Origin of the sequence: Gilliamella sp. B2911 (assembly GCF_026536965.1) — a bacterium.
Classification (GTDB): domain Bacteria; phylum Pseudomonadota; class Gammaproteobacteria; order Enterobacterales; family Orbaceae; genus Gilliamella; species Gilliamella apicola_E.
The window spans coordinates 1-115,343 of sequence record NZ_JAFNNA010000003.1 but is presented as its reverse complement, the minus strand read 5'-3'; the positions used below and the strand labels follow the sequence as shown (position 1 = coordinate 115,343).

The 115,343-nt window shown below is 34.5% G+C and carries 109 protein-coding genes and 3 pseudogenes (1 of these 112 running past the window's edge); 68 read left to right on the top strand and 44 right to left on the bottom strand.

Features of this window, described 5'->3' with window-relative positions; all coding sequences use genetic code 11:
- From J3U27_RS04175 to J3U27_RS04160, 4 genes are all read left to right on the top strand, one after another.
- Positions 1-852, top strand: partial view of a sulfate ABC transporter substrate-binding protein gene (locus J3U27_RS04175; RefSeq protein ID WP_416380535.1) — the 3' portion only. It extends 99 nt beyond the left edge of the window; only the last 852 of its 951 coding nucleotides appear in the window; its start codon lies beyond the left edge, outside the window; the stop codon is at positions 850-852.
- Positions 853-932: 80 nt separating this feature from the next.
- Positions 933-1,751 carry a sulfate ABC transporter permease subunit CysT gene (cysT, locus tag J3U27_RS04170; RefSeq protein ID WP_370634074.1) on the top strand — a complete coding sequence of 273 codons (819 nt, stop codon included), beginning with the start codon at positions 933-935 and terminating at the stop codon, positions 1,749-1,751.
- 9 nt (positions 1,752-1,760) lie between these two features.
- The gene (cysW, locus tag J3U27_RS04165; protein ID WP_267376915.1) at positions 1,761-2,609 is read left to right on the top strand and encodes a sulfate ABC transporter permease subunit CysW; all 849 of its coding nucleotides are present in this window, start codon (positions 1,761-1,763) and stop codon (positions 2,607-2,609) included.
- A gap of 9 nt (positions 2,610-2,618) precedes the next feature.
- Entirely contained in the window at positions 2,619-3,698 is a 1,080-nt protein-coding gene (locus J3U27_RS04160; RefSeq protein WP_267376914.1) for a sulfate/molybdate ABC transporter ATP-binding protein, read from the top strand.
- Between the two features lie 19 nt (positions 3,699-3,717).
- Here J3U27_RS04160 and J3U27_RS04155 read toward each other — a convergent pair whose 3' ends face one another.
- The 5 genes from J3U27_RS04155 to sat all read right to left on the bottom strand — a co-directional run bounded on the left by J3U27_RS04155 (position 3,718) and on the right by sat (position 10,600).
- Entirely contained in the window at positions 3,718-4,671 is a 954-nt protein-coding gene (locus J3U27_RS04155; RefSeq protein ID WP_065562756.1) for a LysR substrate-binding domain-containing protein, read from the bottom strand.
- 352 nt (positions 4,672-5,023) lie between these two features.
- Positions 5,024-6,784 carry an assimilatory sulfite reductase (NADPH) hemoprotein subunit gene (gene cysI / locus J3U27_RS04150; RefSeq protein WP_267330818.1) on the bottom strand — a complete coding sequence of 587 codons (1,761 nt, stop codon included), beginning with the start codon at positions 6,782-6,784 and terminating at the stop codon, positions 5,024-5,026.
- A 47-nt stretch (positions 6,785-6,831) separates the two neighbouring features.
- Positions 6,832-8,619 carry an assimilatory sulfite reductase (NADPH) flavoprotein subunit gene (locus tag J3U27_RS04145; RefSeq protein WP_267376913.1) on the bottom strand — a complete coding sequence of 596 codons (1,788 nt, stop codon included), beginning with the start codon at positions 8,617-8,619 and terminating at the stop codon, positions 6,832-6,834.
- A gap of 139 nt (positions 8,620-8,758) precedes the next feature.
- The gene (locus tag J3U27_RS04140) at positions 8,759-9,394 is read right to left on the bottom strand and encodes a phosphoadenosine phosphosulfate reductase family protein (RefSeq protein ID WP_065562758.1); all 636 of its coding nucleotides are present in this window, start codon (positions 9,392-9,394) and stop codon (positions 8,759-8,761) included.
- Between the two features lie 45 nt (positions 9,395-9,439).
- Positions 9,440-10,600 carry a sulfate adenylyltransferase gene (gene sat / locus J3U27_RS04135; protein WP_267376912.1) on the bottom strand — a complete coding sequence of 387 codons (1,161 nt, stop codon included), beginning with the start codon at positions 10,598-10,600 and terminating at the stop codon, positions 9,440-9,442.
- A 340-nt stretch (positions 10,601-10,940) separates the two neighbouring features.
- Between sat and J3U27_RS04130 the strand changes: the two genes are divergently transcribed.
- The 3 genes and pseudogenes from J3U27_RS04130 to J3U27_RS11605 form a co-directional block, all read left to right on the top strand.
- Positions 10,941-12,218 (top strand): MFS transporter, encoded by a 1,278-nt coding sequence (locus J3U27_RS04130; protein ID WP_267376911.1) that lies wholly within the window; start codon positions 10,941-10,943, stop codon positions 12,216-12,218.
- 12 nt (positions 12,219-12,230) lie between these two features.
- Positions 12,231-13,097 (top strand): pyridoxal kinase PdxY, encoded by an 867-nt coding sequence (pdxY, locus tag J3U27_RS04125; protein ID WP_267376909.1) that lies wholly within the window; start codon positions 12,231-12,233, stop codon positions 13,095-13,097.
- A 193-nt stretch (positions 13,098-13,290) separates the two neighbouring features.
- Positions 13,291-13,551 (top strand): annotated as a pseudogene (locus J3U27_RS11605) (gamma-glutamyltransferase); the annotation flags it as partial.
- A gap of 50 nt (positions 13,552-13,601) precedes the next feature.
- On the opposite strand, the gene J3U27_RS04115 reads toward J3U27_RS11605, so the two are convergent.
- Entirely contained in the window at positions 13,602-14,999 is a 1,398-nt protein-coding gene (locus J3U27_RS04115; RefSeq protein WP_267376907.1) for an RtcB family protein, read from the bottom strand.
- A gap of 557 nt (positions 15,000-15,556) precedes the next feature.
- On the opposite strand from J3U27_RS04115, the gene J3U27_RS04110 reads away from it, so the two are divergent.
- The 7 genes and pseudogenes from J3U27_RS04110 (at position 15,557) to J3U27_RS04080 (ending at position 20,372) form a co-directional block, all read left to right on the top strand.
- Positions 15,557-16,378: a hypothetical protein gene (locus J3U27_RS04110; RefSeq protein WP_267376905.1), complete on the top strand. Its 822-nt coding sequence runs from the start codon at positions 15,557-15,559 to the stop codon at positions 16,376-16,378.
- A gap of 212 nt (positions 16,379-16,590) precedes the next feature.
- Positions 16,591-16,765, top strand: a pseudogene (locus tag J3U27_RS04105) (RtcB family protein); the annotation flags it as partial.
- Between the two features lie 530 nt (positions 16,766-17,295).
- On the top strand, positions 17,296-17,484 hold the full coding sequence (locus J3U27_RS04100; protein ID WP_267353754.1) for a hypothetical protein: 189 nt from the start codon (positions 17,296-17,298) through the stop codon (positions 17,482-17,484).
- Positions 17,474-18,040, top strand: coding sequence for a hypothetical protein (locus tag J3U27_RS04095; RefSeq protein ID WP_267353753.1), 567 nt, complete (start codon positions 17,474-17,476; stop codon positions 18,038-18,040). The genes J3U27_RS04100 and J3U27_RS04095 overlap by 11 nt, the downstream gene beginning before the upstream one ends.
- Positions 18,027-18,455 carry an ABC-three component system middle component 6 gene (locus J3U27_RS04090; RefSeq protein WP_267353752.1) on the top strand — a complete coding sequence of 143 codons (429 nt, stop codon included), beginning with the start codon at positions 18,027-18,029 and terminating at the stop codon, positions 18,453-18,455. The genes J3U27_RS04095 and J3U27_RS04090 overlap by 14 nt, the downstream gene beginning before the upstream one ends.
- Positions 18,442-18,681, top strand: a complete 240-nt coding sequence (locus tag J3U27_RS04085; protein WP_267353751.1) for an ABC-three component system middle component 6 — start codon at positions 18,442-18,444, stop codon at positions 18,679-18,681. Before J3U27_RS04090 ends, J3U27_RS04085 begins: the two co-directional genes overlap by 14 nt.
- Complete coding sequence (locus J3U27_RS04080; RefSeq protein ID WP_267353750.1) at positions 18,663-20,372, top strand: DUF2326 domain-containing protein; 1,710 nt, start codon at positions 18,663-18,665, stop codon at positions 20,370-20,372. Before J3U27_RS04085 ends, J3U27_RS04080 begins: the two co-directional genes overlap by 19 nt.
- 46 nt (positions 20,373-20,418) lie before the next feature.
- Here the strand turns inward: J3U27_RS04080 and J3U27_RS04075 are convergent, their stop codons facing one another.
- Both J3U27_RS04075 and J3U27_RS04070 read right to left on the bottom strand, forming a co-directional pair.
- Positions 20,419-20,673: a hypothetical protein gene (locus tag J3U27_RS04075; RefSeq protein WP_267376904.1), complete on the bottom strand. Its 255-nt coding sequence runs from the start codon at positions 20,671-20,673 to the stop codon at positions 20,419-20,421.
- A 36-nt stretch (positions 20,674-20,709) separates the two neighbouring features.
- Positions 20,710-21,087, bottom strand: coding sequence for a JAB domain-containing protein (locus tag J3U27_RS04070; RefSeq protein WP_267376903.1), 378 nt, complete (start codon positions 21,085-21,087; stop codon positions 20,710-20,712).
- A gap of 245 nt (positions 21,088-21,332) precedes the next feature.
- Here J3U27_RS04070 and J3U27_RS04065 point away from each other — a divergent pair, with 245 nt between their 5' ends.
- Positions 21,333-22,034 carry a hypothetical protein gene (locus tag J3U27_RS04065; RefSeq protein WP_267376902.1) on the top strand — a complete coding sequence of 234 codons (702 nt, stop codon included), beginning with the start codon at positions 21,333-21,335 and terminating at the stop codon, positions 22,032-22,034.
- Positions 22,035-22,220: 186 nt separating this feature from the next.
- Here the strand turns inward: J3U27_RS04065 and J3U27_RS04060 are convergent, their stop codons facing one another.
- The 6 genes from J3U27_RS04060 to J3U27_RS04035 form a co-directional block, all read right to left on the bottom strand.
- A complete protein-coding gene (locus J3U27_RS04060; protein ID WP_267376900.1) occupies positions 22,221-24,308 on the bottom strand; it encodes a BglG family transcription antiterminator in 2,088 nt (695 codons plus the stop codon).
- A 61-nt stretch (positions 24,309-24,369) separates the two neighbouring features.
- Entirely contained in the window at positions 24,370-25,434 is a 1,065-nt protein-coding gene (gene ulaG / locus J3U27_RS04055) for an L-ascorbate 6-phosphate lactonase (RefSeq protein WP_267376897.1), read from the bottom strand.
- 21 nt (positions 25,435-25,455) lie between these two features.
- The gene (locus J3U27_RS04050) at positions 25,456-26,085 is read right to left on the bottom strand and encodes an orotidine 5'-phosphate decarboxylase / HUMPS family protein (RefSeq protein ID WP_267376895.1); all 630 of its coding nucleotides are present in this window, start codon (positions 26,083-26,085) and stop codon (positions 25,456-25,458) included.
- 18 nt (positions 26,086-26,103) lie between these two features.
- Complete coding sequence (locus J3U27_RS04045) at positions 26,104-27,402, bottom strand: PTS ascorbate transporter subunit IIC (protein ID WP_267376893.1); 1,299 nt, start codon at positions 27,400-27,402, stop codon at positions 26,104-26,106.
- A 19-nt stretch (positions 27,403-27,421) separates the two neighbouring features.
- The gene (locus tag J3U27_RS04040) at positions 27,422-27,706 is read right to left on the bottom strand and encodes a PTS sugar transporter subunit IIB (RefSeq protein ID WP_267376891.1); all 285 of its coding nucleotides are present in this window, start codon (positions 27,704-27,706) and stop codon (positions 27,422-27,424) included.
- An 8-nt stretch (positions 27,707-27,714) separates the two neighbouring features.
- On the bottom strand, positions 27,715-28,161 hold the full coding sequence (locus J3U27_RS04035) for a PTS sugar transporter subunit IIA (RefSeq protein ID WP_267376889.1): 447 nt from the start codon (positions 28,159-28,161) through the stop codon (positions 27,715-27,717).
- Between the two features lie 781 nt (positions 28,162-28,942).
- Between J3U27_RS04035 and J3U27_RS04030 the strand changes: the two genes are divergently transcribed.
- The 3 genes from J3U27_RS04030 to J3U27_RS04020 all read left to right on the top strand — a co-directional run bounded on the left by J3U27_RS04030 (position 28,943) and on the right by J3U27_RS04020 (position 32,552).
- On the top strand, positions 28,943-30,115 hold the full coding sequence (locus tag J3U27_RS04030; RefSeq protein ID WP_267376887.1) for an HlyD family efflux transporter periplasmic adaptor subunit: 1,173 nt from the start codon (positions 28,943-28,945) through the stop codon (positions 30,113-30,115).
- Positions 30,112-31,641, top strand: coding sequence for a DHA2 family efflux MFS transporter permease subunit (locus J3U27_RS04025; protein ID WP_267376885.1), 1,530 nt, complete (start codon positions 30,112-30,114; stop codon positions 31,639-31,641). Before J3U27_RS04030 ends, J3U27_RS04025 begins: the two co-directional genes overlap by 4 nt.
- Before the next feature lie 101 nt (positions 31,642-31,742).
- Positions 31,743-32,552, top strand: a complete 810-nt coding sequence (locus tag J3U27_RS04020; protein WP_267376882.1) for an AraC family transcriptional regulator — start codon at positions 31,743-31,745, stop codon at positions 32,550-32,552.
- A 58-nt stretch (positions 32,553-32,610) separates the two neighbouring features.
- Here J3U27_RS04020 and treC read toward each other — a convergent pair whose 3' ends face one another.
- From treC to treR, 3 genes are all read right to left on the bottom strand, one after another.
- Positions 32,611-34,284 (bottom strand): alpha,alpha-phosphotrehalase, encoded by a 1,674-nt coding sequence (gene treC / locus J3U27_RS04015; protein ID WP_267376880.1) that lies wholly within the window; start codon positions 34,282-34,284, stop codon positions 32,611-32,613.
- Between the two features lie 69 nt (positions 34,285-34,353).
- A complete protein-coding gene (treB, locus tag J3U27_RS04010; protein ID WP_267353744.1) occupies positions 34,354-35,781 on the bottom strand; it encodes a PTS trehalose transporter subunit IIBC in 1,428 nt (475 codons plus the stop codon).
- 163 nt (positions 35,782-35,944) lie between these two features.
- Positions 35,945-36,901, bottom strand: coding sequence for a trehalose operon repressor TreR (gene treR / locus J3U27_RS04005; RefSeq protein WP_065733630.1), 957 nt, complete (start codon positions 36,899-36,901; stop codon positions 35,945-35,947).
- Positions 36,902-37,098: 197 nt separating this feature from the next.
- Between treR and J3U27_RS04000 the strand changes: the two genes are divergently transcribed.
- A complete protein-coding gene (locus tag J3U27_RS04000) occupies positions 37,099-37,629 on the top strand; it encodes a hypothetical protein (protein WP_267376878.1) in 531 nt (176 codons plus the stop codon).
- Between the two features lie 87 nt (positions 37,630-37,716).
- Here J3U27_RS04000 and J3U27_RS03995 read toward each other — a convergent pair whose 3' ends face one another.
- Positions 37,717-38,052 carry a winged helix-turn-helix transcriptional regulator gene (locus J3U27_RS03995; protein WP_267376876.1) on the bottom strand — a complete coding sequence of 112 codons (336 nt, stop codon included), beginning with the start codon at positions 38,050-38,052 and terminating at the stop codon, positions 37,717-37,719.
- A gap of 177 nt (positions 38,053-38,229) precedes the next feature.
- Between J3U27_RS03995 and J3U27_RS03990 the strand changes: the two genes are divergently transcribed.
- The 3 genes from J3U27_RS03990 to J3U27_RS03980 all read left to right on the top strand — a co-directional run bounded on the left by J3U27_RS03990 (position 38,230) and on the right by J3U27_RS03980 (position 41,990).
- Positions 38,230-38,865 (top strand): NAD(P)-dependent oxidoreductase, encoded by a 636-nt coding sequence (locus J3U27_RS03990; protein ID WP_065562515.1) that lies wholly within the window; start codon positions 38,230-38,232, stop codon positions 38,863-38,865.
- Positions 38,866-39,197: 332 nt separating this feature from the next.
- Positions 39,198-40,565, top strand: a complete 1,368-nt coding sequence (gene allB, locus J3U27_RS03985; protein ID WP_267330835.1) for an allantoinase AllB — start codon at positions 39,198-39,200, stop codon at positions 40,563-40,565.
- A 42-nt stretch (positions 40,566-40,607) separates the two neighbouring features.
- Positions 40,608-41,990: an NCS1 family transporter gene (locus J3U27_RS03980; RefSeq protein ID WP_065733626.1), complete on the top strand. Its 1,383-nt coding sequence runs from the start codon at positions 40,608-40,610 to the stop codon at positions 41,988-41,990.
- 34 nt (positions 41,991-42,024) lie between these two features.
- On the opposite strand, the gene flhA is transcribed toward J3U27_RS03980, so the two are convergent.
- The 5 genes from flhA to flgA form a co-directional block, all read right to left on the bottom strand.
- Complete coding sequence (gene flhA / locus J3U27_RS03975; protein WP_416380534.1) at positions 42,025-44,106, bottom strand: flagellar biosynthesis protein FlhA; 2,082 nt, start codon at positions 44,104-44,106, stop codon at positions 42,025-42,027.
- A 15-nt stretch (positions 44,107-44,121) separates the two neighbouring features.
- The gene (flhB, locus tag J3U27_RS03970; protein WP_267376875.1) at positions 44,122-45,252 is read right to left on the bottom strand and encodes a flagellar biosynthesis protein FlhB; all 1,131 of its coding nucleotides are present in this window, start codon (positions 45,250-45,252) and stop codon (positions 44,122-44,124) included.
- Between the two features lie 137 nt (positions 45,253-45,389).
- Complete coding sequence (locus tag J3U27_RS03965; protein ID WP_065562519.1) at positions 45,390-45,824, bottom strand: flagella synthesis protein FlgN; 435 nt, start codon at positions 45,822-45,824, stop codon at positions 45,390-45,392.
- 22 nt (positions 45,825-45,846) lie between these two features.
- Positions 45,847-46,134, bottom strand: coding sequence for a flagellar biosynthesis anti-sigma factor FlgM (gene flgM / locus J3U27_RS03960; protein WP_267339050.1), 288 nt, complete (start codon positions 46,132-46,134; stop codon positions 45,847-45,849).
- Positions 46,135-46,212: 78 nt separating this feature from the next.
- Entirely contained in the window at positions 46,213-46,875 is a 663-nt protein-coding gene (flgA, locus tag J3U27_RS03955) for a flagellar basal body P-ring formation chaperone FlgA (RefSeq protein WP_267376874.1), read from the bottom strand.
- Positions 46,876-47,025: 150 nt separating this feature from the next.
- Between flgA and flgB the strand changes: the two genes are divergently transcribed.
- Genes flgB through flgJ form a run of 9 tightly spaced genes read left to right on the top strand, consistent with a single transcriptional unit; the run spans position 47,026 to position 54,177 of the window.
- Positions 47,026-47,436 carry a flagellar basal body rod protein FlgB gene (flgB, locus tag J3U27_RS03950; RefSeq protein WP_267376872.1) on the top strand — a complete coding sequence of 137 codons (411 nt, stop codon included), beginning with the start codon at positions 47,026-47,028 and terminating at the stop codon, positions 47,434-47,436.
- 2 nt (positions 47,437-47,438) lie between these two features.
- Positions 47,439-47,846: a flagellar basal body rod protein FlgC gene (flgC, locus tag J3U27_RS03945; RefSeq protein WP_141673923.1), complete on the top strand. Its 408-nt coding sequence runs from the start codon at positions 47,439-47,441 to the stop codon at positions 47,844-47,846.
- Between the two features lie 52 nt (positions 47,847-47,898).
- A complete protein-coding gene (flgD, locus tag J3U27_RS03940) occupies positions 47,899-48,579 on the top strand; it encodes a flagellar hook assembly protein FlgD (RefSeq protein ID WP_370632648.1) in 681 nt (226 codons plus the stop codon).
- Between the two features lie 16 nt (positions 48,580-48,595).
- On the top strand, positions 48,596-49,807 hold the full coding sequence (flgE, locus tag J3U27_RS03935; RefSeq protein WP_267376870.1) for a flagellar hook protein FlgE: 1,212 nt from the start codon (positions 48,596-48,598) through the stop codon (positions 49,805-49,807).
- Positions 49,808-49,821: 14 nt separating this feature from the next.
- Positions 49,822-50,571, top strand: coding sequence for a flagellar basal body rod protein FlgF (locus tag J3U27_RS03930; protein ID WP_267330840.1), 750 nt, complete (start codon positions 49,822-49,824; stop codon positions 50,569-50,571).
- 18 nt (positions 50,572-50,589) lie between these two features.
- Positions 50,590-51,372: a flagellar basal-body rod protein FlgG gene (flgG, locus tag J3U27_RS03925; RefSeq protein ID WP_065562527.1), complete on the top strand. Its 783-nt coding sequence runs from the start codon at positions 50,590-50,592 to the stop codon at positions 51,370-51,372.
- 10 nt (positions 51,373-51,382) lie between these two features.
- Entirely contained in the window at positions 51,383-52,060 is a 678-nt protein-coding gene (locus J3U27_RS03920) for a flagellar basal body L-ring protein FlgH (protein ID WP_081299484.1), read from the top strand.
- An 11-nt stretch (positions 52,061-52,071) separates the two neighbouring features.
- On the top strand, positions 52,072-53,175 hold the full coding sequence (locus J3U27_RS03915) for a flagellar basal body P-ring protein FlgI (RefSeq protein ID WP_267342392.1): 1,104 nt from the start codon (positions 52,072-52,074) through the stop codon (positions 53,173-53,175).
- A gap of 12 nt (positions 53,176-53,187) precedes the next feature.
- Positions 53,188-54,177 (top strand): flagellar assembly peptidoglycan hydrolase FlgJ, encoded by a 990-nt coding sequence (gene flgJ / locus J3U27_RS03910; RefSeq protein WP_267342393.1) that lies wholly within the window; start codon positions 53,188-53,190, stop codon positions 54,175-54,177.
- 94 nt (positions 54,178-54,271) lie between these two features.
- Here flgJ and flgL read toward each other — a convergent pair whose 3' ends face one another.
- The 8 genes from flgL to J3U27_RS03870 all read right to left on the bottom strand — a co-directional run bounded on the left by flgL (position 54,272) and on the right by J3U27_RS03870 (position 61,674).
- Complete coding sequence (flgL, locus tag J3U27_RS03905) at positions 54,272-55,210, bottom strand: flagellar hook-associated protein FlgL (RefSeq protein ID WP_065733617.1); 939 nt, start codon at positions 55,208-55,210, stop codon at positions 54,272-54,274.
- Between the two features lie 15 nt (positions 55,211-55,225).
- Positions 55,226-56,869 (bottom strand): flagellar hook-associated protein FlgK, encoded by a 1,644-nt coding sequence (gene flgK / locus J3U27_RS03900; RefSeq protein WP_267337174.1) that lies wholly within the window; start codon positions 56,867-56,869, stop codon positions 55,226-55,228.
- 148 nt (positions 56,870-57,017) lie between these two features.
- Positions 57,018-57,905, bottom strand: a complete 888-nt coding sequence (gene motB / locus J3U27_RS03895; RefSeq protein WP_267330843.1) for a flagellar motor protein MotB — start codon at positions 57,903-57,905, stop codon at positions 57,018-57,020.
- Positions 57,905-58,792 (bottom strand): flagellar motor stator protein MotA, encoded by an 888-nt coding sequence (gene motA / locus J3U27_RS03890; protein WP_065733614.1) that lies wholly within the window; start codon positions 58,790-58,792, stop codon positions 57,905-57,907. The genes motB and motA overlap by 1 nt, the downstream gene beginning before the upstream one ends.
- Before the next feature lie 55 nt (positions 58,793-58,847).
- Positions 58,848-59,453 carry a flagellar transcriptional regulator FlhC gene (gene flhC / locus J3U27_RS03885; protein ID WP_081299485.1) on the bottom strand — a complete coding sequence of 202 codons (606 nt, stop codon included), beginning with the start codon at positions 59,451-59,453 and terminating at the stop codon, positions 58,848-58,850.
- 13 nt (positions 59,454-59,466) lie between these two features.
- Positions 59,467-59,787: a flagellar transcriptional regulator FlhD gene (gene flhD / locus J3U27_RS03880; RefSeq protein ID WP_141673924.1), complete on the bottom strand. Its 321-nt coding sequence runs from the start codon at positions 59,785-59,787 to the stop codon at positions 59,467-59,469.
- A gap of 185 nt (positions 59,788-59,972) precedes the next feature.
- On the bottom strand, positions 59,973-60,689 hold the full coding sequence (locus tag J3U27_RS03875; RefSeq protein WP_267376868.1) for an RNA polymerase sigma factor FliA: 717 nt from the start codon (positions 60,687-60,689) through the stop codon (positions 59,973-59,975).
- Positions 60,690-60,861: 172 nt separating this feature from the next.
- A complete protein-coding gene (locus tag J3U27_RS03870; RefSeq protein ID WP_065562537.1) occupies positions 60,862-61,674 on the bottom strand; it encodes a flagellin in 813 nt (270 codons plus the stop codon).
- A 660-nt stretch (positions 61,675-62,334) separates the two neighbouring features.
- On the opposite strand from J3U27_RS03870, the gene fliD reads away from it, so the two are divergent.
- The 3 genes from fliD to fliT are packed head-to-tail and all read left to right on the top strand — an operon-like array spanning position 62,335 to position 64,501.
- On the top strand, positions 62,335-63,768 hold the full coding sequence (gene fliD / locus J3U27_RS03865) for a flagellar filament capping protein FliD (protein WP_267376867.1): 1,434 nt from the start codon (positions 62,335-62,337) through the stop codon (positions 63,766-63,768).
- 11 nt (positions 63,769-63,779) lie between these two features.
- On the top strand, positions 63,780-64,148 hold the full coding sequence (gene fliS / locus J3U27_RS03860; RefSeq protein ID WP_065561862.1) for a flagellar export chaperone FliS: 369 nt from the start codon (positions 63,780-63,782) through the stop codon (positions 64,146-64,148).
- A 2-nt stretch (positions 64,149-64,150) separates the two neighbouring features.
- On the top strand, positions 64,151-64,501 hold the full coding sequence (gene fliT / locus J3U27_RS03855) for a flagellar protein FliT (RefSeq protein WP_267337172.1): 351 nt from the start codon (positions 64,151-64,153) through the stop codon (positions 64,499-64,501).
- Between the two features lie 235 nt (positions 64,502-64,736).
- Here the strand turns inward: fliT and fliE are convergent, their stop codons facing one another.
- Positions 64,737-65,030: a flagellar hook-basal body complex protein FliE gene (fliE, locus tag J3U27_RS03850; protein WP_416380056.1), complete on the bottom strand. Its 294-nt coding sequence runs from the start codon at positions 65,028-65,030 to the stop codon at positions 64,737-64,739.
- Positions 65,031-65,201: 171 nt separating this feature from the next.
- Here fliE and fliF point away from each other — a divergent pair, with 171 nt between their 5' ends.
- From fliF to fliR, 13 genes are all read left to right on the top strand, one after another.
- The gene (gene fliF / locus J3U27_RS03845; protein ID WP_065561865.1) at positions 65,202-66,896 is read left to right on the top strand and encodes a flagellar basal-body MS-ring/collar protein FliF; all 1,695 of its coding nucleotides are present in this window, start codon (positions 65,202-65,204) and stop codon (positions 66,894-66,896) included.
- Positions 66,896-67,894, top strand: coding sequence for a flagellar motor switch protein FliG (gene fliG / locus J3U27_RS03840; protein ID WP_065561866.1), 999 nt, complete (start codon positions 66,896-66,898; stop codon positions 67,892-67,894). Before fliF ends, fliG begins: the two co-directional genes overlap by 1 nt.
- Positions 67,878-68,642, top strand: a complete 765-nt coding sequence (locus J3U27_RS03835; protein WP_267376866.1) for a FliH/SctL family protein — start codon at positions 67,878-67,880, stop codon at positions 68,640-68,642. Before fliG ends, J3U27_RS03835 begins: the two co-directional genes overlap by 17 nt.
- Positions 68,632-70,029: a flagellar protein export ATPase FliI gene (fliI, locus tag J3U27_RS03830; RefSeq protein ID WP_416380533.1), complete on the top strand. Its 1,398-nt coding sequence runs from the start codon at positions 68,632-68,634 to the stop codon at positions 70,027-70,029. Before J3U27_RS03835 ends, fliI begins: the two co-directional genes overlap by 11 nt.
- A complete protein-coding gene (gene fliJ / locus J3U27_RS03825) occupies positions 70,013-70,477 on the top strand; it encodes a flagellar export protein FliJ (RefSeq protein WP_065561869.1) in 465 nt (154 codons plus the stop codon). The genes fliI and fliJ overlap by 17 nt, the downstream gene beginning before the upstream one ends.
- Positions 70,467-71,552 (top strand): flagellar hook-length control protein FliK, encoded by a 1,086-nt coding sequence (locus J3U27_RS03820; RefSeq protein ID WP_267376863.1) that lies wholly within the window; start codon positions 70,467-70,469, stop codon positions 71,550-71,552. The genes fliJ and J3U27_RS03820 overlap by 11 nt, the downstream gene beginning before the upstream one ends.
- A 175-nt stretch (positions 71,553-71,727) precedes the next feature.
- Complete coding sequence (locus tag J3U27_RS03815) at positions 71,728-72,189, top strand: flagellar basal body-associated FliL family protein (protein WP_065561871.1); 462 nt, start codon at positions 71,728-71,730, stop codon at positions 72,187-72,189.
- Between the two features lie 5 nt (positions 72,190-72,194).
- Positions 72,195-73,226, top strand: a complete 1,032-nt coding sequence (gene fliM / locus J3U27_RS03810; RefSeq protein WP_267342399.1) for a flagellar motor switch protein FliM — start codon at positions 72,195-72,197, stop codon at positions 73,224-73,226.
- A gap of 46 nt (positions 73,227-73,272) precedes the next feature.
- Positions 73,273-73,587: a flagellar motor switch protein FliN gene (gene fliN, locus J3U27_RS03805; RefSeq protein WP_370632649.1), complete on the top strand. Its 315-nt coding sequence runs from the start codon at positions 73,273-73,275 to the stop codon at positions 73,585-73,587.
- 13 nt (positions 73,588-73,600) lie between these two features.
- Positions 73,601-73,972 (top strand): flagellar biosynthetic protein FliO, encoded by a 372-nt coding sequence (fliO, locus tag J3U27_RS03800; RefSeq protein ID WP_267376859.1) that lies wholly within the window; start codon positions 73,601-73,603, stop codon positions 73,970-73,972.
- 1 nt (position 73,973) lies between these two features.
- Positions 73,974-74,717, top strand: coding sequence for a flagellar type III secretion system pore protein FliP (gene fliP / locus J3U27_RS03795; RefSeq protein WP_267332238.1), 744 nt, complete (start codon positions 73,974-73,976; stop codon positions 74,715-74,717).
- Between the two features lie 14 nt (positions 74,718-74,731).
- Positions 74,732-75,001 (top strand): flagellar biosynthesis protein FliQ, encoded by a 270-nt coding sequence (gene fliQ, locus J3U27_RS03790; protein ID WP_065561876.1) that lies wholly within the window; start codon positions 74,732-74,734, stop codon positions 74,999-75,001.
- A 5-nt stretch (positions 75,002-75,006) separates the two neighbouring features.
- On the top strand, positions 75,007-75,810 hold the full coding sequence (fliR, locus tag J3U27_RS03785) for a flagellar biosynthetic protein FliR (RefSeq protein WP_065561877.1): 804 nt from the start codon (positions 75,007-75,009) through the stop codon (positions 75,808-75,810).
- 131 nt (positions 75,811-75,941) lie between these two features.
- Here the strand turns inward: fliR and J3U27_RS03780 are convergent, their stop codons facing one another.
- The 5 genes from J3U27_RS03780 to miaB all read right to left on the bottom strand — a co-directional run bounded on the left by J3U27_RS03780 (position 75,942) and on the right by miaB (position 82,734).
- Positions 75,942-77,123: a serine hydrolase gene (locus tag J3U27_RS03780; RefSeq protein WP_267376857.1), complete on the bottom strand. Its 1,182-nt coding sequence runs from the start codon at positions 77,121-77,123 to the stop codon at positions 75,942-75,944.
- A gap of 14 nt (positions 77,124-77,137) precedes the next feature.
- Positions 77,138-78,244, bottom strand: a complete 1,107-nt coding sequence (mrdB, locus tag J3U27_RS03775; protein WP_267332171.1) for a peptidoglycan glycosyltransferase MrdB — start codon at positions 78,242-78,244, stop codon at positions 77,138-77,140.
- Positions 78,245-78,246: 2 nt separating this feature from the next.
- Positions 78,247-80,184: a penicillin-binding protein 2 gene (gene mrdA / locus J3U27_RS03770; RefSeq protein ID WP_370632650.1), complete on the bottom strand. Its 1,938-nt coding sequence runs from the start codon at positions 80,182-80,184 to the stop codon at positions 78,247-78,249.
- Positions 80,185-80,213: 29 nt separating this feature from the next.
- Entirely contained in the window at positions 80,214-81,215 is a 1,002-nt protein-coding gene (locus J3U27_RS03765; protein WP_267330854.1) for a PhoH family protein, read from the bottom strand.
- A 91-nt stretch (positions 81,216-81,306) separates the two neighbouring features.
- Entirely contained in the window at positions 81,307-82,734 is a 1,428-nt protein-coding gene (gene miaB, locus J3U27_RS03760) for a tRNA (N6-isopentenyl adenosine(37)-C2)-methylthiotransferase MiaB (protein WP_220225482.1), read from the bottom strand.
- A gap of 266 nt (positions 82,735-83,000) precedes the next feature.
- Between miaB and J3U27_RS03755 the strand changes: the two genes are divergently transcribed.
- The gene (locus J3U27_RS03755; RefSeq protein WP_267376855.1) at positions 83,001-84,233 is read left to right on the top strand and encodes an N-acetylmuramoyl-L-alanine amidase; all 1,233 of its coding nucleotides are present in this window, start codon (positions 83,001-83,003) and stop codon (positions 84,231-84,233) included.
- A 29-nt stretch (positions 84,234-84,262) separates the two neighbouring features.
- Here J3U27_RS03755 and rsmG read toward each other — a convergent pair whose 3' ends face one another.
- Positions 84,263-84,862: a 16S rRNA (guanine(527)-N(7))-methyltransferase RsmG gene (rsmG, locus tag J3U27_RS03750; RefSeq protein ID WP_267376854.1), complete on the bottom strand. Its 600-nt coding sequence runs from the start codon at positions 84,860-84,862 to the stop codon at positions 84,263-84,265.
- Complete coding sequence (mnmG, locus tag J3U27_RS03745; RefSeq protein WP_267376853.1) at positions 84,840-86,732, bottom strand: tRNA uridine-5-carboxymethylaminomethyl(34) synthesis enzyme MnmG; 1,893 nt, start codon at positions 86,730-86,732, stop codon at positions 84,840-84,842. Before mnmG ends, rsmG begins: the two co-directional genes overlap by 23 nt.
- Before the next feature lie 1,028 nt (positions 86,733-87,760).
- On the opposite strand from mnmG, the gene hda reads away from it, so the two are divergent.
- Both hda and J3U27_RS03735 read left to right on the top strand, forming a co-directional pair.
- The gene (gene hda / locus J3U27_RS03740; RefSeq protein ID WP_065561886.1) at positions 87,761-88,444 is read left to right on the top strand and encodes a DnaA inactivator Hda; all 684 of its coding nucleotides are present in this window, start codon (positions 87,761-87,763) and stop codon (positions 88,442-88,444) included.
- A gap of 1 nt (position 88,445) precedes the next feature.
- Positions 88,446-89,225 carry a Cof-type HAD-IIB family hydrolase gene (locus tag J3U27_RS03735; protein WP_065561887.1) on the top strand — a complete coding sequence of 260 codons (780 nt, stop codon included), beginning with the start codon at positions 88,446-88,448 and terminating at the stop codon, positions 89,223-89,225.
- 62 nt (positions 89,226-89,287) lie between these two features.
- On the opposite strand, the gene J3U27_RS03730 is transcribed toward J3U27_RS03735, so the two are convergent.
- The gene (locus J3U27_RS03730) at positions 89,288-90,793 is read right to left on the bottom strand and encodes an MFS transporter (protein ID WP_267376852.1); all 1,506 of its coding nucleotides are present in this window, start codon (positions 90,791-90,793) and stop codon (positions 89,288-89,290) included.
- Between the two features lie 301 nt (positions 90,794-91,094).
- Between J3U27_RS03730 and J3U27_RS03725 the strand changes: the two genes are divergently transcribed.
- Genes J3U27_RS03725 through J3U27_RS03710 form a run of 4 tightly spaced genes read left to right on the top strand, consistent with a single transcriptional unit; the run spans position 91,095 to position 97,714 of the window.
- Entirely contained in the window at positions 91,095-92,657 is a 1,563-nt protein-coding gene (locus J3U27_RS03725) for an oligogalacturonate-specific porin KdgM family protein (protein ID WP_267376851.1), read from the top strand.
- Positions 92,658-92,693: 36 nt separating this feature from the next.
- Positions 92,694-94,250: an SGNH/GDSL hydrolase family protein gene (locus J3U27_RS03720; protein WP_220225488.1), complete on the top strand. Its 1,557-nt coding sequence runs from the start codon at positions 92,694-92,696 to the stop codon at positions 94,248-94,250.
- An 18-nt stretch (positions 94,251-94,268) separates the two neighbouring features.
- Positions 94,269-95,435, top strand: coding sequence for a pectate lyase family protein (locus J3U27_RS03715; RefSeq protein ID WP_267376850.1), 1,167 nt, complete (start codon positions 94,269-94,271; stop codon positions 95,433-95,435).
- 35 nt (positions 95,436-95,470) lie between these two features.
- Positions 95,471-97,714: a right-handed parallel beta-helix repeat-containing protein gene (locus J3U27_RS03710; protein ID WP_267376849.1), complete on the top strand. Its 2,244-nt coding sequence runs from the start codon at positions 95,471-95,473 to the stop codon at positions 97,712-97,714.
- 224 nt (positions 97,715-97,938) lie between these two features.
- Here the strand turns inward: J3U27_RS03710 and J3U27_RS03705 are convergent, their stop codons facing one another.
- Entirely contained in the window at positions 97,939-98,574 is a 636-nt protein-coding gene (locus tag J3U27_RS03705) for an RpiB/LacA/LacB family sugar-phosphate isomerase (RefSeq protein ID WP_267376848.1), read from the bottom strand.
- A 232-nt stretch (positions 98,575-98,806) separates the two neighbouring features.
- Here J3U27_RS03705 and J3U27_RS03700 point away from each other — a divergent pair, with 232 nt between their 5' ends.
- From J3U27_RS03700 to kdgR, 4 genes are all read left to right on the top strand, one after another.
- On the top strand, positions 98,807-99,979 hold the full coding sequence (locus tag J3U27_RS03700; protein WP_065561894.1) for an oligogalacturonate lyase family protein: 1,173 nt from the start codon (positions 98,807-98,809) through the stop codon (positions 99,977-99,979).
- 48 nt (positions 99,980-100,027) lie between these two features.
- Positions 100,028-100,822 (top strand): gluconate 5-dehydrogenase, encoded by a 795-nt coding sequence (locus J3U27_RS03695; protein WP_065735277.1) that lies wholly within the window; start codon positions 100,028-100,030, stop codon positions 100,820-100,822.
- A 95-nt stretch (positions 100,823-100,917) separates the two neighbouring features.
- Positions 100,918-101,238, top strand: a complete 321-nt coding sequence (locus tag J3U27_RS03690; protein WP_065561895.1) for a cupin domain-containing protein — start codon at positions 100,918-100,920, stop codon at positions 101,236-101,238.
- Positions 101,239-101,349: 111 nt separating this feature from the next.
- On the top strand, positions 101,350-102,144 hold the full coding sequence (kdgR, locus tag J3U27_RS03685) for a DNA-binding transcriptional regulator KdgR (protein WP_081299433.1): 795 nt from the start codon (positions 101,350-101,352) through the stop codon (positions 102,142-102,144).
- Between the two features lie 6 nt (positions 102,145-102,150).
- Here kdgR and J3U27_RS03680 read toward each other — a convergent pair whose 3' ends face one another.
- The 3 genes from J3U27_RS03680 to tusB all read right to left on the bottom strand — a co-directional run bounded on the left by J3U27_RS03680 (position 102,151) and on the right by tusB (position 104,229).
- Positions 102,151-103,257, bottom strand: a complete 1,107-nt coding sequence (locus J3U27_RS03680) for an anhydro-N-acetylmuramic acid kinase (RefSeq protein ID WP_267376847.1) — start codon at positions 103,255-103,257, stop codon at positions 102,151-102,153.
- 4 nt (positions 103,258-103,261) lie between these two features.
- Positions 103,262-103,825 carry a Sua5/YciO/YrdC/YwlC family protein gene (locus J3U27_RS03675; RefSeq protein WP_267337159.1) on the bottom strand — a complete coding sequence of 188 codons (564 nt, stop codon included), beginning with the start codon at positions 103,823-103,825 and terminating at the stop codon, positions 103,262-103,264.
- 122 nt (positions 103,826-103,947) lie between these two features.
- Positions 103,948-104,229, bottom strand: coding sequence for a sulfurtransferase complex subunit TusB (gene tusB / locus J3U27_RS03670; protein WP_065561899.1), 282 nt, complete (start codon positions 104,227-104,229; stop codon positions 103,948-103,950).
- A gap of 135 nt (positions 104,230-104,364) precedes the next feature.
- Here tusB and tsaE point away from each other — a divergent pair, with 135 nt between their 5' ends.
- The 10 genes and pseudogenes from tsaE (at position 104,365) to purT (ending at position 115,056) form a co-directional block, all read left to right on the top strand.
- Positions 104,365-104,832, top strand: coding sequence for a tRNA (adenosine(37)-N6)-threonylcarbamoyltransferase complex ATPase subunit type 1 TsaE (tsaE, locus tag J3U27_RS03665; protein WP_065561900.1), 468 nt, complete (start codon positions 104,365-104,367; stop codon positions 104,830-104,832).
- Between the two features lie 68 nt (positions 104,833-104,900).
- Positions 104,901-105,593 (top strand): annotated as a pseudogene (locus J3U27_RS03660) (N-acetylmuramoyl-L-alanine amidase); the annotation flags it as partial.
- 20 nt (positions 105,594-105,613) lie between these two features.
- Complete coding sequence (gene mutL, locus J3U27_RS03655; protein WP_267376846.1) at positions 105,614-107,467, top strand: DNA mismatch repair endonuclease MutL; 1,854 nt, start codon at positions 105,614-105,616, stop codon at positions 107,465-107,467.
- Positions 107,464-108,375 carry a tRNA (adenosine(37)-N6)-dimethylallyltransferase MiaA gene (gene miaA / locus J3U27_RS03650; protein WP_220225496.1) on the top strand — a complete coding sequence of 304 codons (912 nt, stop codon included), beginning with the start codon at positions 107,464-107,466 and terminating at the stop codon, positions 108,373-108,375. The genes mutL and miaA overlap by 4 nt, the downstream gene beginning before the upstream one ends.
- Before the next feature lie 311 nt (positions 108,376-108,686).
- Positions 108,687-108,932: an RNA chaperone Hfq gene (gene hfq / locus J3U27_RS03645; RefSeq protein WP_065561904.1), complete on the top strand. Its 246-nt coding sequence runs from the start codon at positions 108,687-108,689 to the stop codon at positions 108,930-108,932.
- A gap of 21 nt (positions 108,933-108,953) precedes the next feature.
- Positions 108,954-110,249 carry a ribosome rescue GTPase HflX gene (gene hflX, locus J3U27_RS03640; protein WP_065735273.1) on the top strand — a complete coding sequence of 432 codons (1,296 nt, stop codon included), beginning with the start codon at positions 108,954-108,956 and terminating at the stop codon, positions 110,247-110,249.
- A gap of 23 nt (positions 110,250-110,272) precedes the next feature.
- A complete protein-coding gene (gene hflK, locus J3U27_RS03635; protein WP_065561906.1) occupies positions 110,273-111,502 on the top strand; it encodes an FtsH protease activity modulator HflK in 1,230 nt (409 codons plus the stop codon).
- Between the two features lie 10 nt (positions 111,503-111,512).
- On the top strand, positions 111,513-112,475 hold the full coding sequence (gene hflC, locus J3U27_RS03630; protein ID WP_065561907.1) for a protease modulator HflC: 963 nt from the start codon (positions 111,513-111,515) through the stop codon (positions 112,473-112,475).
- A 19-nt stretch (positions 112,476-112,494) separates the two neighbouring features.
- Positions 112,495-113,793: an adenylosuccinate synthase gene (locus J3U27_RS03625; RefSeq protein ID WP_065561908.1), complete on the top strand. Its 1,299-nt coding sequence runs from the start codon at positions 112,495-112,497 to the stop codon at positions 113,791-113,793.
- 81 nt (positions 113,794-113,874) lie between these two features.
- Positions 113,875-115,056: a formate-dependent phosphoribosylglycinamide formyltransferase gene (gene purT / locus J3U27_RS03620; protein WP_255561355.1), complete on the top strand. Its 1,182-nt coding sequence runs from the start codon at positions 113,875-113,877 to the stop codon at positions 115,054-115,056.
- Positions 115,057-115,343 lie beyond the last annotated feature (287 nt).

The window sequence follows — 115,343 nt, the reverse complement described above, 5'->3', positions numbered from 1 at the left end:
CAGCAAACCGGTGAACGGTTGACGATAAATAATTCGCATGGTGGGTCTGGTAAACAGGCGCGTTCGGTCATTGATGGTTTGCAGGCCGATGTGGTTACGCTTGCTTTAGCGAGTGATATTGATGCGTTAAATCGTTATCAAACTAACATATCACCTGATTGGCAAGCTAGGTTGCCAAATAATAGTGCGCCTTACCATTCAACTATTGTCTTTTTAGTGCGTAAAGGTAATCCAAAACAGATTTATGATTGGGGTGATCTCATAAAAGATGATGTTGAGGTAATAACACCCAATCCCAAAACCTCGGGTGGGGCTCGTTGGAATTTTTTGGCGGCTTGGGCTTATGCTAAAAGTACCTACGGTAACGATGAACAAGCTCAAGATTTTGTCACCCAATTATATCAACATGTTCCGGTTTTAGACACAGGTGCCCGAGGTGCAACCATTAGCTTTGTACAGCGAGGCTTAGGTGATGTTTTAATTTCTTGGGAAAATGAGGCTTATTTGGCGTTAAAAGAGCAAGGTGGCGATCAATTAGAAATTATTATGCCCTCATTATCCATTTTAGCTGAGCCGACTGTGGCTTTAGTCGATAAAGTTGTTGATAGCAAAGGTACACGTAAGCAAGCGCAAGCTTATTTGGAATACTTATATAGCGATCCGGCACAACACATCATTGCCAAGCATTTTTACCGTCCTGTTAATCCTGATGTCCTTAAACAATATGCTGATCAGTTTCCTACTATTAAGTTAGTTACGGTTGATAACGATTTTGGTGGATGGCAAACAGTGCAAAAAAAATTTTTTAGTGATGGGGCCATCTTTGATGCAATTTATGCTGAGATAAACTAATTACTACTTATTCTGGCGATGTTGTGTGTGTGCTCACTTAGCTTTGCGGTATAAAGGTGAATGTTATGAAAGTTGCAAGCATTAAACAACAACGGATCATCCCAGGTTTTAGCTTAACGTTAGGTTATACTTTAACCTTTCTTAGCTTGATTGTGCTTATTCCGTTATTAGGTTTGTTTCTTTATTCAACAAAGCTGTCTTTTGAGGAGTGGCATCGGTTATTAGTCAGCAAACAGTTTTTATTGGCATTAACTCTTTCATTAAGTACCGCATTTATCAGCGCCGGTTTAAACAGCTTTATTGGTTTACTATTGGCTTGGGTACTGGTGCGTTATCGATTTCCAGGACGTAAGATAATGGATATCTGTATTGATATCCCGTTTGCCTTACCAACAGCCGTTGCTGGCATTGCGTTAACCGCAATTTATGCCAAAAATGGGCCAATTGGGCAATGGTTCAGTTTTAAAATTGCTTATACCCCCATTGGCATTACCTTAGCGCTGTTATTTGTTACATTGCCGTTTGTTGTGCGTACTTTGCAACCGGTGATGGCTGATTTACCACGTGAACAAGAAGAAGCGGCGAGTTTGCTTGGTGCATCGCCTAGGCAAATTTTTATGCATATTATTTTACCTGCCATTTTACCTGCTTGGCTAACGGGGTTTACCCTCGCTTTTGCTCGTGCTATTGGCGAATATGGTTCAGTGGTCTTTATTGCCGGTAATATTCCATTTAAGACCGAAATATTACCGTTATTAATTGTCTCAAAACTTGACCAATATGCTTATGATGCCGCTGCCGCGATTGGTGTAACGATGTTACTAATTGCTTTTGTATTGTTATTAATTATGAACAGTTTACAGCGAAAACTTAACCGTAAGATTAATAAAAACCATTAATATAAGATTATGCAGATATTACAATCAATAACAGAAAAAAAGAGAGTAACCCGTTTACAGCTATTGCTAATCTTATTGGCGGTAATACTGTTTTTCGGACTTTTGTTGTTGCCGCTAGTTGTGGTACTTGCGCAAGGGCTAGCTAATGGTGTAAATGCATTTTGGCAAGTGATTATTGAGCCAGATACCTTATCCGCTTTTAAATTAACACTGATTGCCGTTGGTGTAGCGGTACCATTAAATGTGATATTTGGTGTATGTGCAGCATGGGTCATAACTAAATATCAGTTCAAAGGCAAACAAATATTAGTCACATTAATTGATTTACCGTTCTCGATTTCCCCCATTGTTGCAGGTTTAATCTATGTATTGCTATTTGGCGCACAAAGTGCGTTGTATCCGTTTTTGCAGGCGTGGAATATTCAAATTGTCTATGCGATTCCAGGAATTATCTTAGCAACGATTTTTGTATCCGTTCCTTTTGTGGCAAGAGAACTCATTCCGATAATGGCATTACAAGGCATTCATGAAGAAGAGGCCGCCAGCGTCCTTGGTGCAAATGGCTGGCAAATTTTTTTCCACATTACTTTACCCAATATTAAATGGGCCTTAATGCATGGTGTTGTTCTTTGCACCGCTCGCTCACTCGGTGAATTTGGCGCGGTATCGGTTGTTTCTGGGCATATTCGTGGTTACACCAATACCTTACCGCTTCATGTTGAGATTTTATACAATGAATACAATATTGTTGCCGCATTTAGTGTCGCTATTTTGCTATTAATGATGTCGCTTGCGTTACTCTTGATTCGTCAATGGATTGAAAGGCGCTTAGCCAATGAATGTCATTACGGGAACTAAGAGGTAGATATGAGTATTACACTACACAATATCAATAAAAGTTTTGAACACGTTAATGTCTTAGAAAATATCAATTTCAGCATAAAACAAGGTGAATTAGTTGCACTATTAGGCCCATCTGGTTGTGGAAAAACAACTTTACTGCGCATTATAGCGGGTTTAGAAACAGCCAGTTCAGGGCAAATCTATTTTGCTGATAGGGAAGTAACTAAGCTGAGCGCCAAGCAACGAGATATTGGTTTTGTCTTTCAAAATTATGCGTTATTTCGGCATATGAATGTAACTGAAAATGTGGCATTTGGACTAAAAATGAAACCAAGATCTGTACGATTAAATAAAACAGCAATTGATGAACGCGTTAATCAATTACTCGAATTAGTGCAACTTGACCATTTTGCCAAACGTTATCCAGACCAACTGTCAGGTGGTCAGCGTCAGCGAGTTGCGTTAGCGCGTGCGTTGGCTTCGAAACCTAATGTGTTGTTGCTTGATGAACCATTTAGTGCTTTAGATGCTAAAGTCCGTAAAGATTTAAGGCGTTGGTTGCGTGATTTTCATCATGAACTCAATGTTACCAGCATCTTTGTTACCCATGATCAAGAAGAAGCACTGGAAGTTGCTGATAGAATAATTTTAATGAATCAAGGTCACATAGAGCAAATAGGTACCCCTGCCGAAGTCTATAAGCAACCAAAAACCGCCTTTGTTGCGCATTTTCTAGGGGATGTTAACCTTTTATATGGTTATATTGAAAATAATACATTAATCATTGGTGATTTTCACAAAGATATGAAGGAACAAGGTACCTGGCCTGATCAGTCTGCTATCGCTTATGTTCGACCTCACGAAATCAGTATTGCTAAAATTGCCCGAAAAAATGATATCCAAGGAGAAGTTGTACGTATACATACTGCTGGTCCAACCGTCTTTCTGGAAATTGCTGTAGCCGGACAACCAAAGCATATTGATGTATCTATTAGCTATCGACAATATGAACAACAGCAAGTTGAAATTGGTGATACTGTCTACTGGCAACCTGCACTCGTTAATATTTTTATGCAAGATGAACTATTAGAGTTTATGATTTAAGGAGAATGATTCCTATAAATTAAATCTGATAATCAAGTATTTTGGAATGAGTTTGCTCAATTAATGCATGACTTTTGATATCTTCGAGTGACAACTCTTGATTGCATAATTGAATAAAGCGCCAAATATAATTACGTTGTAATTTATGTCGTTTTAATCCTAGCCATGTAACATGTGATTCAAACAGATGTTTCGCATCCAATTCAACTAAATTGATATCATGATCAGGGTTATACATTTTATTACCTAAAATACCAATCCCTAAACCTAACTCAACATAAGTTTTAATAACATCAGGCTCCTGAACATTGAGCGAGATATTGGGTGTCAATCCGATAGCTGAAAAGGCTTTATCAATACTTTTACGAGGAAATATTCCTTGACGATAAGTGATGATAGGTAATGTTTGTAACATATCTAACGTCACTTTATCGACTTTAGTCAAAGGGTGATCTTTAGGAGTAACTATAGAGTAATGCCAACGATAAAAAGGGTAAATAGCAAGTGAACTGTTATCCACTCTTTCATTATCAATACCAATATCTGCTTCGCCAGAAAGAAGCTGAGAGATAATTTCACTAGATGATCCCTGATTGATAATGATATGAACTTTAGGAAAAAGCATTCTAAAAGATTTTATAATATTTGGGAGAATATAACGGGCCTGAGAGTGGGTGGTCGCTATCACTAATGAACCTTCATCAGTATTAGAAAAAATGGTTGATAATCGCTTAATATTATTAATTTCATTTAAAATTCGCTCGGCAATAACCACCAATTCTAAACCGGGTTCAGTCATGTTAATCAACCGCTTACCTTGACGAATAAAAAGATCAATATTCAGCTCTTCTTCTAGCTCTTTGATATGTCGGCTTACACCAGACTGAGATGTGTATAAAGAATTTGCGACTTCGGTTAAATTATAATTACAACGCGCAGCTTCGTGAATAATCCTTAATTGTTGTATATTCATGACGATCTTCCTAGTAAAAATTACTTTATTCCCGTTATATAGTTGTATTATTTATGTGTAAGTTGCTGTATATAATTAATAACTAAAAAGTGAATTATTTAAAAAATTTCAGACCGCAAGCAAGCATAAGCAATATGATGAAACTGGTTATAAGCATTTTGTCTAATTTATAAATTATGCTTATTCGTAATTTTATTAGTAAAATTATGTACTTTGATAAGTAATTTCAGTATAAAAGAACGTATAAAAAAGACAAATATGATAAAGTAATAACCATATGAATTATGGCTATATATGCCTACAGTCAATAAAAATAGTTTAAAATTATCAATCAACAACTTTTATACTTATCTCAATTCGCCTCTTGATAAAAATCGATCGCTGAATTGAGTACCGGTTTCACAATCTCATGACGAATAACAAAATCACCAAATCCTTCTTCTTTATTGCGATGAATGGACCATGCGGCGATAAGTGGTTCGAGTGCTAATAAAATCTCCTCTACATTCACGTTTTCTTTATATAAGCGAGGAATTCGTGTGCCTTCTCGATTACCGCCAAGATATAAATTGTAGCGACCAGGTGCTTTACCCACCATGCCCACTTCCGCCAACATGGCTCTGGCGCAACCGTTAGGGCAACCGGTTACACGCAAAATAATATAATCATCGGATAAGTGATGCTGAGTTAACATCTGTTCTATTTTAGTTACAAACGTCGGTAAAAACCGTTCTGCTTCAGCCATAGCTAGTGGGCAAGTTGGGAAAGACACACAGGCCATGGAATATTTACGTTGTAATGTGACAGTATCGTCAAGCAAACCATATTGTCGTGCAATTTGTTCAATGGCTGTTTTTTGTTCTTCTGGAACATTAGCAATAATTAAGTTTTGATTGGCGGTTATACGCAGATCACCTTGATGAATTTTGGCAATTTCTGCAACGCCGGTTTTTAATGGTTTATTGGGATAATCAAGTAACCGACCATTTTCAATAAATAGCGTTAAATGCCAGTTATCATCAATACCTTTATACCAACCAAATTGATCACCTCGTCGACTAAAGTTATAAGGTTTACTACTTAGAAATTTACTTCCGGCACGTAGTTCAACCTCTTTTTTGAAGTTTTCCACGCCAACACGTTCAAGCGTATATTTAGTTTTGGCATTTTTTCGATTATTGCGGTTACCCCAATCACGTTGGGTGGTCACAACGGCCTCAGCAAACGTCAGTACTTTTTCGACAGGAATAAAACCAAAATCGTCGGCTTTGCGTGGGTAAGTTGTTTTATCACCATGCGTCATTGCCAAACCACCACCAACTAATACATTAAAACCAATCAGTTCGCCTTTTTCTGCTATTGCCACAAAGCTAAGATCATTAGCATGAACATCCACATCATTAATCGGGGGAATGACAACGGCAGTTTTAAATTTACGCGGTAAATAAGTCGAACTTAAAATTGGCTCACTATCGGGTGTAGAAAGCTTTTCACCATCCAGCCATATTTCAACGTAAGCACGGGTTTTCGGTAAAAGATGTTCTGAGATTTTACTTGCCCAATGATAAGCTTGTTGATGAACTTTTGATTCCACAGGATTTGAAGTACATAAAACGTTACGATTCACATCACCGGCAGTGGCAATCGAATCTAGCCCTATCTTATGCAACAGCTGATGAGCAGACTTAAGGCTGCGTTTAAACAGTCCGTGAAATTGGAAAGTTTGTCGAGTCGTGAGTCGAATACTGCCATATTTTGTTGCTTCAGTAGCAAATTTATCGATAGTCAGCCACTGTTTTGGGGTGATGATACCACCGGGCAGGCGGCAACGTAACATCATGGAGATCAGTGGCTCGAGTTTTTGTTCTGTGCGTTCTTTACGAATATCGCGATCATCTTGCTGATACATGCCATGTAAGCGAATTAGCTGAGAATTATCGCTGTTAAAGCCACCCGTTAAACCGTTATTAAGATCATCAACGATAGTGCCTCGCAAATAATTACTTTCTCGCTTAAATCGTTCAGAATCCGATAAAGGCAGATCAGAGACATCATTTTGTGGCGGTGTTAAATTGACTGTTTGAGTCAGGGTAACTGTTTTAGATTTGCTCATATTACATCACTCGATAAATTAATATTAGTTGTTGTATCTGTTTATCATTAGTAAACATCTCGTTGATAGCGCTTTTGACTTCTTAATTCATCCAAATAACTGATAGCTTGTTCTTGACTATATTGTGCTTGAGTCATCAAAATTTGTTGAAACGCTAAATCAACCGCTTTTGCCATACGTTTAGCATCCCCACAAACATAGATAAAGGCACCTTCTTGTAGCCATTGCCAAATATCACTGGCTTGAGCAATTAATTTATCTTGTACATAGATTTTCTCAGCTTGATCTCGTGACCAAGCAAGATCTATGTGAGTTAACAGACCATCTTTAACATAGCTCTGCCATTCCACTTGATAGAGAAAATCGGATATAAAATGTGGATTGCCAAAGAATAACCAATTCTTACCGGTAGCACCTTGACTCGCACGCTGTTGTAAGAACGCCCTAAAGGGGGCAATGCCCGTACCGGCAGCAATCATAATGATTGGTGCATGAGTATCATCAGGTAATCGAAAATTATCATTATGCTCAATAAAAATTTTGACTTGATCTTGATCTGCAATTTGATTTGCTAAGAATCCAGATGCACCGCCCATACGGATCTTATCGTCGACCTGATAACGTACTACATTTACGGTAAGATGAACTTCTGAGCCAACTTCATCTTGCGCAGAAGCAATGGAATAGAAACGCGGAGTAAGAGGTCGAAGCAATTCAACAAAGGTCTGTGCCGTTATCTTGCCACGATAGCGGTTAAGCATATCAACCAGTGGTAATGTTTGACTCATTTCCAATAAGGCTTCTCGATCGCCCATTAAGGTAAGAAGTTCGGGATGTTGAACGGCTTGAGCGTATTTTTCAATAATGATGGGCGTATTTTGAGTCAATTCAACATATTCAGTCAGAACCGTTTTTAAAGCGATCTGTTGTCCATGATATTCAACTGGCGTTTCGCCTGCAAGTTGGGTGATACTTAGTATCTCCTCCACAAGTTCATTACTATTTTGATACCAAACACCTACCGCATCACCAGGCTGATAATGAAGATCCGAATCGGACAGGTCAAGCTCAATATGACGAATATCACGATCTGAATCGCGTGAGGTGATTTTTTGATTAACGTTAACGGTTGCAATAAATGGATTATCGCGGTGATAAAGGCTACTGTTAACGGCTATACTGGTTGAATTTTCTGTTGGCGATTGTGTGTTTGATAGTTGTAATTGACTAAGTTTATCAATCACTGCCTGTCGCCAAGAGGTACTTATGGTTTGAAAATCTGTATCAGCATCTACGCGTACTAGCAGGCGCTGAGCATCTAATTCAGCGAATCGTTGATCAAAGTCTTTAGCGGCTTGACAAAATTTTGGATAAGAAGCGTCACCTAAGCCAAAAACCGCAAACTGTAAATGAGTTAATTTAGGCGCTTTAGCTGCAAACAGATATTTATAGAGTGACAGCGCTTCTTCCGGTGGCTCTCCCTCACCTTGGGTTGAGGTCACCAATATTAATATCTCTTCCTGACTGAGTTTTTTAGCTTTATATTCTCCTGCCGGCAGATGAGTCACCGCAATACCCAAACGTTCAATATCCTGACTTAACTCGTTAGCTACTCGGCGGGCATTACCGGTTTGTGATGCCGATATAATTGTGACTTTTTGCTCCGCTTGAGTCATATTGGAGGGGGGAGTGGTACTCGGTAAAACTTGTTCGACGGAACTTTTTTCCGCCCGTCCCCATAAATAACCCGATAACCAAGCTAGCTGCTTATCGTTGTAATTTTCAATAATTTTTTTTAATTCATCACAATTAAAAGGAAATTGTTGTGTACTCATACGATGACCTTATCTGATAGCGTTTAGCTATCGTTAAATTGCTATTGGCTCGTAACCTTAACGTGCTATGGTAAATCCAACCAACTTAGATTCACTTACCTTTTGCCAGTAAAGTCTAATGTTGTTTATTTATAAAAAATCAAAAAGTTATTTTATGTAAACCGCACTCTCTACCTTGTGGTCCTTTAGTTGGATCGACGTAGTCCATTTCGTTAGGTAAATTATGTTTTTCGATATAATTCTGCATATCTTGACTCGTCCAATCGAGTATTGGGGCGATCTTAAATAAATTGTCCCCTGCTTTTGTTACAATATTGAGTTCTTGCCTTAGCGCAGATTGTTCACGGCGTAGTGCAGTAAACCACAATGTGGGTTTAAGCGTGGACAACGCACGGTTAAACGGTTCAATTTTAACAATTTGTGTAAACTCGGTGTGTTCCGGAGTATCAAGTTCAGGTAGCCCACCATATCGCACATTTAAATAAGCAGTCGTCCTTTGTGGGACAAAAATATGTAGATTAAGATTAAGTTGTTTAGTAATTTCATTGGCTACACGATAGGTTGCATTGGTTGCATAACCGTTATCGACCCAAACAACCTTAATATTCGGATCGATTTGGGTAACAAGGTGCAAAAGTACTGCCTCATAAGGTCCAAAATGGGTACTGATAATACTTTTAACTGGAATATCTTGTTGTTTTTTCAGTGCCCATTCAATAATGGTTAACGGTGACTGATTTTGCAATTTTTGGTTAACTTTAGTTAAATCTAGCATGGCTTTTCCCTTTATTGATTTATGGATGATTAACTATTTAGCTGATTACTGATTTACCCATTGATATAACTCAGCAACGACTTCTGGCCGACTAAATGTTTCTGGTATCGGCTCTTTGGCTTGTAAACGCCGTCTGACCTCCGTGCCAGAAATAAGAACGCGATCAGCACTATCGTGGGGACAGGTTTTCGTTGATGCCATACCGTCACATTTGTGGCAATAAAATGTCCAGTCAATCTTAATTGGCTTAATGAGTAAATCGTTGTCTTGCAAATGGCTAAAGATCTCTTGTGCAGCAAACGGTGAGTAAAAATCCCCAACCCCAGCATGATCGCGACCGACGATAAGATGACTACAACCATAATTTTGTCTAAAAAGGGCATGTAGTAACGCCTCTTTCGGCCCAGCATAGCGCATATCTAAAGGGTAACCGGAATGAATAACGGAATCTGGCACAAAGTAATTGTGAATTAAACTATTAATTGCTTTAAGACGGATGTTGGCCGGTACATCGCCGGGTTTTAAGTTACCAAATAATGAATGGATAAGCACACCATCAAAAAGTTCTAACACGGTTTTAACTAAATATTCGTGTGAACGATGCATTGGATTACGAGTTTGAAAGGCCGCTATTTTTTTCCAACCTAATTGATTAAAGCGTTCCCGTGTCTGTTGTGGCGTTAAAGCATATTGACCAAACTGTGCTTTAAAGCCATTATCGTGCAAAACTCGGACTTTACCACCTAAATTAACCGGTGGTTGAGCCATCAGCATTGCAACACCAGGATGACTTGGATCTGTCGTTGTAAACACCTGATTAGCTTCATATTGTTTATCTGGACGATAAATACTATCCACATTCAAAATACCGATTATCTGCCCATCTGGTGTTTTTAAAGCGATTTCATCACCTAATTTTAGGGTATCAGCTTGAGCATCGGTCACCGATACAGTTATAGGAATTGGCCAAAAAACCCCGTTCGCTAAATGCATATTATCGCAAACGCTACGCCAGTCCTCTTCTCGCATAAAGCCATACAGAGGTGTAAAACCCCCGATGCCTAACATGACTAAATCTCCAGTTTCACGACTGGATAAGGTAATTGCTGGTAAATTTTTTGCATATTGTTGCAGGGCTAGACGTTCATCGTCATCAACCTGTAAAGGTTGTAAACTGTCACTAGCATGAGGCGCGATCAATCCCATAATGATTCCTTACCGATATTTTTATTAAATCTAATTAAAAGCGATTATCGATAAATAAGGAAATATCAATTTTATATACCATTATGCGATTTGTGCATATTCAAAGTTGATGGAAGATGTTATCACTACAATAAGATAAAAGTTATCGGAAGCCCAAAGCTAAAGTGTTATAATTAATTCGCATACATCAAGTTGAACGTATTTAATAAAATAGAAATATTATTAAATTTCTATATATAATTTTTAATCTCTTTTCAGATAACGAATTGTGATGTTGATAGCTTTGTGCTAGTTTTATTATTCATTATTGGTCATACATTCCTCTACCCAAGGTTTACTTATGTCAAATTCATCTGCAAAAAAAGTGGCTTTTGCTGCTTTTATTGGTACTACTATTGAATGGTATGATTTTTATATCTATGCGTTAGCATCGGTATTGATTTTTGGTCAGCTATTTTTTCCGTCTGATAACGAGTTTGTACAAATTTTAGGGGCGTTTGCTACCTTTGCAGTAGGTTTTTTATCCCGTCCTTTAGGTGCTATGTTATTTGGGCATATTGGTGACCGTTTAGGGCGTAAAAAATCACTTATTATCACTTTGCTTTTAATGGGGACGGCGACCACTTTTGTTGGGTTATTACCGTCTTATCAACAAGCAGGTATTTTGGCACCAACGTTATTGGTTGCATTGCGAATTTTACAAGGTGTTGCCGTTGGTGGTGAGTGGGGTGGTGCCGTGTTGATGACGAATGAACATGCGCCGAAAGGGTTGAAAAACTTCTTTTCATCCTTTGCTCAGTGGGGAAGCCCAGCAGGCAATATTTTAGCATTACTGGTTTTTTCTTATATTATTCGTTTACCTGTTAATGAACTGATTGATAGTGGTTATTGGCGTATTCCTTTTTTAGCCAGTGCTATTTTGTTAATTATTGGCATTATTGCTAGAGTGACGTTAACCGAATCGCCGGTTTTTGTTGAAGCATCTAAAAAACAAGCGGACTTAAAGCAAAAGTCAGCACCGATTATTGAAGTATTTAAAAAAGCATTGCCATTATTAATATTAGCGATTGGTGCTAATGTGCTGTCATTTAGCGGTATCTTTTCCAATACCTTAATGATTGGTTATACTACTTTGGTACTTGGTGTCGAAAAATCAGTGATAGTTGATGCACTGTTTTGGATCGCTATTGTCCATTTTGTTGCTCAACCGTTTATCTCTTATTGGTCAGAAAAATTCTCGGCAACACGCTTTTTGATTTGTACAGCAATATTGGCAATGGCATCAGTATTTTTGTTATTCCCGATTATAAATTCAGGTACGAAAACCAGTTTTATTATTGGGATTTCGCTAAATGTGATTTGCTACAGCGGCTTTTATGGTGTAATAGCTGGGTATTTGAGCCGTATTTTCCCTGCCAGAATGCGCTATACTGGGTTATCAATGAGTTATCAAGGATGTGCGGCTATTTTTGGTAGCTTAATTCCAATGATAGGGGGTTATGTTATTTATACCTTCAAAAGTTTTTGGTTACCCTTAGCCTTGTTTTATTGCGGTTTAGCACTGATATCCATTATCTGCATCTACTTGTTAAGCAAATATCGTTATTATGATGAATAATAAGGTCAATATATGAAAACCGTTTTATCAATTCAGTCCAATGTTGTTTATGGTTATGCCGGTAATAAAGTGGCGACGCTAGCGATGCAATTACAAGGTGTCGAAGTGATGCCAATACACACCGTTCAGTTATCGAGTAATACGGTTTATCCACATTATGACGGCATTGTGCTGGGCGCTCAGCAAATCACTCGAATCGTCAATAGTTTAGAAAAAATTGGCGTATTGTCATCTATTGACGCCATTATTTCGGGCTATATTGGACTTGCCGAACAAGGTGAAGAGATCCTTGAGGCCGTAAAAAAGATTAAATTTTATAATCCTAATACGATTTATGTTTGCGATCCGGTTATGGGGGGCGACATCAATAAAGGCAGTTCTCTGCCAAAAAATATTATTGATTTCTTCACTAAGCAAGCAATCAAATACGCTGACTATATCACGCCAAATTTATTGGAATTACAGATATTATCGAATCTGGAAATTAAAACCTTTAACGATGTGCTTAACGCGATAAAAACACTGCAAAATAAGCCGATTCAAGCCATATTGGTTAAAAATCTGCTACATGCCGGTAAAACGACGGAATTATTTGAAATGATTTTAGCCACACCATCACAAAGCTATCATCTGGCTCGACCATTATATGATTTTCCACACCGTCCATTAGGCGTTGGGGATTTAATCTGTAGTCTGTTTACTGCCCATTTAGTCAATGGACAATCCCTATTAACCGCCTTTGAACTCGCTGCCAATGCTGCAAATCACGTGCTTGATATCACCAAACAACAAAATGTCCGAGAGCTGGCGATTATTGATGCTCAGCAGTGGATTAAACAGCCGGATTTGAAGTATCGCGGAACACCGCTAGCATTATAAGACAATTAAGATCGGTATTATCGTCATTGGTCATAATCATTTTAGCTGCAAAATTTAATAAGTTTATTATTGGCATAGAATATGCATTCCTCAAAATGTTACTGTTAACAATTGAGGAACATCTAAAATGTGGAAAAGACACCCAATATTATTAAGTTTATTGCTTATTAGTCATTTATCTGGCGCTGCTGATATACCGCTATCAGAGACAGGAAAGTACTGTGATACCCCTTCGCGTTGTCTTAACCCGATAACGACCAATATCATGGTAACGTCCCCCAATTATTTAGCGACTCAAGCTGGAATTGATGTATTACATAAAGGAGGCAATGCGGTTGATGCAGCCATTGCCGTAGCCTCAACGCTTGCTGTTGTTTATCCTCAAATGAATACCATTGGTGGCGATAACTTTTGGTTAATCTACAACGCTAAAACCAAAGAACTAAAAGTATTATGTTTTTTAAAACCGCATCAAGCCAAGTCAATGCGGTTGTTGTATAAAAATTACACCTTAAACGTAATCCACGGTTTAAGTTTAACCACTGTTTGAATCAAACCGGCGTTTTGTTGTGCTTCAATCACTGATGTGATCGGTTTGTAGGCTGTGGGAGCCTCTTCACGTAGCCGTTCTTCTTTTAAGGTAATACATTGCCATGGCAAGTTGACCTTATCATATTCGACTTTTTTGCTACGCATAGCTTGTCGTCTTTCTGCTCGACCTGCACCGTGTGAGCAAGACCATAACCAATCTGCATTACCTTTACCTACTGCCACATAAGAATGATCACCCATTGAGCCAGGGATTAAAGCTATTTGACCAGCATAAGCAGGCGTTGCCCCTTTACGATGAATATTCATCTCATGTTCAGGCAAAATGATATTGTGTGAAATATCGACCACAAGTTGACTATCATCTTGATGAAAAATAGTTGCAAGCGATTTACGTATCAATTCGGTAATCACAATTCGATTAATCCAAGCATAACGCGCAGCAACCCCCATAGCGTGTAAATAGGCTTGTGCGTGACTATCTGTTAAACCAAACAATCCTGATTTTGGTTGCTTTTCATTATTCGGCCATAAAGCTTTTGCTCTATCTTGCCAACGCTGACCAATGTAAAAACCAACATCACGCGATCCGGTGTGAATCATGACGACGACACTACTTTTTTCAAGACCTAATTGATAAGCTAAATGTCGATCGATAATATCATCAACAATTTGTAACTCGACAAAATGGTTGCCAGATCCGACTGTACCTAAACTCGCAGGGCGAATAATATCGCGCTTTTCAAAAAAGGCTTCAGGTGCATACTGACTATCTGCCTTAATTAAGTGATTACCCGATATTTTATTAAGCTCTGCGTGTAACCGTTCATAATTAACTGAATTCCACAAACCTTGCTGCGGTAACGCCGATAACCATGCTGCAAGGCCTTGATCGAATAATGCTTGAAAAGAGTGTGGAGTAACAGGTACATCGCGTTCATCTTGCAATAACACACGTTTTAACTGTGCAATAATTGTCGATTTTTGTTCACACACCTGATCAAAGCTTAAACCGGTGGTAAAAAGCCGCATACCGCAATTAATATCGGTACCAATTGCTGCCGGAATAACTAAATCCTGTGTAGTTGCAACAATACTACCAACAGGCGCAACCGCACCCGGATGAAAATCAGGTGTAGCACGAGCCATGCAAACTTTCCCTACACTATTAGGAACGCTCACAGATGCAAAGTTCAGTAGCTGTTCTACCGCTTTTTGCTCTAATGGCAGTGGACTCGGTAACAAAATCTGAGCAGAAGTATTTTCTTTATTTAAAGTATAAATATCATTATTAAAATGACTTTCAATCCCAAGACGGGACAAACGTTTTTGTAAACGAGAAAATGTAGACATAATAGCCACCTAGAAAACAATAAAAAAGCGTCTCCTCAAATTGAGAAGATAATTACTGTTTTCCTGCAGCAGCACTATTCAGGAAAGCGGGTGAATTCTATACGCTGATTATTTATTTGTAAATGACAAAATTGATATAGTAAGTCTGATAAATTTATTTTTATGACTCGCTCATTTGCTTTAAAATAGCAAACTCGCCGATAAATTGATGAAGTTTATTTAAATCTTAAAAGGTGTTATTGATGGTCAACCTTGGCAGATTGATATGCAAAAAACAGCCGATCATTTTGGGTGATGATTTGTATTTTTCAATCCAAATATTGGGAAGGTTTTCCTATGCTTCTGAAACTTGGCTTTGGGCTTAGGCAAGTGTTAACACACTATTTGCTTACTAAAGATTAGCACGTGACTTTTAATGACGGTTCGAAGCTAATTGCAGTAAAAGAAAAATATCAAATCACTGCTGAATCTGATCATTTATCGCAATGAGTTAAACTCAATGGCTAGAGGGCTCACTCGTGCTAATTCAAAGTAAAATAGACAAATACGGTGATTAAATGGACAAAAAAGCAAAAAAGATTCTGTTTCAAACCTATTGGAAAAATGGCTGGAAGGACAGAAAGGAGATAAAAACAGAGCCGAACGACTTCGCGTATGCGAAAGAAAAAGGATTAATGTTTGATCCCATTACCATATCACACGATGATTGTGTCAATAAAATCATAAACATCGTCGCCACAATCACACTTGAACACGTTGCCAAGGCCTTTTTGAGCAGCTTATCAACGCGACGACTTGATTGGCGCTCAGGTATTGCATCATACTTTATCGCCAAATTAATGACAGCGCATCAATATACGCCAGTCGTGTCTGGTCAATCTTATCAAGATGGCCAAATGAGTCATTCATCCTATACGTGTCAGGTCTGCCGTGATCTCAAATATGGCATGATAGGTAATGAAAACTACGTCAAAGCAGATTTAAATATCTTAAACTTTGAACGAATAAAGTGGGGAGGAGTGCGTCATGGTGATTTACTTTATACCTACTTTGATCTCATGCAATTCACTAAACAGGCAATCTCTGAACCGACCAAAGATGATATAGCTATTTTAAAAGGGATATTAGCCATTATTGCATCTTGTCAGCAAGATGATTACCCGGGTTCACTGAGTGATAAACTGACGGATGTACCTAACTTTAAATCCAATCAGGATGAACGTAACACCGTTATTGAAATTTTGGCTTGTGTGGGGATTTTACAACCCGCTTCTTATGAGCGCCCAACAAGGGGAAAACACGATTGGGTATATGCCACTTATTGGCGTGGTCAGGATAAATACAATCAACAAATGGTGAAGCAATTATTTGGTCTTTAATGCATAATCTCTAATTTGCTCTAGGGGCTGTTGAATCTCATCCCAACTCAGCCCACCAAATATTTTTTCAGCCTGTCGGCATCATTACTCTTCTGTTTTTTCGTTCTCGAAACAACAAAAAGATATATTTAACAATAACTTAATAAATGAGATGGTTTTTTCATATTGTGTAGTGAGTGATAAGCCCAACAGCGACGAGAAACAGATTTACCATTAAAGATCAAATCAAAGCAACGGCACATGTCGAATGTCGAATGTCGAAAAGATGCTAATGTGATTAATGAAATCCCAATGGCATACAAAGATATTGATGCTGCTATGGCTACACAAAATGAATTGGTCGAGATAATGCATCAATTAAGGCAAGTGGTGTGTGTAAAGGGGTAAAAATTATCGAGGAGCGATCCTCGATATTTATTCAATATTTACTGTTATTAATTTTAAATCACCAAACTGAAAAAGTACCATAATTGCATTGGTATTATCTTTGATAATATATTTGCAGATTTTCCTATAAGCTATTTTAATCCGTTTTGTGTTTAATGTAATTGTGCAATATTGTTGTTTGAATGTTCGTAGTTATCATTCACTCAAAATAATATAACTATTTTTTTGTCCTACTACTTGTGACATGTGAAGGCAAATATTTGACAAGTTTTGGGGTATGTTAGTCGATTAATATGCTAATGGTATAGCTATGCATAACTCTAAAAAGTGGTTATTTTTGTGAAATACTTCGAAAAATTTGGTTAAAATAAAGAAATATAATTAATAAAAAAAGATACTTGGTTTTCATACCTAAAAACAGTATATACTGTTTCTATATACATGTGATTATAGTATGATCTTTGGCAATATTATTTTACGGTTTTAATTGAATTTAATTGTTATTATTTCTCAGTAAAGGAGTATATTCTATGTGGCTAGGTATTTCTTCAGATGATTGGGTGAAAATTATTATAGCTGTAATTAGTTTGATTATAGCGATTATTGGGGTATTTTCTTATATTAATAAAAGATCTCATAAAATGCGTGATGTTATTGGTGATAATAACAACGTTATAAATGGTGACGTAACTAATAAAAGGGATCAGAATGTCAAATAGCCATAAAATTAGGTATATTAATGGCAGTAATAATATTGTTAACAATGGTAATGTTTATAACTTTTCTGTACCAGAGCCAAAAGGCAATATTATGCAAAAACTGCTACAAGACATAGCAATGATGTTATCAGAAAAACAATATTATCCGGAATTACCCGATACAGAGTTATATAATATTTTAGATAAAATAGAGTTCAATAATCTTAAAAGATATGCCGATGATTACGAATATTATGATGAAGGAATGTATATTATTGAGCAAAGATTAAAGACAATAGAAGAATCAGCTGATGGTTCTATACGCCATCAAATTATTCAGTTTGTTAATAATGTTTATCGTGGTATAAAATATGAAGCAAAGAATATTACTGCTGATGATTTAATTCATCGGGTTGAATGTAAAATTAAGGATGATTTAAAGGAATATTATAAACATACTTTATCTCCAGAAGATTTATCTTATGTTGGTTTTGTTGTATTTTTTGTATTTGCAAGCTGTAAAATTTTTGACAAACCAACAGCTGAATATATGGCACAAAAAAATGTTAGTTCTTAATAAAACTTACCCAAATATTTCATTATACTATTTAGGTTCACGTTTAATTCATTTCTTTTATGAATCAGGTGTTTCAGAATTTCATTTAACCGACTTATATCAAAAATATAATAAACTCTATCCAATAACATTTAATCGGTTTATGTTAGCATTAGATTGGTTATTTTTATGTGGTATTGTAAGTGAGAGCGAAGGAGGTAGGTTAAAATGTAATTTAAAATTGGATTTTAAAAATATTACTGCTGATGATTTAAATCAATCTATTGAATGTAAGATAAATGATGAATTTAAGAAATGTTATAAGCATACTTTATTTCCCGAAGATTTATCTTATGTTGTATTTTTGTATTTGCAAGCTGTAAAATTTTTGATAAACCGAAATCTGAATATATGGAAAAAAAATGCTAATTCTTAACGAAACTCGCCCTAATATTTCTTTATATTATTTAGGTGCGTCTTTAATTCAGTTTTTTTATGAGTCGGGTATTACAGAGTTACATTTAACCGATTTATATCAAAAATATAATAAACTTTATCCAATAACGTTTAATCGGTTTATGTTAGCATTAGATTGGTTATTTATGCTTGGTATTGTAAGTGAAAGCAAAGAAGGTAGGTTAAAATGTATCTTAAAAGGCTAACGATTACTAAAGATAATGGTGATGTTATACGTCATATAAAGTTTTTTAAAGGTCTAAATCTTATCGTTGGTATATCAAACAAAGATGGAACTTCCAATAGCCTTGGCAAAACAACATTGGTTCGATGCTTGAATTACTGTTTTGGTGGGAAAATTGAAGAATTTTATACAGATAATGAAAATAAAAAAATTGAGAATACGGTAGTCAAAGACTTTTTGATATCAAACCTATTAAAATTTGAACTTACTTTGGGAAATAATCTAGAAACCGATAGTATTAGTGATATAAAAATATCTCGACAAATCGCTATTAACAGTAAAACATCAAAGATAGATTCAATTAATAGTATTAATGGAGAAACTTATTCTTTAGAATCATTTCATGAAGTATTAAAACAAAAACTATTTTCTTTAAAAGAGCCGAAACCTACTTTCAGGCAATTAATTCCAAAATTTGTCCGAAATAAAGATTATGAAGTTAGCAATATTTTAAAATACCTTCATGCCTCTACTAGCATAATTGATTATACAACTATTTGGTTATTTTTATTTGGTTTTGAAAATATAGAAAAAATTAATAGTAAATTAAGTTTAGCAAATGACTTTAAAAAAGTATCAGAAAATTATAAAGCATTGAAATCAATTGTACCTAATGGATTACAACAAAAAATAGATTTATTAGAAGTCGAATTATCTGAAAAAATTGAATTGAGAGATTCTTTTCAGATTGAAAGACGTTATGCTCAAGATGAAGATGAATTAGCAGTTTTGCAATCTAAAATACATTCTATCGAAGAAAGTATAACTAAATTGACATTAGATAAAGATGTATTAGTTGAAAGATTGAATACATTAATTAATGATGAATTTAAATATGATGCTAAAAATGTTAAATATATTTATGAAGAGGCAAATCTTTTAAATATTGATGTTCAGCGTAAATTTGAAGATACGATAAATTTTCATAATGGCATGCTAAAAAACGAAGAAAGTTATTTATTGAAACGTATAGCTAAAATTGATGAAAAGTTAAATACTTTATTTTCGATTCGATTAACTTCTATTGAAAGCTATAATTCGGTATTAAGCAAACTTGGTCAACAAGGTTCTTTAGCTGAATATACCAAACTAAATGAAAGCATAACAAAATTATCATCTGAAATATCTAATGATAAAGCTTTGCTTGGTCAGTTAGCTGCTTTAGCTCAAGATAAAATAGCAATTAACACACAATTAGATTCTTTAATCTTTAGTTTGAAAGAAAGTATAAGTGTTTTTACAAAAAATAATATTAATATATTTAATACTTATTTTTCTAATTATTCTGAATCAATATATAAAGAAAAATGGTATGTGACATTTGATGAAGATTCTTATCGATTTGATATTAAAGCCTTTGAGTCAAATGCGGGTAGTGGAAAAAAACAAACGTTAGTTGCAGCATTTGATATTGCCTATATGTCTTTCATACAGGATAAAAATATTAATTTACCTTATCCGAGATTTACGACTCAAGACAAGATTGAAATTATTGATATTAAAGAATTATATAAATTAGCGGATTTAGTTTTAAATTCAAATGGGCAACTTATCGCGCCAATTATTCAAGACAAATTTGATAATTTAGACGAATCATTTACAGGAAGTGTAATTTTAGAACTATCATCTAGTAATCGTTTTTTTGGTATATAAAGATAATTATTGATCCTATTTTCTATCAACCACTAGCGGATAGTTGTTATATCAAATTCAAGCAACTATCCTGTTTTTTTACAACCCTCTCCACCGCCTTCACCGTTATCCCCAAAATCTTAGCAATATCATCAACCGAAACACCTTTATCCAACAAAGCATTAATCAATATTTTCTTTTCAGTCTCTGATTTTTCCCGACGTCCTTTTTCCGCTTTTGCTTTTTGTTGAGCTGTTTTTGTCTTATCCTTTTCAACCGCCAACTTCTCTTTAGCGATCTTTTTTTCTTCCTTACGGATCATATCAACCACTTGATAAGTTGGGACGTATTTTAGGCTTTATTCTAATTCGTCCATAAGTTTAGTACTGCGGAAGCTGATATAGGATTTTGGGGTGATGATTAGGTGGTCGATTAGGTCGATATTTAAAATACGGCCAACTTGAATGAGGCGATCAGTGATATCTTTATCGGCATCCGACGGCGTCAGCGATCCTGACGGATGGTTGTGAACTAATATCACCCGTGATGCGTTTTTCATCACCGCAACACGAAATACATTCATCGGTTCAACATCGACCGATTTATAACTGCCAAGCGCAATCAGTTTGATGTAAAGAATATAACCAGCTTGATTCATCCCAATCATCCAAAGATGTTCTTTTTCTTGGTTAATTTGGTTATCACGCAATAACACACGTTGCATAATGCTGTACACATCGTCCGTGCCTTCATCATGCTTGGTGAGTTTTATATCCATCGTATCACCTTGTAAAATCAATTAAAAAATAATATAGCATATTCTGTTTAGGCTGGGCAGTCGTTAATTAAACAATTCCAACTGTTTACTTTTTAGGTTATAGTGTTTGTGAAAATTATTGAGGAGTCTATACCGTTATAAGGAGCGTAATGATGTATCATGCAATTTTACCGAGTAGGCAACAGCCTGCTGCAGAGCGATTTTTGCAACAGTTGCCCAAGTTCGTTGCAGCAAGTCCATTATGCCAGCGCCTTAAACCGACATCATTGCTGATTGATATTGCTCCGTACACCTTAACGACTCAGCCCCACAGTTTTATTGCAGTCCGGTTCAACCTATCACCACGTGCAGCTCGTAGACGGGATAATGTTATACGGCAATTGCTGGAGCAGCATGAGCCTGACCTTTATCAAGCGGTATTAGACCTTGAGCAAACCACCCCTGACCAGGCCAGTCAGCAAGCGCAAGCATTTAAATCATGGCTTAAAGATTTGCTCAGTACATCCGTCATGCCTTGCGATTATTGCGAATCACCTCTGACGGTTCGTATTGGTCACCGCCTTAATTTTCGTTGCCGAAGCTGTCGACGTACGTTTAATCCGCTCAAAAAATATCAATTAGATCATTTATCTCATTGCGAACTGTGGTTACCTTTTGTTGACTTATTGCTACAAGGTGAAACTCTTAAAACCGCTAATCAGCAATTAGGGATTAACTCCAATACCGCCGCTAAATGGAAGTCCTGTTTTCTGCGGATAATGGAAAAGCAAGGGTTTTCCATATTGGCGAATTATTGCCGAGTAAAGCGACGCCAACGTTATCGGCAGATTTGGTTAGATGTTAAAGCCGGAGCAACATTTTTACCCACCGTTGGCTCTCGTTTTAGGCATAAATCACATTTTTGATTCATATCTCTGTAAAAAATATTGAGGAGTCTATACCATTTTAATAACGGCAACGAATGATTTACCGCTTCAATAATAACCAAACTACTTTAAAAATAGTTCAGCTAAAGTATTGTGGATTTTGGTTAATATGTTGGATGAATTATAAATCTAAACAATATGTTATAGTTTACTTTTTATAATTATTTAAGAATTAAATAAAACTCTTTTTATGCTTTCGATATTATTGGCTTTTAATAAGTCATTTAGTTTTTGTTGGTTAGTTAACAAAATATTTAATTGTTCTAACAATTTTATATGGCTGGCGGTTTTTTCTGGTACAAGCAGAAAAATTATTGATGCCGCAGCCAATTTTTGCCCAATCTTAAATGGGATTGGCCTAGTTACTTTTAATAATGATAAATAGGGTAGCGGCTGATTATCTATAGGCGAAGCATGTAGTAGTACAATATTGGGAGTAAGGTACATATACATACCAAATTTATTAATATTCTCTTTTATCTCCTGTAAATAATCTGTTTTAATCAAACCTCGCTTAATCAGAGGTTGACCAGCAAGATCAATGGCTTTATTCCAATTTAATTGTGAACGCGATATGCCAATATTGCCATGTAGGCTTTGTTCTAATGTGAAATTTTCTTTTATAGGTAATCCGATTAACGCTACGTTTTGACGGATAATATTGTCAAATTTGACGCGAATATTGGAACGAAGATGCTTAGGAATATAAGAATCAATTTCATTCATCAATGCATTAACCATGATTGGTAATTGTGATTCATAATCACGATTTTCCAATAGTTGCCTTATGGTAAGTTGTTCATGGTTAGTTAAAATTGGTTTTACTTTTATTACAGGCACTTTTTTATTTTCAATATCGGGAAGATTAGTTGTAGTAATGATTAATTCAATCTGCTTTGGGTAATTTCCTTGTTTATACTCTTGTAAGGTTTTTAAGTGAATGATCAATGGTATAACGGTTAATTTTCGTAATTTTTGTTCTAATATTGAGGTAACTGAAACACCATCCTCAGATATCAGTAAAATATTTTTTTCTTTGGTTTCTTTATTTTTATTGATCCAGGCTGCAAAAGTCATAGCAATATAACCAAGTTCATGGTTAGTAAATTGAAAATGGTACTCAGCTTCTATAATTGTTACAACGCGTTTAGTTATGCTAAAAATTTGTGGGTAGAGTTGCTCTATATCATCAAGAAGTAAATTCTCGATATTAATATTAAATAATCCGCGCCGAATGGCTGGTTTTAAATGCATAAATAGTTGCCGTTGTAGTCCTATTTTATCAATAAAATAAACACCAGCTAAACGCTGAAATTCAGCGATAAGCATTCTTATATATCTAATTAAATTACTATCTTGCTGGCTGATCTTTTCATCAGAATGAAAGCTTTTAAGGATCGACAATAATAAACTTACAAATAAAATTTCATTATCAGGCAACTGTATATCAAGATTTATGCGCAATGTTTTTTGCATTAACTTGGCTGTATACCACTCGGAAGTAAACCATAAATAGTTTTTTTGTTGTTGATTAAATGAAATATTTTGTTTGTTATTAATAACGTGTAACAAGGTAATTAATAACATATAACACAGTAATTGACGATCTTTATCAGTAAAATGCCTTTTTAAACTAGTTTCTACTGCTAAGATTACATTATTTATCTCCTCAATGATTGTAGAAACATTCTGTATGTTACTTTGATAGTATGTATCTAAAATCAGCTGATAAATAAAGTTACTTTTAAATTTAAAGTGTATTTGAATAATTTGTAAGGCTAAAAAACGTTGTTTTAATACATCAGTAGTTAAGCAATATCCTTGTTTCTTTTTAAAAATGATAATTCCATGATATTTTTGATTGATTATATTGATGTCATTTAATGTTGTATTGCGACTGACTCGATTAATTTGATTTAAATCATCCAAAAATACCGGTTTATTGGTTAAAATTAGAAATATTAAAATTTGATCCATTCGCTCATTACTTTTTAATTCATAATGGTGAGTTGAAATAAGATCGAGTTGATCAAGGATCTTTGTTACCTCATGATCAAGTAAAGTTAATCCTTGTGAACGGCTGTTATCTATTTTGCGGAAGTTATTTTTTGTTAACCAATCATTCATTGTTCCCAACCGATAATAAAAATGCCTGCGACTAATACAAATCTGGTTACAAAGTTGGTTAATCGATATATTTGGATTGATTGCTATCGTTTTAATAATTCTGACAGAAATATAATCTAATCGCATGGCTTTCCTTGATTGTGTTGTTTAAACCATCTGAATATCAGATAGTTTAAACATTATAATGCTATAAAAATGCTGGATAAGGAACATTTGTTTCGTGTTCAAATATATCAGGAAAACCTCTTGGAAACTGATAAACCATGTTGTCTTTATCTTGAGGATAGGTAAATTTACCACCTGGTTGCCAAATGAATGGTTTAAACTTATATTGTAAACGGTATTTACGCATCTCATATAGCGCTAGGATTTCATTCGGATCAGCTAACATATTACACCAGATATCATGGTGAATTGGGATAACTACTTTACACCGCAATGCTTCTCCCATACGTAAAATATCAATAGAAGTGAGTTTATCAACTATGCCAATAGGATTTTCACCAAACGAACCAAATGCAACATCAATATCGTGTTGCTTACCATGTTTAGCAAATAAATTACTGTAATGAGAATCACCAGAGTGATAAATGTTGCCACCAGACGTTTTAATTAAATAATTGACTGATCGCAAATCCATATTAGGGATTTGATTCGGTTCATTTAAAGGTCTTGGCGGTTCAGTAATTAATACAGTTCGATCAAAAGATTCTAAAACTTCTATTTCAATATCTTTGATTTTTATATTATCACCAGGTTTAACCACAATACAGCGAGATTCTGGTACCCCCCAATCCGTCCATAAATCAACACAAGCTTGTGGACCAATAAAAGGGACATCGGCTGCGCAATTTTTTATAACAGCGGCAGCTACATTAATATCAATGTGATCAGAATGAAAATGAGTTGCAATAATGGCATCAACATTTTTAATAGCAAAAGGATCAATAACAAAAGGTACATTTCTTAAATTTGGCTGCGCAATTCTTGAACCACTCATCCGAGCCATTTGATGTGTAGCTTTCATTGACGGTAGCTGTTTAGTTTTTTTGCCAGTTCCACACCAAAGATCGATACATAAATTAGTATTACCTGGTGTCTTAATCCATAAACCAACGCAACCTAGCCACCACATTACAACAGAATTGGCTGAAACTTGCTGCGCTTCGATCTCATCATTTAACCAAGTACCCCATTCAGGACAATTATCTAATATCCAAGATTCTCGTGTAATATTATCTAGCTTACTCATAAAAAATCCTCTATTTCATTTTTAACTATCTGCAATAATGCGTAACGCTTTAGTTGTGGCTATAGGATCTTCAGCTTTAAGAATGGTTCCACCAATAATTACCACCTCTGGTTTTAGCTGTTTTTTTATTTCCGGTAAGGTAATTAAATTGATACCACCAGCTAATGCCACAGGTAGTTGAGTTATTGCTTTGATATCAATAAATTCATTAAAAGCTTCATTAAAGCTATCTCCACAATCACAATTTTTATGTACACAAATCATTTGCGCACCTAAATTTTTTAATTGCAAACTCCGTTCTTGATAATTGGTTACTGATTGCATATCAAAAACAACCTGTGCATGATGTTTTTGAGCGATATTAAGTACTTTAGTAATAGCGGTATCAGTTGCCACCGCTAACATAGAGTAATAATCCGCTTTGACGTTGGCCATTAATGTGGCTTCACGTTCAGGTCCATCAATAATTTTCATGTCAATAAATATTGGTTTATTAGGCGTTATTGAACGAATTTTTTCAATAAGTTGTACCCCAGCTAATTTTAATAGTGAGGTACCAACTTCAATAATATCAACATTGTCACCCACCATTTTAACCATATTTAAGGCTTGTTCTTCATCCAATAAATCAAGCGCTAATTGTATTTTCATATCATATCCCTGCTTTAATTAAACCAGACCAAATATAATACCGATAAACTTCATTAAATAGATGAATGGTAACCAAACTAAGGTGAAGTCGATATTTGAGAACATTAATCCAGAACCATAAATTGGGCCCATCATTGGATAAAGTAAAATTATACCGGCGTGAGCAAGTAAACTTGTGACAAAACCAGCGCCAAGTGCCCCTTTGTAACCACCGAACTTATTGCCAAACACGCCCATACAACAACCGTCAAAAAACATAATGATTGGGCTAGGGAAAACAATAATTGGGCATTTAAAGATTATTGTTGCAAACATCACGACTAATGCAGCAACAACAGAAGCAAGGAATCCTAACATACCTCCTGTTGGTGAGAAGGGATAGACTGAAGGGCTATCAAGTGCTGGTAATGCATTTGGGATCAATTTATCTGAAATACCTTTGAAAGCAGGAACGATAGACCCGATAAACATTCTTACACCAACCAATAGCACAACTACACCAGCAGTAAATTGTAAACCTTCAATTATTAACCACATAATCCAGTTAGTACTGCCACTTAATTCCGTAATCCCCTCTGAACCAATGGCTAACCCTATACCAATAAAAATTAGGGGCATCAAAAATGAGAGTGAAATGGTATTGTCACGAAAAATAGAAAGAAAACCGGGTAATTTTAACTCTTCAGCATCTTGTTCTTTTTTACCAAACAATGGTGCAATTTTACTAGCTAATAATGCGCCGACTTGTTGTTGATGACCTAAAGTAAAATCTTCACCCATAAAGCTTTTACCTATAATTCGGGTAATGGCTGGTGTAAAAGTCCAATACAACGCACAAAATACTGCACCAGTTATAATCAATCCGGTACCTGACAACCCTAATGTGCCGGGTAATGAAACAACCATAAAAGTAGCTAGGAACAATTGCATATGTACTGTTAAGTAAACATTTTTACAGCTTTTGAATGGAATGATAAAAACTAAAAACAGATGTAATAAAAAACCGATTAAAAATGTAATAGTTATAGTATTAGCTAAATCAACCATAGCGACACCAAAGGCTGCCTCATTAGCTGGAAGCACTCCTTGAATCCCCATAGAAGCATTTAATTTAGTCATGATTGGGCTTATTGAATTTAATAATACTCCAGCCCCAGTAGTTAAGATTAATAAGCCAACGATGGTTTTAACTACCCCATCAATGATTTCACTTGTTTTCTTTTTTTGTAATAAAAGTCCAATTAAGGCTATTAAACCTAAAAAAATAGGTGCCCTATCTAACAGTTGAAAAATAATAAAATCAATAATTTCACTCATGTTTAATACTCCTATTCAATCAGCGCAAATTAAGTTTCTTTAAACACTCATCTATCGATTTTTCAATCTCAACTTTACGTACAAAATTAGTTAAAATCACGGTTTTATCTTTATATTCAACCGGCATAGATTGAGCAAGTTCATAAGTAGTGACATATAAATCAGCAGGAGTACTACGTACACTGCCAACATCACAAGTATCAACTTGGGCGTCGATATTCATTAATTTTAGGACTTGTTCTAAATTCATCTTCGCGATAACACTAGAACCTAAACCCATTCCACAAACACAGATTATTTTCATAACGACTCCTATGATTTAAAATTATTTATTGCCGCAGCAATGTAGGCTACAGATTGACTATTAATTAGAATTTGCATGGCGTTATCTTGATCCAAAAAAGCACAAATCTGAGTTAATGTTTGTAGGTGATCTAGATCATTTATCGCACAAAGCCCAAGAACGACTTGAACTGGATCATTTTCTTTTGAACCAAATTCAATGGGTTCTTTTAACACAATTAAACTAAGACCTGTTTTAAACACATTTTTAGTTGGTCTGGCATGACCTAAAGCAATGCCTGGAGCAATAACAATATAAGGACCAAACTCATTAACAGCCTGAATCATATCGAGCGTATATTGCTCAGAGGTATAACCATTTATAACTAACAATTCACCAGCTTTAGTTAGTGCTTCTTGCCAAGTTTTAACCAATACATTTATAGCTATGTTATTTTTAGGAATGATTTCTAACACGTTGTTACTCTCCCTATTTATAATGAAGTTATAATTAAGATAAAGAGAGCTGAGTAAAACTCAAAAACCAAAATCTACACATTCAAATGTACACAATTGGACTCTATTGAAAAAAATGATGGGAAATATCAAAAATGAAAGGGAAAAATATGAAGTACTTCACAAAAAATAACAATTAATTAAAATTTCAGCCCTATTTTAATGGGATTTATAACAATATTAATATTTACCAAATTTGTGAGAAGCATCACAAAACTCATTATTGATAATCAACAAATATTGTACTTATCTCATTCAAAATGAACCATTTCAAATAGAAAAATAGCATTTATCTCTATAGATTGATTACCAATGCTAATCTAACAAGTAGCAGGTTAAGTAAGCTTAATAAGTCGATTATTTCTAATCACTGAAATAAAACCATATCATTAACTTCAACATTACCCGAATAACCAGATTCATCTAAAGTATATGGATTGATGGACAAAAGTCATTATATGGTTGATTTTTCTGTTGTAATCATTTTACGATGCATCAGGGGATTATGGTTATCATGGCATTATTCAGCATGATGAATCGACCGAGCGATACCTGTCTGGGTGAATTCAACAACTCCCTTTGACCATTATTTATTAAGTATTAATTACCCAAAATTCATTCAAATAAATCAGCCATATCAATTTAAAATCAAGTTAGCTACTTTATTCAAGACAAAGCCAATTATCTATCTAATACTACTGTTTTCTACCCTTAATTATGTTGTAGTTAGACGGATAAAAGTATGGATAAAGAGATAGATTCGCCACCGCCCCCAATTAAACGTAAAAAGAAGCTGATTATATTAACGCTATTATTTCTTTTTTTTGCTTTGGCTTATGGCGTTTATTGGTTTATGTTTAGTCGATTTAATCAATCAACTGATAATGCTTATGTTATGGGTAATCAGGTCCCGGTTGATGCGCAAGTAAATGGTGGAATATTAACGATTAATGTCGATAATAACGATTTTATTCAACAAAATGATGTGATAGCAACGATTGATGCAGTTGATGCAGAAAATGAATTTGGTTATGCCAAAAATGCGTTAATCAAAGCGATTAGAGAGTTGCATCAAATTCAGATCACAAATGAAAAACTTTCAGCCAGCATTCAGTTAAAACAAGTCACGTTAGACAAACTTAAGCAAGATCTTGAACGCCGGGAGAATCTTTGGTCACGAAAGGTCATTTCAAAAGAAGAGATTATTCATGCAAGGCAAGATGTCGATTTTGCTATTAATGATTTAAATATATCTAAGCATGAATTAGCCATTAATAATGCTCTACTAATGAAAACGCCATTATTAGAACAACCAAGTATTCAGCAAGCAATTTTTAAATTAAAACAAGCTTGGCTTAACTTAAAGCGAACCAAAATCACCGCACCTGTAACTGGGTATGTCGCGAGGCGAAGTGTCCAAGTTGGTACACAAGTGACTAAAGGTGAGCGTTTAATGGTTATTGTTCCATTAGATCAAGTATGGGTAGAAGCAAATTTTAAAGAGGTACAGTTAAACGATATTCGTATCGGTCAACCAGTTACCTTAGAAAGTGATTACTATGGTGAAAAAGTTGAGTATAAAGGAAAGATAAGTGGTATTGCGATGGGCACCGGTGGCGCTTTTTCTTTGCTACCTGCACAAAATGCGACAGGAAATTGGATCAAAGTGATTCAACGTTTACCGGTACGGATTGAATTAGACAAAGCGCAACTTAAACAATTTCCATTACGTATAGGCTTATCAATGAATGTTAATGTGGATACGCATGATACGTCAGGTAAGCTTTTAACCGATATTCCAGCGAAGACGATAAAATATCAAACGGATTCACTTTCTTTTGATGAAAGTGAATTTGAGCAGCTCGTTGAGGATATTGTAAAAACCAATTTCTACGCTACGCAGATTATTCAATGAATCAAAGTAAAGCGTCCTCATTGCCTTTAACTGGCATCAGATTTATCTTACTAATTATTTTATTAGCGGTAATCGCGTTTTTACAGATTTTGGATTTAACAATTACTAATGTGGCGTTATCAACCATTACGGGTAATCTTGGTGCTTCAAATTCGCAAGGAACGTGGGTTATCACCTCTTTTGCCGTTGCTAATGCTATTTCGATCCCCTTAACGGGATGGTTAGCTCAGCGTTTTGGTGAAGTGAAATTATTTACTTATTCTATCTTATTTTTCGTAGTCACCTCTTGGCTTTGTGGTATTTCAAATAGTTTAGCCATGCTGATTTTTTCAAGATTATTGCAAGGTATGGTTTCTGGACCAATCATCCCTTTATCACAAAGCTTGCTATTAGCGTATTGCCCGCCGGCCAAAAAAAATATGTCATTAGCCATATGGTCAATGACAATTATTATTGCGCCAATCTGTGGTCCAATTCTAGGTGGTTGGATTAGTGATAATTATTTTTGGGGATGGATCTTTTTAATCAATATTCCTTTCGGGATCATCATTTGGTTTGGTGTTCACCTTTTATTAAAAGATCGTGAAACGGCTACCAGCAAACTACCCATTGATAGGATTGGATTAGTTTTATTTATAGCTGGCGTGGGATGTTTACAACTGGTATTAGATAGAGGAAAAGAGCTTGATTGGTTTAATTCTAATCAGATTATTATTCTTTCTGTATTAGCTGTTGTTTTTATTAGTTATTTTATTATTTGGGAACAAACAACAGATTATCCAATTATTGATTTATCCGTTTTTAAATCCCGAAATTTTACCATTGGCACAATTTGTATCAGTTTTGCATTTTTACTCCATATTGGCACGCTGGTTATTCAACCACAATTATTACAACGTGTGTTTGGTTATACTGCAACTTACGCCGGTTTAGTGTTGGCGCCAATTGGTTTGGTTCCTATTTTTCTTGCGCCAATAATTGGCCGATTTGCTTCAAATGTTGATATGCGAAAAGTGGTGACGTTTAGCTTTATTGTGTTTGCACTCTGTTTTTTTTGGCGAGCATATACATTTGAATCAAACATGACTTTTGCTGATACAGCATGGCCGCAGTTTTATCAAGGCTTTGCGATAGCATGTTTTATTATGCCCTTAAATATTATTATTTTATCTGATATTCCTATTCATAAATTAGCAATTGCCGGCAGTATTTTTAACTTTTTTAGAACGTTGTCGACATCAGTTGGTACCTCGTTAACCGCTACTTTATGGGAGCGTCGTGAAGTGATTCATCACAGTCAATTGACTGATATAATTTATCAAAATTCCCAAGCATTAAATTACACTTATCAACAGTTCAATCAACTAGATTTATCTAACATGCAAGTATCAGCTATGCTGGCACAACAGATTACCAATCAAGGTTTATTAATTGGCATTAATGAAATTTTTTGGCTATATGGTATGATATTTTTAGGTTTAATTGGTATAGTATGGTTAGCAAAATCTTCAGTGAAGGTTAATTGATACTTGGCTAATCAAGTCAATGTGATTTTTATTTTGTGGCAGGAGTTAAGTATCAATCATTGGTATAGTATTCAGATATAAAATAAGCAGGAGAGCGCATTTTGCATATTGATTCAGTGATTCAATTAGATGAACAAGACTCAGCAACTTTGTACTTTCTCCAAAACGTTAATACCGATTTTCATCGCCATCCTTGTTTACAATTAACGATATCACTAAACGATATTTTTTTAAGTTTAGAAACAGAAGATAAAAAGTATCGTGAATTTGGTTTTATTATTCGTTCAAATCTGTCACATAAATTAAATACAACTTGCGCTATCAATTTTTTACTCGAACCCGACGCGCCTTATTTTCATTTGTTGTCACATTTTACCGAAAACGATCCTATTTATCGTTTATCGCGTGAAGAAGCCTCAATACTGGCACAATATTTTATACATACTATTGAAAATAAACAGGTATTCGATGTCGAGCATATTGTTAATTTATTATATCGCCCTAATACAAGTTGTCTTTGTCGGCAAGATAGTCGAATAGTTAAAGCGACCTCAATAATTTCGTTATTGCCGGTAAAACAGATATCCTCAAAAGAAATTGCTGATAAAATTTATTTATCCGAAAGTCGTTTTTTACATCTATTTCGAGAAAATCTAGGTATTAATTTCCGAGGCTATCTGTTATGGAAAAGATTGCGTGATGTTATTAACACGCTTGACGCATCGGCAACATTAACAACTTTAGCTAATAATATGGGCTTTGCCGATTCAGCTCACTTTAGCCGAACTTGTGTTGCAAGTTTCGGATTAAGACCCTCAGAGCTGAAACGCGCGTTAATTTATAATCAAAAAATGCCAAACAATAAACATGGTAAACATATTTATTGTTTGCATAAGCCAGCAGAAAAGTAACTCACTATACCCAGCTGAACCATTCAATTCTGCGTTAATTTTAGTATGTTAAAAATTGCTAATTATTTTCGTGCAACAAATACATAGCCTCATAAGGTTGTAATACCATTTCACCTTCAAACTCTGTTTGATTTGAGTAATTACTTAACAAGTTTTGCCAAGAACTATTTTCCAATGCTTTAGGCAATTGCCATTTAACCGTATTTTCGGTCAGATTGGCTATCACAAGTAACGTTTGATTATTCCAATGTCTGACATAGCACCAACAATCAGCATTATCAGGCGTTAGATCTTGATAGTCACCGAAAATAAAGATCGGATACGTTTTGCGTAATTTGATTAAGGTTTGATAGCAATAAAAGATTGAATTGGGATCATCAAGCGCTGCTTTAACATTAATTTTCGGGTAATTGTTTGCCACCTCAATCCAAGGTTTACCTTGACTAAATCCAGAGTTGGCGGTGTTATCCCATTGCATTGGTGTTCGGCTATTGTCCCGTGATTTACTGGCAAGAATCGCTAACATATCAGACTCTGACACACCTTCGGCAATTTTTTCTTGGTAGATGTTAAGACTTTCTACATCTTTATATTGCGAAATATGAGTAAAATGGGGGTTTGTCATCCCGATCTCTTCACCTTGATAAAGGTACGGTGTGCCTTGGAGTCCATAAAGAATCATCGCTAGCATTTTTGCTGATTCGTTGTGGTATTGGTCTTCGTTACCTAAACGTGACACAATGCGAGGTTGATCGTGATTACACCAGAAAATCGCATTCCATGCCTTACCGTGCATACCCACTTGCCAATAGCCAAGTATTTTTTTGAGTTCAAGTAAATCGGGCTTAGCCAGCGTCCATTTTTCCCCATTTGGATAATCAATTTTTAAATGATGAAAATTAAACGTCATGGTCAACTCTTTACCATCCAATGCGGCATATTTTTGACAGTTTTCTAATGTAGTGGATGACATTTCGCCCACTGTTTTTAAACCATTAGGTAGGAAAACATCTTGGCTTATCTCTTGCAAAAATTCGTGTATTTTCGGGCCGTCTGTATAATATCTTCGTCCGTCACCATTCACGTCATCCGGAAAATCCTGCTGTTTAGAGACCAAATTAATCACATCAAGCCTTAATGCATCAACCCCTTTATCCGCCCAAAATTGACAGACGTTTTTAATCTCTTGGCGAACAGTTGGATTTTCCCAATTGAGATCAGCTTGCTGTTTTGCGAACAGGTGTAAATAGTATTGTCCTGATTGCTCATGCCACTGCCAAGCATTACCGCCAAATTTTGACCGCCAATTGTTGGGTTCTGAGCCGTTAGCTTTGGCATCTTTCCAAATATAAAACGATCGAAAAGGACTGGTTTTATCTAAGGCGGATTTAAACCATGGATGCTCTGTTGATGTGTGATTAAATACCATATCCATCATAATACGGATATCACGTTCATGCGCTTGCTTAACCAATAATTCAAAGTCTTCCATCGTGCCATAAGCCGGATCAATATCATAATAATCCGATACATCATAACCATTATCAACTTGCGGAGAGGGATAAATTGGCGTTAACCAAATCGCACTAATGCCCAGATTTTTAAGATAATCCAATCGGCTGATAATGCCTAATAAATCTCCCGTTGAACCAGTACCACTGGCTTGAAAACTTTTGGGATAGATTTGATAAATAGTACCATTTTGCCACCAAGGGATTTCGTTCGTATTCATTGTTTGCTCTTTATTCTTAATCAGTAAAATTAAATTCACATAAAATGGGTGAATTACTATTTATTATCATTATTGAATATTTAGTGTGCCTTTTTTCTGTTTTATTTTATAAACAATGATAGTTAATGCGATCGGAACAATAATCGCTACTAGCATTGCTAAGGCATAAATTGACCAATAAACAGGTTTAATTGATAAGATACCGGGCAATCCTCCCACACCGATACCATTAGATAATACACCATATAAACCACAGATTAATCCAGCACTAGCCGCACCAACCATGGCACAGAACATTGGGAATTTATATCGTAAGTTAATACCGTACATAGCTGGCTCAGTAACACCTAGATAGCCGGATATAGCAGCAGGAATGGAAACTTCGCGCTCATTATGTTTTCGACTGATCAAAATGATGCCAACAACGGCTGAAGCTTGAGCAATATTGGATAAAGCAATGATTGGCCAAATTGGTGTACCGCCCATACTTTCTGTCATCTGCATATCGATAGCTAATGTAGTATGGTGAATTCCAGTAATAACCAACGGTGCATAAAAGAATCCAAAAATTGCCGAACCAATGAAGGCATAATCACCAGTCATTAAGTATTTAACCACATAAGCAATACCATTGCCTAACATTCGTCCGATTGGCCCTAAAAGAAAATGTGCAAGGACGACGGCTAATAGGAGTGATACAATTGGGACAATCACTAAAGTTAGGTAATTAGGGACAATTCTACGTAATCGAGTTTCGATCCATCCCAATGCCAAACCAGCAAAAATAGATGGAATCACTTGTGCTTGATAGCCGACTTTTTGAATCGTAAACCAACCAAAATCCCACACTTCAGGAACGATTTTCCCTAAATTATAAGCATTCATCAGTTGTGGAGAAACCAGTGTTATGCCTAAAACAATCCCTAACACAGGAGAACCGCCCATTTTTTTGACTGTAGACCAGCAAATAGCCACCGGTAAAAAGTGGAAAATCGCTTCACACGGTAACCAAAGGAAACTATGTATAGGTACCAACCAAGTATACGTGTCAGTAAGCGGTTTATCGTTAATAGTTGGCATTTCACCAATTACATTACGCAAGCCGAGTAATAGACCACCCGCAATCAGTGCAGGTAATAATGGAACAAAAATTTCAGCTAAATTTGAGATTAACCGTTCAAACCATGACATATTTTGTTTAGCTGCGGCTTTTGTTTGCTCTTTGGTCGCTTCGTCAATATTTAATTGCTCAATCAATAATTTGTAATAACTATCCACATCCGTTCCAATAATAACCTGAAACTGCCCGGCATTATTAAAGCATCCTTTGACAAAAGACAATCCTTCAATCGCTTCAACATTGGCTAATTTGGGATTAGCAAGCGCAAACCTTAATCTTGTCAAACAATGGGTAACACTAGCAATGTTTTCTTTTCCTCCAACAAGTTCAATCAATTGCATAATTGATTTTGTTGAAACTTTAGGTGCTTTTGCCATTGTTAAGTCTCCTTATTTTCAATTTAAGCCAAAATTTTTTTAATTATTTCGACCCTAATTTGGTAACAATTAAGCATAAATTGAATTATTATTTAAATAAATGGGAACGTTCCCTTTTTGTGATAAACCTCACAATTTTAGGCAATATATCACTCAAAAATAGTTAAATGAGTATTTGGGAAGGAACCGTAATAATTTTAGGTTTTGCTCCACTTTGTAGTATTTGCAATAACTCGTTTGCAGCATAAGTACCCGCTTTATCAAAACCAAGATCGACAGTAATCGTTTTGGTAAACAAGAATTTAAGCAGCTCACTACTACCAATGCTAATAACAACAATATTATTGATATTTTTTTCAGATAAGAACTTATTTAGACCTAAAGCAATTGAATCGGTAGCACAAATGATTGCTGTTGGTGAATCAACCAATACCGACTCGGCAAGTTCATAACCAGAATAATAGCTTAATTTGCCAAGCACCGCATTTGGCTTAAGTTTATGAGTATGACAAAAATTAGTATACGCTTGGTAGCGTAATTCGCCAGTAGTCTGATCTTGTTTAGTAATACCAATATAGCCAATTTTTTTATGCTTTTGATATAAATAGGTTAATGCTTTGTTTACCGCCCCTACATCATCATAACAAATGCAAGTATAATCAGAAAAAGGCCTAGCAATAACCACACATTTATCTTGCCAAAATGTCAGTCGAGAGCTATTCAATCCTGTAAAAGCAAAAATCACTACACCGTCAGCTTGCTTTTCTTTTAACATTGTCAGGTGTTCTTCGACTTTTTGCGGGCTAAATTGGCTCTCAATGATAATCGGATCATACCCATTTGCATAAAAAACAGGCAACATGTTTCGAACTGCATGATTTTCGGATATGGAATCAAGGCGAGTAACAATTATACCAATCACTTTATTACCATAACCACGCATTGCTCTAGCTGATTTGGATGGGGTAAATTGATATTGTTCAACAATTGCCATCACTTTGTTACGTGTCGATTCCTTCACCATTGGGTCGTGATTAATAACTCGCGAAACAGTGGATTTACTCACCCCGCTCAATTTGGCAATATCTTTAATGGTTAAATTCGGTGATGGCTTATTCATAATCAATTTTTAGAATGAAAATCAATTAAATCATAGTAATATAGTTTTAACAAAATGGCGATAGGTTGGCTAATAAGTTAATATCAAAATTATTAACTATTGCTTATTCTTCATTTATAATTGGATTGAGATTTTATAGAGAAACAAAACTTAACTGAATCAACAAAGCATTAATAACCTCATATAGACAATGAATTATGAAAAAATCATATTTACTTTTAGGTTACACGCTATTTTTTTTGAGTTTATCTGGATATGCGTCTAGTGATGACACAAAGACTATAACAGAACAATTTAGATCCGCATTATTATGTCAGTCAAAACCTTTTGCCATAGAAGATAAAAAGATCATTGCTGAACTTGCAAAACAAAAAATTACTTTAAAAAAACAAGATAGTATAAATGAAATCGAATACTATTTTGAGCAACCTATTAAAGTTAAGAATGTATGGGTTAATATGATTCGTTATGAAAGCGATAATTTTGTCACATCTTTTTATGCCAAAGCCAAAGGTGATATGTACAAGTTCGCTAAATTGATTGAGGTTAACCCTATATTACGCAGCTGTGAAGAACCTATTCCTTTAAATGATACAGACATATTCCGAAAGGAAATTACCCCTATTACCGACAACAATCTCTACCCAGATACAATCGTTATTGGTCAGGATAAAGATTCAAAGCCGGATGAATTCTATTTCATTTGTTCTAAATTTGAGGCTAATTAGCCATAATTTTTTGCTTAATGAAAATCATGCTATTAGTTTACTAACATTACTTATGTATAAATAGAAAAATTATTTTATAAATGAAACCTATTTATTATCACTTTGTTTTGATTTATAAGCACTTCCCCACGCTAACATAGCATCATGTACTTGTTTTAAACTTTGACCGACATCGGTCAATGTGTATTCCACTTTAGGTGGTACTTGGGCATAGACTTTGCGGCTGATTAAGCCGTTTTTTTCCATTGTTCTTAGATGTTGGGTTAAGACTTTTTGAGATATACCGTTTAGTGATTTTTTTAATTCTCCAAAGCGTTTTGTACCTGTTAATAAATCACGAACGATTAAGACTTTCCATTTATCACCCATTAACATAAGGGTAATTTCGACAGGGCAAGGAGGTAAAATTACGTTGAGTGACATTAGTTAAAAATCCTTTAAATTCAATAATAGTATCATTTCAGTAACTATATTACTGCTTGGTACCTACTTTACAATAGATACTTAGAATATTAACCTAAAAATATCAAATTGTTAAAAGATTTTTCCAATTTAAAACCTGAATCAAACAATACTTATAAATTAATAAAGGAGTAAAAAATGAAAATTGCGGTTATTGGTGCTAGTGGTAAGTCAGGTAGTCTGATCGTTAAAGAAGCAATTGCGCGTGGACATGATGTAACGGCGATTGTTCGTAATCCCAACGCTCATGTTGACCCTAAGGCAAAAATTCTAGTTAAAGATCTGTTTGATCTAACTTATGAAGATTTGAAACCTTTTGATGTCATTATTGATGCTTTTGCAGCATGGACACCAGAAACCCTTCCACAACATCAAACTAGCTTAAAACACTTAACTGATATTTTAAGCGGTAAACCTAATCGTTTATTAGTTGTTGGCGGTGCAGGTAGTTTATATGTCAATCCTGAGCATACTATTCGTTTAGTTGACTCTCCGGATTTCCCAGATGAATTTAAACCATTAGCCAATAACATGGCAAAAGCTTTAGATCAATTAAGAACTTGTAATGATGTAAATTGGACCTATCTAAGCCCAGCAATTGAGTTTATTGCTGATGGTCCAAGAACTGGTCATTATATTGTTGGTGGCGAGCAAATTTTGGTTAATAGCCAAGGGAAAAGTCAAATCAGCTATGCTGACTATGCAATCGCGATGATTGATGAAGCGGAGAATGCAAAACACATTAAACAACGTTTTACTGTGGCTACTAAATAATATTTAGAAGGCCTTACATTAGTAGCGATAACCAAAAGGTTGACTTTAATGTAAGGCACATAATCTAATCATTCCAATGTTTTATTCGATTTTCCTTTCTAATCACCCAAAATGGTGCAAAAAAATTAACCAAACTGATTTAAATGGATCATTTTAGTGCAACTACACTTAAAGAAAACCAAATCATGTCAGTTATGACTTACTTTTTGATTTTGTGGCACGTTTATTGCATAAATATAAAGATTATTATGAAAATTTGATAAAACAAATAATACTGATAATATGAATTAGTATATGTCTAATTTGTAATCAATTCAGTTGGGAAAATTATTATGCAGTACGATCTCATTATTAAAAATGGTCTTGTCATTCTCGAATCTGGCGAAATTTATACCGATATTGCAATAAAAAATGGCAAAATTGCAGCAATTGGCCCTAATTTAGTGCAAGCCGATGAAATTATTGATGCTAATGGCTTGATTGTTAGTCCCGGAATGGTTGATATTCATGTTCATATTAGTGAACCTGGTGGTGTTCGTCATGAGTGGGAAGGCTATATCACAGGAACAAAAGCATGTGCAAAAGGTGGCGTAACAACCTTTGTTGAAATGCCTCTTAACCAACTCCCTGCCACTACTAGTGGCGAAACTCTTCGTACCAAATATGCTGCTGGTGAGGGAAAACTTTATGTCGATGTAGCTTCTTATGGTGGATTAGTTCCTTATAACCTGACCAATAATGGTATTGCAGAACAAGTCGAAGAAGGTGTCGCGGCATTTAAATGTTTTATGGCAACCTGTGGTGATCCAAACCTTGACGGTGATTTTGCCAATGTAAATGATTACGCATTATGGGAAGGAATGCGCCAAATTGCTAAAACCGGTAAAGTGCTAGCTATCCATGCAGAAAATGCTGCAATTACTGATATTTTAGGACAACAAGCTAAAGCACGAGGCGAAAGTAAATTATCACAATATGTAGCAACCCGTCCGGCATTTACTGAGGTTGAAGCAATTCGTCGAGCAATCTTTTTCGCTAAACAAACTGGGTGCCCAATTCATATATGCCATGTCGCTTGTCCAGAAGGAGTTGAAGAGGTTATCAAAGCTCGTCAAGAAGGCATTAATGTGACGTGCGAAACCTGTATCCATTACCTCTATTTTACTACAGACCAATTGGATGCTATTGGACCAATTGCAAAATGTTCACCTCCAATCCGTGATCAGCAAGCTCAAGAAGGATTATGGAAATATCTATTTGCTGGCCACATCATCACTGCGGTGTCTGACCATTCACCATGTACTTACGATTTAAAAGACAAAGCCAATGCCTTTGATGCTTGGGGCGGAATTTCTGGTGTTCAAAATAATGTAGATATTATGTTTGATGAAGCCGTACAAAAACGGGGTATGTCATTAAAACAATTTGCCGATATCATCGCTAAAAACCCTGCTGAAAGATACAACTTACCAACTAAAGGCTCAATTCAAGTAGGTAAAGATGCTGACATCATCTTTATTAAACCTCATTCTAGCTATGTATTAAAAGAACAAGATCTCGAATATCGTAATAAATTTAGTCCTTATGTAGGACGACAAATTGGTGCACAAGTTGTTCAAACATTATTACGAGGCAAAACTATTTATCAAATTAATGCCGGTATTAATTCAACACCAAGAGGTGAATTTATTCGGCGTTAATAATGGAATTGAAACGACAGAAATAAGTAGGGAAGGAAAGTCATGAAGAATAATACAGCACAATCACCAAATACATCGATGCAGATTGATAGTTCTTTATTACCCAAATCTAGCAAAGATCGAACTATGAATCCTTTAGCCTATTCTTTTATGTGGATTGGCGATGGCATGAATTTGGGTAATATGACCTTAGGTGCAAGCTTAGTTGTAGCTGGTGTTGCCACCATGAATATTTTCCAAACTTTTGCCGCAACATTAATTGCAATATTGATTATCACGACAATTTTTGTTTTTAATGATCGCTTAGGATATCGCACAGGTATTCCTTATGTGGTACAACTTCGCATGTCATTTGGTATAAAAGGCGCTATTATTTCTTCATTACTCCGCGGTATTCCTGCTATTGTTTGGTATGGATTTCAAAGTTGGATAGGTGCAACTGCGCTCAATGAAATTATTAGAATATTATCTAATGGTGATTTTAATAATATATTTATCTGTTTTCTTATTTTACAATTTTTCCAAATCGCTTTGTCGCTTTATGGATTCCATGCAATAAAATGGGTAGAAACGTTAATTTCAATTGTTATTCTTTGTGCGTTAATTTATGTATTTATTATATTACTCAATAATCATCAAGAAATTATTATAGACAAATGGGTAAATACCGAAGGAACTTGGGGATTACCATTCTGCGGCTTCATTATGATGTTCTTAGGTAATTACGCTGCAATTTTTCTTAGTGCAGCTGATTACTCACGAGAACTAAAAGCAGGTTTTAGCGATAAAAAAAGGGGGCTCCTCTATTTTCTACCAATTTTTGTTGCTTACGGTTTTATTATTACTATTGGTGTGATGTTAGCTTCAGTCACAGGTAACTCTAATCCAGTTAAAGCATTTGCGATTGTAGTAAATAATCCATATATCACCATCGTGGTATCATCCTTTATTGTATTAGGCACCATTGCTGTAAATATCGTTGCTAATATCATCCCACCAGCTTACGTAATTACGTTATTAACAAAAGCTAAATATAAAGTAGCAGTAACCATTACAGGATTATTAGCTATCGCTTCTTTTCCTTGGGTTCTTGTTCAGGATACCTCAGCAAAAGGATTAGGTTTGTTTATTCTAATTTACTCCGCATTTTTGGGACCAATTGTGGCAATTTTGTTGGTGGAATACTATCTGTTACGTCGCCAAAAAATTGATGTAAATACACTATATGATAACAACGGTCAATTTGCTGGATTTAACCCCGCTGCTATTCTAGCGATGCTTATTGGATCAGCAGCTGCATTTTATGAAGTGAGCTTAACATGGATTGTCGGCTTTGTTGTTGGTGGTATAAGTTATATATTGCTCACCAAATTCTCATTTAAAAACTCACCTTTCAAAAAAGGGACAATATTTGAAAAAAAATAGATTAAATGACGATCAATATTGTGCAGTAAATTTATCATAATTCACTGCCAATTTGATATGTCACTTGGATCTTTCGGTTATCAGGTATTTCTAAATTAGATAACACCGCTAATTGAGGAAAATTAGGTCTTAAAAACTGGGAGAGCATCGCTCTTAATGTGTGATTAACCAATAAAACAGGCGGCGCTCCCATTGCATCTTGCTGATTTAATGCTTGTTTGAGTTGTTGAAGAATATGTTCTGCTAGTCCCGGTTCAACATTACTAGTATTTTGCAAAGCTTGCAGTAATATTCTTTCTAAATCAATATTTAATCCAATTACTCTTATCGGTTCCGTCCCAGGAAACCATTGTTGGGTAATCACACGCCCTAGCGCTATTCTAACAATACTGAGTAAATGATAGGCATCATTTTGATTTGGTGCCTGCTCACAAATCGTCTCAATAATTGTGCGCATATCACGAATCGATACTTTTTCAGCAAGCAAGTTTTGTAGAATTTTATGAAAAGTAGTTAAAGGCACTACGTCAGGAATAAAATCTTCGACTAATTTAGGAATATCCTGCTTTATTCGATCCAATAATTCTTGTGTCTCTAATCGTCCCAATAAATCACTGGCAAATTGATGTAACAAATGATTGAAATGGGTGGCAATCATGGTACTAGTATCAACAACAGTGTAACCCAATATTTGTGCATTTTCTTTGTCATTTTCATCTATCCAAACAGCAGGTAAACCAAAAGCCGGCTCAATAGTTTCAATGCCTTCGATAGTTTCGGTTACTGTGCCGGGGTTGATCGCTAACCATTTATTATTCATTATTTCGCCTTGACCAATTTCACCACCTTTTATAAAAATTTTATATTGATAAGGTGATAACGAGAGATTATCCCGAATATGAACTTGAGGCGGTAAAAAGCCTAATGTTTGCGCAAACTTTTTACGCAAGCTACGAATTCGACCAAGTAATTCACCATTTTGGTTTTGATCAACCATAGGAATGAGCCCGTATCCAACTTCCATCGCTAAGATATCTTCAATATTGACATCAGACCATGAAGCGTCAACATTTGTTGGCGCTGCAACACTTTTTGGTGGAGTAGCAACTGTTTTCTCAACTCTCTTTTGTTTGGTTAACCACCAAGAAATTACTGATAATACCGCAGTAAACATTAAAAATACTAAATTTGGCATCCCTGGAATAAGTCCAAGCAAACCAATAACAACCGCAGTTAATATTAATACTTGAGGATTATTAAATAACTGTTTGAGCATTTGATCGCTAATGTTTTCTTGTGAGGTAACCCGAGTCACAATTACACCCGCAGCGGTAGAAATAATCAGTGAAGGGATTTGTGCAACTAGACCATCACCAATAGTCAATAATACATAGGTTTTACTTGCATCTGAAAATGTCATACCATGCTGCATTACCCCAACTAATAATCCACCAACAATGGTTATGGCCATAATTAGTAATCCAGCGATGGCGTCACCACGTACAAATTTACTCGCACCATCCATTGAGCCATAAAAATCGGCTTCCTGTGTAACTTCCGCGCGCCGTGCTTTGGCTTCATCTTCACCAATTAATCCAGCATTGAGATCAGCATCAATTGCCATTTGCTTACCCGGCATACCATCCAATGCGAAGCGAGCACCAACTTCAGCTATCCTACCAGCACCTTTAGTGATTACCATGAAGTTGATAATCACTAAAATAATAAAGACAACAATACCAATAGCGAAATTACCGCCCACTAAAAAATGTCCAAAAGCCTCAATAACTCTACCTGCTGCATCACTACCAGTATGACCTTTTAACAGTACAACCCGAGTTGAAGCAACATTTAGCGATAGTCGTAATAACGTTGCAAAAAGCAGAACGGTAGGAAACGCTGCAAAATCTAAAACCCGCTTAGTAAACAACGCAACAATCAAAATAATAATTGATAATGCAATATTAAAAGTAAAAAACAGATCCAATATAAATGCAGGTAAAGGTAATACCATCATTGAAAGAATCAATAAAATAAGCATTGGTCCTGTTAAAATTCGATAATGACCACTTTTTGATAGATTTACTGATAATAAATTGGCTAATTTTGATTTCATCATAGAGATTTACTTTTACTCATTCACGGATAAAGATTCAGGGATCGGTATATTCGTTGGTTTTTGAGGCTTATCACCACCATGTTTATGCCAACGTTTTAATTGATAAACCCAGGCTAAAATTTGCGCAACGGCAGCATAGAGTTCGGCTGGAATGGTTTGTCCTATTTCACCATAGCGATATAAAGCCCGAGCGAGAGGAGGAGCCTCTAATTGTGGAATGCGGTGCTCTTGGGCAATTTCTTTAATTTTGATAGCGATATTGTCGGTACCTTTAGCTATCAGTTTAGGGGCAGACATAGTTTTATCATCATATTGTAGTGCAACCGCATAATGAGTTGGGTTAGTGATAATAACATTGGCTTTTGGTACATCTTTCATCATTCGACGTCTTGCTATTGCTTGTTGCATCTGGCGAATGCGGCCTTTAATTTGTGGATTACCTTCTTGCTCCTTGAACTCGTCTTTAATCTCTTGTTTAGACATTCTTAATTTTTTTAAATTACTCCAGATTTGATAAAAAATATCAAATCCAACCATAGGAATTAAAGCTAAAATAGTTAATATTCCTGAATAAATAAGCAGCTGCATAACGTTAGATAATGCACTATTTAAATACATATTTGGCAGCGAAAGCATATTTGGAAATTGATTGATTAGAAACAATGTCACGGCAAAACCGATTAAAACAACTTTAAGCAGGCTTTTAAATAACTCTGAAAAAATTCGAATACTAAAAATTCTTTTAAATCCGCTAATCGGATTCAATTTACCAAAATTGGGGTTAATTGATTGCAAACTAAAAAGTAAACCACCAACTCCCATAGGTGCAATGATGGCAATAATGACTAATCCGAAAAAAATAGGTAAAATCGACCAAAATCCAGCGGTTAATAAATTAATTAAATTGAAAATAATTTGTTTATCATCATCTGTTCGGTATGCAACCAACATAGCGCGTTGAATAATTGTTTTTAAATTAGCAACAAAATGACTGCCCATCATCCAAAATAATAGGATACTAACCAACAAAATAATTAACGATGTTAACTCGCGAGATCGTGGGATTTGTCCCTTTTCCTTGGCTTTTTTTAATTTGCTATCGGTGGGTTGTTCGCTTTTATCTAGATCACTATCATCAGCCATATCTTAATTAAATCAATTTTATTGCCTAATTACCGTTTACAGCACAGTATGAACGCAACTTGAGAAAGTTATTGGCTTAATAAGACCCTAATTTAATAGTTATTTATCTCGTTTACCGTGAAACAACTTCAAAATGATTAAACTTTAGCGCGTTTAGATGAAATAGTTTCTGGTTGTTGATAACCATTATGGGTATAAACAGCAGGATTATTCATGCTTTTTAAATAGTCTATTGAATGTTGCGTTACGTTCATTCGGTTTTGAATAAGCACTCCGTTTTCCCGATTGATTTGAGCTAATCGCTGAGTCATTTTTGTGATAGCTTGCCATTTTAATGCTAACTCTTGTTTTTCACTATAAGGTGATTGAATATTGCATTGCTGACTAACTTTTAGTCTTTTTTCATCAAGTAATTTTAACTCAATAAGTAATTGGCTTTTTTGGTTTATAATTTCACTCAATTGATTTACTGAATTATTTTTAAATAATATTTGTTGTTCAGCTTCTAAAATATCTGACAGGGCTTGTAACATAACTGTTACATTATTAAAAATGTTATCTAATTCTAACATGACGACATTCCTTCAAAATCAATTAGATTTCAATATTTTCGAAAGTTTGCTTAATAATTTCATCGGCAATTTTATTTGGATTGATCACTAATTTACCTTCAGTAATGGCCTGTTTTATCTTTTCAATTTTACTAGTATCGATATCATTTTCAGTTGAATGCAACAATGCTATAGTATTTTGGCTTAACTTAACATTCAACGTTAAGTTATTTGAGTTTTGCACAGATGCATTAGTTTTTTTATTTTGCTCATTTATACGATTAAGTACCCCTGATACGGCGGTAACCATTTTTGTTGCATCTATACTCATAAAATTCCTTCAATTAACGTTGAGGTTTATAGGGGAGGTTTAATCTAATTATCGGCAAAAATCAGAAAATCATTAATTTTATTTGTTTAAAATTATTATACCTTTTTCTGTAACAACACCCTGAACAATATTACCTGTATTAAGTTTGATATTTATTAATTCACCCAAGGCACCATTGCTTAGTGTTTTGCCATTAGCAGCAATTGAATACCCCTCACCATTAACAATTACTTTTACTGTTTGACCTGCTTTAACATGCCAATTTTTCTGTAACATTGAATTTTTAATAGGCTCACCATTATTAATATTTCTTAAAGCAATATGATTGATAACCTCTGATTTATTCAAAATTACAGCAGGTGGTAATTTATCTAACCGCCCAGATTGCATTTTCACTTGCTGCTCTGTCATTAATGTTCCTGCACTTATCGGCTGATTCGCCATAACATAACTCCCAGTAACAGCAACATAAACTTGAATATATTTAGTGATATTTTCACATTTAGCAGTGATGGTTAAATTACCCCACTGCTTATTTTTATTTAAAATCGCAAATGTTGGTGAATCACAATTTAACTGAGGTTTCGAAGTGAGGTAATCAATAGCAATATTATCAATATTAGCTTCGCTAATTTGTTGATAGATTAGATCACTAATCTGTTTTTCCATTGAGTTAGCCAAAGCTATTTTTGAGCTACACAACACACCTAAAAGACTTAGATATTTTATAAACTGAGACATATTTGTTCACAACATTATTGGTAACTAAATTTTACTTTATCAGCTTATTTATTGAATGTTGAAATAAGGGCAATTTTTATCGTTATTTATACGATGATTTTTTTTTGATTTGCTTAAAATTCTCTACATAAAAAAAGATGAGATGATTTTATGCTAAATAAATTAGATACTTTTGTTAACTTTCATCAACAAGCATTAAGTGTTCGTGAAAAACGACAAAATATACTTGCGACCAATATTGCCAATAGTGATACGACTAATTATCAAGCTAGAGATATTGATTTTAATATTGAATTAAAAAAAGCTATCAATAATCAACATACGCTTAATAATATAAAGCTTAATATAACATCAGAAAAGCATATCCAAACCAACACTATCCGCTCAGATGATTATCAACTTCTGTATCGCATTCCTTATCAATCATCTGCTGATGGTAATACTGTTGAAATGGATCAAGAAAGAACAGCTTTTATGGATAACAGTATCCATTATCAAAGTAATTTAACATTTTTAGGTGAACAATTTAAAAATGTAGTATCCGTATTACAGCAAGGATAACCATTATGAGCTTCTCTATTTTTTCTATCTCTGGTTCTGCATTAATGGCACAAACTCAACGAATGAATGTTAGTGCGAGTAATTTAGCAAATGCTGATAGTGTTACAAGTACTTCAGGTCAAGCTTATCGAGCTAAACAAGTTATTTTCCAAGTCGATGATAACAATTATCCCAATAGCATAGCTGGAGTAAAAGTATCTGAGGTCATCGAAGACCCATCACCAATGAATTTAGTCTATGACCCTAAGCATCCTTTAGCTGATGAGAAAGGTTACATTCAAAAACCTAATGTAGATGTAGTGGCAGAGATGGTCAATACCATTTCAGCATCTCGTAGCTACCAAGCAAATGTGGAAGTCATTAATACCGTAAAAAGCTTAATGCTTAAAACACTTACCTTAGGGCAATAAAGGGGCTTAATTCATGGGTATTTCGAATGTACCAGTTTCAGAATCGTCAAATATGGCTAGTCCACAAGCAGTGAGGAAAGGTTCATCTGATGGTAATTCTAGTCAGGAATTACAAGATAACTTTTTAACATTACTTATTGCCCAAATGAAGAATCAAGATCCAACTAATCCAATGGATAATAGTCAGTTAACCTCGCAATTGGCGCAAATTAATACATTAGCAGGTATTGAACGACTTAATACAACGTTAGGTATGGTTTCAGGCCAGATTGACGATAGTTTATCAGTCAACGCGAGCAATATGATTGGTAAAGGCGTTATGGTTCCTGGTAATAAAATATTAGTCGCAACTTCAGAAATAGATGGTTCAAAAAGTGATAAAGAGACCATTACTACGCCGTTTGGTTTTGAACTTATGCGTGATGCTGATTCGGTTGTTATCACCATAAAAGATGAAAATGGTAATGTTGTACGAGAAGTCGATCTTGGATCCATCCCTGCTGGTGTCAGCTCTTTTACTTGGGATGGAGAACTTAACGATGGAACTTTAGCTCCAGATGGTAGCTACACGTTTTCAGTTAATGCTACTTACGAGGGGCAAAAAGTCACATCAACACCATTAGCTTACTCTGTTGTTTACGGAGTAATTAATAGCAAAGTTAATAATAAAGTATTACTTGATTTAGGGATACTTGGTTCAATTAGTATTGACGAAGTGCGTCAAATTCTTTAAAGGGGAATAAGTTTATATGGGATTTTCTCAAGCAATCAGTGGTATGAATGCCGCTTCTAAACAATTAGATGTTATTGGTAATAATATTGCCAATTCTGCAACAGTTGGCTTTAAAAGTGCTAGTATTTCATTTGCTGATATCTATGCCGGTTCAAAAGTAGGGATGGGTGTTAAAGTTGCTGCTGTTATGCAAAATTTTAATGACGGCACAACAACTTCAACCAACAACAGTTTAGATATAGCGATTTCAGGTAATGGATTTTTCAGATTAGTTGATAGTAGTGGACAAATCTACTATACCCGTAATGGTCAGTTTCAATTAGATGCTGAACGTAATATCGTATCTGCTGACGGTTTCAATTTGACTGGTTATCTTGCGACAGGTACTCCACCACAAATTCAACAAGGTTCAGCACCGGGTCCATTAAAAATTTCACAAGAAATGTTAAATGCATCAGCAACCAATAAAGCTGCTTTGCAAACAAATCTAAATTCAAATAGTAAAGTTCCTGAAAAACAACCCATTAATGCAACAGATGCTGACACATTCAATTATTCAACCACTATCACCACTTATGATTCATTAGGTAATCAACGTAATGTTCAGCTTTTTTATGTAAAAACAGCAGATAATCAATGGGATGTTCATTACCTTGATAGTAGCGATCCTAATGCAACTCTACAAGCATTAGGAAAAATGGAATTTGATTCATCAGGCAAATTAATCAGTGATCCAGAAATGACTATCAATATTAATGGCATAAATGGATCAGAAGATAATAGCTTTACATTGTCACTTGCAAACAGTACTCAACAAAATATGGGTAAAGAAGTCGGTAGCATAAAAACCCCTATCGTTGATGGCTACGCAGCAGGTGATTTAGTTGGCTATAGTATTAACAATGATGGCACTATTTATGGTGTTTATTCTAACCAACAAACCATGTTATTAGGTCAAATTGCCATGGCTGATTTTGCCAATGTTAATGGATTAGAGTCAGCAGGGAATAATAACTGGCGTTCAACACTAAATTCTGGTGGTGAAGTATTAGGCTCAGCCAATACTGGTACTTTTGGATCATTAGCCAGTGGTGCCGTTGAATCATCCAATGTTGATATGAGCCAAGAATTAGTTAATATGATTGTTGCCCAACGTAATTATCAATCTAATTCTCAAACCATTAAAACGCAAGATCAAATTCTTAATACATTAGTTAATTTAAGATAATTTAAGGAATATGTATGGATCGCGTTATTTATACTGCCATGTCTGGCGCTAGCCAAACATTAAATCAACAATCCATAACCAGTCATAACTTAGCTAATGTATCAACAGCAGGCTTTCGTGCTCAATTAACGGCAATGAAAGCCGTTCCTATTGTGGGTAATAGTATGCCAACAAGGACCATGGTTGCAGCAACCACGCCAACCTATGATTCAACAATGGGTGCATTTAATTATACTGGGCGAGATTTAGACGTTGCTTTATCAGAAGATGATTGGCTAGCTGTACAATTAGCTGATGGTAGTGAAGCATATACCCGTAATGGTGCCATTCAAATTGATGAAAATGGCACACTTAATATCCAAGGTCATCCATTACTTGGTGATAATGGCGTATTAACAGTTCCTCAGCGTTCACAGGTTAGTATTAGTGCCGACGGAACTTTATCAGCGTTAGGTGCAGGTGATAAACGCACAACCATTGCTCAAGTTGGAAAAATAAAGAAAGTTCACCTTGAACCTAATGAGTTGGTACGTGGCGATGACGGTTTTTTTCATGCAACACCTGTTAACAATCGTGGTGCAGTATTACAAGATAATCCTAACGCAAAACTGATGTCTGGAGTATTAGAAGGCAGTAATGTTAATCCTGTTACTGCAATGGTGAATTTGATTAGCCATTCTCGTCAATTTGAAATGCAGATGAAGCAAATTACAACTGCCGATGAAAATGCACAAAGAGCCAATCAAATATTATCGTTAACATAATTAAAATAGGAAAAAGCAATGATTAAATCATTATGGATTGCAAAAACTGGGCTAACTGCACAACAAATGAATATGGATATAATTTCCAATAATTTAGCCAACGTTAGTACTGGTGGTTTTAAACGCCAACGTGCTGTTTTTGAAGATCTGTTATATCAAACTATTCGCCAACCTGGCGCTCAATCATCTGAACAAACAACACTACCCTCTGGATTACAAATTGGTACCGGTGTTAGGCCTGTAGCTACCGAACGAATTCATAGCCAAGGAAATTTAGAATTAACTGATAATAGCAGTGATATCGCTATTAATGGACAAGGTTTTTTCCAAGTTCTGATGCCTGATGGAACGCTAGCTTATACTCGAAGTGGTGCTTTTCAAGTTAACCAAAATGGTCAATTAGTTACCGCTGCTGGTTACGAAATTCAACCAACCATCAACATTCCATCAAATGCGATAAAAATGACCGTGGCACGGGATGGTATTGTTAGTGTGACTTTAGCCAATCAATCAACTCAAGTGCAAGTTGGCCAATTAACATTACATACTTTTATTAATGACACTGGATTAGAAAGTGTTGGTGAAAATCTCTATTTAGAAACCGAAAGCTCTGGTGCTCCAACTGAAAATACACCGGGATTAAATGGTGCTGGATTGCTGTATCAAGGTTATATCGAAACCTCTAACGTAAATGTTGCAGAAGAGTTAGTTAACATGATTCAAGTACAACGTGCTTACGAAATTAACAGTAAAGCAATATCAGCGTCTGACCAAATGTTGCAACGTTTAAATCAGTTATAAAACTATGATAATGAGATATCTTTATATTTTAGTAATGATGTTATTAGTCGGTTGTAGCCAATTACCTAAAAAGGCATTAGTTGAAGGGCAAACCAGTATTGTTCCTCAAATGCCAGAAATTGTTAATTCAAGCGGCTCAATATATCAAGCATCACAACCAAGTAGTTTTGGCTATCAACCAATGTTTGAAGATCGTAGACCTCGCAATATTGGTGATGTATTAACTATTGTATTACAAGAAAATGTGAGTGCGAGTAAAAGTTCATCTATTAATGCTGGTCGTAATGGTGGGGTAAATTTAGGTGTAAAAACTGTTCCTCACTTTTTAGATGGATTAGTTGGTCGAGGCAAAGTAGATACTGATATCTCAGGCAGTAACGATTTTAAAGGTTCTGGTGGCGCTAATGCAAAAAATACATTTAGTGGAACCATCACCGTCACCGTTCAAGATGTCATGATTAATGGCAATTTAAAAGTAATTGGTGAAAAACAAATTGCAATAAATCAGGGAACAGAATTTATTCGATTTTCAGGCGTTGTTAACCCAAGGACAATAAGTGGTAACAATACCGTTATTTCAACTCAAGTTGCCGATGCTCGCATTGAATATGTAGGTAATGGCTACATTGATGAAGCTCAAACTATGGGTTGGTTACAACGCCTGTTTTTTAATCTTTCACCATTTTAATGAATCTGATTATGCTTAATATATTACGAACTTTTATTATTTTAATAATGATAGTGGGCACACCCTATAGTTATGCCGAACGAATAAGGGATTTAGTAACTATTCAAGGCGTGCGTGAAAACGCCTTAGTAGGCTATGGAATTGTTGTTGGGCTAGATGGTACTGGAGACCAAACTTCACAAACACCATTTACCATTCAAAGTATAACCAACATGCTTTCGCAATTAGGTATTACCGTACCATCTGGTAGTAACATGCAATTAAAGAATGTTGCTGCGGTAATGGTTACGGCTAAATTACCATCTTATGCACGAGTTGGGCAACAAATTGATGTTGTTGTCTCTTCATTAGGTAATGCCAAAAGCCTTCGCGGTGGCACATTGATTATGACGCCATTGAAAGGTGCCGACAATCAAGTTTATGCCATTGCTCAAGGTAATCTTTTTGTTGGTGGTATGGGCGCAAGCAGCAAAGGCAGTAGTGTAACAGTTAATCAAATGGCTGGTGCAACTATTCCGAGTGGAGCGACAATTGAGAGGGAATTAACAACCCGCTTAGATGAAAAAAGTACCATTCATTTACACCTTAACCATTTTGACTTTACCATGGCATCAAAAATCGCTGAAGCAATTAACAAGGTACAAAAAAATATCGCAGTTGCTTTAGATGGTATGACGGTTAAATTGAACATGCCACAAGATAGCCAGGCAAGAGTTAAATTATTATCAAAGATTCAAAACCTACAAATTAGTGCTTCACCAATTTCAGCAAAAGTAGTCATTAATACGCGCACTGGCGTGGTGGTGATGAATCAAAAAGTTCAATTAGACAATTGTGCCGTTGCTCATGGTAATTTGTCTGTGGTGGTCAATAACAAATTAAAAGTTAGTCAGCCTAATACTCCGTTAGCCGGAGGACAAACCGTAGTTGTTCCTGATGATGAAGTCAGCATCGAACAAGATGGCGGAGCATTACATAATTTAGCTTCTGGCGCTGATTTAAACCGAGTAATTAGCTCACTTAATTTATTAGGCGCAAATCCAACAGAATTAATGTCGATACTTGAGGCATTAAAAACCGCAGGTTGTTTGCACGCTGCATTAGAAACGATTTAAAGCATAATTATTATGAAAAACCTAGTTAATCAGTCTATTAATCGCTTTGCTTATGATTTTTCGAGCATTGGCCAATTAAGGCGTAACGCTGTTAGTGGATCAAGTGAAAGTGTCAAGCAAGTTGCCGATCAGTTTGAAACACTATTCGTCAATATGATGATGCAATCTATGCGAAAAGCCGTTCCTAATGGTGGATTATTTAATCAATCTGCAATGCAGTTATTTACTTCAATGTTTGATCAGCAAATTGCTCAACAGGCTGCCGGTAAAGGATTAGGTCTTGCCAATATTATTGCCAAACAATTAAATAATCAGCCAAATAGATCTATTACCCCACAATCTCAGGCTAATAATATAGAATTAGCACAATCTTTATTTAGTGATTCAAATTCATCGCCTGCGGCATTAGGTCAAATGCTTTACCAGCAAACGAATAAATTAACGAATACTAACGTCAAACCATTACCGCCAGCAGTTAATGATTTTGATAAAGACCATATCACGCAATTTATAGTCGAGTGGTTTGAACCCGCTAAAAAGGCATCCAAAATGTCAGGTATTCCTTATGAGGTTATCATTGCACAAGCGGCCTTAGAAACAGGTTGGGGTAAAAAGCAGATAAAAACAGCCGACAATCAACCAAGTCATAACTATTTTGGCATAAAAGCGACATCATCATGGAAAGGCAATTCAACTCGGTTAACAACACGAGAATTTTTAAATAACAATATGGTTAAGATTCAAGATGAATTTAGAGTTTATAAAAGTAAACAACATGCATTAACAGATTATCTTGATTTACTTACCAAAAGCCCGCGTTATCGTGCCGTTGTTAACGCACCTGATGCAAGAACCGCAGCCAAAGCACTGCAAGATGCACACTATGCAACCGATCCTAACTATAGCGAAAAGTTAATTCAAATTATTAGTCGAATTGAAGAAATTGCTAGAAATACACCGCAAAAATCAATATCAGGTTTTAGACAAATTGCCTTTAAATAATAACTAAATAAATTAACTAAATTTTAAAGAAGTTAATAAATAGGAGGCATAAGCCTCCTGTTTATTAACGATTTAACTAAGTGATGACAGAAAGTTATTTCATTTGAAATAAGGACATATTTTGCATATTCATAAAAGTATATTGAGCTGCTTGTAAATTCGCCTGTAACATCACATAATCTGCAATGGCTTCATACCAATCAACATCTTCAATTTGGCTAATTTGTGTTTGAAAATCAATGTCCAAGGTTTTACCTAGTGCAGTTAATCGTTCAACTTCCGCCAACACATTACCACCTGCAGCCCTAACTGTTGAGATATTTTCAAACGAATTATCAACGCCTTGACTAGCTTTCGATAAACCTTCTCTGAATTGCGTAATCGCATCAGGGTCATTATCATCCAAATCGATATGCAGTACTTCTAATGCATAATCTATGCTAGCAAAAACATCACTTTCCACAGAACTATTGGCGCCTGACATAAAAATCTGATCACCAGTAAAACTTAATGACACTTCACGCGTATCATCAATGAAAATATTAATCGTTGTAGAACCACCGACATAATTAACTTTACCAGATTCATCCACAACAAAAGGAGGTGTATCATTTTTATTTCCAGCAAAGATATAATTGCCATTAGTGTCTTTAGCATTAGCTAACGAAATTAATTGATCTTTTAGTCCTTGTAATTTATTGGCTAAGTCACGTCTATTTTCATCGTTTAACGTCTCATTACCCGCATAAACTAGTGTCTCTTGAATTGATTGGATAACAGTATTCGCTTCTTTTAGTACTGTATCTTGGCGACTTAACGAGTTATTAACACTTTCACGAGCTGATTGATACTGAGTATTTCTTGATTGAGCCTGTTTTAAAATTAATGCTTGCGATGACCCCATAGGATCATCAGAAGGTGATAAGATTTTTTTACCGGTTGCTAAATGCAATCCTGATTTTTGCCATTTACTGTTGGTATTTAAAATACTCGTTAAATTTTTTTGATACATTGCATTAGTACTAACACGCATATTTAAACCCTTCTATTATTTAGCTAAACCTAAAATGGTATCGAATATTGTGGTTGCCGCATCAATAATCTTTGCATTAGCTTGGTAATACTGCATATAAACCTGCATAGAGATATATTCTTCTTCAATATTAACGCCTGATATTGATTGATTTTGCTCATAAATTTCTTGAGTAATATTATGACTAGATTGCGCTGAAATTTTAGCTGTCTGTGTTTCACTTCCCACATAACTAACTAAGGCGTTATAAGCACTATTTAACGTTTTAGTGCCATTAATTAATTTTTCATTTTGGATATCAAGCAATTTAGCTACATTACGATTATCGCCATTACCATTTTCATCATCATTAATACCTGTTGCTAGTTTGTTGACATCCTTAACTAGTAGCTGGAGTGATGATGCTACATCTGCAACAGGTTTAAGTAAGATACTATCACCCGCTACTGGATCACCATTTATTTCAATAGATAACCCATCAAACAACAACTTACCATCTTCAACTTGAGGGGTAATTTGCTTGTTATCAGATAATCTGGTTACGACCCAATCGTTACCATCAAACTCAATTTTATAATCAGATGCTTTGACGTCTGTCACTGAGTTATAGTTAATTTTAGCAGTGGCATTACCTTGATTTTGGGCGTTAGCAATACTAGTTGGGCTATGATAATCAAATAATTTCTGACCTGGTTCGCCATTAATATCAACCCCTGACATGTGTACTTCATTAAATCGTTCTGCTAGATTTAACGCAATCAAACCTAATTGATTGCGAGCTTCTAGGAGTGGTCCATCACGAAAAGCTAATAATCCATTTAATCGGCCTGATGCGATATTTTGACTTGATAGTTCTTGAGTCGCACCAGAATTATGAGTGTAAATAATTGTATTTAAAGCAGGATCATCTTTAGACGGCTGTACAGATAACTGAGTTGCCGATGACCCTTGCACTAAACTTAAACCATTAGGTAGTGAAATATTGTATTGTCCATTTTGCTCAGTAACGGTGATGCCTATCATCTCGCTTAATTCATTAACCAGTTGATCGCGTTCATCAAGCAATGCATTCGGCTCATGACCACCACTTACTGCCTGTAATCTTGCTATTTTTTGGTTAAGATCAGCAATTTGTTGGGTATAAGAGTTAATGGTATCAACATTATTAACAATTTCAGTATTGATATTGGCAATCTGATTTTTTAAATTCAATTCCGTTTTATTAAACTGACTGACTAACGAGCTAAGATCATTTATTACTGTTTGCTTGGAAGCGGCATCACCCGCATTTGAAGAAAGTTTATTTAAACTTGCAAACAGACTATTTAGTTGCGAGGAAATACTATTATCATTCTCCGCTAATAAATTATCGACTTTTGACAATTCATTGTAATAAGCCTTTATAGAGCCATTTTGTGATTGAGATTGACGTAATTGGCCAACCACAAAACTATTATATGCCCGATTAACTGATGATACAGATACACCGTTACCAACAAAACCATAATTATATTTAGTGCCATTTGCTTGTTGCAAAATTTGTTGTTGACGATTGTAACCAACGGTATGCGCATTACTGATATTATTGCTTATAACATTAAGCATATTTTGCGCAGCATTTAATCCACTAATACCGGTATTCATCAATGAATTTGACATAAAAGCTCCTAAATATATTTAGTCAATAATCAAATTATTAACTTAAAGGGTTATTCTTATATCGGATAAAAAAGATAAAACTTTAGTTATTTTTAGAAAATAATTGAAATTTAATTTTTTAACACGCTTAACCTAAGTAATTCCAATGCTATTGTTCAGATTTAGTTGCTTGTTTTAAAAAATCTATTCCAGTCATTGTATTTTCATCTTCAATATATTTTTGAGCTGACTTATTCAAAATTAAAATACTAATACGACGATTAGCATCTTTACTATAATTAGGATTGTTTAAACCAACCGTATCAGCTAAACCAATAATTCGAATAATTTTGCTTGAATCTAATCCAGCAGCGATAAGTTCTCGTCTTGATGAATTTGCTCTATCAGCAGATAATTCCCAGTTACTATAACCTCTATCACCTGTTATATACTGGCGCTCATCAGTATGCCCAGATAAGGTCATCTTATTGGGTAAATCGTTTATTATTGGTGCTAGAGCGTGAAGAATTTCTTGCATATTAGGATGAATAACTGCACTACCAACATCAAACATTGGTTTATCATCAGTTGCTAAAATCTGAATTCTTAACCCCATTTCAGTTAGCTCAACAATAAGATTAGCAGCTAATTTTTGCAGTCGAGGATCAAGTTCAAACGCCTCATAAATTTTACGAGCAGTTTCGATCAATTGATTTCTTTCAACTACATTGGGATCTATTGGTTGTTCATTTATTATGCTCTGTTGCTCTTCGCCCAAACTTTTACTGACATCATCGCCACCACCAGGAATAGGGCTTTCGCTATCGCTAATATTTTTACCACCATTTTGACCTAGTATTAATGGCGTTCTGAAATATTCGGCAATTCCTTGTAATTCTTGTGGGCTGGATTTGGCTATCAACCACATGACTAAAAAAAGTGCCATCATAGCAGTCATGAAATCTGCATAAGCAATCTTCCACGAACCACCATGATGGCCACCGCCATGCCCTGACTTTTTTTTAGAAATAATTATTCTTACTGGCTTATCTTTCATTATTCATTATTTTCTGTTGGGTTAGCATTTTTATCTTTCACTTCTTGAATATATTTTTCTAATTCAAAGAAAGATGGTCGCTCATGCGAAAAAATAGTTTTTCGACCAAATTCAATACAAATCTGTGGAGCATAATCATGCATACTGGCAATAAGAATAACTTTAGTACATTCTAAAATTTTTACTGTATCAGCATTCTTCTGTCTTAATAAAGCAGCTAGTGGCGAAACAAACCCATAAGCCAGTAAAATTCCTAAAAAGGTTCCAACCATAGCATGTGCAATAAGTTCACCCAACTCGCTAGCAGGCCTATCTGCTTGTGCTAATGTGTTAATCACTCCCATAACCGCAGCCACAATCCCAAAAGCAGGTAACCCATCGCCCACACTAGAAATCGCATCTGCAGGTTTTTCTAATTCATGGGTATACGTCTCAATTTCTTCATTCATTAATGCTTCAATTTCATAAACTTCCATATTTCCGCTAATCATTAAGCGTAAATAATCAGTGATAAAATCGCATATTTGTGGATTGGCAAGAATAAGTGGATATTTTTTAAATAATTCACTCTCTTTTGGATTATCAATATCTTCTTCAATAGATAACCCCCCATTTTGACGTATCTTAGTTAAAATGGTGTACATTAAATTAATTAATGTTAAATAAAGAGTTTTATTATATTTTGATGTTTTAAATAAACTACCTAACGATTTAAGTGTAGCAATTATTGCTTTCTTTTCATTACTTACAATGAAAGCACCAATAGCTGTACCACCAATTATCAGAAACTCTAATGGTTGAAAAAGTACTGCCAAATACCCTCCACTTAGCACATAACCAACTAAAGCAGAAGCGATAACAACAATATATCCTATAATTATTAGCATTGGCTTTCCTTTATCTCTATAAAATGTAACTAAACTTTTTTAATTAATTGCTTATCTAAACCGTTACCTGATTTGCGGTGACTAAGTTGAATGCACTAGGTATTGATAAAACTTGTAAGCATTTTGCTTGGCTTTCTTTATGCGTTTTATTATTTTTTTCGGCCCTTGATGGCGGTTGGCATAAACTGCAAACAAAACTATTATGTGGCTGGTAAGCGTGTGTAATAAATCGCCCTTTACACTCTTTGCAACACGATTGCTGCATAACATTACTTTCAACAAATTTAACTAAAATCCATGCACGAGTTAAGCCTAAAACCGGCTCTTCATCGTGATGAAGAGAACATTGCTCTAAATAAAGTTGATAAGCTTTAACAATTGCATGAACTCCAGATTTAGTACCATGCTTGACTAAAAATCGGTAAGCATTATAAAACATGCTTGAATGAATATTAGGCTCCCAAGTCATAAACCACGTTGTAGAAAAAGGAAGTAAACCTTTAGGTGGTGGGCATCCTTGGATTTCTTTATATAATTTAATCAGCTTTCCACGGCTTAAATTGGTTTCACTCTCCAACATTTGAATTCTAGCGCCGAGTGTAATTAATCGAATAGCTAATTGGACTTCTTTATATTTTTGGATAATGCTTTTGCTACTCATTTTTATCATTTACCTACTTATTAATAGAATCTAAAAGTAAGCTTGATAGAAGGATCCCTGTATGCATCTGCTTTATATCACTAACGCGAGACTCTTCAGTTAATTTTTCCATCATTGCTGAATTTTTAAATCGAAATTGAAACGTTAATTGATTGGTTTCAGATAAAACCAACATTTGAGAAGCACTTAAATTACTCAAAATATCAGCGGTTTTTTCATCAATTCCTAATCGATACATTGCCATCACTTTATCTTTCTCTATCATCCTTTGGCTTAATAAAAGCGTTGAAAGATTTAAATGATGTATACATTTCAAAATATCGTCTTCTTGTATATTTCCCAATTTACTCACCAAAATTTATATTTTTCTCGCATAAAAAAATGCGAAATCAGTAAAAAATATCTTAATTCGTTTTTTTTCACTTAAAGTTACATTTTTAAAAGCAAAAGGTCAATAAAAAAATCATTTCGATTTATTTTCAATTTATTTTTTCATGTTTTACTGTTTTATTCTGTTTTTTATATATTAATTTTACTTTGTATTCGTTTTATTGCTTGGCTATGTAATTGACTTACGCGAGATTCGCTAATATCTAACACTTTTCCAATCTCTTTTAAATTCAACTCTTCTTGATAATAGAGCGCTAAAACCATTTTTTCTTTTTCAGGTAAGTTATCAATTTGTTGAATAATAATATTGCGAATTTCATCATTAATAATAAAAGCAAAAGGATTGTTATCGGAATCAAGCTCAATCAGCGCATCCAAATTATCGCCGAGTTTTTTTTGTATCTCATCGTAAGAACAGATTTGGCTATAATTTGAATCTAATAACACCTTGCGATATTCAGTAAGAGACAATTGCAGATGTGCAGCTATCTGGTGATCATTAGGTGGGACACCTAAAATTTGTTCCAATTCATTAATGGCGTTAGTGACATCTTTAATTTTTTTTCGTGTTTGCCTTGGTAGCCAGTCACGACTACGCAACTCATCTAACATTGCTCCCTTTATTCTAGGAATAGCAAATGTAGTAAAAGTATAACCTTGTGCTGCATCATAACGTTTTATGCATTCTAATAAACCGATATAACCAACTTGTAACAAGTCATCAAGCTCAATCGTCGTTGGTAAACGAACAGCTAATTTCAACGCTTCATTACGAACTAAATAGATATATTGTTGCCAATCGATTTGATTCACTACACCCTGAGAGTTATACAGGTTATCACTCATTTCCTAAACCATTGTAAAAAATGCTAAGGAATATTATGACGATAATTGACTGAGTTAATGGCAAGAATAAAGTATTAAAAAATAGGTAATTAACATTATTAGCAATAATGGTATTAAAAAATACCATTATTACTATAGTATAAAAATTAAAGTAAAATTCTAGAGATATACTTTATTGTAATAAAGACAGTACAGATTGAGGTACTTGGTTAGCTTGTGCTAATACTGAAGTACCTGCTTGTTGTAAAATTTGACCACGAGTCATATTAGATACTTCTTCAGCATAATCTGCATCTTCAATACGGCTACGCGCTGAGCTTAAGTTATTTACTGTATTGTTGATGTTAGTTACAGTTGACTCAAAACGATTTTGTACCGCACCAAGCTCACCACGTAATTCATCAATTTTTGATAATGCTGCATCAAGTGTTTTTAAAGGATCTGCTGTTGGGCTTGAAGAAACATTAAATGAAGCTAAACCGAGTTCAGTACTGTCAATTTTTTTCAAATTGATTTCAATAGTTTCACCATCATTTGCACCCACTTGTATTTTAAGTGTTTTATCAGCAGATAATACTTTAGTACCATTGAAATCAGTTTGTTTAGATACACGGTCTATCTCTTCTAAACGTTGATCAATTTCGTTTTGAATTGATTCTAAATCGCTTTGAGAGTTTGTACCATTTGCCGCTTGAACAGTCAACTCACGAATACGTTGAACGTTGTTATTAATTTCGTTTAATGCACCTTCAGTTGTTTGAGCTAAAGAGATACCGTCATTTGCATTACGTGCAGCTTGAGTTAAACCACGAATATTTGAAGAAAAACGATTAGCGATTGCTTGACCTGCTGCATCATCTTTAGCGCTGTTGATACGCATACCTGATGATAGACGCTCAATTGCAGTTCCAAGAACACTTTGAGAATTATTCAGATTGTTTCTTGCCATTAAAGACATAGTATTGGTATTAATTACCTGTGCCATTTTTATCTCCTTTAATATGATTAGTTAGATCAACGAGATATTGAAAATATTATTCAATACTTTTGCTGATGATTTAGTTATCGGTATTAAAAAAAGAAACTTTAATATTTTTTTAATTTTTATTTTATGTCGTCGAATAAAACCGAATAACTAATTAAGTTTGATAAAACGATCAGAGGTCCTAATACATTTTCATATGTAAATTAATCGGTAAAAAACAGTTGATAGCCTTATTTAATAAAGGCCACGGCAAAAGCGCCTAAACTCCTATCTATTTAAATAATTGCAATATATTTACTAATAATAGAAATTATATTAGAAAGATCACTACTTAATTTTATTTTTAAATTACGCCCACCATCCTTAAAACCATTTAGAAAAACATTTAGCTTTTAACACTCTAAAATATCAAAGCTCATTGATTAAAAAGATAATTTATAACTCCAGCAGCGATAAGTCACCTACATCTTTTTACAGAGCAAAATTGATATGGATATAACATTGATAACTGAATAAATAACTGGTTTTTGAATAGATAAAATCGCCTAGCAATATATGCATTGCCAAAACCTAATTATTTATTAGTAAAAATATCTAAACTTTTTATTACATCAGTCGATAAAACAAGAGATGAAAGAATTTATAATAGGATAATAAAACATGGCAATGAGTATATTGGGGATTGGTTCTGGTATTGATTTAAATGAAGTATTAGATCAATTAGAAGCGGTAGAAAAAAACCGTCTTACGCCAATAAAAGCACAGCAAAAAACAATTAATAATAAAATAAGCGGTTTTGGCAAATTAAAAAGTGCATTATCAACATTTAATAGCGCAACAGCAAAACTACAAAAAAAAGAGCTGTTCCAAGCTAGAACGGTATCGGGCAATGACAACTACTTTACTACTAACGTAAGTAGCAATGCTCAATTAGGTAATTATGCAGTGAGTGTGCAACAAATTGCTAGCGCACACAGCGTTGCTACTAATACAATAAACGATAAACAAACAGCGTTAGGTAACAATAATGAAACGCGAACAATCACCATCGAACAAGCTAATGGTCAAAAATTAAATGTCACTTTAGGTAAAGATGAAACATCCTTAGAATCAATCGCAAATGCAATTAACCAAGCTAAAGTGGTTAATGAAGATGGTTCAATCAGTGAATCTCCCGTTAATGCCACAATTGTTCGTTCAGGAACCGATAGCTATCAACTGGTTATCACATCTAAAGAAACAGGTGAACAACAAACTATAACTTCAATATCATCCGATGATGAAAAACTCAATTCATTAGTTGGTTTTGATATTAATCAAGCTGATTCATCAGCAATGAGCGAAATCGCTAAAGCGCAAGATGCTAAATTTAGTTTTAATGGTATTACCGTCAATAGTGCATCAAATACCGTTAAAGATGTCATCCCTGGCGTTGATATCACTTTAAAAGCAATAACCACCACATCGCAAAATTTAACTATTACCGCGGATAACGAAAAAACCCAAGAGGCACTTAAAGAGTGGGTGGAGGCATTTAATCAATTACAATCAACGATATCAGCCTTAACTCAATTTACTGCTAGTGATGCCAATTCAGATGAATTAAATAGTAATAATGGACCACTGGTTGGTGATTCAACACTACGTAATATAGATCAAAGTATCCGATCTATCTTTTCGAAAGGTCAAGCTGGTGAAATCTCTGTATTGGCTCAAATCGGTATCAATATGGATAGTAATGGCAAGCTAATTATTAAAGAAAACGAATTAGAAAAAGCCCTCAAAGAAAACAGTGAAGCAGTCGCCATGCTATTTATTGGTGATGGTGAAACGACAGGCATAGCTAACGAAGTATGTGCCAAAGTGAGTAGCTTCATTGATAGTGATGGTATGATTGATACCGCAACTAACGGCTTAAACTCAACCTTAAAATCATTAGATAAACGCTATGATCAAGTTAACAACTCTATTGACCAAACTATTGAACGTTATCGCGTGCAGTTTACTAAATTAGATATCTTGATCAATGAATTAAATGGTATGAGCAATTACTTAACCACGCAATTCGAAATGATGGCGAACATGAAAAAATAAGGAATATAAAAATGGGAGTTCAAGCTTATAAGCAAGTTAATTTAGAAACGAGTGTTAATCAGGCTTCGCCACATCAGCTTATTGTTTTATTATTCGAGGGCGCACTTAATGCTATTCGTTTAGCTGAGTTATATATAGAAAAAGGGAATATTGCAGGCAAAGGGCAAGCCATTTCGAAAGCAATTAATATTATAGATAATGGACTTAAGAGTTCACTTGATTTAGAGCAAGGTGGTGAAATTGCCGAAAATTTAGATCAATTATATCAATACATCAGTCAGCAGTTGGTTTTAGCCAATTTACATAATGATAAAGACAAACTGCAAGTCTGTTTTAATTTGCTTGATAACATTGCTCAAGCTTGGCGGGAGATAGCATAGTTATGGGAATATCAGTTTTAAATAATAATTTATTATTAGAACAATATGAAAAGCTTAATTATGTTGTTGAGCAAATGCTAATTAATGCACAAAAAGAAAACTGGGAATCATTAATCAGCTGGCAAGCTCAATACCACCAATTATCTAAAGATATCCAACTAAATGTTACAGATACTATAGCATTACCTCAGCAAGATATTATTCGAATGTATATCAATAATATTTTGGGTTATCAAGAGCAATTAGAACAATTAATACATCTACGGCATGGTGAACTTACCAAACTCATTGGCGAGCAGGTTAATTATCAAACTAAAATAGATAGTTACCAAAAAATTGCCAACCTAACATAATTCACTAAGTAATCAAAAAAATAGACTAAAAATAATTGAGGAGCGGGGTTTTTAGCGATTTTAAAGTGCCAAAAACCCCACTCCTCAAACTTTTTTTATTATTAAATTAAACTTGTTAAGGTTATAAAAGGTGAATAGTAGGCTGACTTTTTAACAATATAGATGAAAACCAATTTTTGATAAAAATTGGCAGCTAATGAATGACGATTTTTAAACAAATAGAATCATTAATAAATTAAACATTCATATTCATGATTTCTTGATACGCGGCTACTAACTTATTTCTAACTTGCACGCCAAATTGCAATGAAACCGAAGACTTTTGCATATTAACCATTACTTCATTTAATGAAACATTAGGTTCACCCATTTCAAAAGCTTTAGCTTGCTTACTTGCCTCAATTTGAGTTTGGCTAATTTTATCTAATGCCATTTTTAATTCAGCAACAAAATTTTGCTCTTTACTTACCTGTTGATTCGAAGAAAAATCCAATTTAGTTGCCGGATTAAAAGCCTCGATACTGTTCATCATATTAATTATATTCATCTTAATAAAATTACCGCTTAAATTATCACAAAGATAACAATCTAAAAGCGATAACTAAAGGGTAAAGCATGTGCTTTTTTAGCTATTGATTTTTATAAATACACAGATAATAGACCCTAGAATTAATCTAACCTGTTTAGAATTAGGATACATATGGATAGCCAGTCAGTAGGTAACAAAGGCGAATCAATATTGAATAAGTTACCATTTATCAATCAATTAAAACAAAATCGAAAAATGCTGCTCCTTATTGTAGGAGTGATCGTAATAGCTATAAGTAGTATCACCTATTTATGGCTTAAGAGTGATGATTACGGTGTGCTATTTAGTAATTTGAATGATAAAGATGGCGGTGAAATCATTAGCCAACTTGATAAGATGAATATTCCTTATAAGTTTTCATCATCCGGTACAACGATCTTAATTCCCGAAAATAAAATTTATGATACTCGCCTACGAATTGCTCAACAAGGTTTACCTAAAGGCGGTGCTATCGGTTTTGAACTGCTTGATAAAGAAAGTTTTGGAATGAGCCAGTTCAATGAACAAATCAATTATCAACGAGCATTAGAAGGCGAATTATCCAGAACGATTTCAATCATTAGTAGTGTTGATGATGCCAGAGTGCATTTAGCTATGCCAAAACCCTCTTTATTTGTTAGAGAAAGAAAATTCCCTTCTGCATCAGTCGCATTAACTTTATTACCTGGTCGCTCGCTATCTCAAGGTCAAATTGACGCTATTATCCACTTAATTTCAAGTAGTGTGCCGGAATTACAAGCGGATAAAGTCACTATCATCGATCAAAACGGTAATTTATTGACTGGAGAAAAATACCGCGATACTAACGTTAATGTTGCCCAATTAGAATATAGTGAACGAATCGAAAATTTGGTGCGTGAACGCGTAGAAAAAATCATTATACCGATTTTAGGTAAACAAAATGTTAAAGTTCAAGTTAATGCTGACATTGACTTTAGCCGTCAGGAATCAACATCCGAAATCTATGATCCTAATAGCGATGTTAACAATCAAACCATTCGCAGTAAGCAGCAAGTTGAAAACCGTCAATTAGCATCAAGCAATGCTATTGGTGGTGTACCAGGGGCTTTATCTAACCAACCAGTACCAACACCAAGTGCACCAATTGATGGAGAGAATGAAGCAAAAGATAAAGACGACAAGCAAAAAATGTATCATTTACAATCCAATAATACGTTGAACTTTGAAGTTAATCGTCAAATTATTCATAGCAAAATTCCTGAAGGTCGTATCAAGCGCTTATCTGTCGCGGTTCTAGTTAATTACAAATTTGCGACAATCAATGAAGTTGCATCGTCAAATGAAGAAAATCAAAAAAATGAAGCGGTCGAAAAATGGGTAAAACTCGATAAAGAAGAGCTTACTCATATTGAGGCGCTAGCACGTCAAGCTATGGGATTTTCAGACTTGCGTGGTGATTCATTAACGGTGGCAAATTTGAAATTTACAGATCAAATAGATGATGAAAATGACGCCATCACCTTTTTACAAAAACATGAAGTTTACGACATGCTGAAAACGGCAATTAAATATCTAATTTATATCTTAATAATATGGTATGCATGGCGAAAAGTACTGCGTTCGGTATGGATTAAGATTCAAAGACAATACCTCAATACGGATAAATCTGACGGCACGATGGGCGCTGAAGATAAGCTTGATTATAAAGCACACAGTAAACTGCAACAGAAAATTTTTGAAGATAATATGCAACAACAGCAATACATCCGAAAAATTGTCGAAAAAGATCCTCGTGTAATGGCTCTCATTATTCGTGGTTGGATGAACAAGAAGGACACCGAGTAATGAATTTAAGTGAATCTCAAAAAGCAGCGACAATTTTAATGATTTTAGGTGAAGAATTAGCTGCAAAAGTAATGCAATTTTTAGACCATAAAGAGGTACAACAAATTAGTAGTGCCATGATGGGATTGCCACAATTAACACAAGAACAACTCAAAAATATTCTTAATGAGTGTCAAACCACACTTGATGATTGTGCCGTATTAAATACCGATACTAATGGCTATCTACGAAAAGTTCTCGAAAAATCAATTGGTAGTGATAAAGCCAGCCGTCTACTTGATGAACTATTAGATACCGATATTGAAGATACTACCGATGGCTTAAAAATGCTTAACTTTGTTGATGCGGCCAGAGCTGTTGATTTGGTTAAGAAAGAGCATCCACAAATTATCGCCACAATTTTAGTTCACTTAAATCGTGACTTAGCTGCTGAAATATTAAATCTATTTGATGATGATCTGCGTAATGATGTAATGCTACGTATTGCAACCTTCGGTGGAGTAGAGCCTTCAGCGCTAGAAGTTTTATCAACATCGTTATCAACTTTACTACATGGACAAAATATTAAACTTAATAATATGGGTGGTATCCGCACCGCAGCAGAAATCATCAACCTGATGAAATCACAACAAGAAGAATTGGTTATCAATGCATTACGTGATTATGACAATGAGTTAGCTCAAAAAATCATTGATGAAATGTTCTTATTCGAAAATCTGGTTGATGTAGATGATAGAAGTATCCAACGTCTACTCAAAGATGTGGATAATGAAACCTTAATTATTGCCCTGAAAGGTGCGACAGAACCATTACGGGAAAAATTATTATCGAATATGTCGCAACGTGCCGCATCTATATTACGTGAAGATTTAGAAAACAGACCACCAGTGCGCTTGTCACAAGTTGAAACCGAACAGAAGAAAATTTTGGTTATTGCTCGTCGTTTAGCTGAAACCGGTGAGATGATCTTAAGTAGCGGTGATGATGAATATGTATAATCAAGCTAATACCTTAACTTGGAAACCATTACACTTTCAAGATTTAGCAGAATCATCACCACTCATTCCTCAAACCGATGAGCTAGAAGATTGTGAACCAGAACTTGAAATAGTCGATGAGGCCGATACCAATTTTATTGATATTAATAGCCCTGAAATAACGCTAGAACTTGAAAATATCAAACAACAAGCACGAGAAGAAGCCTATCAAGAAGGCTTTAATCTAGGTAAAGAAGAAGGTTTCAATATTGGTAAACAAACAGGGTATGAGGAAGGGTTAACAATAGGCCAACAAGAAGGCCTGGAGAAAATAGAACAACAGATAAACGAAGAAAAATTAAATACTGTTGAATCCATCAAAAATCTAGCAATTCATTTTCAGCAGTCAATTAATCAAATTGATGAAAAAATTGTACCGAAGCTATTTGATCTCGCTTTACTTGCCGCTGAAAAAACTGTTGGTTCGTTATCCAAATTAAAACAAAAACAATTAATGCATTCGATCAAGTCATTAATTGAACAAAATGCAATTGCCAACCCACCGATAGTGGTTCGAATCAATCCGAATGATTTTTTATGGCTAGAACCACTACTAGATGATCAACTAAAAAACGAATGGCAATTTATTACCGATGCAAATATAGAATTAGGTGGCTGCAAAATATTTACTCAAACAAATGAGATCGACGCAAGTATAAACAATCACTGGCAAATTATTTCAGACACAGTGCATGGAGATGAGCGTTAAGGTGAGTTTTTGTACACAATGGGAAACTAAAATTGATAGTGCTAAACAGAAATTAGAGTCTGCATCTTTAATTCGTCAATATGGTCGATTGGTTAAAGCGTCTGGTCTTGTTCTAGAGGCTATTGGTTTAAAACTACCATTAGGATCCAACTGTTTTGTTGAACGACAATTAGATGGCAAAATCCAAGCTGTTGAGTGTGAAGTAATTGGTTTTAAGGGAAAAACACTATACCTCATGCCGTTTGAATCAACAGACGGTATATTACTCGATGCAAGAGTTTATACATCACAATACGATTTAACACATTTTAGCCACAAAGTTTTACCAATTGGTATGGGGTTATTAGGCCGAGTTGTCGATGCAATGGGAAAACCTCTCGATGGCAAACCATTACCTGAAGATATCGAATATGAAGGATTAATTAATAAAACACTAAATCCGCTAACCCGAACACCAATTCATCAAGTTCTCGATGTTGGCATTCGTGCAATCAATGCATTATTAACCGTTGGTCAAGGTCAGCGAATGGGGCTTTTTGCAGGTTCAGGCGTTGGTAAAAGTGTTTTACTTGGCATGATGGCAAGATACACCAAAGCCGATATTATTGTGGTTGGTTTAATCGGTGAACGAGGTCGAGAAGTAAAAGATTTTATTGAAAATATTTTAGGTGAAGAGGGCTTAGCTCGATCTGTTGTTGTTGCCGCGCCTGCTGATGTATCGCCATTATTACGTCTACAAGGTGCAGCCTACGCGACTAAAATTGCTGAAAAATTTCGTGACCAAGGATTTAATGTATTACTCATTATGGATTCATTAACACGATACGCCATGGCACAACGTGAAATAGCCTTAGCGATCGGTGAACCACCAGCGACTAAAGGATATCCTCCTTCAGTATTTGCAAAATTACCAGCATTAGTTGAAAGAGCCGGTAATGACGCAGAAGGCAAAGGCGCTATTACCGCTTTTTATACCGTGCTAACCGAAGGTGATGACCAGCAAGATCCTATCGCTGACTCAGCTAGAGCAATTCTCGACGGACATATTGTTTTATCCCGTTCTCTTGCCGAATCAGGTCATTATCCAGCTATTGATATTGAAGCATCAATAAGTCGCGTGATGACAGAACTAACCAAAGACGAAAAAAAATCACGGTTATTTAAGCAATTATTTTCAAGTTTCCAACGAAATCGTGACTTAATTAATGTTGGGGCTTATGTAGCAGGAACCGATCCTTTATTAGATAAGGCAATAACGCTTTTTCCTGCTATGCAACAATTTTTACAACAAGGAATTTATGAACATTGTAGTTATCAAGACGCTTATCAACAGTTAGCAAGAATTGTTGATTCAAACTTAGGAAAGAACAATGGCCAATCAATATAATGGTAAATTTGCCTTTTTAACATTAAAAAAGTTAGCTGAAAAATCAGTCGACGACAAATTGATTAAATTAAAAAATGCGCATGATAATAAGCGTAATGCTCAATCACAACTAAATGTATTAAATGATTACTATAATGAGTACCAACAGCGCTTAAATAAAGCGTTATCAGTTGGCATTACAGGATCAGAACTGAACAATTTTAATGCTTTTATTACTGCTATTGAGCAAGGGATCACACAACAAAAAAAGTTATTGTTAACTTTAGAAATTAAACAAAAACAGATCACCAATGAGCTAAATCAATCACAAAAAAGTCTCAATACTTACACCACATTATTGGATAAACAAGATAAAAAACTACTGCTACAGCAAAGCCGTTTACAACAAAAATTAACCGATGAATTTGCACAGCAGCAGTTAGCAAGGAGAATGTTGAATGAATATTAATCAATTTAGTGATATCCCATTAATATCACCTATAGAATTGAATGAAGTATCAATTATTGAAGACGATTTTTTTCAGCTTTTATTACAGTTTAATGAAAAACAAGGCGAAAATAATAGCCTAACCAAAGCTAATATTCTCGAGAACAAACTCGATCATCAATTAGATGATCAAGAAGAGGAAGATAGTGATGAATTATTCACACTATTTACACCACTACTAACTTTGCAAGTCGATGAACAGCCTATAATTAATAATGAGCATACTGAACAGCCAGCAATACGTGAATTAAAAATTAATACTACAGCTAATGATATACTTTTAAAGGCACCTGTTTCTGATGATATCAATGTAGATGAAAAAGCAGCAGAAATTCTAACTATTATTAATAGTAGTGAACAAGTAATCATTAAGCCAAATAAACAAACGAGTTTGCTAACGAATGATGAACATAATATATCAACCAATATAAATTCAGTTAAAACCTCAAATCAACCATTACCAACTCTTACTAATATTCAAAATAATAATATCGATTTACCTATCACCAATTTTGATATTAACTACTTTGAACAAGAACCTACATTACTAGTCCATAACCCAAATCAATTAACCACATCAACACCATTAATTGAAAGTCAAAAAACGTTAAATATAAATTTACCTATGCCAATGGATATTACTGAATGGCAAAAAACATTAAACGAAAAAATTAGTCTCGTTTGTCGTCAAGGTATCCAAAATGCGGAAATCAAATTACACCCTGAAGAATTGGGTTCACTGCATATTAAATTGGCAATAGTTGATGACAAAATGAACCTTCACATGGCTGTTGCACATAATATGGTTAAAAGCGTGTTAGAATCAGCTTTACCTCAATTAAGAACTTCATTGGAAGAACAAGGTATTATGTTAGAGCAGACCGATATTAGTGATTTTTCAATGATGAATGACTCCTCATCACCTTATAAACAAGAGTTTGAAATAGAGCAATTAATGGACGATAAAAATCAAACACTTCATGAACTTGATCATCCATCAAACATTGTTCAATCAGGATTAAGTATTTTTGCCTAAATAATAGTATTTGAAACAGTACCATGTTTTGATAGCTAGAGATTAAAAAGGTTGAATAGGTCATATTTTTACTGCCTATTCTTCCAATTAATTCTCAAAGCATGATTTATTATTTTGGTAATTTTTGGCTATTTAAATAGACATTTCATTAATTTTCATTGAGACAATAATAAATATGCAAACTACCAAGAAAAAAATAAGTATTTTAAATCTAGTACTTATTTTAATTACCCTTTTAGCAACAGGTTTTGCTGCTTATTTATGGTTACAAGATTCTCCTAAAACGACGCCCCATGTAGAACCAGAAGTGTTATCACCGGTTTTTTTAACATTAAAACCTTTCACAATTTCACTTCCACCATCTAAAGAAAATTTAGAAATCAATAAAATTCTATACGTAGGTATGGTGTTACGCGTCGCTGATGAAGAACAAAAAACCGTTTTATTAGATTATCTTCCTGAAGTAAGAAGTGACGTACTTTTGTTAACTTCAAAACAATACGTTAATAATTTAAAGAAAGAGTCAGGCAAACTTGAATTACAAGAGCAGATAAAAATGGCATTATCTCGCCAATATGATGCAAAACATTCAGTAAAAATTGATGAAGTTCTATTTACTGATTTCATTGTAAGGTAATTATCATGTCTGATAAGCTTCAACCTAATACCGATAAAAGTGAATCTTTGCATTCACAAAATAATTCAGCCAGCATAAAAAATGATGCTGAGCAAAATTATCATTTACAACAAAGTAAACGGACTGAAGTTAAGCCTTATGATATATCAGTTAAACATAGCTTTATCCCTGAAAGACTAACCGCGTTAGAGATTATTAATGAACGCTTTGCACGTCAATTTAGAATTGGATTATTTAATTTATTACGCCGAAATACTGATGTTATAACCTCACCCATTGAACCCCAAACGTTTAAAGAGTTTTCACATGTTTCAGCAACCAATCATTTAAATTTAGTTCATCTTAACCCTTTGCGGGGAAGTTGCTTATTTTCATTTTCACCTGAATTAGTATTTATTGTTGTTGATACTCTTTTTGGTGGGGATGGCCATACTACTAATGTTGATACTGAAGGACGAGAGTTTACTCATACTGAGCAAGAGATTATTCGACGAGTATTAGGTCTAGCATTAACTACTTATCAAAGTTCCTGGATTGACGTATACAACATTGAAACTGAATACATCCGCTCTGAAGTAGAAAGCAAATTTACCAACATTACCAGCTCGCCTGACGATGTTGTGTTAACTTCATCATTTTTAGTCGAAATTGGTAATTTTAAAGGAACATTTTGCATATGTATTCCTTATGCAATGGTTGAACCAATTAAAGAGCTATTAATTAAACCACCGATAGAAAACCAAACTCACCAAGATGATAACGTGTGGATGAGCTCACTGACGAGTGGTATTAAACAATCAACCGTTGAGTTAGTCGCAAACTTTACAAACATACAAACAACTGTTGCCAAATTATTAGCATTAAAAGTCAGTGATATTTTGGATATCGAAAAACCAACAAGCCTTGATGTCACCATTGGCGGTGTACCAGTATTAAAAGGTCATTATGGTAGCGTAAATAAACAATATGCAATCCAAGTAGATCAGATAAGCAATCCAGTTTTAGAACAATTGAATGAAGGAGTGTTCAATGAGTGATATACCAAGTGATGATAGCCAACTAAATATTAGTGATGAATCAATAATGAAAGAAGCTATTTTCGAAACCCTTTCACCACAACCAACAGACGTAAAAAAGCAAGATATTAACCTTATCCTAGATATTCCAGTTAATCTAAGCGTAGAACTTGGTCGAACCAAAATGGCCATTAAAGATCTTTTAAATTTAACTCAGGGTTCAGTTATAGCCTTAGACGGTTTAGCTGGTGAACCTTTAGACATCCTTATTAATGGCTATTTAATTGCGCAAGGTGAAATCGTTGTAGTTGGAGATAATTATGGAGTACGAATTACCGATATTATTACTCCATCAGAACGTGTTCGTAGATTAAGCCGTTAAAAATGAGATAACCATGAACCAAAATTTATCCGCCATTCCAGTAGAATCAAGCCTATATAGCCAGATCGGCATGGCATTTTTTTGTGTAATTGCTGTTATCTTATTTTTAGCATGGATAATAAAACGAATTGGTTGGAAAAAGTCTACGAAACAATTCATTGATATTAAAGCAACTTATAATATAAGTGCTAAAGAGCGCATTCTTCTGGTTTATGTTGATCATCAATTACTGGTAGTTGGTGTTACTGCACAACAAATGACATTACTGCACACCATAAATGAACAACGCACTGAAATGTTATTAGCTGAGCCCGCTGAGGTTGAGCAATTGTCAAAAAGTAACCTGTTTAATCAGATATTACAATCTGTGTTAGACAAGAGGTAAGATAGTGCGGTTAATACATATTATTTTGCTAAACGTACTGTTTTTTAGTCAATGTAGTTTTGCTCAATTATCACCATTAACAATTGTTTCTCAAACACCCTATCAAGAAGGACAAAGTTGGTCTTTACCTGTTGAAACCTTAGTCTTTTTAACTTTACTCACTTTTATCCCAATTATTCTACTACTAATGACGAGTTTTACTCGGATCATTATTGTATTAGGATTATTGCGAAGTGCACTTGGCACACAATCTGCACCACCTAATCAAGTGATAATAGGCATTGCGTTATTTATGACATTTTTTATCATGTCACCAACACTCGATAAAATATATCAAGAGGCGTATGTACCTTATTCGAAACAACAAATCACCATGCAAGAAGGGTTAAATGAAGCAACAAAACCGCTTCGTGAATTTATGCTCTCTCAGACTCGTGAAAGCGATTTAGGGTTATTTGTAAATATGTCTCATACGAATGAAATTCAAACTCGTGAAGATATCCCACTACGAATTTTGGTGCCGGCTTTTATCGTTAGTGAACTCAAAACCGCTTTTCAAATTGGCTTTACACTGTTTATTCCTTTCTTAGTAATTGATTTAGTTGTCGCCAGTACCTTAATGGCGTTAGGGATGATGATGGTCCCACCCGCAACGGTATCTCTACCATTTAAAATTATGTTGTTTGTATTAGCTGATGGCTGGCACTTACTATTAGGCTCGTTAGCACAAAGTTTTTTTAGTTAAAGTAAAGGAATATAATGCCATCTGAATATATTAGCCATTTCGCCATACAAGCCATCAAGGTTGCAGCATCGCTTGCTGGTCCTTTATTAATAGCGGCACTGGTCACAGGATTAATCATCAGTTTACTACAAGCAGCAACCCAAATTAATGAGATGACGTTATCTTTCATCCCAAAAATTTTGGCTGTTATCCTAGTATTAATTATTTTAGGTCCATCAATGCTAACCACAATGATCGACTATATTCGCCTTGTCATCACTAGCATTCCCAACCTAACAAGTTAACCTTAATGGATTTAGCTATTGTCGATCTATTGAATATTGATTTTTTTGCTTGGGTTCAATCAAGTTTTCTCCCTTTTGTTCGTATTTTAGCTTTAATTATGGTCGCACCAATCACTGGCGAAAAAGAAGTACCAAACCGTGTAAAAATAGGTTTAGCAATACTTATTGTCATTGTGTTACCTTTACCAAAGTTAGACGACAACCTTACCCTTTATTCATTAATGGGCATCTGGATTATTGCTCAGCAAATCATGATTGGCATCCTAATTGGTTTTGCAATACAACTTACCTTTATGACGGTTAGATTTTCGGGGGAGTTAATTAGTATGCAAATGGGATTAGGAATGGCCACTTTTTATGATCCTATCAGCGGTCCATCAACCTCGGTATTATCACGTTTAATTAATATTATTGCTATGTTGATATTTCTTAGTTTAGATGGTCATTTATGGTTACTTTACGGATTAGCTAACAGTTTTGATATCATTCCTATTACGGTCTATCCTTTAAAACAAAACGGCTATTTAGCCTTAATCGAAATAACGGGTCTATTATTTAATAACGGTATTATGTTGGCATTACCATTAATGACATTATTACTTATTATTAATCTGTCATTGGGCTTATTAAATAGATTTACACCACAACTATCAATTTTTGTGGTCGGCTACCCGCTTACATTATTATGTGGGCTAACGATGTTATCGTATCTATTTTCTGCTTTACCATTGTTTGTCGAATCAATTTTAGAACAGATCTTTTCAACAATTTCTCGCATCTTAATCTATCTTGCTGATGTATCTACTTAGTAAAAAAAGTTGAGGAACGGGGTTTTTGAACGCCTAAATTAGAGATAATTAATGCTTGATAAAATCAAATTTTGCTTAAAATAAAAAACCGCTGCGTAAACAAAAGTCACACAGCGGTTATTAAGAAAAAATTAATTAAATAATTTATGGAATTGTAAACATATCCAATCCCAAATGCCGCCGAAGAATCCAGTTTCCTCAATATTTTCAAGCGCAACTAAAGATTGTTCATTGATAACTTTATCATCCAATAAAAATTGAATTTTACCAACCGCGGTTCCTTTGGTTATTGGTGCATAAATGTAATCATCAATGGTATATTGCACTTTAACATCTGATGAACGACCTTTTGGCACTGTGATATAAGCGCCATTGATCGCACCTAATTTAACTTTATTTTCATCACCATACCAAATTGACTCAATCGCGAGTGGATCATTGGGTTTTACTGGATTTGCCGTTTCAAAGAATCTGAATCCCCACGTAAGTAATTTTTTACTTTCTTCTTCACGACCTTTAAATGTTCGACCACCCAATACCGCTGAAATTAAACGTGTATTACCATCAACAGCAGAAGCAACAAGGTTATAACCGGCTGCGTTAGTATGTCCAGTTTTAATGCCATCTACATTTAATGTAGTATCCCAAAGTAATCCATTACGATTCATTTGAGGTTTAGAAAGATTGTAGGTAAATTCTTTTTCTTTATAAATTGCATATTCTTTTGGTAAGTCACGGATTAAAGCCTGACCTAACAACGCCATATCTTTAGCTGTGGTATATTGACCCGGTGCATCAAGTCCGTGCACAGTTTCAAAATGAGTGTGTTGTAATCCAATTTTTTTCGCATATTCATTCATCAAATTAACGAAAGCACCTTGGCTACCTGCAACATGTTCAGCCATAGCAATACATGCGTCGTTACCCGATTGAATAATGATACCTTTATTTAAATCAGAGACCGAAACAGTCTTACCGACTTCTAAAAACATTAATGATGAGCCTTTTAATACTGGGTTACCTGTTGCCCAAGCATCTTTACTCACTAATACCATATCATCATTTTTAATTCGGCCTGATTCTAAGGCTTGACCAACAACATAACTTGTCATCATTTTAGTTAAACTTGCTGGATCACGTTGTTGTTCCGCATTATATTGCGCTAAAATTTCGCCAGATTTGGCATCCATTAAAATATACGCTTCAGCATCTAGTTGTGGAATAGCCGGTATAGGAAAAGCCATTTCCGCAGAAGCAGAAGAACATATTGCGAGCACTAATAATCCAAAAGATAATTTAAATTTCTTTTTCATTTATAAAAATTCCGTTAAATGTTTTTAGATAACATATATCGATGAGTGTGAATAGACATCATAATGCCAAAACTTGCCATTAAAACGACTAATGATGAGCCACCATAACTTATTAGTGGTAATGGTACACCAACTACTGGCAATATTCCACTGACCATACCGATATTAATAAATACATAGACAAAAAAGACCAAAATTAAACCACCAGAAAGGATTCGGCCAAAAGTCGTTTGTGCTTGAGAAGCAATAATCAAACCTCTAATTATTAAGCATAAGAATAAGACCAGCAAAATAATCGAGCCAATAAAGCCAAACTCTTCTGCGATGACTGAAAAAATGAAATCAGTATGGCGTTCAGGTAAAAATTCTAACTGTGACTGGGTACCTTCTAGCCAGCCTTTGCCCCATATTCCACCTGATCCAATTGCTGTTTTAGATTGAAGAATATGATAGCCAGTACCATTAGGGTCACGTTCAGGATTAATTAGCGTTAATACTCGTTCACGTTGATAATCGTGCATTAAGTAGAACCACATAATCGGTACAAAGATAGCCAACAATATCAAAGCAACAAGAATAAATCGCCAATTAATACCAGCCAAAAAGATAATAAAAATACCAGACATGACAATTAAAATAGCAGTTCCCAAATCGGGTTGCATTGCCACCAATAGTGTTGGCACACCGATAATAGCTAATGTTTGTAAGGTCGTTTTTAGTGGTGGAGGGCAACCATCACGATGAATAAATTTAGCTACCATTAAAGGAACAGCAATTTTAGCAATTTCTGAGGGTTGAAAACGAATAACTCCTAAGTCTAACCAGCGTTGAGCGCCTTTACTGGTGTAGCCAAAAATATCAACCAATAGTAATATAAAAATACAGGCAATATAAAGATAAGGTGCCCACTGTTCATAACTTCTTGGTGAAAACTGTGCAAAGACAATCATCACAAAAAAACCAAGTAATATTTGGATCACTCTTTTTTGCATCATATCTATATCTTGGCCGCTAGCACTCCATAGAATATAAAGACTATAACCAAGTAGTAAAGAGATAAATAAGCAAAAAAGCGGATCGATATGTATCTTTTGCCAAAAAGATTTCTTAATATTATTCATCATTAATCTTCATGTCCTGTATTAGGTGATTCATCGTTTAATTCCGTTGAGTTATCACCTTCAAGATAATAATCTAGTATCTTACGTGCGACTGCACCACCGTTGGAGCTTCCTCCTCCCCCATTTTCTAGAACAATCGCTAAGGCTATTTTCGGTTTATCGTAAGGTGCGTAAGCAATAAATAAAGCATGATCGCGTAAATGTTCAGGTATTCTATGTGCGTTATAGGTTTCGTTTTCTTTTAAACCATAAACTTGAGCAGTACCTGATTTACCCGCGGCTTGATATTTAGCGCCTGCATAAACTTTACGCGCGGTGCCTCGAGCACCAAACATTACTCGGTGCATACCTTCTTTTGCTAATGCCCAATAGGTTGGATTAACATCAACAAGACTGTTTTTTTCAATATATTTTGATGGATCAATCAGTGGTTGATTTTGATTGGTATTGATAATGTCGCTCTTTTTATATAATAAAAAGTGTGGTGTATAGGTTTTACCATTATTAATTAGTGTAGTTAATGCTTTAGCCATTTGCATTGGCGTTGCTGTCCAATAACCTTGACCTATACCGACAGGAATAGTGTCTCCTTGTAACCAAGATTTTTTATGGCGTTTTAATTTCCATTCACGACTTGGCATGACAGCTCGTGTCTCTTCACTAGGCGAAATATCAATGCCTGTTCGCTGGCCATAACCAAACTTAGTCATCCATAAATTTAAGCGATCTATCCCCATGTCATATGCAACTTGGTAAAAATAGGTATCTACTGATTCTTCTATCGCTCGTAATACATCGACATGACCATGTCCCCATTTTAACCAGTCTCGATAACGTCTTTCAGTACCCGGTAATTGCCACCAACCAGGATCGTTAACCACACTTTTTGGTGAAACAACGCCTTCACTTAATGCTGCTATCGAAATAAATGGTTTAACAGTTGAAGCTGGGGGATAAGCACCGAGCAAGGCACGGTTAAATAGTGGTTTACTTGGATCATTAAGTAACTCACTATATTTCTTACTTGAAATACCACCTACAAAGTCGTTTGAATCATAACTTGGGCTTGATACCATTGCTAATATTTCACCATTATTTGGATTAATAGCAACAACCGATGCTTTACGGCCAGCAAGCAGTGATTCAATATAGAGTTGTAATTTGAGATTAATGGATAAATAGATATCTTCACCCGCTTGTGGTGGATGTTGTTCAAGTAAGCGAACAATACGACCTCGGCTATTGACTTCAACCTTTTCGTTACCCGCCGTGCCATGTAAAACATCTTCGTAATATCGTTCAATCCCCATTTTTCCAATATTAAAGGTAGCCACGTAATTGCTAGCTTTATTTTCTTCTTCTAGACGTTGCTTATCTTGACTGTTTATTTTAGATATATAACCAAGAATATGGGTAAGTGAAGCACCGTATGGATAATATCGATGTTGAATTTTTACAATCGATACAAAAGGAAATCGATGCTGATCAACAATAAACCGAGCAATTTGTTTTTCGGTTAAGTTTTCTTTAAGTGGTACAGGACGATGAGATCGATAATTTCTTCGCTCCTTTTGGAAGTTTTCAATATCTTCATCAGTTAAATCAACAATCTTTTTTAATTGTTCAAATTGCTCATTAAGGTTTTTAGTTTTGTCAGGAACAATATTAAGTTGATAGGTAATATTATTTATCGCTAATGGCGTGCCATTACGATCATAAATCATACCGCGACTTGGAGGAATAGGAATAATTTCAATACGATTATTGTTCGATTTGGTGCTGTAATAACTAAAATTCGATATTTGCAAATCAGCTAAATTGGCTAATAATACAAAAATTAGTAGTATAATTACGACAAATGCAAACAGTGCTCTACGCAAAAATAAGTTTGTTTCTGCGGAGTGATCGCGAATATAGCCTTTTTTTGTTTTACCTGAAATAGAGATAATCTAACTCCTCTAAATTCTGTTTATAGATGTTCTTTTTGTTCCCATTTTTCATAAGCATTAACAATTCTAGCTACCACAGGATGGCGAACTACATCTTCACTCTTGAAAAAATTAAAACTAATATCTTCAACTTCATTTAATACTTCTATTGCGTGACGTAACCCAGATTTTTGATGACGAGGTAAATCTATTTGGGTTATATCACCCGTTATTACCGCTTTAGAATTAAAACCAATGCGCGTTAAAAACATTTTCATTTGTTCTATCGTTGTGTTTTGGCTTTCATCAAGAATAATAAATGCATCATTGAGTGTACGCCCACGCATATAAGCTAACGGTGCAACTTCAATCACACTTTTTTCAATTAGTTTTTCGACTTTTTCAAAACCAAGCATTTCAAATAAAGCATCGTAAAGCGGACGCAAATAAGGATCGACTTTTTGGCTTAAATCACCTGGTAAAAAACCCAATTTTTCACCGGCTTCAACTGCAGGGCGTGTTAATACAATTCGTCTAACTTGTTGTTTTTCAAGTGCATCAACTGCGGCAGCTACAGCTAAATAGGTTTTACCTGTACCAGCAGGACCGATACCAAAAGAGATGTCATAATCTAATACATGAGCAATATATTGTGCTTGATTAGGCGTGCGGGGTTTTATTACTCCTCGCTTGGTCTTTATCATCACTTGTTTGCTACCATGCAGATCAACATAACTAGGTGCGTGTTCATTAGCTTTTTCTAACGCACCTGATTCTTTAATAGCTAAATGTATCTGCTCTGGTTCTATATCGACAATACTGTCTTTTACTTTAGTTTGTTTATACAGCGATTGTAAAATCTCAGTTGCCGCTTTTGCACAAATTGTATCGCCAGTAATAGCAAATTGATTACCCCGATGGTTTATTTCTAATCCTAATCGTCGTTCAAGTTGTTTGATATTGTCATCATAAGGACCACAAAGACTATTAAGCCGCTGATTATCTGCTGGTTCAAGCATTGTTTCATATGTCGTAATATTCAAAGATATGTCCCCAAATCGTTTATTTTAAACACGTTCTTTTGAGCCAAAATTTATCAACATGTTATATATTATTATTTCAATCATTATTTAATTATGGTTGATAGATAGCCACACCTAAATCGTTTTCTTTACGGGTACGAGAGATGACCGATATTGGTGATTCGCTCACACGTAAATTCATCTGATCCTCTGTTCTTACTACTTTACCACGCAATGAGTTAGGATAAACATCGGTAATTTCAACATCAACAAATTTACCAATCATATCCGGACTACCTTCAAAATTAACAATACGATTATTTTCTGTTCGTCCAGTTAATTCCATAAGATCCTTTTTAGAAGGGCCTTCAACTAAAATACGTTGCACAGTATTTAACATGCGACGACTAAATTGCATTGCTTGTTGATTGATTCGTTCTTGGAGAATATAGAGCCTTTGTTTTTTCTCTTCTTCAGAAACGTTATCTTCCATTTCAGCAGCAGGTGTACCTGGTCGTGCTGAATAGACAAAGCTATAACTTAAATCAAAATTAACATCAGCAATGAGTTTCATGGTTTGTTCAAAATCTTCTTGGGTTTCACCAGGGAATCCAACAATAAAGTCTGAACTAATTTGAATGTCAGGACGAACTTTGCGTAATTTGCGAATGATTGATTTATATTCAATTGCTGTATGAGTGCGTTTCATTAAATTTAACACTCGGTCAGAACCACTTTGTACCGGCAAATGTAAAAAGTTAACCAGTTCTGGCGTATCACGATATACATCGATGATATCATCAGTAAATTCAATTGGATGGCTGGTTGTAAAGCGAATGCGATCAATACCATCAATAGCAGCAACTAAGCGTAGTAGTTCAGCGAAAGAACAAATATCACCATCGAAAGTTGGCCCTCGATAAGCATTTACATTTTGACCCAGTAAATTAACTTCGCGTACACCTTGTTCAGCAAGTTGAGCTATTTCATAAATTACATCATCACAAGGTCGGCTCACCTCTTCACCACGGGTGTAAGGTACCACACAATAAGTACAGTATTTATTACATCCTTCCATAATTGAAACAAAAGCTGTTGGACCTTCACTGCGAGGTTCGGGTAAACGGTCAAATTTTTCAATTTCAGGAAAACTAACATCAACCACATGATGGCCATTACCACTACGAATTTGTTCAATCATCTCGGGTAAACGATGAAAAGTTTGTGGTCCAAAAATAATATCAACAAAAGGAGCACGCTTACGGATATGTGCACCTTCTTGTGATGCTACGCAACCACCTACACCAATGATGATATCAGGGTTATGTTGTTTTAAATTTTTCCAACGGCCTAGTTGATGAAAGACTTTTTCTTGGGCTTTTTCTCGAATAGAGCAAGTATTTAATAGTAAAATATCTGCTTCTTCGGCATTTTCTGTTAAAGTTAAACCATGGGTGGATTCAAGGAGATCTGCCATTTTTGTTGAATCATATTCATTCATTTGGCAACCCCAAGTTTTGATATGTAATTTTTTGCTCATCAATAACTCAGCTATATTTAATTGTTAAAATGAAAACGGGTTTAAATCCGTGATTTTAGCGTGCCATATTGTAATCCTTTGTGATTGTAGGGTCTATAATTAATATAAAAAACTATATTTATATGCTTTATTTAGAAAATAATGTCTAATTAGTAATTAATCTATCGAAAAAACAACTGATTATGATAATCATTCTTTTTAATATCGTTTTATTTTATGCTATTATTCTTGGCCTATTAATATTACTAATATAAAAGTGTCTAGGTATGTCGAAAACTTTTAGTCCAACAAAGCGCTTTTTGATCAAAGGCATTATTGCTACTTGTCTATTATCTGTTACACGAGTTGGCTTTGCTGCGGCAATGGCTCAAGTTGTGGCTGTGCGTGTTTGGCCTTCATCAACCTATACACGAATAACGTTAGAATCAAACGTTAAGCTTAATTATAAAAGCGCACAATTATATAACCCTGATCGTATGGTGATTGATATTGATAATCTCAATTTAAATCCAATATTAAAAGCCGTTTCGACAAAAGTTTTAAGCCGTGATCCTTTTATTAAATCTATACGTGCATTACAGTTAGATCCTAAAACTGTACGTATTATGATCGAATTAAAACAGGGTATTGATCCTAATACATTTACATTACCACCGATTGCTGAATTTAAACATCGATTAGTCGTTGATCTTTATCCGTCTAAACCGGCTACAGCTAATGATGATCCTTTACTTGCTCTTTTAGAAGAGTATCAAAAAGGGGATCTAAATAAAAAACAAGCGCAAATAAAATCGCCAACGAATAAAAATAAAAACTCGCCTGTTATTGTTATGCTCGATCCTGGTCATGGTGGTGAGGATCCTGGTGCGATTGGCTACAAAAGAACACGAGAAAAAGATATTGTTTTGCAAATTGCCAGACGAACATATAGTTTGCTAAAAAAAGAACCAAATATAAAAGTTTATATGACTCGTAATGAAGATGTTTTTATTCCATTAAAAGTTCGAGTAGCGAAAGCGAGATCTTTACATGCGGATCTATTTGTCTCTATCCATGCTGATGCTTTTGCGAGTCGATCTGTTAGAGGGTCATCTGTATTTGCTTTATCAACACGTGGAGCTAGTAGTTCTGCTGCAAGTTATTTAGCGCAAACTCAAAATGATGCAGACCAAATAGGTGGTGTTAGCCGAAGTGGTGATAAATATTTAGATAACACTATTTTAGATTTAGTGCAAAAAACAACCCTTTCTAATGGTGTATTATTAGGAAGTGCTATTTTAAATCGAATGAAAAATGTGAATAAATTACATAAACCATCGATAGAAAAAGCAGGTTTTGCAGTGTTAAAAGCACCAGATATTCCATCAGTTTTAGTTGAAACAGCCTTTATTAGTAATATAGCTGAAGAGCAAAAACTTAAAACAGTAGCCTTCCAAAATCAAGTTTCTAAAGCCATAGTTGATGGTATTAAGGATTATTTGAAAAGACGTAAAAATTGATCTAAAAAGTGATTAGATCAATTTGTTTTTTATTCAATGATCATTAATCGTCTTTCAGCATTCAATTCAGGTATGGTAAGTTTTATATCTTGTTTAAGCGTAAATCCTTCAGGGATCGGATCAAGATCACTGCCTTTTAACGCATAAAATAATCCTTGTTCATTAGGAAGATGTTTACACCAGGTTAACATATCTTGTAAAGAAGCAAATGCTCGGCTTATTACCCCATCAAATTTTTTTTGATTATATTCTTCAATACGGCTTTGAATTGGTTGAATATTTGGTAGCTTTAATTCAAATTGAACTTGCTTTAAAAAACGAACCCTCTTACCTAAACTGTCAACGAGATCAAATTGTTTGTCTGGATTGATAATTGCTAAAGGAATCCCTGGTAATCCAGGGCCTGTACCTACATCAATAAACGTGCTACCAACTAAATAAGGTGAAACAACTAAGCTATCCATAATATGTTTTATTAACATTTCATTAGGATCACGTACCGCTGTTAGGTTGTAAGCTTTATTCCATTTATTAAGCATTTCAACGTAATTGATCAGTTGATCAATTTGCTGACAATTGATTGAAAGATCCGTTTGATCAATAAGATTAATGAGTTTCTTTTTTAACATAGTTCTTCTTTTTTAAATAAACTAATAACATTGAAATTGCAGCTGGTGTAATACCTGAAATACGTGAAGCTTGACCAATTGAAACCGGCTTATGTTGTTTTAATTTAGCAACAACTTCGTTAGATAACCCTGATATTTCAGCATAATCTATATGCTCAGGTATAAGAGTTTCCTCATTTCGTTTTTGTCTTTCTATTTCTTCAATTTGTAGTTTTATATAGCCGTCATACTTAACTTGAATTTCAACTTGTTCTGCTGCTTGATCATCACTTAGCCCTGGTGCAAATAAAGACAGGGATTGTAGAGTTTTGTAGCTCATTTCAGGGCGTTTAAGCAGCTCTTCTCCATTGGCTTCTTTGGTAAGGTTAGCGCTTAATACCGCATTAACTTCATCAATTGTTTCAATGTGAGGATGAACCCAAATGTCACGAAGACGTGCTCTTTCTTGTTCAATAGCTTCAAATTTTTCGTTAAAACGTTGCCAACGGTAATCATCAACCATTCCAAGTTGTCGTCCAATTTCTGTTAAACGAATATCTGCATTATCTTCACGTAACATTAAGCGATATTCAGCTCGTGAAGTAAACATACGATAAGGTTCATTAGTACCTAAAGTACAAAGATCATCAACCAAAACCCCTAAATAAGCTTGTTCACGCGTTGGATACCATTGATCTTGATCATAAACAAAACGAGCTGCATTTAATCCTGCCAGCATACCTTGAGCAGCGGCTTCTTCATAACCTGTAGTACCATTGATCTGTCCTGCTAAAAACAAGCCTTTGATCACTTTACTTTCAAGAGTTGGTTTGAGATCACGAGGATCAAAGTAATCATATTCAATCGCATAACCTGGTCTGACTATATTGGCATTTTCTAGTCCTTTCATACTGCGAACAAAAGCTAATTGTGTGTCAAAAGGTAAACTTGTTGATATTCCATTTGGATAAATTTCATTACTGTCTAAACCTTCCGGTTCTAAATAGATCTGGTGCGAGTTACGATCAGCAAAACGCATTATTTTATCTTCGATTGATGGACAATATCGTGGACCTACACCTTCAATAACACCTGTATACATAGGGCTACGATCTAAGCTGTTTCGAATAATATCATGTGTGGTTTCATTAGTACTTGTTATATAACAAGGAATCTGTCTAGGATGCTGTTTAGCATCACCTAAAAATGAAAATACAGGCACAGGATCATCACCGTATTGTGTACCTAATTTAGAAAAATCTATGGTTCTAGCATCGATACGAGGTGGCGTTCCTGTTTTTAAACGACCCATTCTAAATGGGTATTGATGCAACGATTTGGAAAGACCTATCGAAGCAGGATCACCCGTTCTACCACCACTATAATTATCAAGTCCTATATGGATCTTGCCATCTAAGAAAGTGCCAGTAGTTAATACAACAGATCTTGCTTTAAATGAAACACCCATTTGTGTAACCACACCCGTGATCTGATCGTTTTCAATGATCACGTCTTCAACTGATTGTTGAAATAACATTAAGTTTTCTTGGTTTTCAAGGGTTGTTCGTATTACTTTACGATATAAAGATCGATCCGCTTGAGCTCGTGTTGCTCTTACAGCAGGACCTTTGCTGCTGTTTAAGATCCTAAATTGGATCCCAGAAAGATCAATAGCATGTGCCATTAATCCACCCATTGCATCAATTTCTTTTACTAAATGTCCCTTACCAATACCACCAATAGCAGGGTTACATGACATTTGTCCTAACGTATTGATATTATGGGTTAAAAGTAATGTTTTTCGGCCCATTCTTGCTGATGCCATTGCTGCTTCTGTTCCGGCATGGCCACCACCAACGACGATGACATCAAAAAGATCTGGATAAAACATATAAAGCCTCGTTTTTTATTTTACAGATAGATGATCATTATTTTGATCAGGTGATTTGGTTTTATTTAGCGTAAGGAATTTTACTCATCTTTTTTATTACGTCAAATGATCTATTTTGATCATCATTTAAATTAAATAAGATCTTTTTGTGATCTTTTTTATTTTTACTATTATTAGTTTGGATCATTTTTGTTGATAACTCTTTTTTATGATTATTTTATAGGATCTTAATGATCGTCTAATGCTGTTAATTGATCGGATCTTTTTTTAGTTAATCCTGTTTATAACTCTTATTTTTATCCACAACCTTTTTTCCTTTTAAGGTTATTAATATGATTATAACAGCTTATATAGTGGGTTTATCACAGAGTTATCCACAAAAAATAAATTTGTTTGCTTAAATTTTATCTTTTATTGTCTATAATTTAATCTTAATTATTTAGATCATTTTGGTTAAAAAAGTTATACATCTTAAATATTATGATCAATAAAAATGTAATTATGAGTTTTAATGATCATTATAAAGTTCGAAATATGATCTTTGATCATACTTAGCGACATTAATTTTATTAATTTAAATTTTAAAAATACCTAAGAATAGGGTAATTAATTATCATTTTATTAATTTTTTAAAATACCTGAAAAAGAGATTTTTCTAAAAGATATTGGTGTTTTTAGTAGAAAGCTAATATAACTAATGTTTAAAAGTAGGATTATAGGTATTTATTTCTTTTAATTCGGAAGTGCTGTGAGGTGGCAGTACCATCATCACTTAAAATAATAGTACTTATTAAAAGCTATTTAGGAAAAGGTTAAAATATTTTTTTAAGTATTAGATAATAATAAAATGGATTAATTTCTATATCTAAATGAATTTTTAATTAGGTTATTATTTAGTTTTTTAGGATTGATATATTAATTTTTGATAGTTACTTTCGTTAACTTATTTGTTTGCTGTAAAAGTGATTGATTTTTGTAAAAGCAAATTTATACTTAGTAAGATTATATTTTTATTGTGAGGTTATTTTATTACTCTTTCACAGTTGCCTTTACCTTTTATATTACCTAATAACGAAACATTTGATAGTTTTTATGTAGGTAATAATCAATTATTGTTTGAATCTTTGCAAACCTTACTTGATAAGGAAGGCTTCAACGTCTTTTATATATGGTCAGCAAGTGCCGCTGGTCGTACTCATCTATTACATGCTTCATGTCAAAATAAGTTAGCAAGCTATATTCCTTTAAAACAACATGTTCTACTTGTACCTGAGATTTTACAAGGTTTAGATAATTATGATTTGGTTTGTTTAGATGATATTGATGCGATAGCAGGTCATCGTGATTGGGAAGAAGCAATATTTGATCTTTTTAATCGTTTAACCGAAAAAAACGTTAGTAAATTATTGATAACTGCCAGTGCTCCTCCAAAACAAGTTCCTTTTATACTACCTGATTTGGTATCAAGGTTAACGTGGGGGCAAGTTTATCAGTTAAAAGAGTTAAGTGATGAGGATAAACTAAAAGCTTTACAACTTAGGGCTAAGCTAAGTGGATTTGAACTATCAACGGAAGTTGGATTATTTTTGTTAAAACGTGTTAATCGCGATATGCGAACTTTATTTTCTTTAATGGAAGAGTTTGAAGTAGCTACGTTAGCTCAACAACGCAAATTAACCATTCCTTTTATTAAACATATTTTGGATTTATGAAATGAAAAAGAAACCTGAAGCTATTGTTTTTTTCGATTTAGATGGAACCTTATTTAATAAAGATATAGATGTGTTACCTAGTTCTTATGATGCAATTAGAAAACTAAAACAAAATAATATTGTACCAATAATTGCAACTGGTAGAACACCACCTGAAGCGGTTGATTTGATGAGGGATACTGGTATAGATTCTATTATTGGTATGAATGGCCAAGTAGTTATTTATGAAAAAGAGGTCGTTTTCACAAACAATATTGATAAAAATCTCATTACTCGATTATATGAATATTCAAGAGAAAAGATGAATATTCCATTATCTTTCTATAGCTATAAGACTATGCGAGTGAGTGAAAATAGTCTTCCTGCTCAAAAATTCTATACTTCTTTAAAACAACAAGTACCTCCTGTTGATGATCAAATTTACTTAAAAGAACCGATTCAAATGTTATTACTGCTTTGTGAACAAGGCGAATCACCTTATAGAGAAGTTTTTCCTGAATTGACGTTTATCCGTAATACACATTATTGTGTTGATGTTTTTAATCATGGCGGTTCTAAAGGTAATGGCATTAAAGAATTATTAAAAACTAAAGGTTTTAATGACGTACCTACTTATGCCTTTGGTGATGGTATGAATGATTTTGAAATGTTCCTAACCGTTGACCATCCTGTAGCAATGAGCAATGCGGTTGATCAGCTAAAAGAAAAAGCTGAATATGTCACTGATACCAATAATAATGATGGCATAGCGAAAGCATTGAAAAAGTTTGGATTAATTTAATATAAAAAAATCATCTAATTGTTTAGATTAGATGATTTTAAGTTTAATTATATTACTTTTGTTTAGTGGTGTTGTTTAAAGCCTACATTATTATTACCAAAACAGTTGTCATACTCAAAGCCTGTTAACTCTTTAACTAAACTTCTTATTTCTGGTGTTGCATCTTGTTTTTTGCCACCATTTTTTAATCTATCAAGTTCTTGAATAATAAGTGCATGAGTCGATTTATCTAATTTCATACGATATGTGAAGAAGATACCTAATAGTGCCATTCCACACACACCGAAGATTAATACTAAGTTAATTGCAGTAACGGCACTCTCTGGTTGAACAGCATCTACGCCAGACACAAAACCAGAATATTTCAATACAATACCTAAGACAAAGACGATAGTTGCACGCATTAATTTACCGGCCATGGTCATAGCACCAGCATAAATACCTTCGCGACGTCTTCCTGTTAGTACTTCATCGATATCTGCTAAAAATGTGTATACACTCCAAGGAATATAATAAACACCACCCGTTCCTAATCCAAACCAAATAGTAATACCAATTACAATCCATGTAACATGAGGCATATTAAAGTAGTAGACACCGATATAGCCGATTACCGAAGATATTACTATCAATATTGCAATAACAAATGGTCTTTTGAATCCACGTTTTACACACCAAGCCATGAAAAAGGCGGTTGAGATTAATTGGCAGATACTACTTAAACTGTTCATTTGCGAGACAAAGGTTTTTGGTTGGCCTAAGTTAAATACTACGAAATAAGTAAATGTTGCCGCAAATAACCATTCAGCACCAAAGCCAAATAGATACATACCTAAATGGTTTCTAAAAGTTTTTAAACGGAAAGTTGAAAAAACATCTGAAAATAATTTAACAATACTTTCCCAAAGGCCAGAAGTTGTTTCATCTTCAATTTCATCAACTGATTTTTCCCAGCTATTAAAATAAAGAAAAATTAGTGCTATCGCCATAATAGATGCATAAGTAATACCTGTTAATAAGAATGGTAGTGGAGAGTCTTTACCATCAAATAGATAGAAAAATACACCAGGAATAGCTGCAGCTAAGAAGTTTGCTACTTTACCAAACATCGCTTTGGAACCAGCTAGGTAAGTTCTTTGATCGAAGTTTTTAGTCATCTCTACCGGTAAAGTATTATATGGAATCATAATCATGGTATAGATGAATTCAAATAAAATATAAGTAGTTAAGTAGTACCAGAAATTCATCCCATCTACCCAAAGTAATGGGTAAATAATCATACATGGAATAGCAAATAGGATGAAGAATCGACGGCGACCAAATCGACGTCCAAGTTTTGTATGGTTAAAGTTATCAGTAATAAAACCCATTAGTGGATTTAAAATTACATCTAAATAGGTAGCTATAGAAAAAATTAACGTTGCTTGAAATGCCGAAAGTCCACAAAATGTTGTATAAAAGTATAGTAACCAAGCGGCACTAATTGCTAGAGCACCACTTCCTATCAAATTACCACTACCATACGAAAATCGAGTGAGTGTGGTTATTTTTTTCTGATTATCAGCCATAAATCTATTTCCTTTAATAATTATGAAATACTGTTTTAAAATTATTATTGAAATAATACTAAATTTATACAAATTAATTTTAATTTTTTTTTAGAAATGTGACGTTGGTAACAAATTATTTTGATTTTTAAGGTATATATATTAATATTATTTTAAATAAAAATTAAATATATCATGTAGTTATTGTTTTTTTTGAATTGTTTTCTGAAACTGTGATCTTATTAACAGAAAAAATTAATAAAATAATAAAAAATATAAAACAGTATTTCAAAAATAAATTTAAAAATTTAGGAAAACAATAATGAGTCAATTTAAATTAAAAAAAATACCGCTTTTAATGTTTCTGTCTACCTTTCCTATTTATTCTTTTGCTGGTCAAACAACTTTTCAATATGAACATAACTGGAAATCTATGGATAGGATTCATGGGGATACAATTAAGTTAATTCATAAAACTGACGATAGTTGGCAATATGAATTTAAATTTGGTGTTACTGAGGGTGGTGGAAACAAACGTGATGTTTTATATGATGATATGCAAGGTGGATCGGGTGGTGTTGTTATTCAAAAAACATTTACGCTTGATGATGGCTGGGGATCGATTATTCCATCATTAGAATTAGGTTTCAGCAAAGATTCAACTCTTTATCAACCAGGATTGAAATATAGTTATAAAATTAATAGTGATTGGTCAACAAGTTTTCGATATCGCTATGAATGGAAAAAAATATCTCACGCTGAACGTTATAAAAGAGCCAAAATAGCTGGCAAACAAGTTAAATATGTTGCTAGTAGTAATACAGGAAGGAATCGTTTAGATTGGGCATTAATGTATTCTGGTATAAAAGCATTTAACTTTGCCTATACCTTTAACTATTATTTTGGTGATTATACTAACAATTCTTATAAAGCCTTGAAAAAAGGTTTTTCTAAAAATGAATATAAAGCTTATAACAATAAAAAAACTGATTATGAGCAAGAATTTAAAATTACCTATAATTATTCAAAATTGTTCCGTCCTTATTTTTCCATTTCTGATGTATCGAAAAATAAAACCACAAATACTCGACAAGCTAAGTTTAAAGTTGGTTTCAATTACGCATTCGGTCAATCAAATAGCAAAGATTCTAATTTCGCTTATAAAACCTATTTCAAATATGCGCATCATTATGGTTTAACTTCACATTACCATGGTGATAGTTTTGGTCTTTATACAGATTTTGATAAGAAAGGCTATGTTGGTCTAAGTGTAAATACCTATAACCAATTAAAAAATAGATTATTCTTTGATGATATTGTTTCTAGTCATTATCAAATTTATGGAGGTTACAATTTTTATTTAGCTGATAATTGGGTACTAACACCAAATATGGAAGTTAGATTCTATTCAGGTGGTGGTTATAAAGCTAAAAGTAAAGAAAACTTACCCCATTATCAGTTAGGTGATGTAAGTGATTCACAACGTCCAGGTGTTCGTTATTCTCCCGCTTTAAAATTGACTTGGTTACAAAGTGATGATCTATCTTTTTATGGCCAATATCGATTTGAATATCGCAAAGTTTCAAGAAGTAAACGCGAAGATAGTGTTCAAGGTTATGTCGATAATCGAGCGCGCAATCGTTTTGATATAGGTACTGATATTAATCTAACTCCTGATTGGAACATTGGCTATCGCTTCTCATACTTAAAAGGGAACTATGTATTACACAATGATAAAAAGCATGATTATCAACAAGAACTGGATATAAATTGGCAAGCAACCAAAGTTTGGCAAGTTAACTTTGCTGCAGAAGATGTGGCAAAAAGTGTTCATTCTGACGCAAGGGAAGCTAAGTTAGCACTAGGATTATCTTATTTATTTTAATCGATAAAAGTGTTAAAAACAGTTAGTGGTGAAAAAATGATAAAGAAAATTTTTTTCGGATTTTTATTGGTTGTCACTTCAATCAATCAAGTATTGGCAAGTACTGTAATACAAGGTTATGTTTATGTTAATAAACCAGTTGTTTCATCGGTGATAGTCCGTGATGTGAATAATAAAATTTTAAAAACGGCGACTAATAGCGATGGGTTTTATCAACAAGATGTTTCTGAACTGACTCCACCACTAATTGTTTTTAGTAATGAAAACTCACTTGCCCGAAAAGCGGATGAAGGGCAAATGTGTAACGGTAATTGTTTGGTTTCATACGTTCATACCTTACAAAAAGATGAAAAAAATACTGTTAATATTAATCCATTAACTGATTTTTTAACTAGTGAACTAGCTAAACAAATCAATCTTCTAGGCCCAGAACAATTTACTGATAATCAATTATCTTTTTCAATAGATGATGCTGCATTAAGCCATGCTTATAAAAATTATCATTTGCTGTTTGATAAAGCATTACGCCAAGTAGGTATTATTGCTAATTCTTTTGATCCACTTACCACCGAAAATCCAGATATTAACAAGCTACTTAATGTAATGTACTTTAATCGTGGATACGATTCTTCTACTGGTAAAGTAAGTGGTACTGTATTGTTTGATATGCGTTTAAGACCCATTAGCCAAGATTCACCTTTTGATTATGATCAGGCAGTTAAGCAAAAAGAAAGAAATATAAATGCTAAGCAACGTATTTTTATTTTAGGTGATTCGACTGCGTCCAACTATGATAAAAAAGTTTATCCAAGAATGGGATGGGGCCAAGTTTTTGATCAGTTTATTGATGATAAGGCTGATACGGTTGTCATCAATGGCGCACAGTCAGGCCGTTCAAGCCGTAGTTTCAAAACTGAAGGATGGTTCGATTTACTGATCCCTTTAATGAAAAAAGGCGATTATATGATCATCGCTTTTGGACATAATGATGAAAAATGTAACGGTAACAATCCGAAACGAGGTAAAGTGGATGTTGCTAATTTATGCACTTATCCTAATGATGATAATAACCAAAAACAGTATCCATCAACGCAAGAAAATATGTCATTCCAATCCTCTTTAGAAGGTTATCTCGCTGTGGCAAAAGCGTTGGATATGACGCCAATTTTAATGACACCAGTCACCCGTTATAAAGATAAGAATAATAACATTGCTTATCAAAATACTAATCCTGTTAGTCATACGCATTATACCGCCAATAAACCAGGTTTTGCTTATTGGGGAGATTATTCGAATACGATTAAACATACGGCAAAAGTTAATCAAGTTGCTTTAATTGATTTGGAGTCATTTAGTATTGATTTTGCCAACCAACACAAAGATGACTGGCAGTCTTACTGGTTAGCTGTGGATCCTAATGATCCTAAATATCCTTATTATAAAAATCAAACTTCTGGCGTGATTAACAATCCTGATGCTACGCATTTTCAAGAAAAAGGCGCATTAGCTATCGCCAAAATTATTGCTAATGCCATAAACAACGATCCTTGGTTACAGCAAGGAATTACTTTCGATCAAACTCAGATTAACTAATAAAAAGGTATTTGTTAAATGAAAAAATTAATCATTGCGCTATTAGTTCCTTTAGCAATTAATTCATCTATTGCTGAATGTCATGCATTATCTCCGTCCCCTATCAAAATTAGAGAAGCTCGTGATGTTGCACCTAGAGACGGTTTTGGTGGTTATGATTTAGCGACAAATACGGGCACGATCGGTGGCGCTAAAGCAAATGAAAAAATGATCTTTATGGTGAATAACAAAAAAGATCTTTTAGATGCGATTGCGATCAATAAAAATCAGCCTCGTATTATTCAAGTCTCTGGGATTATAGATATTAGTGAAGGCAAACCTTACAAAGACTTTGATGATCAAAAATCTCGTTCGTTGATCAAAATTCCTAGTGACACCACATTAATTGGTGTTGGTAATAATGCTGGTTTTATCAATGGTTCACTTATGTTGTCTAAAGTAAATAATGTCATTATTCGAAATTTAAAAATTGAAGCACCAATTGATGTTGCGCCAAAATTTGAAGAGGGAGATGGATGGAATGCTGAATGGGATGGGATAAATATTATTACCTCAACTTATGTTTGGATTGATCATGTCACTCTAACTGATGGTAAATTTACCGATGATATGTACCAGGAAAAAGATGGCTGGAAATATGTACAACATGATGGTTTATTGGATATTAAGCGTGGTAGTGATTTCATTACTATCTCTTATTGTCTATTTGAAAACCATGATAAGACTATGTTAATTGGCCATAGTGATAAAAATGCTGATCAGGATGAGAATAAGTTAAATATCACGCTTCATCATAATGTTTTTTTAGACATCACTCAACGCGCACCAAGAGTAAGGTTTGGCAAAATCCACATGTATAACAACCTGTTTAAAGGATCGGTTAATAAATCTAAAACTGTATACCCATATCAATACTCTATTGGCTTAGGCTATAAAGGTAGTGTGCTTTCGGAAAATAATCAATTTATGATTGATGGTTTAAAAGATAACTGCAAAGTAGCTAAACAGTTTAAAGGTGATAACCTTCGGGATAATAATTCTCTATTTAATCAATCTAAGTTGAAATTATCATCATGTGGTTTTGTTGATAATTTGAATTGGTCTGTGCCTTATCAATATAGCGTGGATGATATTAAGCAATTTAGTAAAAACTATGGACGATTAGTCGGTAGTGGAAAGCTTTAGAATTATTGAAATAAACAAAAATGTTAGGACCCATAATGAAAAAAATATTAACTTCAATACTTTGTCTGTCTTCGCTTTATGTTAGCGCAGCTTCTGCACAAGAGTGGAAAGCGATAGCTTTTGGCCAATCGACTGACTTAAATTTTGCCTCACTTATCAAGCCTGAAAAAGTGGGAACCAATAATGCATGGATTGCTGGTCAAAAAGATTATTTAGTTCCAAATCAACCTTATCAATTACCGTCAGATTTCTATTTAGAGAGTCGTGGCGGTAAAATTGCTAACTCGCATGATGGAATGGTGGTTTTTTATACTCAATTACCCGTTAATCAAACTTTTACTTTAGAAAGCGATGTTACCTTAGAGCAAATAGGACCTGAAGTGGATGGAAAAACGCCTGCCGCTCAAGAAGCGGTGGGTTTATTTGCTCGTGATACTATTGGCGTAGCTAGAAGTGATCCTCAGCCGGCTGGTTATGAGGAGTTTCCAAATGCTTCAAATGTAATAATGAATGCATTAATTACTCAAAATCAAAAAAATGATAATTTAGTAAAAGTAACCGGCTTAGTACGTGATGGTGTAAAAAAAGCATGGGGTAATGAAGGCATATCAATTGAGAAAGTTGGTTATGTTGAAAATGTTAATTATGTTGATGTTAAAAGTATGCATTTAACAATGACCAGAACGGCAGATCAATTTATCTTATCGATGAAAAATAATGCGACTGGTGAAGAGAAACAGTGGGCAACCAATGATTATTCGGGATTCTTAAATCAACAAGATAACAAAAATATTTATGTCGGCTTTTTTGCTTCTAGAAACGCAAAAGTTGAGTTCAAAAATTCTAAATTAACCCTCAGTGATATAACGGTTGATTATGATAAATTACCCGCTAAACCTGAGGTAATTGTTGATATTAAACCAACGTTAATTTTATCATCACCGAATGATGTATATAGTAAAAATTATACATTACAATTTTTCCCAAATACTTCAGGTACCGTATTTGTTAAAGAAATTAATAAAACGTTGAATGCGGAAGTTGGTAAGTTATTACAGTTTCCAGCTCAGCTAAAAGATGGAACTAATACCTTTACTGTTGAGTTTACTGATAATGCTAAAAATAATACTCAAATTTTTACAATTAATCTAAATAAATCATCGATTGAAAATTTATCTAATATTATTGTTTCGCCAGAAGGTAAAAAGGATAATAAAGGTACCAAACAATCACCGGTTGATTTCGAAACGGCTGTTAATAGCGTTGAACCGGGCGGTGTTATTCATTTGATGGATGGTTATTATGACGGCATAACTCTTCCGGCTCAATTAAGTGGATTACCCGGTAAATTAAAAACCATACAAGCCATTAATAAGCATAAAGCGATTTTTATTAACACTACGTTTAATTTAGATAGCAACTATTGGGCTATTAAGCAGGTTATCTTTGATGGAAATATTGATGATAAAGATAATAAACCAGCTTATTTAAGAATTTCCGGCAGTCATAATGTGATTGATCAAGTTATTACACGTAATAATAGTGATACCGGTTTGGCAATCTCAGCTAAAAAGAAAAATCAAAATCGAATTTATTGGCCATCTTATAACCTAATTCTTAACTCTGATTCTTATAATAATATGGATAAATCAGGTAAAAATGCTGATGGTTTTGCCGCTAAATTGGGTGTTGGTAAAGGGAATGTATTTAGAGGGTGTATTGCTCATAATAATACTGATGATGGTTTTGATCTTTATAACAAGATTGAAGATGGCCCAAATGATCCGGTATTAATTGATAGTTCTGTTACATATTCAAACGGTTTTCCTTTTTCAAAACCCAATATTGCTAAAGGGAGTATAGGTAATGGCTTTAAATTAGGAGCAGAAGGTCAACCGGTAAATCATAAAATTATCAATTCAATTTCCTTAAATAATAATATGGATGGCTTTACTGATAATTTTAATACTGGTTCTTATATCATGAATAATAATATTTCGATCAATAGTGCGAGGTATAATTATATTTTACGTGCTAATCCTTATGAATTTTTAAAACCAGTGGTCATTTTTGAACACAATTATTCTATTCGTGATAGCTGGCAATCAGCGATAAAAGATTCATTTGGACCACAGATTAAAAGTAAAGATTTTAAATCTGTAACCAGCAATCAATTATGGAAAGGAAATAGTGACTTTAAAATCACTCGAGATAAAAACGGTAATATAGTGTTACCAAAAGAGCTAAAAACGCTAATCGAAAAAAATAAAGCTAAATAATTAAAATAATAGAGTGCTAGATCTAGTAAGATTTAGCACTTTTAATCTTTTCAATCAGCAATCTCATTCCTCCATTTTTAAATTAAATTGGTTTAATCATTTGTTAATGAAAAATACATTAGAATTTATTCTATTAAGTTAGAAACGATTAAAAATAGTGATTTGAGCCATTTCACCAGTTAAGTTGAAATGGCACAAAATTGAAGGATGTAGTAAACTCTAAATTAAGCTACTAAACTTTTGATGTAATTGGTTATTTCAGGATCTTGACTATTTTCAAATAAACATTTTTGGAAACGCTCACCTCTGATCGCATCTTTAAGTAATGATTGATCAATTGATTTCAATGCATCAATTAAACTTTTTCCTGCTGCATTTTTCATATCATTTAAAATTACAGCATTAGCATTTTGAGATTCACGACGCTCAGGTGGATAACCCAATCCTTTTTCGCCATCAAATGCTTTTTCAAAAATATAACGAGCATTGAGTTCTGCACCCCAACCAAAGCCTTTAGCAAAAGCAAGTGATAGCGCATTACCATTATTTACTTGTGCAAATAAATAAGCATCAGTAGGTTCAATACAATAACCACAGTTAACACCAGGGAATGCATTTAACGCCATTAATGCGCCTTGTCCTGTTCCACAACCTGTGATAACAAAATCAACGGCTTTACTGTTTAATAAAATAGCGCTAATAATACCTAAATGAACATAAGTTAATTTTTTATCATTGTCGCCATCCATGCCAACGTTAAAAACAGTATGTCCATATTTCTCAGTTGCGTTTTTTAATTCATTTAAAATAATTGGATTTTTAGCAGCTTGGCTAAATTCGTTCATTAGTGCTATTTTCATGATTTTCCTCTATTTTGATAGAAATAATAACTAATTGCATATTAGTACATTTCGTTTTCATTATAATCCTACCCAAAAATATATCAATTTTTTTAACTAAAATAAAACGATGTTTTAATAAATTTATTGCAATGTGATGAAAGTCACAAAAACGTCTTAATTTTTATATTACTATATTTAATAAATGAAAATCTTTTAAACATTTAATTATATTTATATTCAGGGAGTTCATATGGCTAAGGGGAATATCGTAAGGCTATCATATTCATCATTTACAGATGAAGATTCAAAAAATGAAATTATTCGGTTAACGCCAGAAGGTATTTTATGCCACCGTAATTATTTTTATCAAAAATGTTTTACCAATGATGGTCAAAAATTACTTTTTGCTGGTGAATTTGATACTCATCGTAACTATTATTTACTCGATATTGAAAAACAAACAGCAAAACAACTTACTGAAGGACCTGGCGATAATACTTTTGGTGGTTTTTTATCACCAGATGATAAATTTTTATACTATGTTAAAAATGAACGCAACTTACAACAAGTTAATCTTGAAACGTTAGAAGAAAAAAATGTTTATACTGTTCCTGATGAATGGGTTGGTTATGGCACATGGGTTGCTAATAGTGATTGTAATGAAATTGTTGGAATTGAAATTGATAAAAAAGATTGGACGCCACTTACCGATTGGACAATATTTAAAGCATTTTATGATAAGAATCCACACTGCCGTTTAATCAAGATTGATATAGAAACAGGTGTAGCTAAAACAGTTATTGATCAGAATGTATGGCTAGGTCACCCAATTTTTAGACCTTTTGATGATAAAACTATCGCATTTTGCCATGAAGGTCCTCATGATTTAGTTGATGCAAGAATTTGGTTGGTTGATCGTGATGGTAAAAATGAACGAAAAGCGCATGATAATTTACCTGGTGAAAGTTGCACTCATGAATTTTGGGTTCCAGATGGTTCTGGATTAGCTTATGTATCTTATATGAAAGGGCAACAAGAACGATATATTCGTCTTTATAATCCGGTAACTGATGAAGATAAAGAAATCATGGAGATGCCAGCTTGTTCGCACTTAATGAGTAATTTTGATGGCACACTTTATATTGGTGATGGAACAGGCAGTCCTGTAGATGTAATTGATACAAGTGGCTATAAAATTGAAAATGATCCATGGCTTTATATTTTAGCACCTAAAACAAAAACAGCTCATAAGTTGGTTAAGCATAATAGTACATGGCGAGTTTTAGATGGTGATCGTCAAGTTACTCACCCTCATCCATCATTTTCACCTGATAATAAATACGTTTTATATTCATGTGATGCACAAGATGAACCTGCACTTTATTTAACCAAAGTGCCAGCTAACATATTAGAAGAAATGTGATAGACCTTTTTGTCTATCATAACTATAACGGAGAATATAATTATGTCGATTTTAAATAAATTTTCACTCAACAATAAAATAGCGCTGGTAACGGGCGCTTCTTATGGCATCGGTTTTGAGATAGCAAAATCATTAGCCGGTGCCGGAGCGAAAATCGTATTTAATGATGTCGTGCCTGAAAATTTACAAAAAGGACTTGATGCTTATAAAGCAGCTGGTATTGATGCCCATGGCTATCTATTTGATATTACGGATGAAGCTGCTGTTGAAAAATCGATTGCTCAAATTGAAAAAGAACATGGTGTGATTGATATTTTAGTCAACAATGCTGGTATTATTCAACGTAAATCAATGCTTGAAACAAGTGCGGCTGATTATCGTAAAATTATTGATATCGACTTAACAGGTCAATTTATTATGGCAAAAGCAGTCCTTCCTTCAATGATCAAAAAAGGAAGTGGCAAAATTATCAACATCTGTTCAATGATGAGTGAACTTGGCCGTGAAACGGTTGTTGGTTATGCATCGGCTAAAGGTGGTTTAAAAATGTTAACCAAAAATATCTGTTCTGAATTTGGTCATGCCAATATTCAATGTAACGGTATTGGTCCTGGTTATATTGCCACTCCTCAAACTGCGCCATTACGTGAAAAACAAGCAGATGGTTCTCGTCACCCATTTGATCAGTTCATTATTGCTAAAACACCGGCAGGCCGATGGGGGACTCCTGATGATTTAGCTGGTGCAGCCGTATTTTTAGCATCGGAAGCATCAAATTTTGTTAACGGCCATATTCTTTATGTTGATGGTGGTATTTTAGCTTATATCGGTAAACAACCTTAATAAAATAAGGTTAAAAATTAGATAATTTAAGAGATAATAAAATAAAAGGATATTATTTATTATCTCTGTTTTTTTATAAATTTAGGAGTAATGTCATGTTTTGTTTTAATTCAGATATTGAATTAATTGATTTAGGAAATGGGGTTAAACGTAAAATTTTAGCTCATGATGGTAATATGATGGCGGTTGAAGTTCATTTTGAAACTGGCGCAATTGGTGCGATGCATCATCATCCACATGAACAACTAACCTATGTTTTGTCTGGTGAATTTGAATTTACTATCGGTGATGAGACTAAGATTGTTCGTGCTGGTGATACATTATATAAAAAACCCAATATTGAACATGGTTGTGTTTGCAAACAAGCTGGCGTTTTGCTTGATATGTTTACTCCTCAAAGATTAGATTTTTTATAAAATAGCTAGTTCATTATTAATTATGATATACTTTCGATAATTTTGATTTGTTCTAGTTGATCATTTAATAATAGAATAATGACTAATTTTTAGTAAGGAGATGTGCTAATAATGAATGATAGCTCACCAGAATCGGTTGCTTCGGTTTTAAAAGTTTTCGGAATTTTAGAAGCTTTATCCGAATCTAAAGACATTGCTATATCAGAATTATCGCAAAAAGTAATGATGCCCAAAAGCACAGCCTATCGTTTTTTACAAACCATGAAATCATTAGGTTATGTTAATCAAGAAGAAGATTCAGATAAATATTCTCTTAATTTAAAATTACTTGATTTAGGCAACCGTGTACTTTATCACCAAAACTTTTTAGCTATTGCTGATTTAGAAATGAGAAAGCTAAGGGATAAAACTAAAGAAACGATCCATTTAGCCGTTCGTGAAGGTGACCAAATTATTTATATTAATAAAGTGGCATCTGAACAGTATAGTCTTTGTTTAACCTCTAAAATTGGTAATCAAGCAACTGTACATGCCAGCGGATTAGGTAAGGTTTTATTGGCTTGGTTAGATGATGAAAGCAAAAAAAGTTTAGTAAACGGTATTAATTTTGTTCAATACACACCTAAAACAATCACTAATAAAGAGGCATTTTTTGCTGAACTTGATGAAGTTAAACGTTTAGGTTATGGCAAAGATGATGAAGAATCAGAGCTTGGTTTACGTTGTTTTGCAGTGCCAATTTATAATCGTTTAGGTAATATTATTGCAGCTTTAAGTTTATCTACCTCTATCTTTAGATGTAATACAGCAGAAGATGAAGCTAAACTTGTCGGTGAAATTAGCCAAGCTGCCGCTAAAATATCTGAACTAATTGGTTATAATAAGCAATCAAAATTATCAGATTAAAGGTTATTATTGATAAATAACTCCTAAGCTTACCGCTTGGTTTGCTCCAGTTACTTCTGGAATATTAGATGGAATATTATTCATCCTACAATATGCAAGCCAAGCGAAAGCAATCGCTTCCATATCGTCACTGCTTACCCCTTTCACATCTGTGGTCAAAACTTCCCATTTTGGTAATAATGCTGACAATCGTTTCATAATCAGAGGATTTTTTGCTCCTCCGCCACAAACTAGCAATTGACAAGGTAAATGAGCATTTATTGATAATTTATTAATCTCATGAGCAACAGTGGTAGCAGTAAATTCAACGAGTGTTGCTTGAATATCTTGAGCGTTTAGATTGAAGTTACTGAGTTTTTGGTTAAGCCAAGTTAAGTTAAATAATTCTCTACCAGTACTTTTTGGGGCTGGTAGTTGAAAATAATTTTCATTACATAACGTATTTAATAAACTTTGATCAACTTTTCCTAATTTAGCCCATAAGCCGTCTTTATCGTAGTTTTTCCCTAGATTTTTATTTATCCAACTATCAAGTAAAACATTGCCTGGCCCAGTGTCATAACCAATTACAGGTTGGCCTGGTATTAGAACGGAAATATTGCTAATACCACCAATATTTAAAACAACACAGTTAATTGACGGATTTAAGAATATCGCTTTGTGAAAGGCCGGAACTAATGGTGCTCCTTGGCCACCATAAGCCATATCTTTACGACGAAAATCAGCAATTGTTGTAATGCCTGTTTTAGCAGCAATGATATTGGCATCACCAATTTGCATAGTAAAGGGATGTTGGCTATTAGGAGAATGATAAATAGTTTGCCCATGGCAACCAATGGCTTTAACTTGTTTTTTATCAATATGATTTTGCTTTATAAACTGATCAATGCTTTTTGCGTAAAGCATACCAAGTTGGTGATCAAGCTCACCGAGCGCTTGTAATGTAGTTTGCTTACTATTACAAAGCGTTAATAATTGGCTTTTAATTTCAGTTGGCATTGGGTAGCAATCACTAGCAATCGAAGTAATATTCCCATCAGTAATATCAACTAATGCAATATCAACACCATCCATACTGGTACCTGACATTACGCCAATGTATAAATTTTGCATAATATTATCCTTGTCGAATGATAGTACCAGTTTGGACATCCCGGATGATTGATGGTTGTGAACGCTCACCGGTTTTACCATCTAAAATTGGAAAAAATTGACCAAATTGGTTTGCAACTTCTATTGCTGTTTTACAAGATTGATGACCAGAAAGGTTGGCACTGGTCGAAACTAATGGCTTACCAAATAAATCACAAAGTTTACATACTAATGGATGATCAGTAACGCGAACGGCGATAGAATGATATTTTCCGCTCAAAAAATTTGGTGTATTAACATTTTTCGGAAAAACCCAAGTATTAGGACCGGGCCAACTATCAATAGCCATCTGTTTTTGAACTTGAGTCAAAGCCGATTGATCAATATAAGGGATCAGTTGTTCATAGTGACTCGCAATTAAAATTAAACCTTTTTCAACTGAACGTTGTTTTAATTTTAATAATTTAAAAACTGCTGATTCACAATCGGGATCACAACCTAAACCAAAAACAGCTTCAGTTGGATAAGCAACCACTTCACCTTTTTTTAATAATGAATTGATTTCTAAAAGACTTAATAAGTTTGCCATTAAATTTTGTATGTTTACCAACTATTGTTAAAAATTATATTAAACTGAGGTAAGCCTATTTGCAAATTGAAGATGGTAGCAGTGATATTAAGATAAATACTGGTTTAAGATAATTAGTCAAATTACTCCCAATTCATTTGTGGGAAATAGTTAACAGTTAAATCAACAACCTGCTGCATACTGATTATTTTTACTCTTGGATCTATTAGTGAAGCTAAACTACGAGCATTAATATCATTATCAAGCACAAAACAATTTTGGGTATTTTGTAAAATAGCCTTCAATATGGGATTATTTTGACAAGCTATAATTACGCCATTTTGCCAGAAAAGTACTGCATCTTGCGCTGAAATTAGCGTTGGATCAATTGTTGATTGGTTATTTGTTGTGATGGTATGTAACATTTGTTCCTTTTACCTTTAAATTACCCTTCAAAAACCCCGTTCCTCAACTTTTTTTGATATAAATTAGAGTTAATTTTACTTGGTACATCTTTATTAGTATATAATAAGGACTATTTATTGAGCAAAGAATTCGTCATGAAACCTATTATTTTAGCCAATGAACAAGAAACAATTTTGTTTGGTCAACAATTGGCTGAGCAGTGTTTAAAATATTTGTCTAATCATGATAGTGCAATTGTTATCTATCTGATAGGCGATCTTGGTGCTGGTAAAACAACGTTTAGCCGTGGCTTTTTGCAGCAGCTCGGGCATGTCGGAAATGTTAAAAGTCCGACTTATACTCTTGTTGAACCTTATCAATTTGATCTGTTTTCAGTATATCACTTTGACTTATATCGATTAGCTGATCCAGAAGAGTTAGAGTTTATGGGGATTCGTGAATATTTTTCATCGAAATCAATTTGTTTAATTGAGTGGCCTATGCAGGCTGAAGGTATTTTACCTCCTGCCGATATTGAAATTCATTTGGCTTATTTGGCGCTTGAACGTACAGTTTGTTTGCAAGCAAACAGTGAAAAAGGGCAAGCTATTATTAACCAATAAAATTAGCGAAAAAAATGAAAAAAATACTCACTTTTTTTATATTATTACTGCTTTGTGGCTCAGTTTATGCTTCACAAGTCGTTATTGCTGTTGATGCTGGTCATGGTGGTAAGGATTCTGGTGCCGTTGGTAAAAACAAGTTATACGAAAAAAATGTCACCATTTCGATAGCAAAAAAATTAACTAATTTATTGAATAAAGATCCTAACTTCAAAGGCGTATTAACACGTAGCACGGACAATTTTATTTCTGTACCTCAACGTTCTGATATTGCCCGTAAAAGTAAAGCAAACTTATTAATTTCTATCCATGCAGATGCCGCACCTAATCGCAGCGCGTCTGGTGCATCAGTTTGGGTATTATCTACTAAGCGAGCGGATACAGAATTGGGGCGCTGGCTTGAACAAGATGAAAAGCAATCTCAACTATTAGGCGGTGCTGGTGATGCATTAAGTGATGATCATGACCAAAATTTAAGCCAAGCAGTATTAGATTTACAGTTTTCATATTCACAGCAGGTTGGCTATGAATTAGCAACTCAGGTTTTAAAAGAGATGAAAGGTGTTATTAAATTGCATAAGAATAGGCCTGAACATGCAAGTTTAGGTGTATTGCGTTCACCTGATATCCCTTCAATATTAATTGAAGTTGGATTTATTACTAACGAAACTGAAGAAAGTTTGTTAGCAAGTAATGCCCACCAAGATAAAATTGCTAAATTGATTTATCAAGGTATAAAAAATTATGTCAAACAGAACCCTAAATTTGGAAAACAGCATTAATGGCTATTCATATATTATCTCCTCAATTAGCTAACCAAATCGCTGCTGGTGAAGTGGTTGAACGACCAGTATCGGTGATCAAAGAGTTAGTTGAAAACAGCATTGATGCTGGTAGTACTCAAATTGATATTGATGTTGAACAAGGTGGCAGTAAATTAATTCGTATTCGTGATAATGGTAATGGTATTGCTAAAGATGAATTGGCATTAGCTTTAGCTCGCCATGCAACCAGCAAAATTAATACGTTGGATGATTTAGATACCATAATGAGTTTGGGGTTTCGTGGTGAAGCGCTGGCAAGTATCAGTTCTGTTGCTCGGTTAACCTTAACTTCACGCACAGCTGATCAGTCTGAAGCATGGCAAGTTTATGCTGAAGGTCGTGAAATGAAACCAACAATTAAACCGGCTGCACATCCTGTTGGAACGACGGTTGAAGTTCTTGATCTGTTTTACAATACGCCTGCTAGACGTCGCTTTCTTAAAACTGATAAAACAGAATTTATGCATATTGAGGAGTTTGTTCGTCGAATTGCACTTGCTAGACCTGATATTACTTTTAATTTGCAGCACAATGGGAAACTCGTCAAACAGTATCGAGAATCACTTCTTGAAAAACGTGTTGAATTAGTTTGTGGACGTACATTTGTTCAAAAAGCAATAAAATTAGATTGGCAACATAATGATTTATTCATCCAAGGATGGGTAAGTAGCAGTGAAGTGAGTGAGTTGCAATATTTTTATGTTAATGGGCGAGTAATAAAAGATAAATTAATTAATCATGCTTTGCGTCAAGCTTATAGTAGCCGGACTAATGAACAACAGAGTTATGTCATTTTTTTACAGATCGACCCTAAACAAATTGATGTGAATGTTCACCCAGCTAAGCATGAAGTGCGTTTTCATGAAGCAAGATTGGTGCATGACTTTGTTTATCAAGCTATTGTCATGGCGCTTGAGTCAAACCAACAACTTGCCAATGACGAAAATGTGCTAATGATGCCGAATCGACAAGCAGCTGGTGAGAATATTTTTAATAATAAAACTGAGAATAAAACTTATTCACCAACTAGCGCATTACCTAAAAAAGCTATTAATCATGTTAAAGAAAATAGACTATATGGGCAATTGGTTGATACTAAGTTAAAAGGAGCAATAGAAAAAACGCTCTTAAAATCTTTTGAATTATCGGATGATGATAGTTCTATAACTGCACCACAACAAGCGGTTATTGAGGGATTGTTTCCTAAACGAAATGTACCTTTGCAATCACTACATCAGCAAATTGATAGATCTTCACTAATACAATTTGGTAAAGTATTAACGGTTATTCAACCAGATATAGCCTTAATTGAAAAATCAGAAAATAATCAACAAAAGTTCATGTTAATGAAGTTGTCGGTTGCTCAACAGAAAGTAAATTCAGTTAAATTATTATCTAACGAGTCAGAAAGATTACTCATTCCATTGACAATTTTGATTAATAAGAAAGAACAAAAAGTATTAAATGATTATCAAGAACAATTGAAGTTTTTAGGCTTTGATTTTTATATTGATAAAGCAAAATTGCATTTGCATAATGTGCCAAAAATGTTAAGAACTACAAATTGGCAAAAATTATTACCAACTTTAATTTCGTTTCTTTTATCATCCGGTAAGGATGTGCTCGATCCAACGCAAATTATAGCTTGGTTGGTTGAAAATTGTGGAGATGATTCTGTTGAAAATTGGAATGTAACTAAAGCTATCGAGTTATTAGTACAATTAGAACAGATAGATATTAATTTATTACAACAAGATAGCTTTTTATATCCGATTGATCTTCAATCTTTTTCACAATCAATTTTATCATGAATAAACCAAAAATTATTTCGTTAATGGGGCCAACCGCATCGGGTAAAACTGCTTATGCCATGGCGCTTTACGACAAGTATCCTATAGATATTATTAGTGTTGATTCCGCACTTATTTATCGAGGTATGGATATTGGCAGTGCAAAACCAACTAAAGAAGAACAACTTAAATATCCACATAAACTTATTGATATTTGTGACCCTGCAGAAAGTTATTCTGCTGCTAACTTTAGGCATGATGCGATTGTAGAAATTGAAAAATCATTAAGTAATGGCCGAACGCCATTATTAGTTGGTGGAACAATGTTGTATTTTAAGGCGTTAATCGAAGGACTTTCTCCTCTTCCAGCGGCAAATAGTGATATTCGAGATCAAATTGAGGAAAAAGCAAATCGATTAGGTTGGCAAGCGATTCATGAGGAGTTAAAAAAAGTTGATCCTGTATCAGCTCAGCGAATCCATCCCAATGATCCACAACGCCTTAATCGAGCATTAGAGGTTTATCTTATTACTGGTAAAAGTTTAACTGAATTAACTAAAGAAAGTGGTGATGCATTACCTTATGATATTATGCAATTAGCTATCATGCCGGAAGATAGAGCAGAATTACATCAACGAATTGAACAACGCTTTTTACAAATGCTAGATCAAGGCTTTGAAGATGAAGTAAAAAAACTTATGCAGCGCCCCGATCTTCATTTAAATCTACCTTCTATACGTTGCGTAGGGTATCGTCAAATGTGGGAATATTTAAATGGCGATACTAGTTATGATGAAATGGTTTTTAAAGGAATTTGTGCTACTCGCCAATTAGCAAAAAGGCAAATTACATGGCTTAGAGGTTGGAAACAATCGATAACATGGTTAAATAATGATAATATAGATTCAGTTCTTAATCAGATTTTTTAAGTTACAAATAGTAGTAATAGTTTTTGGTATTTTTTCTATTGGTTATTATAATACGCTAAATTTTTTCATTTCTTAAAAAAATTTCTACTTTTCTTAACGATTAAGGTTACTTGTTTGTATAAATTTCGTTAATTTATTAAATTTTTAGTTATTTGTGCATAAATTACTGTTGATTAGTTTAAGAGCTGAGTTTTTTATGTTATTTTGGTAAATACTACATAAGTATTTTATATTGCGATCAATTAAATTATTATGTTGATTGTAAACTTATTTTATCTTTATATTTTTATTTCATCTTAAAGGATAAACTCATGTCAAAAGGGCAGTCATTACAAGATCCTTATTTAAATTTGCTTCGTCGCGAGCATATTCCTGTATCTATTTATTTAGTTAACGGTATTAAATTACAAGGACAAATTGAATCATTTGATCAGTTTGTTATTTTATTAAAAAATACTGTTAGCCAAATGGTATATAAGCACGCTATCTCAACTGTGGTACCATCAAGACCAATTTCTGGATTGATATCACAACCTGAAGAGGACAGCGAAAGCTAATTAGTTGGGTGGAGAATGTGATTGTTTGAGCGATATAAAGGTGGTGAATCTGCCTTATTAGTCCATGTATTCTTCCCTCAAGAAAGCGATATCGAGGATTTAAAAGAGTTTGAAGTGCTTGTTTCTTCTGCTCAAATTGAAATTCTCGATATTGTGACAACCTCAAAAAAGTCCCCACAAGCTAAATATTTTATTGGTGAAGGAAAAGCATTAGAAATCGCCGATAAAGTAAAAGAACTTAATGCTTCAGTCATTTTAGTTAATCATACTTTAACACCGACCCAAGAACGCAATCTTGAGCAATTATGTGAATGTCGCGTAGTAGATAGAACTGGATTAATTCTCGATATTTTTGCTCAGCGCGCTAGAACACATGAAGGTAAATTACAAGTTGAATTAGCACAATTGCAATATTTATCTACTCGATTAGTTCGTGGTTGGACTCATTTAGAACGCCAAAAAGGTGGAATTGGCCTTCGTGGACCTGGTGAAACTCAGTTAGAAACTGATAGAAGATTAATTCGCCATCGTATTCAATTAATTTTATCAAGACTTGCTAAAGTTGAAAAACAGCGCAATCAAAATCGTCAATCTAGAAGTAAAGCAGATTTATCAACGGTATCATTAGTTGGTTATACAAATGCTGGTAAATCGACTCTCTTTAATGCATTAACTAATGCTGAAGTTTATGCTGCCGATCAATTGTTTGCGACGCTAGATCCGACTTTAAGACGCATTAATGTTGAAGATGTTGGAGAGGTTGTTTTAGCTGATACAGTCGGATTTATACGTCATTTACCGCATGATCTTATTGCTGCTTTTAAAGCAACTTTATTAGAAACACAGGAAGCATCACTACTATTACATGTTGTTGATGCAGCTGATCCTAATATATTAGATAATATTCATGCCGTTGATGAGGTATTACTGGAAATTGATGCACATGATATTCCTACTTTGTTAGTGATGAATAAAATTGATTTAATAGAAGGTAAGGAACCGAGTATTGATCGGGACGAAAATGGTGTACCAATTCGCGTTTGGATTTCAGCTCAAAATAGTTTAGGATTAGATCTTTTATTTACCGCATTAAAAGAGAGGCTCTCTGGGCAAATTCAAGTTTGCCAATTAAACTTACCTCCTTATTTAGCTAAGCTTAGAAGTCGGCTATATAAATTAAATGCAGTGGAGAATGAAGTCATTGAAGATGATGGGAGTTTTCACCTAAATATAAGAATACCTTTAATTGAATGGAATCGCCTCTGTAAACAAGAGCCAGATCTGTTATACTTAATCAATACGCAAAATAACAACTAATTGTTAAATGGAGCATATAAAATATGGCGTGGAATCAGCCCGGCAATAACGGACAAGATAACGACCCATGGGGAAATAACAAAAAACCTTCCAATTCTTCGTCGGGAGGAATATTTGATCAAATTAAAGATCTCTTAAAAAAAGGTGGATCAAGTAATAATCGAGGTTCCTCAGATATTAACTTGAGTTCTTCTAAAATTATTATGTCGATGATTTTAGTGCTTGCTTTGATTTGGGGGGTAAGTGGTTTTTATACCATCAACCAAAACCAACGAGGTGTAATAACTCGTTTTGGACAAGTTCAACCTGAAATTATCCAACCTGGTTTAAATTGGAATCCAGCATTTATTGATACAGTTTATAAAGTAGATACCCAAGGAACTTATAACTTTAATGTTCAGGGTGATATTATAACGACTAGTTATAACGGTGAAAATCTAGTCTTTGTTGAAATGAATGTTCAATATCGAATTAGTGATCCTATCAAATATTTATTTAATGTAACTAATGTTGAAGATAGCTTACGTCAAGCAGCAGATAGTGCGCTTAGAACATCTATCGGGAGCTCTAATATTGATGCAATTATTTCAGATGGACGCTCAGTTCTAGAGAACAGTACAAAAGAAGAACTCATCAATGTTATTTCTCATTATGATATGGGTATTACTATTGTCGATCTTAATTTCCAAGTAGCGCGTCCTCCTGTCGAAGTGCAAGATGCTTATGCTGATGCTATTCGAGCTCAAAATGATAGTGAGCGGGAAATAAAAAAAGCTGAAGCATATAAAGTGCAGTTAATTCAGCAAGCGGAAGGTCGTTCTGCCACTATTTTAGAAGATGCAAATGCTTATAAAGTACAAGTTGAATTAGAAGCAGCTGGTGATGTTGCACGGTTTGAAAAATTATTACCACAATATAAAGCAGCGCCTGAAATTACTAAAGATCGTTTATATATTGAAACAATGGAAAAGGTATTAACTAAAACCCAAAAAGTGATTGTTAATGATAAGAGTGGAAACTTATTGGTATTGCCGTTAGAAAAATTAATGAAAAATAAAATTGAACCTGAATCCGCAAACTTATCAAATTTAAGTAGTGATGGCAATAACAACCCGCCAGCAGCTTCAGAAACAGTTGATAGTACTTCTCAAAATAACAATGAAGCACAAAACGCTACAACTGATAACACTCATAACACTGCAACTCAAAATAATAGTTCTATTAATCGAAGTAACCGAGCTATGGGTCGATAAGGAGAGAAAAATGCGAAAATTATTGATTCCTATAGTTTTAATTTTAATTGTTGGGCTTTATTCAAGTGTTTATGTGATTGAAGAAGGCACGCGTGGTGTGGTTTTACGTTTTAATAAGATTATTGGGTTATCTCAACCGGGTCTCCATTTTAAAATGCCTCTTGTTGATAGCATTAAAATAATCGACGCTAAAATACAAACCACTAATAGCTCAAATAATAATAACGAAAAGCGCTTTTTTAACGTTCATAAGAAAGAGTTAATAGTTGATTATTTTGTGCAATGGAAAATTGTAGATTTTAATCGTTATTATGAAACTATTGCTGGTGGTAATGATGTTAATGACTTAATCTTGGCTCGTTTAAATGGTCGTTTGCGTTCTGAAATAGGTAAATTAAGTAACCGAGATATCATTAATGATACTAATGCTGATACCAAATCAAGAAATTCATTAATGGCAAGTGTTAAAGATGCATTAAATGGTTCACCGCAAGATGTTGAAGAAAATTTACCAATCGATAAATTGGTCAATGATGCGAAAAAAGATCCTGAAAATAGTAAAGCCAGTTTGAGGTCCTTTGGGGTAGTTGTGATCGATGTTCGAATCAAACAAATCAATTTCCCTGCTGAAGTGTCAGGATCAATTTATGCTAACATGCGAGCTGAACGTGATATTATTGCGCGTGAAAAACGATATGAAGGTGTTAAAAAAGCTGAAGAAATAAGAGCGAAAGCTACATTTGAAAAAACTAAAATAATATCGGAAGCTGAGCGCCAAGCTCGATCTATTCGTGGTGAAGGTGATGCAAATGCAGCTAAACTTTATGCAGAAGCTTTTGGTAAAGATATTGAATTTTTTAGTTTTATTCGTAGTTTGAAAGCTTATGAACAAAGTTTTACAGGTAATGATGTTATGGTCATTAGTCCTGATAGTGAATTTTTCCAATATATGAAACTAAAGTCTAACAAATAATACAATGAGTAAATAAACTATGAGTAATAATGTTGTTGTGCTAGGTACACAATGGGGTGATGAAGGCAAAGGAAAAGTTGTTGATTTACTCACAGAAAAAGCAAAATATGTGGTACGTTATCAAGGCGGACATAATGCTGGCCATACCTTAGTTATTAATGGTGAAAAAACAGTATTACATTTAATTCCATCAGGTATTTTACGTAATGATGTCATTAGCATCATCGCAAATGGCGTTGTGCTTTGTCCTGATGCTCTTATGAAGGAGATGAAAGAGCTTGAGGAAAATGGTATCCCTGTTAAAGAGAGACTTCTAATTTCAGAATCATGTCCTTTAATATTGCCTTATCATATAGCATTAGACCAAGCTCGAGAAAAAGCACGTGGTAATAAAGCGATAGGCACCACAGGTCGAGGTATCGGTCCTGCATATGAAGATAAAGTCGCTCGTCGTGGATTGCGTGTAGGTGATTTACGTGATCGCCAAGCATTTGCTGAAAAATTGAAAGAAGTTATGGAATACCACAACTTTCAATTAGTAAATTACTATAAAGTTGAAGCGGTTGATTATCAAAAAGTCCTTGATGACACATTAGCGATTGCAGATATTTTAGTGGCTATGATTGCAGATATTCCGACGCTATTAGAAGATGCTCGGAAAAAAGGCGAAAGAATCATGTTTGAAGGGGCGCAAGGTACTTTACTTGATATTGATCATGGTACTTATCCTTTTGTTACCTCTTCAAATACTACTGCTGGCGGTGTAGCAACAGGATCAGGCTTTGGTCCTCGTTATGTTGGTTATGTTTTAGGTATTGTTAAAGCTTACTCTACTCGTGTCGGTGCAGGCCCTTTCCCAACTGAATTATTTGATGATGTGGGTGAATATCTTTGCAAACAAGGTAATGAATTTGGTGCAACAACTGGTCGTCGTCGTCGTACTGGTTGGCTTGATGCGGTTGCTGTACGAAAAGCCGTACAACTAAATTCAGTTTCTGGTTTCTGTTTAACTAAACTTGATGTTTTAGATGGTCTTAAAGAAGTCAAAATCTGTGTTGGTTATCAATTACCAAATGGTGATGTCATCAAAAATGCACCAGCTGCTGCTGAAGATTGGAGTTTAGTAAAACCTGTATATGAGTCTATGCCTGGTTGGAGCGAGTCAACGTTTGGTATTAAAAGTTATGATGCTTTACCACAAGCAGCCAAATCCTATATCAAACGAATTGAAGAATTAACCGAAACACCAATTGATATTATATCAACAGGTCCGGATCGTAGTGAAACCATGATTCTACGTGATCCTTATCAAGCGTAATTGTAAATAAAAAATCGGGTGCGTTTTCCCGATTTTTTATTTTTAGGATATTAAAAATAGTTAACTGAGTATGAGGACATTATGGCTAAATTAGGGACGCCGTTATCACCCACTTCAACCAAAGTTATGCTGTGTGGCGCAGGTGAATTGGCTAAAGAAGTTGTGATAGAGCTACAAAGGTTTGGTTGTGAAGTTATTGCTGTTGATCGCTATGCTAATGCACCAGCAATGCAAGTTGCTCATCGTTATCATATTATTAATATGCTAGATGGTAATGAACTGAGAAAAATTATTGAACAGGAAAAACCGGATTTTATTGTTCCTGAAATTGAAGCCATTGCAACGCAAACTTTAGTTGAGTTAGAGCAAGAGGGATTTACGGTTATTCCTACTGCAAAAGCAGTCGCGTTAACCATGAATAGAGAAGGAATTCGTCGCCTTGCTGCTGAGCAACTAAATCTACCAACTTCACCTTATCGGTTTGCTTCAACCGAAATAGAATTTAAAGATGCGGTAAAAGAGATTGGTTATCCCTGCTTAGTTAAACCAGTGATGAGCTCTTCCGGTAAAGGGCAAACATTATTACGCAGTGAAGCTGATCTTCAATTAGCCTGGAAATATGCACAAGAAGGTGGTCGAGCTGGTGGCGGTAAAGTCATTATAGAAGGTTTTATCGACTTTGATTACGAAATTACCTTATTAACAGTTAGGCATATCAATGGTGTTTCTTATTGTGAACCGATTGGGCATCGTCAGGAAAAAGGCGATTATCGGGAATCTTGGCAGCCTCAACAAATGTCTTGTAACGCTTTAGAGCAAGCAAAAGATATTGCAACCAAAATAACTCAAGCATTAGGCGGGCACGGTTTATTTGGTGTTGAACTGTTTGTTAAAGGCGATAAAGTTTGGTTTAGTGAAGTATCGCCTCGTCCTCATGATACCGGAATGGTAACTTTAATTTCCCAGAATCTATCTGAGTTTGCCTTACATGCCAGAGCTATATTAGGCTTGCCTATTCCACTTATTGAACAATATCACGCTAGTGCATCTGTGGTCATAATGGTTGAAGGTGAATCAAAACAGGTATCGTTCACAAATTTAGATAACGCATTAAGTCAACCAAATACTGATTTACGTTTATTTGGCAAACCACAAGTTGAAGGTTGCCGTAGAATGGGGGTTGCACTTGCTAGTGCTGTAACAGTGGAAGAAGCAATAAATAAAGCCGATGCTATCGTAAAACAGTTAAAAATAACCCTATAAGACGTTGCTTTGTGTAAAAAGCAATCACTTAATCCAAAAAAAGCAAATTTTGCAAAATAGGGGTTGACGTAAACATGTGAAGTGAGTAACATACGCAACCCTTGAGACAGCAAACTAAAACAACAAAATGTTTAGTTAAATTTAAAGCTGTCAGCTCTTTAAAAAGAAGAAACAGACAATCTGTGTGGGCACTTGCGAGACGAAAAATTAAAAGTCTACGGACTCAAAAAATTAAGTCTTGATAAGTGACACTGAAGATTCATTTGAATATGTCAGAGACAGTTATT

Coding starts and splice junctions, on each gene's coding strand:
- cysW (WP_267376915.1), top strand. CDS start 1,761: ATGCAGATATTACAATCAATAACAGAAAAAAAGAGAGTAACCCGTTTA.
- J3U27_RS04160 (WP_267376914.1), top strand. CDS start 2,619: ATGAGTATTACACTACACAATATCAATAAAAGTTTTGAACACGTTAAT.
- J3U27_RS04155 (WP_065562756.1), bottom strand. CDS start 4,671: ATGAATATACAACAATTAAGGATTATTCACGAAGCTGCGCGTTGTAAT.
- cysI (WP_267330818.1), bottom strand. CDS start 6,784: ATGAGCAAATCTAAAACAGTTACCCTGACTCAAACAGTCAATTTAACA.
- J3U27_RS04145 (WP_267376913.1), bottom strand. CDS start 8,619: ATGAGTACACAACAATTTCCTTTTAATTGTGATGAATTAAAAAAAATT.
- J3U27_RS04140 (WP_065562758.1), bottom strand. CDS start 9,394: ATGCTAGATTTAACTAAAGTTAACCAAAAATTGCAAAATCAGTCACCG.
- sat (WP_267376912.1), bottom strand. CDS start 10,600: ATGGGATTGATCGCGCCTCATGCTAGTGACAGTTTACAACCTTTACAG.
- J3U27_RS04130 (WP_267376911.1), top strand. CDS start 10,941: ATGTCAAATTCATCTGCAAAAAAAGTGGCTTTTGCTGCTTTTATTGGT.
- pdxY (WP_267376909.1), top strand. CDS start 12,231: ATGAAAACCGTTTTATCAATTCAGTCCAATGTTGTTTATGGTTATGCC.
- J3U27_RS04115 (WP_267376907.1), bottom strand. CDS start 14,999: ATGTCTACATTTTCTCGTTTACAAAAACGTTTGTCCCGTCTTGGGATT.
- J3U27_RS04110 (WP_267376905.1), top strand. CDS start 15,557: ATGGACAAAAAAGCAAAAAAGATTCTGTTTCAAACCTATTGGAAAAAT.
- J3U27_RS04100 (WP_267353754.1), top strand. CDS start 17,296: ATGTGGCTAGGTATTTCTTCAGATGATTGGGTGAAAATTATTATAGCT.
- J3U27_RS04095 (WP_267353753.1), top strand. CDS start 17,474: ATGTCAAATAGCCATAAAATTAGGTATATTAATGGCAGTAATAATATT.
- J3U27_RS04090 (WP_267353752.1), top strand. CDS start 18,027: ATGTTAGTTCTTAATAAAACTTACCCAAATATTTCATTATACTATTTA.
- J3U27_RS04085 (WP_267353751.1), top strand. CDS start 18,442: ATGCTAATTCTTAACGAAACTCGCCCTAATATTTCTTTATATTATTTA.
- J3U27_RS04080 (WP_267353750.1), top strand. CDS start 18,663: ATGTATCTTAAAAGGCTAACGATTACTAAAGATAATGGTGATGTTATA.
- J3U27_RS04075 (WP_267376904.1), bottom strand. CDS start 20,673: ATGATCCGTAAGGAAGAAAAAAAGATCGCTAAAGAGAAGTTGGCGGTT.
- J3U27_RS04060 (WP_267376900.1), bottom strand. CDS start 24,308: ATGCGATTAGATTATATTTCTGTCAGAATTATTAAAACGATAGCAATC.
- ulaG (WP_267376897.1), bottom strand. CDS start 25,434: ATGAGTAAGCTAGATAATATTACACGAGAATCTTGGATATTAGATAAT.
- J3U27_RS04050 (WP_267376895.1), bottom strand. CDS start 26,085: ATGAAAATACAATTAGCGCTTGATTTATTGGATGAAGAACAAGCCTTA.
- J3U27_RS04045 (WP_267376893.1), bottom strand. CDS start 27,402: ATGAGTGAAATTATTGATTTTATTATTTTTCAACTGTTAGATAGGGCA.
- J3U27_RS04040 (WP_267376891.1), bottom strand. CDS start 27,706: ATGAAAATAATCTGTGTTTGTGGAATGGGTTTAGGTTCTAGTGTTATC.
- J3U27_RS04030 (WP_267376887.1), top strand. CDS start 28,943: ATGGATAAAGAGATAGATTCGCCACCGCCCCCAATTAAACGTAAAAAG.
- J3U27_RS04025 (WP_267376885.1), top strand. CDS start 30,112: ATGAATCAAAGTAAAGCGTCCTCATTGCCTTTAACTGGCATCAGATTT.
- treC (WP_267376880.1), bottom strand. CDS start 34,284: ATGAATACGAACGAAATCCCTTGGTGGCAAAATGGTACTATTTATCAA.
- treB (WP_267353744.1), bottom strand. CDS start 35,781: ATGGCAAAAGCACCTAAAGTTTCAACAAAATCAATTATGCAATTGATT.
- treR (WP_065733630.1), bottom strand. CDS start 36,901: ATGAATAAGCCATCACCGAATTTAACCATTAAAGATATTGCCAAATTG.
- J3U27_RS04000 (WP_267376878.1), top strand. CDS start 37,099: ATGAAAAAATCATATTTACTTTTAGGTTACACGCTATTTTTTTTGAGT.
- J3U27_RS03995 (WP_267376876.1), bottom strand. CDS start 38,052: ATGTCACTCAACGTAATTTTACCTCCTTGCCCTGTCGAAATTACCCTT.
- J3U27_RS03990 (WP_065562515.1), top strand. CDS start 38,230: ATGAAAATTGCGGTTATTGGTGCTAGTGGTAAGTCAGGTAGTCTGATC.
- allB (WP_267330835.1), top strand. CDS start 39,198: ATGCAGTACGATCTCATTATTAAAAATGGTCTTGTCATTCTCGAATCT.
- J3U27_RS03980 (WP_065733626.1), top strand. CDS start 40,608: ATGAAGAATAATACAGCACAATCACCAAATACATCGATGCAGATTGAT.
- flhA (WP_416380534.1), bottom strand. CDS start 44,106: ATGAAATCAAAATTAGCCAATTTATTATCAGTAAATCTATCAAAAAGT.
- flhB (WP_267376875.1), bottom strand. CDS start 45,252: ATGGCTGATGATAGTGATCTAGATAAAAGCGAACAACCCACCGATAGC.
- J3U27_RS03965 (WP_065562519.1), bottom strand. CDS start 45,824: ATGTTAGAATTAGATAACATTTTTAATAATGTAACAGTTATGTTACAA.
- flgM (WP_267339050.1), bottom strand. CDS start 46,134: ATGAGTATAGATGCAACAAAAATGGTTACCGCCGTATCAGGGGTACTT.
- flgA (WP_267376874.1), bottom strand. CDS start 46,875: ATGTCTCAGTTTATAAAATATCTAAGTCTTTTAGGTGTGTTGTGTAGC.
- flgB (WP_267376872.1), top strand. CDS start 47,026: ATGCTAAATAAATTAGATACTTTTGTTAACTTTCATCAACAAGCATTA.
- flgD (WP_370632648.1), top strand. CDS start 47,899: ATGGCTAGTCCACAAGCAGTGAGGAAAGGTTCATCTGATGGTAATTCT.
- flgE (WP_267376870.1), top strand. CDS start 48,596: ATGGGATTTTCTCAAGCAATCAGTGGTATGAATGCCGCTTCTAAACAA.
- J3U27_RS03930 (WP_267330840.1), top strand. CDS start 49,822: ATGGATCGCGTTATTTATACTGCCATGTCTGGCGCTAGCCAAACATTA.
- flgG (WP_065562527.1), top strand. CDS start 50,590: ATGATTAAATCATTATGGATTGCAAAAACTGGGCTAACTGCACAACAA.
- J3U27_RS03920 (WP_081299484.1), top strand. CDS start 51,383: ATGAGATATCTTTATATTTTAGTAATGATGTTATTAGTCGGTTGTAGC.
- J3U27_RS03915 (WP_267342392.1), top strand. CDS start 52,072: ATGCTTAATATATTACGAACTTTTATTATTTTAATAATGATAGTGGGC.
- flgJ (WP_267342393.1), top strand. CDS start 53,188: ATGAAAAACCTAGTTAATCAGTCTATTAATCGCTTTGCTTATGATTTT.
- flgL (WP_065733617.1), bottom strand. CDS start 55,210: ATGCGTGTTAGTACTAATGCAATGTATCAAAAAAATTTAACGAGTATT.
- flgK (WP_267337174.1), bottom strand. CDS start 56,869: ATGTCAAATTCATTGATGAATACCGGTATTAGTGGATTAAATGCTGCG.
- motB (WP_267330843.1), bottom strand. CDS start 57,905: ATGAAAGATAAGCCAGTAAGAATAATTATTTCTAAAAAAAAGTCAGGG.
- motA (WP_065733614.1), bottom strand. CDS start 58,792: ATGCTAATAATTATAGGATATATTGTTGTTATCGCTTCTGCTTTAGTT.
- flhC (WP_081299485.1), bottom strand. CDS start 59,453: ATGAGTAGCAAAAGCATTATCCAAAAATATAAAGAAGTCCAATTAGCT.
- J3U27_RS03875 (WP_267376868.1), bottom strand. CDS start 60,689: ATGAGTGATAACCTGTATAACTCTCAGGGTGTAGTGAATCAAATCGAT.
- J3U27_RS03870 (WP_065562537.1), bottom strand. CDS start 61,674: ATGGCACAGGTAATTAATACCAATACTATGTCTTTAATGGCAAGAAAC.
- fliD (WP_267376867.1), top strand. CDS start 62,335: ATGGCAATGAGTATATTGGGGATTGGTTCTGGTATTGATTTAAATGAA.
- fliS (WP_065561862.1), top strand. CDS start 63,780: ATGGGAGTTCAAGCTTATAAGCAAGTTAATTTAGAAACGAGTGTTAAT.
- fliT (WP_267337172.1), top strand. CDS start 64,151: ATGGGAATATCAGTTTTAAATAATAATTTATTATTAGAACAATATGAA.
- fliE (WP_416380056.1), bottom strand. CDS start 65,030: ATGAACAGTATCGAGGCTTTTAATCCGGCAACTAAATTGGATTTTTCT.
- fliF (WP_065561865.1), top strand. CDS start 65,202: ATGGATAGCCAGTCAGTAGGTAACAAAGGCGAATCAATATTGAATAAG.
- fliG (WP_065561866.1), top strand. CDS start 66,896: ATGAATTTAAGTGAATCTCAAAAAGCAGCGACAATTTTAATGATTTTA.
- J3U27_RS03835 (WP_267376866.1), top strand. CDS start 67,878: ATGATGAATATGTATAATCAAGCTAATACCTTAACTTGGAAACCATTA.
- fliI (WP_416380533.1), top strand. CDS start 68,632: ATGAGCGTTAAGGTGAGTTTTTGTACACAATGGGAAACTAAAATTGAT.
- fliJ (WP_065561869.1), top strand. CDS start 70,013: ATGGCCAATCAATATAATGGTAAATTTGCCTTTTTAACATTAAAAAAG.
- J3U27_RS03820 (WP_267376863.1), top strand. CDS start 70,467: ATGAATATTAATCAATTTAGTGATATCCCATTAATATCACCTATAGAA.
- J3U27_RS03815 (WP_065561871.1), top strand. CDS start 71,728: ATGCAAACTACCAAGAAAAAAATAAGTATTTTAAATCTAGTACTTATT.
- fliM (WP_267342399.1), top strand. CDS start 72,195: ATGTCTGATAAGCTTCAACCTAATACCGATAAAAGTGAATCTTTGCAT.
- fliN (WP_370632649.1), top strand. CDS start 73,273: ATGAAAGAAGCTATTTTCGAAACCCTTTCACCACAACCAACAGACGTA.
- fliO (WP_267376859.1), top strand. CDS start 73,601: ATGAACCAAAATTTATCCGCCATTCCAGTAGAATCAAGCCTATATAGC.
- fliQ (WP_065561876.1), top strand. CDS start 74,732: ATGCCATCTGAATATATTAGCCATTTCGCCATACAAGCCATCAAGGTT.
- fliR (WP_065561877.1), top strand. CDS start 75,007: ATGGATTTAGCTATTGTCGATCTATTGAATATTGATTTTTTTGCTTGG.
- J3U27_RS03780 (WP_267376857.1), bottom strand. CDS start 77,123: ATGAAAAAGAAATTTAAATTATCTTTTGGATTATTAGTGCTCGCAATA.
- mrdB (WP_267332171.1), bottom strand. CDS start 78,244: ATGAATAATATTAAGAAATCTTTTTGGCAAAAGATACATATCGATCCG.
- miaB (WP_220225482.1), bottom strand. CDS start 82,734: ATGAGCAAAAAATTACATATCAAAACTTGGGGTTGCCAAATGAATGAA.
- J3U27_RS03755 (WP_267376855.1), top strand. CDS start 83,001: ATGTCGAAAACTTTTAGTCCAACAAAGCGCTTTTTGATCAAAGGCATT.
- rsmG (WP_267376854.1), bottom strand. CDS start 84,862: ATGTTAAAAAAGAAACTCATTAATCTTATTGATCAAACGGATCTTTCA.
- mnmG (WP_267376853.1), bottom strand. CDS start 86,732: ATGTTTTATCCAGATCTTTTTGATGTCATCGTCGTTGGTGGTGGCCAT.
- J3U27_RS03735 (WP_065561887.1), top strand. CDS start 88,446: ATGAAAAAGAAACCTGAAGCTATTGTTTTTTTCGATTTAGATGGAACC.
- J3U27_RS03730 (WP_267376852.1), bottom strand. CDS start 90,793: ATGGCTGATAATCAGAAAAAAATAACCACACTCACTCGATTTTCGTAT.
- J3U27_RS03725 (WP_267376851.1), top strand. CDS start 91,095: ATGAGTCAATTTAAATTAAAAAAAATACCGCTTTTAATGTTTCTGTCT.
- J3U27_RS03720 (WP_220225488.1), top strand. CDS start 92,694: ATGATAAAGAAAATTTTTTTCGGATTTTTATTGGTTGTCACTTCAATC.
- J3U27_RS03715 (WP_267376850.1), top strand. CDS start 94,269: ATGAAAAAATTAATCATTGCGCTATTAGTTCCTTTAGCAATTAATTCA.
- J3U27_RS03710 (WP_267376849.1), top strand. CDS start 95,471: ATGAAAAAAATATTAACTTCAATACTTTGTCTGTCTTCGCTTTATGTT.
- J3U27_RS03705 (WP_267376848.1), bottom strand. CDS start 98,574: ATGAAAATAGCACTAATGAACGAATTTAGCCAAGCTGCTAAAAATCCA.
- J3U27_RS03700 (WP_065561894.1), top strand. CDS start 98,807: ATGGCTAAGGGGAATATCGTAAGGCTATCATATTCATCATTTACAGAT.
- J3U27_RS03690 (WP_065561895.1), top strand. CDS start 100,918: ATGTTTTGTTTTAATTCAGATATTGAATTAATTGATTTAGGAAATGGG.
- kdgR (WP_081299433.1), top strand. CDS start 101,350: ATGAATGATAGCTCACCAGAATCGGTTGCTTCGGTTTTAAAAGTTTTC.
- J3U27_RS03680 (WP_267376847.1), bottom strand. CDS start 103,257: ATGCAAAATTTATACATTGGCGTAATGTCAGGTACCAGTATGGATGGT.
- J3U27_RS03675 (WP_267337159.1), bottom strand. CDS start 103,825: ATGGCAAACTTATTAAGTCTTTTAGAAATCAATTCATTATTAAAAAAA.
- tusB (WP_065561899.1), bottom strand. CDS start 104,229: ATGTTACATACCATCACAACAAATAACCAATCAACAATTGATCCAACG.
- tsaE (WP_065561900.1), top strand. CDS start 104,365: ATGAAACCTATTATTTTAGCCAATGAACAAGAAACAATTTTGTTTGGT.
- mutL (WP_267376846.1), top strand. CDS start 105,614: ATGGCTATTCATATATTATCTCCTCAATTAGCTAACCAAATCGCTGCT.
- miaA (WP_220225496.1), top strand. CDS start 107,464: ATGAATAAACCAAAAATTATTTCGTTAATGGGGCCAACCGCATCGGGT.
- hfq (WP_065561904.1), top strand. CDS start 108,687: ATGTCAAAAGGGCAGTCATTACAAGATCCTTATTTAAATTTGCTTCGT.
- hflK (WP_065561906.1), top strand. CDS start 110,273: ATGGCGTGGAATCAGCCCGGCAATAACGGACAAGATAACGACCCATGG.
- hflC (WP_065561907.1), top strand. CDS start 111,513: ATGCGAAAATTATTGATTCCTATAGTTTTAATTTTAATTGTTGGGCTT.
- J3U27_RS03625 (WP_065561908.1), top strand. CDS start 112,495: ATGAGTAATAATGTTGTTGTGCTAGGTACACAATGGGGTGATGAAGGC.
- purT (WP_255561355.1), top strand. CDS start 113,875: ATGGCTAAATTAGGGACGCCGTTATCACCCACTTCAACCAAAGTTATG.